General features: G+C 72.7%; 99 protein-coding genes, 2 tRNA genes, 1 other RNA gene, 1 pseudogene and 1 riboswitch (1 of these 104 only partly in view). Of the genes and pseudogenes, 67 read left to right on the top strand and 36 right to left on the bottom strand.

All coding sequences use genetic code 11. The features are described from left to right. Nucleotides 1-270 carry the 5' portion of a UDP-glucose 4-epimerase GalE gene (gene galE, locus ACIRFH_RS21560; RefSeq protein WP_403523065.1) on the bottom strand. Its footprint begins 711 nt before the window's first position, so only the first 270 of its 981 coding nucleotides appear in the window; the start codon lies at nt 268-270; its stop codon lies beyond the left edge, outside the window. Nucleotides 271-411: 141 nt separating this feature from the next. Next, entirely contained in the window at nt 412-900 is a 489-nt protein-coding gene (locus tag ACIRFH_RS21555) for a MarR family winged helix-turn-helix transcriptional regulator (RefSeq protein ID WP_403523062.1), read from the bottom strand. Nucleotides 901-1,023: 123 nt separating this feature from the next. Here ACIRFH_RS21555 and ACIRFH_RS21550 point away from each other — a divergent pair, with 123 nt between their 5' ends. After that, nucleotides 1,024-1,437, top strand: coding sequence for an organic hydroperoxide resistance protein (locus tag ACIRFH_RS21550; protein ID WP_403523059.1), 414 nt, complete (start codon nt 1,024-1,026; stop codon nt 1,435-1,437). A gap of 15 nt (nt 1,438-1,452) precedes the next feature. On the opposite strand, the gene ACIRFH_RS21545 is transcribed toward ACIRFH_RS21550, so the two are convergent. The 9 genes from ACIRFH_RS21545 to ACIRFH_RS21505 all read right to left on the bottom strand — a co-directional run bounded on the left by ACIRFH_RS21545 (nt 1,453) and on the right by ACIRFH_RS21505 (nt 19,390). Further along, nucleotides 1,453-3,009 carry a hypothetical protein gene (locus ACIRFH_RS21545; RefSeq protein ID WP_403523056.1) on the bottom strand — a complete coding sequence of 519 codons (1,557 nt, stop codon included), beginning with the start codon at nt 3,007-3,009 and terminating at the stop codon, nt 1,453-1,455. A gap of 97 nt (nt 3,010-3,106) precedes the next feature. Next, a complete protein-coding gene (locus tag ACIRFH_RS21540) occupies nt 3,107-4,384 on the bottom strand; it encodes a hypothetical protein (protein ID WP_403523053.1) in 1,278 nt (425 codons plus the stop codon). After that, a complete protein-coding gene (locus tag ACIRFH_RS21535) occupies nt 4,381-6,612 on the bottom strand; it encodes a CDP-glycerol glycerophosphotransferase family protein (protein ID WP_403523049.1) in 2,232 nt (743 codons plus the stop codon). Before ACIRFH_RS21535 ends, ACIRFH_RS21540 begins: the two co-directional genes overlap by 4 nt. Before the next feature lie 7 nt (nt 6,613-6,619). Beyond that, the gene (locus ACIRFH_RS21530) at nt 6,620-8,863 is read right to left on the bottom strand and encodes a CDP-glycerol glycerophosphotransferase family protein (protein WP_403523046.1); all 2,244 of its coding nucleotides are present in this window, start codon (nt 8,861-8,863) and stop codon (nt 6,620-6,622) included. Between the two features lie 169 nt (nt 8,864-9,032). Continuing rightward, complete coding sequence (locus tag ACIRFH_RS21525) at nt 9,033-11,297, bottom strand: CDP-glycerol glycerophosphotransferase family protein (RefSeq protein ID WP_403523043.1); 2,265 nt, start codon at nt 11,295-11,297, stop codon at nt 9,033-9,035. Nucleotides 11,298-11,451: 154 nt separating this feature from the next. Further along, nucleotides 11,452-12,369 carry a carbohydrate ABC transporter permease gene (locus ACIRFH_RS21520; RefSeq protein WP_403523041.1) on the bottom strand — a complete coding sequence of 306 codons (918 nt, stop codon included), beginning with the start codon at nt 12,367-12,369 and terminating at the stop codon, nt 11,452-11,454. 91 nt (nt 12,370-12,460) lie between these two features. After that, on the bottom strand, nt 12,461-13,807 hold the full coding sequence (locus tag ACIRFH_RS21515; RefSeq protein ID WP_403523038.1) for a carbohydrate ABC transporter permease: 1,347 nt from the start codon (nt 13,805-13,807) through the stop codon (nt 12,461-12,463). Between the two features lie 4 nt (nt 13,808-13,811). Next, nucleotides 13,812-15,206, bottom strand: a complete 1,395-nt coding sequence (locus ACIRFH_RS21510; RefSeq protein WP_403523036.1) for an ABC transporter substrate-binding protein — start codon at nt 15,204-15,206, stop codon at nt 13,812-13,814. A gap of 632 nt (nt 15,207-15,838) precedes the next feature. Beyond that, nucleotides 15,839-19,390, bottom strand: a complete 3,552-nt coding sequence (locus ACIRFH_RS21505) for an FHA domain-containing protein (protein WP_403523033.1) — start codon at nt 19,388-19,390, stop codon at nt 15,839-15,841. Between the two features lie 432 nt (nt 19,391-19,822). On the opposite strand from ACIRFH_RS21505, the gene ACIRFH_RS21500 reads away from it, so the two are divergent. From ACIRFH_RS21500 to ACIRFH_RS21485, 4 genes are all read left to right on the top strand, one after another. Further along, nucleotides 19,823-21,526, top strand: coding sequence for a serine/threonine-protein kinase (locus tag ACIRFH_RS21500; RefSeq protein ID WP_403523030.1), 1,704 nt, complete (start codon nt 19,823-19,825; stop codon nt 21,524-21,526). A gap of 131 nt (nt 21,527-21,657) precedes the next feature. Next, nucleotides 21,658-22,902 (top strand): serine/threonine-protein kinase, encoded by a 1,245-nt coding sequence (locus ACIRFH_RS21495; RefSeq protein ID WP_403523027.1) that lies wholly within the window; start codon nt 21,658-21,660, stop codon nt 22,900-22,902. A gap of 67 nt (nt 22,903-22,969) precedes the next feature. Then, nucleotides 22,970-24,076 (top strand): peptide chain release factor 2, encoded by a 1,107-nt coding sequence (gene prfB / locus ACIRFH_RS21490; protein WP_403523025.1) that lies wholly within the window; start codon nt 22,970-22,972, stop codon nt 24,074-24,076. A 312-nt stretch (nt 24,077-24,388) separates the two neighbouring features. Continuing rightward, complete coding sequence (locus ACIRFH_RS21485; RefSeq protein ID WP_403523022.1) at nt 24,389-25,132, top strand: LPXTG cell wall anchor domain-containing protein; 744 nt, start codon at nt 24,389-24,391, stop codon at nt 25,130-25,132. A gap of 82 nt (nt 25,133-25,214) precedes the next feature. On the opposite strand, the gene ACIRFH_RS21480 is transcribed toward ACIRFH_RS21485, so the two are convergent. Continuing rightward, nucleotides 25,215-25,406 carry a hypothetical protein gene (locus ACIRFH_RS21480; protein ID WP_403523019.1) on the bottom strand — a complete coding sequence of 64 codons (192 nt, stop codon included), beginning with the start codon at nt 25,404-25,406 and terminating at the stop codon, nt 25,215-25,217. A 226-nt stretch (nt 25,407-25,632) separates the two neighbouring features. Between ACIRFH_RS21480 and ftsE the strand changes: the two genes are divergently transcribed. From ftsE to ssrA, 5 genes are all read left to right on the top strand, one after another. Next, nucleotides 25,633-26,322 (top strand): cell division ATP-binding protein FtsE, encoded by a 690-nt coding sequence (gene ftsE, locus ACIRFH_RS21475; protein WP_071377746.1) that lies wholly within the window; start codon nt 25,633-25,635, stop codon nt 26,320-26,322. A gap of 46 nt (nt 26,323-26,368) precedes the next feature. Further along, on the top strand, nt 26,369-27,286 hold the full coding sequence (gene ftsX / locus ACIRFH_RS21470) for a permease-like cell division protein FtsX (protein WP_403523016.1): 918 nt from the start codon (nt 26,369-26,371) through the stop codon (nt 27,284-27,286). Nucleotides 27,287-27,354: 68 nt separating this feature from the next. Next, nucleotides 27,355-28,527 (top strand): S41 family peptidase, encoded by a 1,173-nt coding sequence (locus ACIRFH_RS21465; RefSeq protein WP_403523013.1) that lies wholly within the window; start codon nt 27,355-27,357, stop codon nt 28,525-28,527. A gap of 85 nt (nt 28,528-28,612) precedes the next feature. Continuing rightward, nucleotides 28,613-29,092 carry an SsrA-binding protein SmpB gene (gene smpB, locus ACIRFH_RS21460; protein ID WP_403523010.1) on the top strand — a complete coding sequence of 160 codons (480 nt, stop codon included), beginning with the start codon at nt 28,613-28,615 and terminating at the stop codon, nt 29,090-29,092. A 107-nt stretch (nt 29,093-29,199) separates the two neighbouring features. Continuing rightward, nucleotides 29,200-29,600: a transfer-messenger RNA gene (ssrA, locus tag ACIRFH_RS21455) on the top strand. Nucleotides 29,601-29,648: 48 nt separating this feature from the next. Here the strand turns inward: ssrA and ACIRFH_RS21450 are convergent. Beyond that, the gene (locus ACIRFH_RS21450) at nt 29,649-30,965 is read right to left on the bottom strand and encodes an MFS transporter (protein ID WP_403523007.1); all 1,317 of its coding nucleotides are present in this window, start codon (nt 30,963-30,965) and stop codon (nt 29,649-29,651) included. A gap of 83 nt (nt 30,966-31,048) precedes the next feature. On the opposite strand from ACIRFH_RS21450, the gene ACIRFH_RS21445 reads away from it, so the two are divergent. The 6 genes from ACIRFH_RS21445 (at nt 31,049) to ACIRFH_RS21420 (ending at nt 40,343) form a co-directional block, all read left to right on the top strand. Then, on the top strand, nt 31,049-32,017 hold the full coding sequence (locus ACIRFH_RS21445) for a LysR family transcriptional regulator (RefSeq protein WP_403523004.1): 969 nt from the start codon (nt 31,049-31,051) through the stop codon (nt 32,015-32,017). 160 nt (nt 32,018-32,177) lie between these two features. Continuing rightward, nucleotides 32,178-33,521 carry a hypothetical protein gene (locus tag ACIRFH_RS21440; RefSeq protein WP_403523001.1) on the top strand — a complete coding sequence of 448 codons (1,344 nt, stop codon included), beginning with the start codon at nt 32,178-32,180 and terminating at the stop codon, nt 33,519-33,521. Continuing rightward, nucleotides 33,521-35,719: a glycosyltransferase gene (locus ACIRFH_RS21435; RefSeq protein ID WP_403522998.1), complete on the top strand. Its 2,199-nt coding sequence runs from the start codon at nt 33,521-33,523 to the stop codon at nt 35,717-35,719. The genes ACIRFH_RS21440 and ACIRFH_RS21435 overlap by 1 nt, the downstream gene beginning before the upstream one ends. Next, a complete protein-coding gene (locus tag ACIRFH_RS21430; protein ID WP_403522995.1) occupies nt 35,716-37,113 on the top strand; it encodes an acyltransferase in 1,398 nt (465 codons plus the stop codon). Before ACIRFH_RS21435 ends, ACIRFH_RS21430 begins: the two co-directional genes overlap by 4 nt. 611 nt (nt 37,114-37,724) lie before the next feature. Further along, nucleotides 37,725-39,095 carry a nitrate/nitrite transporter gene (locus tag ACIRFH_RS21425; RefSeq protein WP_403522992.1) on the top strand — a complete coding sequence of 457 codons (1,371 nt, stop codon included), beginning with the start codon at nt 37,725-37,727 and terminating at the stop codon, nt 39,093-39,095. 96 nt (nt 39,096-39,191) lie between these two features. Beyond that, nucleotides 39,192-40,343, top strand: coding sequence for a uroporphyrinogen-III synthase (locus tag ACIRFH_RS21420; RefSeq protein ID WP_403522989.1), 1,152 nt, complete (start codon nt 39,192-39,194; stop codon nt 40,341-40,343). Nucleotides 40,344-40,535: 192 nt separating this feature from the next. On the opposite strand, the gene ACIRFH_RS21415 is transcribed toward ACIRFH_RS21420, so the two are convergent. Beyond that, on the bottom strand, nt 40,536-41,090 hold the full coding sequence (locus ACIRFH_RS21415; protein WP_403522986.1) for a DUF1772 domain-containing protein: 555 nt from the start codon (nt 41,088-41,090) through the stop codon (nt 40,536-40,538). 189 nt (nt 41,091-41,279) lie between these two features. Here ACIRFH_RS21415 and ACIRFH_RS21410 point away from each other — a divergent pair, with 189 nt between their 5' ends. From ACIRFH_RS21410 to ACIRFH_RS21385, 6 genes are all read left to right on the top strand, one after another. After that, the gene (locus tag ACIRFH_RS21410) at nt 41,280-41,885 is read left to right on the top strand and encodes a CGNR zinc finger domain-containing protein (RefSeq protein WP_403522983.1); all 606 of its coding nucleotides are present in this window, start codon (nt 41,280-41,282) and stop codon (nt 41,883-41,885) included. Between the two features lie 207 nt (nt 41,886-42,092). Next, nucleotides 42,093-42,617 (top strand): sigma-70 family RNA polymerase sigma factor, encoded by a 525-nt coding sequence (locus ACIRFH_RS21405; RefSeq protein WP_403523123.1) that lies wholly within the window; start codon nt 42,093-42,095, stop codon nt 42,615-42,617. Next, nucleotides 42,617-43,447: an anti-sigma factor family protein gene (locus ACIRFH_RS21400; protein ID WP_403522981.1), complete on the top strand. Its 831-nt coding sequence runs from the start codon at nt 42,617-42,619 to the stop codon at nt 43,445-43,447. The genes ACIRFH_RS21405 and ACIRFH_RS21400 overlap by 1 nt, the downstream gene beginning before the upstream one ends. Before the next feature lie 252 nt (nt 43,448-43,699). Beyond that, a complete protein-coding gene (locus tag ACIRFH_RS21395) occupies nt 43,700-45,997 on the top strand; it encodes a HelD family protein (RefSeq protein WP_403522978.1) in 2,298 nt (765 codons plus the stop codon). A 413-nt stretch (nt 45,998-46,410) separates the two neighbouring features. Then, nucleotides 46,411-47,826 (top strand): NAD-dependent malic enzyme, encoded by a 1,416-nt coding sequence (locus ACIRFH_RS21390; protein ID WP_403522976.1) that lies wholly within the window; start codon nt 46,411-46,413, stop codon nt 47,824-47,826. Between the two features lie 368 nt (nt 47,827-48,194). Continuing rightward, a complete protein-coding gene (locus tag ACIRFH_RS21385; protein ID WP_003950507.1) occupies nt 48,195-48,476 on the top strand; it encodes an HU family DNA-binding protein in 282 nt (93 codons plus the stop codon). A gap of 187 nt (nt 48,477-48,663) precedes the next feature. Here the strand turns inward: ACIRFH_RS21385 and murA are convergent, their stop codons facing one another. Next, nucleotides 48,664-50,010, bottom strand: a complete 1,347-nt coding sequence (gene murA, locus ACIRFH_RS21380; protein ID WP_403522972.1) for a UDP-N-acetylglucosamine 1-carboxyvinyltransferase — start codon at nt 50,008-50,010, stop codon at nt 48,664-48,666. A 232-nt stretch (nt 50,011-50,242) separates the two neighbouring features. Here murA and ACIRFH_RS21375 point away from each other — a divergent pair, with 232 nt between their 5' ends. From ACIRFH_RS21375 to ACIRFH_RS21350, 6 genes are all read left to right on the top strand, one after another. Then, nucleotides 50,243-50,815, top strand: coding sequence for a YqgE/AlgH family protein (locus ACIRFH_RS21375; RefSeq protein ID WP_403522969.1), 573 nt, complete (start codon nt 50,243-50,245; stop codon nt 50,813-50,815). A 30-nt stretch (nt 50,816-50,845) separates the two neighbouring features. After that, on the top strand, nt 50,846-51,130 hold the full coding sequence (locus tag ACIRFH_RS21370) for a DUF3039 domain-containing protein (protein WP_171991040.1): 285 nt from the start codon (nt 50,846-50,848) through the stop codon (nt 51,128-51,130). Between the two features lie 167 nt (nt 51,131-51,297). Further along, the gene (locus tag ACIRFH_RS21365) at nt 51,298-52,923 is read left to right on the top strand and encodes a beta-N-acetylhexosaminidase (RefSeq protein WP_403522966.1); all 1,626 of its coding nucleotides are present in this window, start codon (nt 51,298-51,300) and stop codon (nt 52,921-52,923) included. Between the two features lie 233 nt (nt 52,924-53,156). Then, on the top strand, nt 53,157-54,050 hold the full coding sequence (locus ACIRFH_RS21360; RefSeq protein WP_403522963.1) for an FAD binding domain-containing protein: 894 nt from the start codon (nt 53,157-53,159) through the stop codon (nt 54,048-54,050). Then, nucleotides 54,047-56,059, top strand: coding sequence for a 2Fe-2S iron-sulfur cluster-binding protein (locus tag ACIRFH_RS21355; RefSeq protein WP_403522960.1), 2,013 nt, complete (start codon nt 54,047-54,049; stop codon nt 56,057-56,059). The genes ACIRFH_RS21360 and ACIRFH_RS21355 overlap by 4 nt, the downstream gene beginning before the upstream one ends. Next, nucleotides 56,056-58,368: a xanthine dehydrogenase family protein molybdopterin-binding subunit gene (locus ACIRFH_RS21350; RefSeq protein ID WP_403522957.1), complete on the top strand. Its 2,313-nt coding sequence runs from the start codon at nt 56,056-56,058 to the stop codon at nt 58,366-58,368. The genes ACIRFH_RS21355 and ACIRFH_RS21350 overlap by 4 nt, the downstream gene beginning before the upstream one ends. A gap of 80 nt (nt 58,369-58,448) precedes the next feature. Here ACIRFH_RS21350 and ACIRFH_RS21345 read toward each other — a convergent pair. After that, a tRNA-Cys gene (locus ACIRFH_RS21345) sits at nt 58,449-58,520 on the bottom strand. Nucleotides 58,521-58,760: 240 nt separating this feature from the next. On the opposite strand from ACIRFH_RS21345, the gene ACIRFH_RS21340 reads away from it, so the two are divergent. From ACIRFH_RS21340 to ACIRFH_RS21315, 6 genes are all read left to right on the top strand, one after another. Continuing rightward, nucleotides 58,761-60,221 carry an MFS transporter gene (locus ACIRFH_RS21340; protein ID WP_403522955.1) on the top strand — a complete coding sequence of 487 codons (1,461 nt, stop codon included), beginning with the start codon at nt 58,761-58,763 and terminating at the stop codon, nt 60,219-60,221. 41 nt (nt 60,222-60,262) lie between these two features. Beyond that, on the top strand, nt 60,263-60,463 hold the full coding sequence (locus tag ACIRFH_RS21335) for a ribbon-helix-helix protein, CopG family (protein WP_016826066.1): 201 nt from the start codon (nt 60,263-60,265) through the stop codon (nt 60,461-60,463). After that, nucleotides 60,460-60,837 carry a type II toxin-antitoxin system death-on-curing family toxin gene (locus tag ACIRFH_RS21330; protein ID WP_403522952.1) on the top strand — a complete coding sequence of 126 codons (378 nt, stop codon included), beginning with the start codon at nt 60,460-60,462 and terminating at the stop codon, nt 60,835-60,837. Before ACIRFH_RS21335 ends, ACIRFH_RS21330 begins: the two co-directional genes overlap by 4 nt. Nucleotides 60,838-60,962: 125 nt before the next feature. Next, nucleotides 60,963-62,759 carry a DEAD/DEAH box helicase gene (locus tag ACIRFH_RS21325; protein WP_403522950.1) on the top strand — a complete coding sequence of 599 codons (1,797 nt, stop codon included), beginning with the start codon at nt 60,963-60,965 and terminating at the stop codon, nt 62,757-62,759. Nucleotides 62,760-63,061: 302 nt separating this feature from the next. Continuing rightward, complete coding sequence (locus ACIRFH_RS21320) at nt 63,062-63,712, top strand: IclR family transcriptional regulator (RefSeq protein ID WP_403522948.1); 651 nt, start codon at nt 63,062-63,064, stop codon at nt 63,710-63,712. Nucleotides 63,713-64,039: 327 nt separating this feature from the next. Beyond that, a complete protein-coding gene (locus ACIRFH_RS21315; RefSeq protein ID WP_403522946.1) occupies nt 64,040-64,831 on the top strand; it encodes a S16 family serine protease in 792 nt (263 codons plus the stop codon). A gap of 45 nt (nt 64,832-64,876) precedes the next feature. Here ACIRFH_RS21315 and ACIRFH_RS21310 read toward each other — a convergent pair whose 3' ends face one another. Further along, nucleotides 64,877-65,362, bottom strand: a complete 486-nt coding sequence (locus ACIRFH_RS21310; RefSeq protein ID WP_403522945.1) for an Lrp/AsnC family transcriptional regulator — start codon at nt 65,360-65,362, stop codon at nt 64,877-64,879. Between the two features lie 126 nt (nt 65,363-65,488). Here ACIRFH_RS21310 and hppD point away from each other — a divergent pair, with 126 nt between their 5' ends. Beyond that, nucleotides 65,489-66,634, top strand: coding sequence for a 4-hydroxyphenylpyruvate dioxygenase (gene hppD / locus ACIRFH_RS21305; protein WP_403522943.1), 1,146 nt, complete (start codon nt 65,489-65,491; stop codon nt 66,632-66,634). Nucleotides 66,635-66,662: 28 nt separating this feature from the next. On the opposite strand, the gene ACIRFH_RS21300 is transcribed toward hppD, so the two are convergent. Next, nucleotides 66,663-68,075, bottom strand: coding sequence for a tetratricopeptide repeat protein (locus ACIRFH_RS21300; protein WP_403522941.1), 1,413 nt, complete (start codon nt 68,073-68,075; stop codon nt 66,663-66,665). Nucleotides 68,076-68,167: 92 nt separating this feature from the next. Here ACIRFH_RS21300 and ACIRFH_RS21295 point away from each other — a divergent pair, with 92 nt between their 5' ends. Further along, complete coding sequence (locus tag ACIRFH_RS21295; RefSeq protein ID WP_403522938.1) at nt 68,168-69,610, top strand: FAD-binding oxidoreductase; 1,443 nt, start codon at nt 68,168-68,170, stop codon at nt 69,608-69,610. Nucleotides 69,611-69,623: 13 nt separating this feature from the next. Here the strand turns inward: ACIRFH_RS21295 and ACIRFH_RS21290 are convergent, their stop codons facing one another. Further along, entirely contained in the window at nt 69,624-70,037 is a 414-nt protein-coding gene (locus ACIRFH_RS21290) for an SsgA family sporulation/cell division regulator (RefSeq protein WP_403522936.1), read from the bottom strand. A gap of 268 nt (nt 70,038-70,305) precedes the next feature. Between ACIRFH_RS21290 and ACIRFH_RS21285 the strand changes: the two genes are divergently transcribed. Next, nucleotides 70,306-71,970 (top strand): RDD family protein, encoded by a 1,665-nt coding sequence (locus tag ACIRFH_RS21285; RefSeq protein ID WP_403522933.1) that lies wholly within the window; start codon nt 70,306-70,308, stop codon nt 71,968-71,970. Nucleotides 71,971-72,281: 311 nt separating this feature from the next. Then, nucleotides 72,282-72,965: an RDD family protein gene (locus ACIRFH_RS21280; protein ID WP_403522930.1), complete on the top strand. Its 684-nt coding sequence runs from the start codon at nt 72,282-72,284 to the stop codon at nt 72,963-72,965. A gap of 18 nt (nt 72,966-72,983) precedes the next feature. On the opposite strand, the gene ACIRFH_RS21275 is transcribed toward ACIRFH_RS21280, so the two are convergent. Continuing rightward, nucleotides 72,984-73,262, bottom strand: coding sequence for a hypothetical protein (locus ACIRFH_RS21275; protein WP_403522927.1), 279 nt, complete (start codon nt 73,260-73,262; stop codon nt 72,984-72,986). A 403-nt stretch (nt 73,263-73,665) separates the two neighbouring features. On the opposite strand from ACIRFH_RS21275, the gene ACIRFH_RS21270 reads away from it, so the two are divergent. Together ACIRFH_RS21270 and ACIRFH_RS21265 are read left to right on the top strand one after the other, a co-directional pair. After that, complete coding sequence (locus tag ACIRFH_RS21270; protein WP_403522924.1) at nt 73,666-76,011, top strand: immune inhibitor A domain-containing protein; 2,346 nt, start codon at nt 73,666-73,668, stop codon at nt 76,009-76,011. Nucleotides 76,012-76,145: 134 nt separating this feature from the next. Beyond that, complete coding sequence (locus tag ACIRFH_RS21265) at nt 76,146-76,490, top strand: hypothetical protein (protein ID WP_403522921.1); 345 nt, start codon at nt 76,146-76,148, stop codon at nt 76,488-76,490. Between the two features lie 27 nt (nt 76,491-76,517). Here the strand turns inward: ACIRFH_RS21265 and ACIRFH_RS21260 are convergent, their stop codons facing one another. Both ACIRFH_RS21260 and ACIRFH_RS21255 read right to left on the bottom strand, forming a co-directional pair. Then, nucleotides 76,518-77,105 (bottom strand): nicotinamidase, encoded by a 588-nt coding sequence (locus ACIRFH_RS21260; protein WP_077801232.1) that lies wholly within the window; start codon nt 77,103-77,105, stop codon nt 76,518-76,520. 94 nt (nt 77,106-77,199) lie between these two features. Continuing rightward, a complete protein-coding gene (locus ACIRFH_RS21255; protein WP_403522919.1) occupies nt 77,200-78,546 on the bottom strand; it encodes a nicotinate phosphoribosyltransferase in 1,347 nt (448 codons plus the stop codon). 98 nt (nt 78,547-78,644) lie between these two features. On the opposite strand from ACIRFH_RS21255, the gene clpS reads away from it, so the two are divergent. From clpS to ACIRFH_RS21220, 7 genes are all read left to right on the top strand, one after another. After that, nucleotides 78,645-78,962, top strand: a complete 318-nt coding sequence (clpS, locus tag ACIRFH_RS21250; RefSeq protein WP_361566931.1) for an ATP-dependent Clp protease adapter ClpS — start codon at nt 78,645-78,647, stop codon at nt 78,960-78,962. A gap of 41 nt (nt 78,963-79,003) precedes the next feature. Next, the gene (locus ACIRFH_RS21245; protein WP_403522916.1) at nt 79,004-79,618 is read left to right on the top strand and encodes a DUF2017 domain-containing protein; all 615 of its coding nucleotides are present in this window, start codon (nt 79,004-79,006) and stop codon (nt 79,616-79,618) included. A gap of 369 nt (nt 79,619-79,987) precedes the next feature. Next, entirely contained in the window at nt 79,988-81,418 is a 1,431-nt protein-coding gene (locus ACIRFH_RS21240; RefSeq protein WP_403522913.1) for an amino acid permease, read from the top strand. A gap of 135 nt (nt 81,419-81,553) precedes the next feature. Continuing rightward, nucleotides 81,554-81,976 (top strand): Mov34/MPN/PAD-1 family protein, encoded by a 423-nt coding sequence (locus ACIRFH_RS21235; protein WP_403522910.1) that lies wholly within the window; start codon nt 81,554-81,556, stop codon nt 81,974-81,976. Between the two features lie 79 nt (nt 81,977-82,055). Next, complete coding sequence (locus ACIRFH_RS21230) at nt 82,056-82,151, top strand: putative leader peptide (RefSeq protein ID WP_310873142.1); 96 nt, start codon at nt 82,056-82,058, stop codon at nt 82,149-82,151. 100 nt (nt 82,152-82,251) lie between these two features. Next, nucleotides 82,252-82,539: a MoaD/ThiS family protein gene (locus tag ACIRFH_RS21225; protein WP_403522906.1), complete on the top strand. Its 288-nt coding sequence runs from the start codon at nt 82,252-82,254 to the stop codon at nt 82,537-82,539. A gap of 5 nt (nt 82,540-82,544) precedes the next feature. Continuing rightward, complete coding sequence (locus tag ACIRFH_RS21220; protein ID WP_403522904.1) at nt 82,545-83,495, top strand: PLP-dependent cysteine synthase family protein; 951 nt, start codon at nt 82,545-82,547, stop codon at nt 83,493-83,495. 337 nt (nt 83,496-83,832) lie between these two features. Here the strand turns inward: ACIRFH_RS21220 and ACIRFH_RS21215 are convergent, their stop codons facing one another. Continuing rightward, nucleotides 83,833-84,288 carry a type II toxin-antitoxin system PemK/MazF family toxin gene (locus tag ACIRFH_RS21215; protein ID WP_403522902.1) on the bottom strand — a complete coding sequence of 152 codons (456 nt, stop codon included), beginning with the start codon at nt 84,286-84,288 and terminating at the stop codon, nt 83,833-83,835. Nucleotides 84,289-84,492: 204 nt separating this feature from the next. Here ACIRFH_RS21215 and ACIRFH_RS21210 point away from each other — a divergent pair, with 204 nt between their 5' ends. Next, on the top strand, nt 84,493-85,245 hold the full coding sequence (locus ACIRFH_RS21210; protein ID WP_403522899.1) for an MBL fold metallo-hydrolase: 753 nt from the start codon (nt 84,493-84,495) through the stop codon (nt 85,243-85,245). A gap of 70 nt (nt 85,246-85,315) precedes the next feature. On the opposite strand, the gene ACIRFH_RS21205 is transcribed toward ACIRFH_RS21210, so the two are convergent. Next, complete coding sequence (locus tag ACIRFH_RS21205) at nt 85,316-86,566, bottom strand: PTS transporter subunit EIIC (protein WP_403522896.1); 1,251 nt, start codon at nt 86,564-86,566, stop codon at nt 85,316-85,318. A 214-nt stretch (nt 86,567-86,780) separates the two neighbouring features. Beyond that, nucleotides 86,781-88,076 (bottom strand): PTS transporter subunit EIIC, encoded by a 1,296-nt coding sequence (locus tag ACIRFH_RS21200; RefSeq protein WP_403523120.1) that lies wholly within the window; start codon nt 88,074-88,076, stop codon nt 86,781-86,783. Between the two features lie 158 nt (nt 88,077-88,234). Here ACIRFH_RS21200 and ACIRFH_RS21195 point away from each other — a divergent pair, with 158 nt between their 5' ends. From ACIRFH_RS21195 to rdgB, 4 genes are all read left to right on the top strand, one after another. After that, complete coding sequence (locus tag ACIRFH_RS21195; protein WP_403522893.1) at nt 88,235-88,468, top strand: glucose PTS transporter subunit EIIB; 234 nt, start codon at nt 88,235-88,237, stop codon at nt 88,466-88,468. 76 nt (nt 88,469-88,544) lie between these two features. Continuing rightward, nucleotides 88,545-89,282 carry a ribonuclease PH gene (gene rph, locus ACIRFH_RS21190; RefSeq protein WP_403522890.1) on the top strand — a complete coding sequence of 246 codons (738 nt, stop codon included), beginning with the start codon at nt 88,545-88,547 and terminating at the stop codon, nt 89,280-89,282. 174 nt (nt 89,283-89,456) lie between these two features. Next, the gene (locus ACIRFH_RS21185; RefSeq protein ID WP_403522887.1) at nt 89,457-89,864 is read left to right on the top strand and encodes a hypothetical protein; all 408 of its coding nucleotides are present in this window, start codon (nt 89,457-89,459) and stop codon (nt 89,862-89,864) included. A gap of 34 nt (nt 89,865-89,898) precedes the next feature. Next, nucleotides 89,899-90,501 carry an RdgB/HAM1 family non-canonical purine NTP pyrophosphatase gene (gene rdgB, locus ACIRFH_RS21180; protein ID WP_403522884.1) on the top strand — a complete coding sequence of 201 codons (603 nt, stop codon included), beginning with the start codon at nt 89,899-89,901 and terminating at the stop codon, nt 90,499-90,501. A 42-nt stretch (nt 90,502-90,543) separates the two neighbouring features. Here the strand turns inward: rdgB and ACIRFH_RS21175 are convergent. From ACIRFH_RS21175 to bcp, 3 genes are all read right to left on the bottom strand, one after another. After that, nucleotides 90,544-90,628: transfer RNA gene (locus tag ACIRFH_RS21175), tRNA-Leu, on the bottom strand. 54 nt (nt 90,629-90,682) lie between these two features. After that, nucleotides 90,683-91,684 (bottom strand): HNH endonuclease, encoded by a 1,002-nt coding sequence (locus tag ACIRFH_RS21170; protein WP_403522882.1) that lies wholly within the window; start codon nt 91,682-91,684, stop codon nt 90,683-90,685. A 130-nt stretch (nt 91,685-91,814) separates the two neighbouring features. After that, nucleotides 91,815-92,282, bottom strand: a complete 468-nt coding sequence (gene bcp, locus ACIRFH_RS21165) for a thioredoxin-dependent thiol peroxidase (protein WP_403522879.1) — start codon at nt 92,280-92,282, stop codon at nt 91,815-91,817. A gap of 93 nt (nt 92,283-92,375) precedes the next feature. Between bcp and ACIRFH_RS21160 the strand changes: the two genes are divergently transcribed. The 3 genes from ACIRFH_RS21160 (at nt 92,376) to ACIRFH_RS21150 (ending at nt 93,576) form a co-directional block, all read left to right on the top strand. Next, a complete protein-coding gene (locus ACIRFH_RS21160) occupies nt 92,376-92,705 on the top strand; it encodes a DUF3618 domain-containing protein (protein WP_403522877.1) in 330 nt (109 codons plus the stop codon). A 78-nt stretch (nt 92,706-92,783) separates the two neighbouring features. After that, the gene (locus ACIRFH_RS21155; protein WP_199293027.1) at nt 92,784-93,086 is read left to right on the top strand and encodes a co-chaperone GroES; all 303 of its coding nucleotides are present in this window, start codon (nt 92,784-92,786) and stop codon (nt 93,084-93,086) included. Between the two features lie 63 nt (nt 93,087-93,149). After that, nucleotides 93,150-93,223: riboswitch (guanidine-III (ykkC-III) riboswitch) on the top strand. A gap of 32 nt (nt 93,224-93,255) precedes the next feature. Beyond that, nucleotides 93,256-93,576, top strand: a complete 321-nt coding sequence (locus tag ACIRFH_RS21150) for a multidrug efflux SMR transporter (RefSeq protein WP_077801210.1) — start codon at nt 93,256-93,258, stop codon at nt 93,574-93,576. Nucleotides 93,577-93,588: 12 nt separating this feature from the next. Here ACIRFH_RS21150 and ACIRFH_RS21145 read toward each other — a convergent pair whose 3' ends face one another. Further along, the gene (locus ACIRFH_RS21145; RefSeq protein ID WP_403522874.1) at nt 93,589-95,964 is read right to left on the bottom strand and encodes a transglycosylase domain-containing protein; all 2,376 of its coding nucleotides are present in this window, start codon (nt 95,962-95,964) and stop codon (nt 93,589-93,591) included. 234 nt (nt 95,965-96,198) lie between these two features. Here ACIRFH_RS21145 and ACIRFH_RS21140 point away from each other — a divergent pair, with 234 nt between their 5' ends. Genes ACIRFH_RS21140 through ACIRFH_RS21125 form a run of 4 tightly spaced genes read left to right on the top strand, consistent with a single transcriptional unit; the run spans nt 96,199 to nt 99,720 of the window. After that, nucleotides 96,199-97,005: an ABC transporter permease gene (locus ACIRFH_RS21140; protein ID WP_403522871.1), complete on the top strand. Its 807-nt coding sequence runs from the start codon at nt 96,199-96,201 to the stop codon at nt 97,003-97,005. Continuing rightward, entirely contained in the window at nt 96,998-97,843 is an 846-nt protein-coding gene (locus ACIRFH_RS21135; RefSeq protein ID WP_403522868.1) for an ABC transporter permease, read from the top strand. The genes ACIRFH_RS21140 and ACIRFH_RS21135 overlap by 8 nt, the downstream gene beginning before the upstream one ends. Nucleotides 97,844-97,848: 5 nt before the next feature. Then, entirely contained in the window at nt 97,849-98,835 is a 987-nt protein-coding gene (locus ACIRFH_RS21130; RefSeq protein WP_403522866.1) for an ATP-binding cassette domain-containing protein, read from the top strand. A 33-nt stretch (nt 98,836-98,868) separates the two neighbouring features. After that, on the top strand, nt 98,869-99,720 hold the full coding sequence (locus ACIRFH_RS21125) for a DUF1707 domain-containing protein (RefSeq protein WP_403522863.1): 852 nt from the start codon (nt 98,869-98,871) through the stop codon (nt 99,718-99,720). A 198-nt stretch (nt 99,721-99,918) separates the two neighbouring features. Here ACIRFH_RS21125 and ACIRFH_RS21120 read toward each other — a convergent pair whose 3' ends face one another. Next, the gene (locus tag ACIRFH_RS21120) at nt 99,919-101,283 is read right to left on the bottom strand and encodes an SGNH/GDSL hydrolase family protein (protein ID WP_403522860.1); all 1,365 of its coding nucleotides are present in this window, start codon (nt 101,281-101,283) and stop codon (nt 99,919-99,921) included. 198 nt (nt 101,284-101,481) lie between these two features. Between ACIRFH_RS21120 and ACIRFH_RS21115 the strand changes: the two genes are divergently transcribed. The 3 genes from ACIRFH_RS21115 to ACIRFH_RS21105 all read left to right on the top strand — a co-directional run bounded on the left by ACIRFH_RS21115 (nt 101,482) and on the right by ACIRFH_RS21105 (nt 104,916). Next, complete coding sequence (locus ACIRFH_RS21115; protein WP_403522858.1) at nt 101,482-102,855, top strand: DUF445 domain-containing protein; 1,374 nt, start codon at nt 101,482-101,484, stop codon at nt 102,853-102,855. A gap of 129 nt (nt 102,856-102,984) precedes the next feature. After that, the gene (locus ACIRFH_RS21110) at nt 102,985-104,505 is read left to right on the top strand and encodes an MFS transporter (RefSeq protein WP_403522855.1); all 1,521 of its coding nucleotides are present in this window, start codon (nt 102,985-102,987) and stop codon (nt 104,503-104,505) included. Between the two features lie 48 nt (nt 104,506-104,553). Continuing rightward, a complete protein-coding gene (locus tag ACIRFH_RS21105) occupies nt 104,554-104,916 on the top strand; it encodes a VOC family protein (protein ID WP_403522852.1) in 363 nt (120 codons plus the stop codon). A 6-nt stretch (nt 104,917-104,922) separates the two neighbouring features. Here the strand turns inward: ACIRFH_RS21105 and ACIRFH_RS21100 are convergent, their stop codons facing one another. Next, nucleotides 104,923-105,225, bottom strand: coding sequence for a hypothetical protein (locus ACIRFH_RS21100; RefSeq protein ID WP_403522849.1), 303 nt, complete (start codon nt 105,223-105,225; stop codon nt 104,923-104,925). 244 nt (nt 105,226-105,469) lie between these two features. Between ACIRFH_RS21100 and ACIRFH_RS21095 the strand changes: the two genes are divergently transcribed. Further along, entirely contained in the window at nt 105,470-105,940 is a 471-nt protein-coding gene (locus ACIRFH_RS21095; protein WP_403522846.1) for a carboxymuconolactone decarboxylase family protein, read from the top strand. Between the two features lie 58 nt (nt 105,941-105,998). Here the strand turns inward: ACIRFH_RS21095 and ACIRFH_RS21090 are convergent, their stop codons facing one another. Both ACIRFH_RS21090 and ACIRFH_RS21085 read right to left on the bottom strand, forming a co-directional pair. Next, the gene (locus ACIRFH_RS21090) at nt 105,999-107,225 is read right to left on the bottom strand and encodes a cytochrome P450 (protein ID WP_403522843.1); all 1,227 of its coding nucleotides are present in this window, start codon (nt 107,223-107,225) and stop codon (nt 105,999-106,001) included. A gap of 10 nt (nt 107,226-107,235) precedes the next feature. Then, nucleotides 107,236-107,400 (bottom strand): annotated as a pseudogene (locus ACIRFH_RS21085) (cytochrome P450); the annotation flags it as partial. A 793-nt stretch (nt 107,401-108,193) separates the two neighbouring features. On the opposite strand from ACIRFH_RS21085, the gene ACIRFH_RS21080 reads away from it, so the two are divergent. Continuing rightward, entirely contained in the window at nt 108,194-109,012 is an 819-nt protein-coding gene (locus ACIRFH_RS21080; protein ID WP_403522840.1) for an SAM-dependent methyltransferase, read from the top strand. 143 nt (nt 109,013-109,155) lie between these two features. Here ACIRFH_RS21080 and ACIRFH_RS21075 read toward each other — a convergent pair whose 3' ends face one another. Next, a complete protein-coding gene (locus tag ACIRFH_RS21075; protein WP_403522837.1) occupies nt 109,156-110,034 on the bottom strand; it encodes an alpha/beta fold hydrolase in 879 nt (292 codons plus the stop codon). Between the two features lie 145 nt (nt 110,035-110,179). After that, nucleotides 110,180-111,118: an amidohydrolase family protein gene (locus ACIRFH_RS21070; protein WP_403522834.1), complete on the bottom strand. Its 939-nt coding sequence runs from the start codon at nt 111,116-111,118 to the stop codon at nt 110,180-110,182. A gap of 232 nt (nt 111,119-111,350) precedes the next feature. Here ACIRFH_RS21070 and ACIRFH_RS21065 point away from each other — a divergent pair, with 232 nt between their 5' ends. The 3 genes from ACIRFH_RS21065 to ACIRFH_RS21055 all read left to right on the top strand — a co-directional run bounded on the left by ACIRFH_RS21065 (nt 111,351) and on the right by ACIRFH_RS21055 (nt 112,984). After that, nucleotides 111,351-111,848 (top strand): hypothetical protein, encoded by a 498-nt coding sequence (locus tag ACIRFH_RS21065; RefSeq protein ID WP_403522831.1) that lies wholly within the window; start codon nt 111,351-111,353, stop codon nt 111,846-111,848. Nucleotides 111,849-112,017: 169 nt separating this feature from the next. Continuing rightward, nucleotides 112,018-112,395: a nuclear transport factor 2 family protein gene (locus ACIRFH_RS21060; protein WP_403522828.1), complete on the top strand. Its 378-nt coding sequence runs from the start codon at nt 112,018-112,020 to the stop codon at nt 112,393-112,395. A 403-nt stretch (nt 112,396-112,798) separates the two neighbouring features. Then, nucleotides 112,799-112,984, top strand: a complete 186-nt coding sequence (locus ACIRFH_RS21055) for a DUF1737 domain-containing protein (protein WP_403522825.1) — start codon at nt 112,799-112,801, stop codon at nt 112,982-112,984. Nucleotides 112,985-113,325: 341 nt separating this feature from the next. Here ACIRFH_RS21055 and ACIRFH_RS21050 read toward each other — a convergent pair. Beyond that, nucleotides 113,326-113,649 (bottom strand): alpha/beta fold hydrolase (locus tag ACIRFH_RS21050; protein ID WP_403522822.1); only part of this gene is annotated, 324 nt, incomplete at its 5' end.

Raw genomic sequence — 113,649 nt, 5'->3', positions numbered from 1 at the left:
GTAGTAGTGCAGCGGTCGCTCCACCGACTCGCCGACCTGCTTCTTCGCCGCGAGGTGCACGACGCCGGTGACGGCGTGGTCCGCGAGGGCGCGTGCGACCCGCTCGCCGTCCAGGACCGAGCCCACCACCAGGGGCACACCGTCGGGCACGCGTTCCGCGACCCCGGAGGACAGGTCGTCGTACACCACCGTCTTCTCGCCCGCCTCGGTCATCGCCCGGACGACGTGCGATCCGATGTATCCGGCGCCGCCGGTGATCAGCCAGGTCATTGCGGCCTTCCCCTCGTCAGTGGACTCGGTTCGGTGGACCCGGTCCCTCGGTGGACCCGGTCCCTCGACGGACCCCGTCGGCCCCGACGGTCCTTGGTGGCCATGATCCGCCATCCGGCCGGGCGGTGGGTACCGCGCCCCTCAGGACGGGGCGGAGGCGGTGTCCGGGCCGTACGTGTCCAGGGCCGTCGTGAGCCGGTCGAGGCGGGAGCGCAGGTCCTGGATCTCCGCGAGGTCCAGCCCGGTCGCCGCGGCGATCCGGCGCGGCACCTCGGCGGCTCGCTCGCGCAGCGCGACGCCCTCCTCCGTGGGCCGCACCCGCACCGACCGTTCGTCCCGCGCGCTGCGCTCCCGGTGGACCAGGCCGGCCGCCTCCAGCCGCTTGAGCAGGGGCGACAGCGTGCCCGAGTCGAGCCGCAGCCGCTCGCCGAGCCGCTTGACCGGCAGCTCGCCGTGCTCCCACAGCACCAGCATCACCAGGTACTGCGGGTACGTGAGCCCCAGCTCCTTGAGCAGCGCGCGGTACACGCCGCCGAAGGCGCGCGAGGCGGCGTTCAGGGAGAAGCAGATCTGCTGGTCGAGGCGGAGCCAGTCCGTCGCGGGCGGGAGCGGGGGAGGGGGCGTGGTCATGGGTCCAGGGTAGCCTCGAAGGGTATTGAGTTGTGCACAACTTAATTGTGTGCTCTACTTCAGTCGTCGGACGCTCCGCCTCCGGCGTCACCTTCGGCTTCACCACAGAGGGACGGTTTACCCATGGACGCGCTCTACACCGCAGCCGCCACCGCCACCCACGGCCGCGACGGCCGTGCCGTCAGCTCCGACGGCAAGCTGGACCTCGCCCTCAGCGCCCCCGTAGAGATGGGCGGCGACGGACGGGGCACCAACCCGGAGCAGCTGTTCGCCGCCGGGTACGCCGCCTGCTTCGGCAGCGCCCTCGGTCTCGTCGGCCGGCAGGCCGAGGTCGACGTCAGCGACGCCGCGGTGACCGCCGAGGTCAGCATCGGCAAGCAGGGCCAGGGCTACGGGCTCGCCGTCACCCTCCGCGTCGAACTGCCCGAGGGCGTGGACGAGGAGACCGGCCGCAAGCTGGTCGAGCAGGCCCACCAGGTCTGCCCCTACTCCAACGCCACCCGCGGCAACATCGAGGTCGAGCTCGTCGTCGAGTAGGCACCGGCGCCCGGGTCATCCCCCGACCCGAGCCAGCACCTCCCCCGTCTGCCCGCTCCACGCCACCACCACAGCCTCCTCGGGCACCGGCTGCCAGCGCGTCAGCAGCAGCCAGCGGACGTGGTAGCGGCGCACGACGGCGGCGCGCACGGCGCGGGTCGAGCCGGGGGCGAGATACGCCTTCACGTCGGCCACGCGCCGCCCGCGCTCCCGCTCGTCCAGCGACGCGTCCGGCCAGGCCGGCGCCGCGAGGTTCGGGCCGTACCCGGCGATGGCGTGACCGGCGTAGTAACCGTCGGTGATCACGACCTCGCCGGGTCCGATGTGCCGGGCCGCCCACGCGTACGTCGGCCAGTCGGGCGGCTGCGCGAAGCCGACCGGGTCCAGCGGGCGCGGCACCACCGCTCCCGCCTGGACCGTGAGGAACCCCAGCAGGGCCCCCGCGGCCACCACCGTGCCCAGCAGCCGCCGCCACCGCCCCCACGGCCGGGGCGCCGCCAGCTCGACCGCCGCCGCGAACTGCAGCGGCACCAGCGTGAGCCCGAGGATCCTGCCGTAGGTGTAGTGGCCGCTGAACCAGCCGTACGCCACCACCGCGCAGTCCAGCGCGAACATCAGCACCAGCGGATCCCGTGCCGAGCGGCGCCCGCGCAGCCACAGCGCCGGCAGCCCGAGCAGCGCGAGCCAGAACTCCCCGGGCAGGTCCAGGTACAGGACGCGGTGCATCCCGTCCACGCTGGCGTCACCGGCCAGCGCGAACACGTCGAAGTACGGCCAGCAGGCCGCCGACAGCAGCGCCGCGGTCCCCGTCAGCGCCCAGCGCCCGAGGACCGCCCCGCTCCGGCCGCGCTGCCACCCGGCCACCAGCGCCACGCCGCCCAGCACCGCCGCCACCGACGTGATCGGGTGGACCAGCAGGATCAGCCCGTACAGGACGCCCAGCCCCGCGTAGCCGCCGAGGCCGTGCAGCCCGCTGGGCCCCACGTACCGCACCCGGCGCGCGTCCCGCGCCCGCGCCCCGGTCAGCGCCCAGGCCCAGAAGGTGAGGCCGATCGCGAACGTCGACGGGTAGCCGAGGTTGCCGGTCATCGACATCAGCCCCAGGTAACCGCTCCACCAGGCCCGGTCGGTGCCCCACAGCAGGGTCATCGCGCCCAGCGCCAGCACGGGCGCCCACGGCCGCGGGCTCAGCACCCGCACGAAGCGGCCCAGGCCGGTCAGCAGCACCACCAGGTTCAGCGGCCCGGCGAGCCGCACCACCTCCCACCCGCCCAGCCCCGCGAGGCGGGCGGACAGGCCCTGCGCCACCGCGTACGGCGAGTAGTAGGCGCTGCCCGCGCCCGGCAGGTCGGCCATCGGATGGCGCGGGTGGAGCAGGTCGGCCTTCAGGCGTTCCACCACCGCCGCGTGCTGGCCGGCGTCGCAGCACAGCGGCACCCGCCAGTACGCCAGCGACATCACCAGGAAGAACAGGAGGCCGCCGGCCTGGTACGGGGTGGGACGCCAGGAGGGGCCGCCGCGCAGCGCCGTCGCACCGCGCACGGTCCGCCGGGCGAGGACACCGGCGCTCACTGGACGACAGGGGAGGGGGACATCCGGGGCATTTGCCGTATGTTCCCGTCGGCGTCAGCGGCTTGTCGTCCCTTCACCTCAACGGGTGAGTCCGGGTTCAGCCGGCCGTGCGCGCCCGGTCGGCGTGCACCTGCGCGGGCAGCGCCACCCGGCCCCGCAGCGCCGGTTCCAGCAGCAGCGGGACGCCCACCACCGGCAGCAGCCAGGCCAGCACGATCAGCCGGTCGCCCCAGATGTTGATGTCCGGATGCGCGGCCTGGGTGAGGACCCCGGTGAACGCCGCCGCGACCACGAAGACACCGACCGCGCGCCCCCTCCGCAGCGCGCCCCACGCCCCGGCGCCCAGGGCCGCGGCGAACAGCGGCTCCCACGCCTGCCGGCGCAACCACTCCACCCAGAAGTTGCCCTGCAACTGCCAGAACTCCGGCCACGGACGCTCCCGGTCCGGCCGCGCGAAGTGGCCGGTGAGCAGGTCCTGAAGGCTGTCGGACGCGGACGGGTAGTGCAGCAGCCGGGCCAGCGTCACCGTGACGAGCACCCCGGCCAGCCCCACCGTCGCGAGCCTCAGCACGTCCCGGCCCGGTGGCAGGCCCCGCCGGTGCCGCCGCAGGGCGACCGCCGTGCCGGCCACCGCCAGACACAGCCCGAGGAACAGCGCCTGGGAGTGCTTGACCGCGAACAGCGCGAGCAGCGCCCCGGCGACCAGGGCGAGGCCCGCCCGCTCGCGCCCCGCCCGCAGCACCAGCGCACAGCCCCACACCGCCGCCAGGGTCAGCGCCATCAGCAGCCCCTCGGCCATCGGGCGCATGGCGGTGGTGCCGCTCGGCAGCACGTAGTACAGGGCCTGCCCGGTCAGCGCGAGCGGCACCGGCACGGACAGCGTGCGCAGCACCAGGAAGGCGAGGACGCCGCCGGCGCACGCGATGACCACGCTCGCCGCCCACAGCCCCCACACCACCCCGAACGCGGTGACGAACGGCACCAGGAACGCCGGATAGCCGGGCCGCACCTCGAAGATCCGCATGAAGCGCTCCGGCATGTACGGCACGGTGTGTCCGCCGGTCTGCCCGGCCGCCAGCCGCGGCTCCACCGTCCCCCACTCCCGCGCCCGGCAGTCCGCCACGACCCGGTCGGTCGGGTCGGGGCGGTGGAAGCGGACCACGTGCACGCTCTGGTCGCGGCGGGCCGCCGACGCCCGGCTCGCGCACACGTAGTCGATGGTGGCCGCCGCCGCGTCGCGCTTGCTCTCGCCGGACAGGCTCAGGGCGTACGCCAGGTAGTTCCTGGTGTCGGGCGTGTCCCGGCCGGTGACGTTCGCGAGCTGGAGCACGGCGAACACCGTGGCCAGCACCAGCACCCAGGTGCGCGGCCTCACGAGAGCGTGAGCTGGTCGTGGTCGCCCGCGGGGACGGCGCGGGCGGCGGGAATGGTGACCGCCGGCACCGGTGCAGGCATCACCTCGCCCAGCATCAGCGTCCGGACGACCCGCTCGGCGGCCCGCCCGTCGTCGTACTCGCCGAACCGCGCCCGGAACGCGGACCGCAGCCGCGCCGACTCCTCGTCCCGCCACGCCCCCGACTCCAGCAGCCACACCAGCTCCCGGTAGGAACGCGACACATGGCCCGGCGCCTCGGCGGTGATGTCGAAGTAGGCGCCGCGGCTCGCCAGGTAGGCGCCCCAGTCGTCGGCGTGGACCACGATCGGCCGGTCCAGGAGCGCGTAGTCGAACATCAGGGCGGAGTAGTCGGTGATCAGCAGGTCGGCGGCGAGCAGCACGTCCTCGACGTGCGGCTCGTCCGTCGCGTCGACGACCACGCCCCGCCGGTGCAGCTCGGACAGGCCCATGCCGCGGGCGGGACCGGTGGCGAGCGAGGGGTGCAGCCGGACCACCAGGGTGTGGTCCTCGCCGAGGTCGGCGGCGAGGCGGGCCAGGTCGATCCGGTCGACGTGCCCGCCCCGCCGGTAGTCGCGGCGGGTCGGCGCGTACAGCACCACCGTGTGGCCCTCGGGCACCCCGAGCCGCTCGCGGACCCGGCGGCCGCGCTCGGGACCGGCGCCGACCAGGACGTCGTTGCGCGGGCTGCCGGTCCGCACGGACGTGAAGTGGCACGGGTACGCCCGCTCCCACGCCAGCTCCGAGTGCCGGTTGGCGACCAGGCTGTAGTCCCAGCGGTCGGCGCGGCGCAGCATCTGCGGCACGTCCAGGCCGAGCCGGGCGCCCGGCTTGTCCAGCAGGTCGGCGCCCATGAACTTCAGCGGGGTGCCCTGGTGGGTGTGGATGTGGACGCTGCCGGGGCGCTTGGCCAGGGCGCCGGGCCAGTTGACGTTGTTGACGAAGTAGGTGGCCCGCTCGGTCACCCGGCGGTAGGCCGCGCTGCCCAGGAGCACGTGCTCCGTGTCCGGCGGCAGCGACCGCGCGTCCTCCTCGTCGCGCACCACCCACACCCCACGCAGGTGCGGCGCGATCTCACGGGCCTTGTGGTAGATCGCCGCGGGGTCGCCGAGCACGCCCCGGTGGGAGAACGCCGAGTACACGGCGAGGTCCGGGTCCAGGGGGCGGCGGGTGTTCACCGCGGAGCGGACCCGGCCCAGGCGCCCGGCGGCGGCGCCGCCCGCCTGCCGCGTCCGCCGCACCAGTTCCCGGCCCGCCCGCCCGGACCGCCGCCGCAGCCGGTACGCCGGGTACCCCTGTTCCAGCACCCGCAGTCCGGGCGGGACCGGGACGCCCTCCGGACGGTGGGCGCGGAACATCTCGGCGGTGCGGCGGAAGAACTCGGCCTTGTCGGACGGGGGCAGCCGGTCCGGCTTGGACAGGATGTCCAGGCAGTGCTCGCCCATCTTGGCGTGCAGGAACGGCCGCCAGCGGGCCAGTTCGGGCCGGGCGTCGACGAACGCGAAGACCCGCTCGTACTGCTCGTGGATGTCGAAGTGCTTGCGGCTGGTGGTGGACAGGATGTTGCCGCTGCGCCGCTGCCGGTAGTTGAGGCAGATCCGGTCCAGCGCGGCGATCCGCCCGGCGCTGAACATCACCGGGAACGTCCAGGGCGTGTCCTCGTAGTAGCCGGGCGGGAAGGTGAAGCCCTCGCGCTCGGTGAAGTCGCGCCGGTAGACCTTGTTCCACACCACCATCAGCAGGTCGAGGATCTCCGGGCGCTCGGCGGCCGTGAAGGTGCCGTCGCCGGCCTCCGCGAGGACGCGGGCGAGGACGTTGCGGCGGGTGCCGCCCCACCAGTAGGTGCGCGCGTAGTCGAAGACCAGGACGTCCGGGTCGTCCGTCTCCGCGAGCCGGTCGGCCATCGCGCGCAGGGCGCCCGGGGTGAGGGTGTCGTCGCTGTCCAGGAAGAACAGGTAGTCGCCGGTGGCGTGCGGCATCCCGGCGTTGCGGGCCCGGCCGAGGCCGACGTTCTCCTCCAGGTGCAGCACGCGCATCCGGTCGTCGCGGGCCGCGTACTCGTCGAGGACGGCGCCGCAGCCGTCCGGCGAGCAGTCGTCCACGGCGATCACCTCGATGTCCCGGTAGGACTGGTCCAGGACCGAGTCGAGGCACTCGCGCAGGAAGCCCTGCACCTTGTAGCAGGGGATGATGACGCTGAAGCGGGGCACTGCGGGGTCAGCTCCTTACGAGGGTGGCGGCGGCGGGGGCCGGGACGCGCTCGGCGAGCGGGGCCACGGGCGCGATCGCCTCCGGCGGCTCGCCGAGCAGCACCCGGCGCACCACGCGCTCGGCGGCCCGGCCGTCGTCGAACTCGCAGAACCGCTCCCGGAACGCCGCCCGCAGCGCCGCCGACCCGGCGTCCGCGTACGAGCCGTCGCGGAAGACGCGGGCCAGTTCCTCGGGCGTGTGGACCACCGGACCGGGCGGCGCCGCGGTCAGGTCGAAGTAGACGCCGCGGGTCTCCCGGTACACGTCCCAGTCGTCGGCGTACACGACGATCGGCCGGTCGAGGTTGGCGTAGTCGAACATGATCGACGAGTAGTCGGTGATCAGCGCGTCGGCGGCCAGGCACACGTCCTCGGAGGAGCGGTGCCCGGTGACGTCGATGATCCGGTCGGACGCCTCCCGGCGCGTGCCCCGGTCGTAGAAGTAGTGGGCGCGCAGCAGCACCACCACGTCCTCGCCGGCCGCCTCGCAGAACGCCTCCAGGTCCAGGCCGCCCGCGCCGAACCCGCTCGCGTGGTCGCGGTGCGTGGGCGCGTACAGGACGGCCGTCCTCCCCTCGGGCACGCCCAGTTCGCGCCGGACGCGGGCGACGTCGTCGGCGGTCGCCGTGTAGTAGACGTCGTTGCGCGGATAGCCGTACTCCAGGTGCTCGTACGAGCCGGGGAAGGCGCGCTCCCACATCTGGGTGGAGTGGCGGTTGGAGGACAGGTTGTAGTCCCAGCGGTCCACGCGGCCCAGCAGCTTGGCGAAGCTGCCGCTGGCCGCCGCCACCACCGGGTACGTCGACTGGTCCACGCCCATCGTCTTCAGCGGGGTGCCGTGCTGCGTCTGCAGGTGCACGCTGCCGGGGCGCTTGACGACGCCCTCGGCGAAGTTGGCGTTGTTCACGAGGTACTTGGCGCGGGCCAGCGCCTCCCAGTAGCGCCGACTGCCGATGACGGCGTGCTCGACGTCCTTCGGCACGGTGTGTTCCTGGCCGGCCTCGACCAGGAACACACCGCGCAGGTGCGGGGCGAGTTCGCGGGCCTTGGCGTGGATCGCGGCCGGGTTGCAGGCGTAACCGCGGCCCCAGTAGGCGCAGTACACGACGAGATGCGGGTCCAGCGGACGGCGCAGCAGGCGCCGGTACCGCAGGCGGGTGCGCAGGCCCCGTGGACGGGGCAGCCGGGCGAGGATCCCGCCCGCCGCGCGGTTGGCGGCCCGCAGGGCGCGGAACGCCGTGTACGACCCGGACGCCAGCAGCCGGTGCTGCACGCCGAGCCGGCCGCCCGGCGTGCGGAAACCGGCGGGACGGTGGCGCCGGTACAGGCGGCTCGCCCGGCGGAAGAAGGCGCGGCGTCCCCGGGTCAGCCGTCTCGGGTGGGTGGCCGTCTTCAGGATCAGGGCGAACAGCTGCTCGAACAGCGGTCCGCGCCGCTCGGCCGGCAGCCCCCGCCCGGCGGCGTACGCGAGCGCCAGCTCGGCCTGGTCCAGCAGTTCGGCGTGGTGCTCGCCGGGCTGGTTCAGCCGGCTGCCCTGGCGCCGCACCAGGTGCCGTACGACGACGGAGCGCAGCACCGCCATGCGGTCGGCGTCCGCCGCGGCCCGGGTGGCGAAGCCGATGTCCGTGTAGTGCCCGGCGGGGAACTCCAGCCGCCGTTCGGCGAGGAAGGCGCGGCGGTAGACGGCGCTCCACGCGGGCAGCTGCACGCCGGTCAGGTGCGGGGCGCGGCCGGGGGCGAAGGCCCCGGCCGGCGCCTTCGCCAGCAGCGGGGCGGCCGGGTTGACCGGTTCGCCTTCCCACCAGGGGACGCGCTCGTGCTCGAAGTACAGAACATCGACGCAGGGGCCGCAGGGGCCGCAGGGGCCGCAGGGGCCGCCGTCGGTCTCGGCCAGCCGCGCGTCCAGCGCCGCCAGCGCGCCCGGTACCAGGACGTCGTCGCCGTCGAGGAACAGCAGATAGGTGCCGGTCGCCGCCCGCGCCCCGGTGTTGCGCGCCCCGGCCGGGCCCGCCGACGGCGGCGAGTGCACGGGCGCCACCCGGGAGTCCCGCGCGGCGCGGTCGGCGGCGATGTCCGCGGCGGCGCAGTCCGGGCCGTCGCAGACGGGGATCAGCTCGAAGTCGCCGAAGGACTGGGCGAGGACCGAGTCCAGCGCCTGGGACAGCCGCCCTGCGACCCCATGGGACGGGACGATGATGCTGAAGCGGGGCATACTGCTCTTTCTCTCGTTGTCCTGGTCCGTCGGGAGCCCTCCGCCGCCCGGGCCGTCCGGCGGCCCGGCCGTCCGGTCGGCCGCCGGGCGGGCGGCCGGGCGGGCGGCCGGGTCGGGGTGGGCCGCGAGGAGCTGCGGGGCATGCGGACTCCCAGTGGACAAACGGCGGTCAGAGGCTGTCGGTGACGGTGCGGGGCCCGGCGGGTTGCGGCACGGTGGCCAGCGGGGGCCGCGAGAGGGCCGCGGCGGCCGACGGGGCGGGGTGCCGTTCGGCGAGCGGCACGACCGGCGGGAGGTCCGTTTCCCCGAGCACGACGCGGCGGACGACGCGTTCGGCGACGCGGCCGTCGTCGTACGGGCAGAACCGCTCCCGGAAAGCGGCCCTGAGCCGGTCGGACCGCGGGCCGCACCACTGGCCGCCGGCGAGGACGCCGACCAGCTCGTCCGCGTCGCACGCCACCGCGCCCGGCGGGGAGGAGCGGAGGTCGACGTAGGTGCCGCAGACCGCCTCGAAGACCTCCGGTTCGTCGGCGTGGATCACGATCGGCCGGTCCAGAGCCGCGTAGTCGAACATCAGCTCCGAGAAGTCGGTGATCAGCGCGTCGGAGGCGAGGCACAGCTTCTCCACGCTCGGGTGGCCGGTGACGTCGACGATCCGGTCGTGGCGGGCGGTGGTGAGCGGGCCGCCGTGCCGGGGGTGGGCGCGGGCCAGCACCATGAACCGGGGACCGAGACGGGTGACGAGGTCCTCCAGGTCGAGGCCCGCGCGCTGGGTGCGGCGGTAGTCGCGGTACGCGGGCGCGTACAGGAGCGCGACGGTGCCCTCGGGGATGCCGAGCGTCTCGCGCAGCCGGGCCACGTCGGCCGCCGTCGCCCGCTGGAACACGTCGGTGCGCGGCCTGCCGTACTCCAGCGTGGTGTAGCGGCCGGGGTACACGCGCTCCCAGGTGAGGGTGGAGTGGCGGTTCGCGGAGACCACGTGGTCCCAGGTGTCCGCGGTCTCCAGGAGCCGGCCGACGTCGGTGCCGCGGTCGGCGGCCGGGTGCTCCCGCAGGTCCAGGCCCAGGTGCCGCAGGGGCGTCCCGGCCTGCGTCTGGATCACCACCTGCCCCCGGCGCTTGACGAGGCCCGCGTCGAGACCGGTGTGGTGCACCAGGTACCGGGAGCGGGCCAGCGCCGTCCAGTACGCGGCCGTGCCCGGGGTCAGCCGGCGGGTGCCGGTCGGGACCGTGTGGTGGTGCGCGGGATCGGCGGCCCACGCGGTGCGGACGTGCGGCGCGAAGCTGCGGAACGCCTCCTCCAGCGCACCCGGGTCGCCGCCGTACCCCCGGCCGCCGTCGGCGGCGAAGACGGCGCGGTCGGCGCGCAGGGGGAGGCGGCGCTGGATCCGGTAGTGCAGCCGCAGGGCGGCGGCGCGCGCCGTCCCCAGCAGCGCGGTGGAGCCCTTCAGCGTCCGGCGGCGCAGGGCCGACACCAGTCGCAGGGCCCCGTAGGTGCGGCGCAGGCCCAGGCGGAGCAGGGCGTGGCGCAGCCGGGCGGCCGGCGGGACGGGGGCGCCGGGGACGCGGTAGCGGCGGCAGTGGACGCGGGCCCGGCGCACGAACTCCGCGCGCAGGGAGGGCGGGAGGCGGTCGGGACGGGTGAACACCGTCGCTAGGTGGTCGGCCATGCGGCGGAACAGCACCGGCCGCCAGCGGGCCAGCTCCGGGTCGGACTCGACGTAGGCGAAGAGCCGGTCGTACTGGGCGAAGACGTCGAGGTGGCGTGCGCTCGGGGTGTGCAGGATGCTGCCCCGGCGGCGCTGCCGGTAGTGGACGCAGACCCGGTCCAGGGTGGCGATCGACTCCGCGGCCATCAGCACCGGGTACGACCACGGGGTGTCCTCGTAGTGGCCGGGCGGGAAGGCGAAGCCCTCGCGCTCGGCGAACTCCCGCCGCACGGCCTTGTTCCAGGCCACCATCAGCAGCTCGATCAGCCCCGGCCGGTCGGCCAGCCGGAACGGTGCCGGGCCCTGCTCGCGGAGGTGCGCCGCGGCCCGGTTGCGGACCGTCTCGCCGGTCACGTACGTGCGGGCGTAGTCGTAGACCAGGACGTCGGGCTCGCCGGTCTCCTTGATCCGGTCGGCGATGCTCCGCAGCGCGTCCGGGGTGAGGGTGTCGTCGCCGTCGAGGAAGACCAGGTAGTCCCCGGTCGCCCGCTCCGTCCCGGCGTTGCGGGCCGGGCCCAGGCCCTCGTTGCGGGGCAGGTGCACGGCCCGCACCCGCGGGTCGCGTGCGGCGAACTCGTCGGCGATCTCGCCGCAGGCGTCCGGCGAGCAGTCGTCGACCACGATCAGCTCGAGATCCGGGTACGACTGGGACAGCACCGAGTCCAGGCATTCGTGCAGATACGCCTGAACCTGGTACGCGGGGACGATGACACTGAACCGGGGCACGGGGACATCCATGGGTCGGCGCGGGCGTTCGGCCCGGCAACGGCCGACGGAGCCCATTGGTTACGGCCCCTGCGGCAATCGGGGGCCTCGCGCGCGCGTAGAAGGGGGCGGGCCGGTTTTCCGGCCCGCCCCCTGAAGGGTGAAGCGGCGGCGGCTACTTGACGGCGCCCGCCATCACGCCGGAGACGAACTGCCGCTGGAACGCGAAGAACACGGCCAGCGGGATCACCATGGAGATGAACGCGCCCGGCGCCAGCACGTCGATGTTGTTGCCGAACTGCCGTACCTGCGTCTGGAGGGCGACCGTGACCGGCTGGTTCCCGGAGTCCGAGAAGATCAGCGCGACCAGCATGTCGTTCCACACCCACAGGAACTGGAAGATGCCGAGGCTCGCGATCGCGGGCCCGCCGAGCGGCATCACCACCCGGGCGAACAGCCGCAGTTCGCCCGCGCCGTCGAGCCGGGCCGCCTCCAGCAGCTCCCGCGGGATCTCCGCGAAGAAGTTCCGCAGCAGGAACACCGCGAACGGCAGCCCGAAGCCGACGTGGAACAGGATCACGCCCACGATCGAGCCGAACAGGCCGATCTTGCCGAAGAGTTCGGCGATCGGGATCAGCGCCACCTGGACGGGGACGACCAGCAGCCCGACCACGGCCAGGAACCACCAGTCGCGGCCCGGGAAGTCCATCCACGCGAACGCGTACGCCGCGAGCGAGCCGATGACGACGACCAGGACCGTCGCCGGGACCGTGATCAGCACGGTGTTGAGGAGGGACGAGGTGATGTCGCCGTTCTTCAGCAGCTCCTCGTAGCTCTGGAAGGTGAGCTGCGACGGCTCGGTGAGGACCTTCCACCAGCCGCTGGCCGCCATGTCCTCCGGGGTGCGCAGCGAGGACAGCAGCAGGCCGATCGTCGGGACGAGCCAGAACAGGCCCACCACGATCAGGAACACCCGGACCAGACCGCCGCTGACGCCCTCGGCGAGCCGCGAACCCAGCGACGGCCTCGCCTTCACGACGGTCTCGGGCGGTTCGGCGGCCGCCTTGGTGAGAGAACCCGCGTCCGCGGTCATCGCCGCACCTCCCGCCGCAGCCGCCGCACGTTACCGCGTCCTCCCGGGGGACGACCCCCGGACCCCCAGCCGTCACACGGCGGACGTCCTGTCATCGCCGCACCTCCCGCCGCAGCCGCCGCACGTTGAACCACATCACCGGGATGACCAGGAGCAGCAGGAACACCGCGATGGCGCTGGCGATGCCCGGCTGGTCCGAGGCGAAGCCCTTGCGGTACAGCTCCAGGGCGAGCACGTTCGCGTCGTCCTGGGAGGAACCGGGGGCGATGATGAAGACCAGGTCGAACACCTTCAGCACATTGATCATCAGCGTGACGACCACGACCGCGAGGACTGGCGCGAGGAGCGGCACCGTGACCCGCCGGAAGACCTGCCACTCGTTGGCGCCGTCCACCCGGGCGGCCTCCAGGAGCTCCCGGGGCACGCCCGCCAGCCCGGCCGCGATCAGCACCATCGCGAAGCCCGCCCACATCCACACGTACGACCCGATGATGGCCGGGGTGACCAGCGAGGGGCCGAGCCAGTCCAGGCCGTTGTAGGGCTCCTTGAAGTTGTCGGCGGGCAGCCTGAGCAGTGCCCCGTCGGCCGCGGCGGGCAGCGTGAACGTGCCGTCGCCGGCGGCCTTCGTCTTCGCGACGACCTTGCCGTCCTTGACGGCCTCGATCTTCATCCCGGCATAGCCCAGCTCGGCGGCGTCGACGCCGTTGAGCTTCCCGACGCCCTTGCCGCGGGTGAAGTCCTGCCAGGTGGTGCCGGTGACCTTCCCGTCCTCGGGTCGGGCGGGCGCGGCCTTCTTGGCGCCGTCCGGCATCTGGTCGGGGGCCACCCCGACGAGCGGGAGCGTGACGACCTGGCCCGCGCTGACCGGCTGCCTGGTGACGAACGCGCCCCCGCCGGCCGGCTTCAGCGGCGACTCGCGGCCCGGGTGCGCCTTCGGGAACGCCGACGACTCGGCGAAGGTGTCGTGCACCCCCACCCACACCGCGTTCGCGACGCCCTTCTCCGGCGCCTGGTCGTACACCAGGCGGAAGATGATCCCGGCGGCCAGCATCGAGATCGCCATCGGCATGAAGACGACCAGCTTGAACGCCGTTCCCCACCGCACCCGTTCGGTCAGCACCGCGAAGACCAGGCCGAGCGCGGTGGCGACCGTGGGCGCGAACACCACCCAGATGACGTTGTTCTTCAGGGCGGTGCGGATGCCGTCGTCGGTGAACAGGGCCTCGTAGTTGTCGAATCCGGCGAAGGAGTCGCCGGACTGGTCGTAGAAGCTGCGGATCAGCGAGTACCCGATCGGGTAGACCACGAGCGCGCCGAGCAGCACCAGGGCGGGCAGCAGGAACAGGGCCGCCACCGTCCGGCGGGTGCCGGTCACGCTCTTGCGCGACTTGGGGGCGGCGGGGGCCGGTGCGGCCCCCGCCGCCGTGGCCGACGTCATCGCGTCAGCCCCCGTAGGCGGCGGCCGCGTCCGCCTCCAGCTTCGCCTGTGCGCCCGCGACGTCCTTCGGGTTCTTCAGGAAGTCCTGCAGCGCCTTCCACTCGCCCTTGCCGGGCGTGCCGCCGAAGGCCTGCGGGGCCTGGTCCGACATGTCGAAGCGGAAGTCGTCACCGGCCGCGATCAGGGCCTCGGCGATCTTCTTCTGCACGTCGTTCGGGTACGCCGACGTGTCCAGGTTCCTGTTCGGCGAGAGGTAGCCGCCGAGCTTCGCGTGGACCGCCGCGGCGTCCGGGGAGGCCAGGAAGGTGGCCAGCGCCTGCGCCGCCTTCGAGTCCTTCAGGATCACGGCCGCGTCGCCGCCGGAGACCACCGGCGCGGTGTCGCCGACGGCCGGGAACGGGAACACCTTCGCGTCCGTGCCGACCTTCGCCTTCGTATCACCGATGTTGACCTGCGCGAAGTCGCCCTCGTAGACCATGCCCGCCTTGGGCTGGTCGCCGCCGGTGAAGGTCTGCGTCACCGAGGCCGGGAACTCCGTCTGCAGCGCGCCGGACGCGCCGCCCGCGAGGTAGTCCTTCTTGCCCCAGACCTGAGCGAGCGTGGTCAGGGCCTCCTTCACGGAGGGGTCCGTCCACTTGATCTCGTGCTTGGCCAGCTGGTCGTACTTCTCCGGGCCCGCCTGCGAGAGGTAGACGTTCTCGAACCAGTCGGTGAGCGTCCAGCCGTCCGCGCCGCCCACGGAGAACGGCGTGACGCCCGAGTCGTAGACCGTCTGGGCGGTGGTGAGGAGCTCGTCCCAGGTCTTGGGCTCGGAGGCGCCCGCGTTCTCGAAGGTCTTCGCGTTGTACCAGATCAGGGACTTGTTGGCGGCCTTGTAGTAGACGCCGTACTGCTTGCCGCCGACCTTGCCGATGTCCTGCCAGCCCTGCGAGTAGTTCTTCTGCAGCTCCTTGGTGGCCTCGGCGCCCAGCGGTTTGGCCCAGCCCTTGTCGACGGCCTGTTTGATGGCGCCGGGCTGCGGCAGCATCGCCACGTCCGGCGGGGCGCCGCCCGCGATCTTGGAGCCGAGGAAGTTGATGATCGGGTCCTGGGCCGGCACGAAGGTCACCTTGGCGCCGGTGCGCTTCTCGAACTCGGCGAGGACCTTCTTGAAGTTCTTCTGCTCGGAGCCGGTCCAGACGGCGGCGACCTCCAGGGTCTCGCCGTTCAGCCGGGGAAGGGTGAGGGTGGCGGGCTTCTCGGTGCCGCTGCCCTGACTCTCCTTGTCGTCACCGCCGCTGTCGTCGTCGCCGCCGCACGCGGTGAGCGAGAGCGCGAGGGCTCCCGCGGCCAGTGCGGCGGCGGCCCTCGTGGTCCTCTTCGCGGCGCTGCGTGTCCGCATGGTGCTGCTCGTGCGCATCACTTGCCCCGTTCTTCGTTCCTCGTCGAACGTCCGGCGCTGTCCCGTGCGCTCTGGTGTACGTCAGGGGGGTGAGGGCGGCAAGAGCGCCTCCGGGGTGGGACCGAAGATCGTAATCGCGTCGTGACTCGCCCCCCATGCCCCGGGGCCGGCGGAGCCCCGCGCCGCCGTGGCCGACGGGCGGTCGCCTCATGTCACCGCGATCTGCGGGGAGTTGGGCCTCCGTCGATGGCGGGGAGGTGTGGGAAGCCCTCCGGTCGGCACGGGTGGGTGGCCCGGGTCCCCCTGGGGGAGGCCCCCGCGGCGCAGGGCCCGCGTGCCCGGCCCCGGGCGGTAGGACCGATCCGTGTGCCCGGCCTCGGGCGGTAGGACCGATCCGTGTGCCCGGCTCCGGGCGGTAGGACCGATCCGTGTGCCCGGCCTCGGGCGGTAGGACCGATCCGTGTGCCCGGCTCCGGGCGGTAGGACCGATCCGTGTGCCCTGCCCCGGGCGGTAGGACTGGTCCGCGTGCTCGGCTCCGGGCGGTAGGACCGATCCGTGTGCCCTGCCCCGGGCGGTAGGACTGATCCGTATGCCCGGCCCGAGAGGCAGGACCGATCCACGCACCGCCCCCGAGCGGCAACGCCCCGCATTACAACAGCGACGGCACCTCCGCCGCCGAGACCTCCCGCGCCGCCCGCTCCAACGCGCTGGCCAGCAGCGCCAGATCCGTGGGCCCGTTCCCCAACTCCCGCACGGGACGCCGGGTGGGCGGATCCCCCATCCGGTGCCACTCCAGTGCCACGACGGTGGGCCGCAGCGTCGCCGTACGCGGGATCCGCCCCGTCACCCGGCCCGCCTGGAACGCCACGCTCCGTCCGTCCGTCCAGACCAGCCGTCCCCGCCCCGGCAGCGGTTCGTCCGGCCCGGCCGCCGGCGCGTCCAGCACGACGCGCAGCGCCGCCCGGCGGGCCGGCTCCGTCTGGGCCGTACGGCCCCCCGGCCCGGCGGCCGTCACCAGGTGCACCCCGAGCCGCTCGCCCTCCCGCGCCACCGCCTCCAGCGCCCGCATCACCGACCCCGCCGCGGGCCGCCCCGGCGACCCGAGCGGGGGAGTGACGAGCGCGTCGAGATCGTCCACGACGACCACCAGCCGGGGCAGCGGCGGCACCGCCCCCGCCCGGCGCCGGGCCGCGCCCGGCCGCAGCCGCAGCGTGGAGCTGGGCGGCGAGTCGACGTCCCCCGCCTCCGGCACCGCCCCGGTCCCGCCCGTGGCCGTGCGCTGGCTGACCATCCGCCCCGACACCTCGCGCCCGGTGTGCCACTCGGCGAAGTCGGACCGTCCGAGCAGCTCGGCCCGCCGCTTGAGCTCGGCGCTCAGCGACTGGGCGAACTCCCGCATCCGCACGGGGTCGTCGGCGGTGAGGTGCGTGGTGACGTGCGGTACGTCCGTGCAGACGCGCAGGCCCTCGCCGTGGCCGTTGCCCGCGCACACGGTGTCCCGGCCGTCCATCAGCACGATGCCGAGCCGGTCGGGGCGTTCGGCGGAGGCGAGCGAGGCGACGAGCGCCCGCAGCAGCTCCGTACGGCCGCTGCCGGGCGGGCCCTCGATCAGCAGGTGCGGTCCCTCGGCCGCGAGGTCCACGGCGACCGGGCCGCGCGGTCCGGCGCCCAGCACGGCGTGCGCGCGGCCCCCGAGGGCCTCCGTGTCGTCGGCCGCGTCCGCCCAGCGGGCCATCAGGGACGCCGGGGTGGCCCGGGCGAGGCCCAGCTCGTCGAGGAGCCGGGCGGCCTGGGGCAACGGCGCGGACACGCGCGCGTGCCGCTCGCCCGCCCCGCCGTCGGTGCGCAGCGGCGCCAGGGCACGGGCGAACCGCTCCGCCCAGGCGGGGGAGACGGCGTCCACCGTGCCGAGGGTGCCGTGGCCGACGGGGCCGCTCGGGGCCGATCCGCCGCGCGCGACGCGCAGCAGCCGCAGCGTCGTCGCCACGTCGCCGCTGAGCAGCGCCACGGCTCCGCAGTCGCGGAAGACCGGCGACACCGTGCAGGCCGCCTCGTACGTCTGGGCCACCGGCGAGGTCGGGGAGGCGGCGGCCGTCTCGGCGAGACACACGACGTGGATGCCGGCCCGGGGCCCCTCCAGGGCCAGCCGCGCCATCACCTCGCGCACGTCGGAGCCGCCGGGGTCGCCGTCCACGACGACCACGGTGTACGGCCCCGCGAAGCCGCCGGCCGGGTCGCTCCCGTCGTCCGCCCGCGCCCAGGAGGGCCGCCGGGCGGTCCCCGCGGCCGCCCCGGATCCGTCCGGCGCGTCCGGCCCGCCGTGTCCGCGCGGGCCGTCGAGACCGCCGGGGCCGCCGTGTCCGCGCGGGCCGTCGTGCCGCAGGTCCTGGGCGGGAGCCGTCGGCTGGGCGGGGATCGTGCCGGCGGGGGCCGGTGGCCGGGTTCCGTTCCGGGTGTCCGTCAGATGGTCCTCCAGGCGACGCAGGAGTTCCTGGGCGCGGGCCGTGGCCTGGTCGCGGTCGTAGGCGAGCAGCAGGCGGCAGTCCTGGCCGTGCCCCGGGCGGACCTGCGGCAGCCAGCCCAGCCACGACCACTCGGCGGTCCGCTCCGCGAGCGGGCGGGAGCGGTCCGCGCTGATCAGGACGATCTCCAGCAGGTCGGGGGAGTGCAGCGCGGCGAGCTGGGCCAGCACCGCGCGGGCCAGCCCGGTGAGCCGCGCGCGCGGGCCCGCCAGACCGAGCGCCCCGACCTCGCGCAGCCCGACGGTCACCGGGACCGCGGGCAGCGGTGCGTCGGCGCCGGGCGCCACCCGGTCGGCCGTGCCGAGACGCACGGCGAGCACCTCGGGGTGCCCCGGTCCGCGCTCCCACAGCCGCGGCCCCGGCCCCAGCGCCGTCAGCAGCAGCGAGGCGGAGTCCGGCCACGTCTCCGGCACGGGGGAGGCACCGACGGCGGGTGCCGCCCGCACCGGACCGGCGGTCTCCTCGTCGTGGGCGTAGGCATCGGGCCCGGCGGCGTCCTGCGCGCCCCCGCGCCCGCCGGCCAGCCGCCGCGCCCACGCGCCGAGCCCGCCGCGCCTGCGCACGCCCTGCGGTACGTCGGTCCCGCGCAGCGGCGTCCCCTTGCGGCCACCGGCCGCCGCGTCGCTCCCGTGGGCGCCGGCCGGGGCCGGGCCCGTCGCGCCGGACGCCTCACCGCGCCCGCCGCCGTCCGCGCCGGTCACCCCCGCGTAGCCCCAGCCCGCGCCGGTCGGCCCCGCGGGCGCGCTTCCCGCCCCGGGAGCCCCGGCGTGCGTGTCGTCCGCCCCGGCCGCGCCGGGGAGCGGGCGCGACACGTCCCCCGGGAAACCGGTGCCGTGGCTCTCGACGCGGGGTGCGCCGCCCTGGCCGGGCACCGGCGACGGGCCGGCCGGCGTGGTGCCGGTGCCGTACGCCAGCGTGCCGCGGGCGTGGTGCGTGTGCTCGCCGGGGACGTCCGCCCCGTCGCCCGCGCGCCCGCGGGCCGGCTGGTCCCCGGCGCCGGTCACCGCGCCGGGCACGCGCACGTGCCCCTCGCCGTCCGGCGTCGTCGGCACGCGTATCCCGGTCCCCGGGGAGGCCGGGACCAGCCGCAGCGCCGACTCGCCGATCCGCAGCAGCGCCCCCGGCGCGAAGCGCACCGGACGCTCGCCGACGCGGGTGCCGTCCAGAGTGGTGCCGTTGGTCGAGCCGAGGTCGGCGACCGAGACGCGGCCGTCGGCGGCGACGGTCACGGCGCAGTGCATCCGGGAGACGTCCGGGTCGTCGAGCGCGACGTCCGCGTCGGCGGACCGGCCGAGCCGGATCTGGCCCCCGTGCAGCAGGTGGACGCCGCCCGCGTCGGGCCCGGCGACCACGTGCAGCTGGGCCGGGACGTCGGCGGGCTCGGTGTGCGGGTCGGCCTCGCCCGGGGCACCCAGGCAGAGCACGGCGCCGTCGATCAGCGGGGGCTCGCCCAGGGTGCTGCGCTGGGCGTCGAGGCGCTGCGCGCCGGCGTACAGGACCACCTGGCCGGAGCCCTGGCCGTCACCGCCGGGGACCGCCGAGGCCAGCGCGGAGGCGACCGCGGCCAGGGCCGTGCCGGCGGGGGCCGTGACCAGCACGTCGCAGCTCGCGGCGTGCGCGCCGCCCCCCGTGGACACGTGCGGGCCCAGCGGATCTACGACGGTCAGCCGGATCTGCATCGCCGTCAGCGGTCCCTTCGCGCGGGCGCCCGCGATCGCTTTGGGACGAAGCCTGCTCTCCGCGGTCCCCCACCGCGGACTTCCCCCACCGCCACACGAGCACGTCGGCCAGTACTGGAGGCATCCTCGCACCTGCCACCGACAACGTGCCCGTCCCCCACCGTCAAATGATCTTGATTGGTCGGCTCTGCCCGCAAAAATGCCTGACGGACGACCTGTCGCTGATCGGGGAGTGACCGCTTGAGATCGGTCACGTCCGGCCCCGGCAACCAAGGGACCGGGTGGAACGTCTTTCCTTCGAACGCGCGCCGGAAGCGGAGCACAAGACGCCTCGGCGGACCAATGGGAACCGCAGGACGACGACAGCCCGGGCCGCACACCGCGGCACTACAGTGGGTCGGAACAGCCAGCAATCAACAGGGAGCGCATGACGTGCGGCCGGTAGGCAGCAAGTACCTCCTCGAGGAGCCCCTCGGTCGCGGTGCCACGGGCACCGTCTGGCGTGCCCGCCAGAGGGAGACCGCGGGCGCCGAGGCGGCCGTGGCCGGACAGCCCGGCGAGACCGTCGCGATCAAGGTCCTCAAGGAGGAGCTCGCGAGCGACCCCGACATCGTGATGCGCTTCCTGCGGGAGCGCTCCGTCCTGCTCCGGCTGACCCACCCCAACATCGTCCGGGTCCGCGACCTGGTCGTCGAGGGCGAGCTGCTGGCGTTGGTCATGGACCTCGTCGACGGCCCCGACCTGCACCGCCACCTGCGCGAGAACGGGCCGTTCACCCCGGTCGCCGCCGCGCTGCTCACCGCCCAGATCGCCGACGCGCTCGCCGCCAGCCACGCCGACGGCGTCGTCCACCGCGACCTGAAGCCGGCCAACGTCCTGCTGAAGCGGACCGGCGACGAGATGCACCCGATGCTCACCGACTTCGGCATCGCGCGCCTCGCGGACTCACCCGGCCTCACCCGCACCCACGAGTTCGTCGGCACGCCCGCGTACGTCGCGCCGGAGTCCGCCGAGGGCCGCCCGCAGACCTCCGCCGTCGACGTCTACGGCGCCGGCATCCTGCTGTACGAGCTGGTCACCGGCCGCCCGCCGTTCTCCGGGAGCTCCGCCCTGGAGGTGCTGCACCAGCACCTGAGCGCCGAGCCGCGCCGCCCCTCCACCGTCCCCGACCCGCTGTGGACGGTCATCGAACGCTGCCTGCGCAAGAACCCCGACGAACGCCCCAGCGCCGAGAACCTCGCCCGCGGCCTGCGCGTCGTCGCCGAGGGCATCGGCGTGCACGCGAACAGCGCCCAGATCGGCGCCGCCGAGAACGTCGGCGCGCTCCTCGTGCCCGACCCCGCGCCCGCCCCGGTGCCCGGTGCGCCCGGTGCCGCCGACCCGACGCAGGTCCTGCCGCAGAACCCGAACGGCGCCTACGACCCGAACGGCGCGACCAGCGTCCTGCCGCACACCGGCGGCCCCGCGGGCGCCGCCGACCCCACCGCCGTACTGCCGAGCCGCGGCGCGGCCGACCCGACCGCCGTCATGCCGCCGGTGCCGCCGGGACAGCCGGGCGGGCCGGGGCAGGACGGACAGCCCGGCGGGCCCGAGGACCCGCACCCCTGGCAGAACCAGCTGCGCGCCGCCCGCGACCGCAACGAGCAGACGCAGGTGCAGTACCTCGACCCGAACGAGGACCCGCTGCGCCGCCGCCCCCAGCGCCAGGTCGCCCGCCCCCAGCAGCAGCCGCGCCCCCAGCAGCACCGGCCCCAGCCGCCGCCGCAGCAGGGCTACGGCTACCCGCAGCAGCCCCAGCCGCAGCGGTACGCCACCCCCCAGCCGCAACAGCCTCAGCAGCCGCAGCCGCCCCAGCGCTACGCCCCGCCGCCCGCGCCCGAGCCCCGGCCGCCCCGGCGGGAGCCCAGGCCGCCGAGGCAGCGCAACGCCAACCCGATGCGCATCCCCGGACTCGGCTGCCTCAAGGGATGCCTGGTCACCCTCGTCATCCTGTTCGTGGCCGGCTGGCTGGTCTGGGAGCTGAGCCCGCTCCGGGAGTGGATCGGCGCCGGCAAGGGCTACTGGGACCAGCTCAGCGACTGGTTCGGCACCGTGACCGGCTGGATCGGGGACCTGGGCGGCTCGGGCGGCAACTGACCCTCCGGCGGGCCGCGCGGTCCCGACTCTGGGGATTTGTCGACAACCGGCGGGTGATTTCCGCCTCCGTTGTGAAGGCCGGCTCCCCGGACGCGTAGTTTTGTGCGCAACACGCGTCGGTAGGAGCAGTCTTGGCACGGAAGATCGGCAGCCGGTACACCGCCCACCAGATCCTCGGGCGGGGCAGCGCCGGCACGGTGTGGCTGGGCGAGGGACCCGAGGGTCCCGTCGCGATCAAGCTGCTGCGCGAGGACCTGGCGTCCGACCAGGAACTCGTCTCGCGGTTCGTCCAGGAGCGCACCGCCCTGCTCGGCCTGGAGCACCCGCACGTCGTCTCCGTGCGCGACCTGGTGGTCGACGGCAACGACCTCGCGCTCGTCATGGACCTCGTCCGGGGCACGGACCTGCGCACCCGCCTCGACCGGGAGCGGCGCCTGGCCCCCGAGGCCGCCGTGGCCATCGTCGCCGACGTCGCCGACGGCCTGGCCGCCGCGCACGCCGCCGGGGTCGTGCACCGCGACGTCAAGCCCGAGAACGTGCTGCTGGACATGCAGGGCCCCCTCGGCCCCGGCGGCTCGCACCCCGCGCTGCTGACCGACTTCGGCGTGGCAAAGCTGATCGACACCCCCCGGCGCACCCGCGCCACGAAGATCATCGGCACCCCCGACTACCTGGCCCCGGAGATCGTCGAGGGCCTGCCGCCGCGGGCCTCGGTCGACATCTACGCCCTGGCCACGGTCCTGTACGAGCTGCTCGCCGGCTTCACGCCCTTCGGCGGCGGCCACCCCGGCGCGGTCCTGCGCCGCCACGTCACCGAGACGGTCGTCCCCCTCCCCGGCATCCCCGACGAGCTGTGGCAGCTGCTCGTGCAGTGCCTGGCCAAGGCCCCGGCCTCCCGGCTGCGCGCCTCCGAGCTGGGCGCCCGGCTGCGCGAGCTGCTGCCGATGCTGGCCGGGATGGCGCCCCTGGACGTGGACGAGCCCGGCGCGGACGACGAGGAGGACGCGCCCGAGGAGGCCCCCGCGTCGCCCGCGCCCGCCGGGCAGCCGGTCCGGCGCCGGGGAGCGGTGCCGCTGGTGCCGGGCGCGAAGCCGGCCGACTCCAACCGCGACACGCACACCTCGATGCGCGTACCGGCCCCCGACGAGCTGGCCGGCGGCGCCCGCGGCACCGCCCGCGCCCCGCGCGCCTCCGGCGCCCCCCGCCCCGGCTCGGCCCGCAACCGCGCCGCCGCACGGCGCCGCCGGCTCGCACTGGGCGCGGGCACGGTCGCCCTGGTCGCGGCGATCGGCGTCGGTACCTGGCTGGCCACGAACGGTGACGAGGGCGACGCGGGCCCCCAGGACACGCGGAACTCGGCACCGGCCTCTCCGTGAGGCCGGGCACGCCGCCGCCCGCCACGGTCCGGCGTGGACCGCCGGGCGGAGCCGTTACGCTGGATGCGTGGCAGTCGTCGATGTATCCGAAGAGCTGAAGTCCCTCTCCTCGACCATGGAGTCGATCGAGGCCGTCCTGGACCTCGACAAGCTGAGGGCAGACATCGCCGTGCTCGAGGAGCAGGCGGCCGCGCCCTCCCTCTGGGACGACCCGGAGGCGGCGCAGAAGATCACCAGCAAGCTCTCGCACCTCCAGGCCGAGGTGCGGAAGGCCGAGACCCTGCGCGGCCGGATCGACGATCTCGCCGTGCTCTTCGAGATGGCCGAGGAGGAGGACGACCCCGACACCCGCGCGGAGGCCGAGTCCGAGCTCACGGCCGTGAAGAAGGCGCTGGACGAGATGGAGGTCCGCACGCTGCTCTCGGGCGAGTACGACGCGCGCGAGGCCCTCGTCAACATCCGTGCCGAGGCCGGTGGCGTGGACGCCGCCGACTTCGCGGAGAAGCTCCAGCGCATGTACCTGCGCTGGGCCGAGCAGCACGGCTACAAGACCGAGGTCTACGAGACGTCGTACGCCGAGGAGGCCGGCATCAAGTCGACCACCTTCGCCGTGCAGGTGCCGTACGCCTACGGCACCCTCTCCGTCGAGCAGGGCACCCACCGCCTGGTGCGCATCTCGCCCTTCGACAACCAGGGCCGCCGCCAGACCTCCTTCGCGGGCGTCGAGGTCCTGCCCGTGGTCGAGCAGACCGACCACATCGAGATCGACGAGTCCGAGCTGCGGGTGGACGTCTACCGGTCCTCCGGCCCGGGCGGCCAGGGCGTCAACACCACCGACTCGGCGGTGCGCCTCACCCACCTCCCCACCGGCATCGTCGTCTCCTGCCAGAACGAGCGCTCCCAGATCCAGAACAAGGCCACGGCGATGAACGTCCTCCAGGCCAAGCTGCTGGAGCGGCGCCGCCAGGAGGAGCAGGCCAAGATGGACGCCCTCAAGGGCGACGGCGGCAACTCCTGGGGCAACCAGATGCGTTCGTACGTGCTGCACCCCTACCAGATGGTCAAGGACCTGCGCACCGAGCACGAGGTGGGCAACCCCGAGGCCGTGTTCAACGGCGAGATCGACGGCTTCCTGGAGGCCGGAATTCGCTGGCGCAAGCAGCGGGAGAAGTAGCGCACGGCGCCGATAACGCTTTGTCGACAAGGCAACTGCCGCCTCACGGGCGGCGGTTGCCTTTTCTTCGTCGGCGATGTCCGGGTTTTACATCACACTCACACCCTTTGTGTCCGGCATACGTTCCTTACCGGGACATCGCGTGCGCAACGGCCTTGACGTTGCTTTGAACATTCGTAAGGGTGAGGCGCGGCATGCGTATTTCTGGGGCGCATGTGAACCGGGGGATTTTTCTGTGTGACAGCCACCTCCGTCGATCACGGCCTCGCGCGCAGCCTCACTGACGATTCAGCTACTGGGGGTAGCACACACATGACGAAGAAGACGCGGATCCGCGTCGCACGCATCGCAGCCGGCGCTGTGGTCGCTGCGGGTGCCTCTCTGATGGTGACGGGTGTCGCCCAGGCCGACGACGGTCCCCTCTGCGACATCGTCGTCACTCCGGACTGCGAGGACGACGGCGGGAACCCGGGCGGTGAGAACCCGGGCGGTGAGAACCCGGGCGGTGAGAACCCCGGTGGTGAGAACCCGGGCGGTGAGAACCCGGGCGGTGAGAACCCGGGCGGTGAGAACCCCGGTGGTGAGAACCCCGGTGGTGAGAACCCCGGTGGTGAGAACCCGGGCGGTGAGAACCCCGGTGGTGAGAACCCGGGCGGTGAGAACCCGGGCGGTGAGAACCCCGGTGGTGAGAACCCGGGCGGTGAGAACCCCGGCGGCGAGCCGTCGACCCCGTCCACCGACCCCACCGAGGCCCCCGGTAGCGGCAACGGCGGCGGCAATGGCGGCGGCGGCAATGGCGGTGGCAGCAACGCCAAGCCCGACGGCGGCTCCAACGCCGCCGTCCAGAACCAGGGCACCTCGGCCCTGACCGACACCGGTGAGGCGGCTCAGGCCTCCTCCGGCACCGCTGCCCAGGGCAACGGCAAGGAGCTCGCCGAGACCGGTGCGGCGGAGACCACGTTCCTGCTGATCGGCGCCGCCACGATGATCGCCGGCGGCATCGGCTTCCGCGTGCTCCCGCGTCTGGCGGGCGGCCGCGGCGGCGCCGCCGCCTGACGGTAACCGCACGCCTGCGCACAGCGCACACAGGGGCCCGGAGCGCAACCGCTCCGGGCCCCTGTCATGTCTTCGCCGGGCTCTACACCGTCTGGTGGGCCAGCAGCGCCACCGCCGCCACCAGGACCGCCAGCAGGGCGATCAGCGCCATCGGATTCAGCCCCGAGAGGAAACTGTCCTGCTGCAGCCGCTCGCGGTTCGCCCGGCACACCGGGCACCGGCCCTCGCTCACGGGCGCCGCGCAGTTCGCGCACACCAACCGGTCGTACGTCATGCGCCTCGCCCTCCTTGCCACCGGTTCACTCACCACAACGCCCACGGCACCGTGAACGTTCCTCTTCCACTGTGCCAGGTTCCGGCAACCCCTGCGCGCGGTCCCCGTCGGACGGCGGCCGGGACAAAACGTGCAACTACCGCTCAACCCCGACCGGCGACTGCGGGCGGCTCCCCGGTTCGCGTATGGTCACGCTCATCTACCCCCGGCGACCCGTGGTGCATCCGTGATCCGATTCGACAACGTCTCCAAGGTCTACCCCAAGCAGAACCACCCAGCCCTCAGGGATGTCTCCCTGGAGGTCGAGAAGGGCGAGTTCGTCTTCCTCGTGGGGTCCTCCGGCTCCGGAAAGTCCACCTTCCTGCGGCTGATCCTCCGCGAGGAGCGGTGCAGCCACGGCCAGGTGCACGTCCTCGGCAAGGACCTCGCGCGCCTGTCCAACTGGAAGGTGCCGCAGATGCGGCGCCAGCTGGGGACGGTGTTCCAGGACTTCCGCCTGCTGCCGAACAAGACGGTCGCCGAGAACGTGGCCTTCGCGCAGGAGGTCATCGGCAAGTCCCGCGGCGAGATCCGCAAGTCCGTGCCGCAGGTGCTCGACCTCGTCGGGCTCGGCGGCAAGGAGGACCGCAGGCCGGGCGAGCTGTCCGGCGGTGAGCAGCAGCGCGTCGCCATCGCGCGCGCCTTCGTCAACCGGCCCAAGCTGCTGATCGCCGACGAGCCCACCGGCAACCTCGACCCGCAGACCTCCGTCGGCATCATGAAGCTGCTCGACCGCATCAACCGGACGGGCACCACCGTGATCATGGCCACGCACGACCAGAACATCGTGGACCAGATGCGCAAGCGCGTCATCGAGCTGGAGAAGGGCCGCCTCGTCCGCGACCAGGCGCGCGGCGTCTACGGCTACCAGCACTGAGACCGCAGACCGCACCGGCATCCACGGAAAGGCCCAACCACTCGCCATGCGCGCCCAGTTCGTGCTCTCGGAGATCGGCGTCGGTCTCCGCCGCAACCTGACCATGACCTTCGCGGTCATCGTCTCCGTCGCCCTGTCCCTGGCCCTGTTCGGCGGCACGCTGCTGATGAGCGACCAGGTCAACTCCATGAAGGACTACTGGTACGACAAGGTCAACGTCACGATCTACCTCTGCAACAAGAGCGACGCGAAGACCGACCCCGCCTGCGCCAAGGGCGCGGTGACCGAGGACCAGAAGAAGCAGATCCTGGCCGACCTCAAGGAGATGGCGGTCGTCGACAAGGTCACGTACGAGTCGCAGGACGAGGCGTACAAGCACTACAAGGAGCAGTTCGGCGACTCGCCGCTGGCCAGCTCGCTCACGCCGGACCAGTTGCAGGAGTCGTACCGGATCAAGCTGAAGGACGCGGAGAAGTACCAGGTCATCGCGACCGCCTTCAACGGCCGGGGCGGTGTGCAGTCCGTCGCGGACCAGCGGGGGACCCTGGACAACCTCTTCGGGCTGCTCAACGGCATGAAGTGGGCCGCGCGCGCGGTGATGGCGCTGATGCTGGTCGTCGCGCTGATGCTGATCGTCAACACGGTGCGCGTCTCGGCGTTCAGCCGGCGGCGCGAGACCGGCATCATGCGGCTGGTCGGCGCCTCGGGCTTCTACATCCAGGCGCCGTTCATCATGGAGGCGGCGGTCGCCGGGCTGATCGGCGGCGCGGTCGCCTGCGGCTTCCTGGTGGCCACGCGGTACTTCATCATCGACCACGGATTCGCGTTGGCCGACAAGCTGGCCCTGATCGACTTCATCGGCTGGGGCCCTCTGCTGGCGAAGCTTCCGCTCATCCTGGCCATCGGTCTGCTGATGCCCGCGTTGGCCGCGTTCTTCGCGTTGCGCAAGTATCTGAAGGTGTGACACATGCCAAGAGGGCCGGGCGGCCGAGCGGCCGTCCGGCCCTCTCGCGTTGTCCTAGACTCACCGGCATGTCAGGTCGTGACCGGTTCTGTCAGCCCCGCCGCGCACGTCACGGGGCCGCCCTGACCTTGGTGTTCGCGAGCGTACTCGTCACCGGGGCGGCCACCGGCTCGTTCCCCGAGGCCGACCGGAAGTCACCGTCGGACCAGGCCCGTTCGGCCACACCCGTCGGGCACCACGAGGACGTGGCCCGCGCGGCGGCCGAGGCGATGGCCGACGGCGAGTCCCCGGTGGAGGCCGCCGAACGCGCCGTCAGCCGCAGCGGGGACCGCTGGGGCGCCGTCTACTCCCGGGGCGAGTACGAGGAGTTGGAGGAGGCCCTCGACGGCCAGTACACCGGCGTCGGGCTCTCCGCGCGCCGCGAGCGCGACGGCCGCATCGAGGTGACCGGGGTGCGCTCCGGGTCGCCCGCCGCCGATGCCGGGATCCGCGCGGGCGACCGGCTGCGCAGCGTCGACGGCGAACGGGTCGACGGACGCCCGGTCACCGAGGTCGTCTCGATGCTGCGCGGCGACGCCGAGGAGGACCCCGTCGGCACCGCCGTCCGGCTCGGCCTGGAGCGCGGCACGCGGGCGTGGACCGAGACCGTCCGCCGGGCCAGGCTGTCCACGGACCCCGTGGCCGTCCGCACGCTCGCCCACGGCGTCACCGTCGTCAAGGTCGCCTCCTTCACCAAGGGCGTCGGACGGCAGGTGCGCGAGGCCGTGGAACGGGTGCCGTCCGGCGCCGGCGTCGTCCTCGACCTGCGCGGCAACTCCGGCGGGCTGGTCGGCGAGGCCGTCACCGCAGCCTCCGCCTTCCTCGACGGCGGCCTCGTCGCCACCTACGACGTCGACGGCGACCAGCGGGCCCTGCACGCCGAACCCGGCGGCGACACCGCCAGACCCCTGGTCGCGCTCGTCGACGGCGGCACCATGAGCGCGGCCGAACTCCTCACCGGCGCCCTGCAGGACCGCGGCCGGGCGGTCGTCGTCGGCTCCCGCACCTTCGGCAAGGGCTCGGTGCAGATGCCGAGCCGGCTCCCCGGCGGCTCGGTCGCCGAACTGACCGTCGGGCACTACCGCACCCCCTCCGGCCGCGGTGTCGACGGCAGGGGCATCACGCCCGACCTGGACGTCGACCCGACGGACCCGGCCGCGCTGGAACGGGCGCGGACCGTGCTCAGCGGACTGGGCCGGTAGGCGCCGCTCCGGGCCCGCCCCGGCCCCGCCCCGCGTAAATCGGCTACCCGCGGACCCCCTCCGTAGTGCCAAAATGGGCGGCACTATGGCTAAGGAAAAAGGGCGCAAGCTGATCGCGCAGAACAAGAAGGCGCGGCACGACTACCAGATCCTCGACACCTACGAGGCCGGCCTGGTCCTCACCGGGACCGAGGTGAAGTCGCTGCGCCAGGGGCGGGCGTCGCTGGTCGACGGCTTCGTGCAGCTGGACGGACACGAGGCCTGGCTGCACAACGTGCACGTGCCGGAGTACAGCCAGGGCACCTGGACCAACCACAGCGCCCGCCGCAAGCGGAAGCTGCTGCTGCACCGCCTGGAGATCGACAAGCTGGAGTCGAAGTCCCAGGAGACCGGGCACACGATCGTGCCCCTGGCGCTGTACTTCAAGGACGGCCGCGCCAAGGTCGAGATCGCGCTGGCGCGCGGCAAGAAGGAGTACGACAAGCGGCAGACCCTGCGCGAGAAGCAGGACCGGCGCGAGGCGGAGCGGACGATCTCCGCGATCCGCCGCAAGCAGCGGGCCTGACCCCCGGGAATAGGCTGGCACGGGTGCGTGTTGGTCACGTACGATGGCATCCGCACCTCACAGCGGGTGCGAGCCCCCCTCTCCGGAGGGGTTTGAAAAATCAACATGGGGATGATCGGTTTCGACAGCGGCTGTCGAAACAGGGGAAGCGTGTCGAGGAAGCGGCCATGATCTCGTAAACCACAGGCCGAAAAAAATAATCGCCAACTCCAAGCGCGATTCCTCCCAGCAGGCCTTCGCCCTCGCTGCCTGATCTCAGGTAGCGAAGCGAGCCTCCTACTCAAGGGAGTGTCAGCCCGGGGCTGTTCCCGACCCGGATCCTGGCATCAGCTAGGGGACTAAACCTTGATCCCGGTCACGGGGTGAAAAGGGAAACCACACAGTGACTGAGCCCGTCGGAGACTTGTCCGCGTGATCTCCGGGGCCGAGAAAATCGCAGCGGACTGCACACGGAGAAGCCCTGTTTCCGCACCGTTGGACGCGGGTTCGATTCCCGCCATCTCCACAGTTCCCATGTGGGCCGAGGCCCCGTCGCTCCCGAGCGGCGGGGCCTTCGTCATGCCCGGACGCCGGCCGGACGGGCCGGGCGGGACCGTCGGAGGAGGGGCAGCAGGGCCGGCACCAGGGCGAGCGCGGCGGCGGCGACCGGCACGCCGTAGCCCGCCGTGGGCGACACGTGCTCCACCGTCCAGCCGCCGGCCGCGCTGCCGCAGGCGATGCCGCCGAGCAGACCGGTCACCGCGAGGGTCATGCCCTCGTTCAGGCGGCCCTCGGGGGTACGGCGCTGGACCAGCGTCATCGTCGTGACCATCGTCGGGGCCGTCGCCATCCCGGCGGCCAGCAGGGTGAGCGCCAGCAGCGGCAGCGAGCCGGTGAGGGACGCGGCGAGCAGGGGCAGCGTCAGCAGGGCCGTCATCGCGGCCACGCACCACGGCAGGCGTACCTCGGCCGGTCCGGACGGCTTCAGCGCGCCGTACAGCAGGCCCGCCGCGCAGGAACCGGCCGCCTGGAGCGCCAGCACCGCACCGGCCGCCGAACGGTGCCCCCGCGCGTCCGCGAACGCGATCGTGACGACCTCCATCGCACCGAACACCGCGCCCGTCGCCAGGCACATCACCAGCAACGGTGGAATGCCGGGCGCGCGGAAGGGCGCCTTCGCCGTGGGACGCGGCCGGGCCGGCGGTTCCGTCGCGCGCTGGGCGGCGAACAGCAGGATGCCGGTCACCAGCAGGACCACACCGACCAGCGTGCCCGCCTCCGGGAACAGCGCCGTGCACAGGAACGCCGCGAGGACCGGCCCCAGCATGTAGCACAGCTCGTCCGTGGCCTGCTCGAAGGAGTTCGCCGTGTGCAGGGCGTCGACGTCGCCCCGCAGCAGGTGGGCCCAGCGGGCGCGGGCCATGCCACCGGTGTTGGGCGTCGTGGCCGTGGCGGCGTACGCGGCGAACAGGGTCCAGTCCGGGGCCCCGGTGCGCACGCACAGCACCAGGGCGAGGGAGCCGAGCGCCGCGAACAGCGTCGCCGGAACCGCCACCCGGGCCTGGCCGTGCCGGTCCACGAGGCGCGCGGTCCACGGCGCGACCAGCGCGGTCGCCGCCAGCCCGGTCGCGGTGACGGCACCGGCGAGGGCGTACGAGCCACGCGTGCCGGCGATCATCACGACGGCACTGACGCTGAGCATGCCCATCGGCAGCCGGGCGATCAGGTTCCCGGCCGTGAACGCGCGGGCCCCGGGCACGGACAGCAGACGCCGGTACGGGCCCGGCGGCCTGCGCGGCGTGCGCGGCCGGAAGTCGGCGGCGACGAGGGCGTCGGCGGTGACGGTGAGCAGGGGGGCCTGCGGGCGGGAGGGCCCGGGAGTCGGTCGCGGCATGCGGCCACCGTCGCCCGCGGCCGGTCACGGGGTCCAACACCTTCTCCGTGTGCATTCACGCACTCCCGTTGTAAATTCGCCGGATGCCCGCACCGGCCCACCTCGACCCACGCCTCCTGCGCGCCTTCGTCACCGTCGCCGAGGAGCTGCACTTCACCCGTGCCGCGGCCCGCCTGTACGTCGCCCAGCAGGCGCTCAGCCGTGACGTGCGGCGCCTGGAGCGCGAGCTGGGCACCGAACTGTTCGTCCGGTCCACCCGGCAGGTGACGCCGACGGCCGACGGCGAGCGGCTGCTGCCGTACGCCCGTCGTGTGCTCCAGGCGCAGGACGACCTCCTCGCCGCCTTCGGGCAGGCCCGCCCGCTGCTGGTGGACCTCAACTCGCCCGGGCTGGTCACCGGGCGCCTGGTCCTGGAGCGGGCCCGTCGGCTCGCCCCCGAACTGGAGCTCATGGCCCGCTACGAGAGCGGGCTGACCGGCGCCGCCGCCGAGCTGCTCGCCGGCCGGCTCGACGCCTCGTTCGGCCGGTTCGCGGGCCTGCCCCCGGCGCTGCGGACGGGTCTCGGCCATCAGCCGGTCCGCTACGAGCCCATGGCGGTCGTCCTGCCCGAGGACCACCCCCTGGCCCCCCTGCCCGAGGTGCCGCTCGCCGCACTGGCGGGCGAGACCGTGTACGCCGGGGCCGGCAATCCGCGGACACCGGAGTGGACCGACCTGGGACACCGGCTGTTCGAGGGGCGCGGCATCGAGGTGGCGCCGCCCCTTCCGCTGGCCGTCGGGGACGAGGAGTTCCAGCGGATCATGGACAAGGCGCGCAACCCGGTCCTCGCCGTCGTGAGCTTTCCGGCCATGGCCTCGACCGTGGTGCGTCCGCTCGTCGACCCCGTCCCGCTGTCGCCGGTCTCCCTCGTCTGGCGAAAGGGGCTGGTGCATCCGGCTTTTGACGCGCTGCGCCGGGCCGCCGCCCAGGTCGCGGCCGAAAACAGATGGCTCCAGCCGCCCGCCGGAGCGTGGATTCCGGCCAGTGACGCCGCTGTGATGTCCGTCCATTAACCGCCACGTGGCAACCACACGTCCCCCGCGTGCGCTACATTCTTGGCTTGAGACGGTGTGGTACAGGGGGCGCTCGAACCTGGTGGGGGCCGGTTCGGCCGACGGGTGCTCGGAGTCGTATGCGCACCCAGAACTGTCCCTTGGGGGGAAGTGCGTGCGCGTGAGTGATTGGCAAAAAGACGCCCAACCGGAGTGGCCCGACGCCACGGCCGGTGGTCGTGATCCCGTGAAGCCGGAGCCGCGGCAGGACGCCACCCAGGTGCTTCCTGCGGCCGACGCCCTCCCGGGCGTCGCGGCGTCTCCGGCGCCCGCGAAGGCGACCGGCGGGCCCGGGCCGTTCGACGGAACCACGGACGCCGCCGCGACGGAGGTCCTGCGCCCCCAGGCGGGCGTCGACCTCTTCGGCGGCGCGGTGCGCCCGAACCGAATAGGTCAGGACCGAATAGGTCAGGACCGAATAGGTCAGGACCGAATAGGTCCGAAGCGAACAGGCCGGGGCCCGGAGCCCCGGCCCGGGGACGCGCCGTACGGGGACGGGGACACCGACCGGACGGAAGTCCTGCCGACGGCCGCCCAGGCGGCCCTGACCCGCGCCTTCCCCGAGCCCGGCCCCGCCACCGCGGTGCTCCGCGACCCCTGGCAGGAGACACCGGGCGCCCTGGACGCGGACGCGCCCGGCACGAAGGACGGCCCCACGGCCGGCGGAACCGAGCACGCCCACGACCCGCACGAGGTGACGGTCCAGCTGGACGCCGTGCAGATCGGCAACGGCGTCCTGAGCAGGGCCACGAGCGGGCCCGGGAAGCACCCCGCCTCCGACGGCTCCGACGGACCGGTGTTCGTCGACGAGTCGGGCCGCCGCAGCCGCCGCTTCCGCCGCATCGGCATCGCCGTCGGCGGTGCCTGCGCGGTCTACGCCGTCGTCATCGTCGCCACACTCCTGTCCGGCAACTCCAACGCCCCCTGGCTGCCCGTACCGGGTCAGGAACAGGGCAAGCCGGCCGGCCAGGTCGACACCACCCCGCTGCCCTCCCAGCCCGCGCTGCCCTCCGCGAGCGGCAGCGCCGCCCCGCGGACCAGCCCCTCGGCCGGCGCCGGCGTGACGACGGCCCCCGGCGCCGACGCTCCCAGGCCGGGCACCTCCGCCACCGCGAAGCAGCCGGGCGGCAGCGCCGACCCCGCGCCCTCGTCGACCGCGACCGAGGCCGGGCCGAAGCCGGGCGGCGGAGGCGGCACGGCCAAGCCCGGCCCGTCGGCGACGACCCAGCAGCCGCCCGTCGGCACCACGGAGCCGTCGCTCCCGGCGGGCGGCGGCGAGACCCCGGTCGAACCGACCACGCCCACGGACGGCGGCACCACGACCGACCCCGGCGGCGGCACCGTCGTGAACGGCGCGAGCGACACGACCCCCGTGGACGGCGGAACCGCTGCCACGCCCGCCGTCGCCACCGCACCGGCCGACACCTCCACGTCCCTTTCCCTGTCCCCGGAGTACACCCTCTGATGGCCTCCCGCACCCGCCGTCACGGCGCCGCCCGCGGCGCCCGTGACGGCGCCCGGCGCCGCCGCCTGCCCTTGCGCCTGCTGCTGCCGCTGCTCGTCCTCGTCGCCCTGGTGGCGATGCTCATGCTGCGCGGCTACGTGCACAGCGAGATCCTCGCCGACCACCGCGTCCAGCCGCCCGCCGCCACCGACCAGGTTCCCAAGGAGATCCTCGAGGGCGGCCCGGTCATCGACACCCGCGGCGGCCAGATCAACAGCCTGCGCGTGCCCGACCACCGCCTGGTCCTCACCTTCGACGACGGCCCGGACCCGGAGTGGACGCCGAGGGTGCTGGACGTGCTGAAGAAGCACGACGCCCACGCGGTCTTCTTCGTCACCGGCACCATGGCCTCCCGCTACCCGGACCTCGTCAAGCGCATGGTCGACGAGGGCCACGAGGTCGGCCTGCACACCTTCAACCACCCCGACCTCTCCTTCCAGTCCAAGAAGCGCATCGACTGGGAGCTGTCGCAGAACCAGCTGGCGATCACCGGCGCGGCCGGCGTGCGCACCTCGCTCTTCCGCCCGCCGTACTCCTCCTACGCCGACGCCATGGACGACAAGTCCTGGCCGGTCACCCAGTACATCGGCTCCCGCGGCTACATCACCGTCGTCAACAACACCGACAGTGAGGACTGGAAGAAGCCCGGCGTCCACGAGATCATCCGCCGCGCCACCCCGCACGGCGGCAAGGGCGCCATCGTCCTGATGCACGACTCCGGCGGCGACCGCCACCAGACCGTGCAGGCCCTGGACAAGTTCCTGCCCGACCTGAAGAAGCAGGGCTACGAGTTCGACAACCTCACCGAGGCCCTGAACGCGCCCAGCGCGATGAGCCCGGTGAGCGGCGTCGACCTGTGGAAGGGCAAGGCCTGGGTCTGGCTGGTCCAGGCCTCGGAGAAGCTCACCGACGGCCTGGTGGTGGGCCTCGCGATCATCGGCACCCTGGTCATCGGCCGCTTCGTGCTGATGCTGCTGCTGTCCGGCGTGCACGCCCGCCGGGTCCGCCGCAAGAACTTCCGCTGGGGCCCGCCGATCACCGAACCGGTGACGGTGCTGGTGCCGGCGTACAACGAGGCCAAGTGCATCGAGAACACCGTCCGTTCCCTCATGGCCAGCGACCACCCGGTCGAGGTCATCGTCGTCGACGACGGCTCCAGTGACGGCACGGCCCGGATCGTCGAGGCGATGGGCCTGCCCAATGTCCGGGTGATCCGCCAGCTGAACGCGGGCAAGCCCGCCGCGCTCAACCGGGGCCTGGCGAACGCCAGTCACGACATCGTCGTCATGATGGACGGCGACACGGTCTTCGAACCGTCCACCGTCCGCGAACTCGTCCAGCCCTTCGGCGACCCGAAGGTCGGCGCCGTCGCCGGCAACGCGAAGGTCGGCAACAAGGACAGCCTCATCGGCGCCTGGCAGCACATCGAGTACGTGATGGGCTTCAACCTGGACCGCCGCATGTACGACATCCTGGGCTGCATGCCGACCATCCCGGGCGCGGTGGGTGCCTTCCGGCGCTCGGCGCTGGCGCCGATCGGCGGCATGAGCGAGGACACCCTCGCCGAGGACACCGACGTCACCATGGCGCTGCACCGCGCCGGCTGGCGCGTCGTCTACGCCGAGAACGCCCGCGCCTGGACCGAGGCCCCCGAGACCGTCCAGCAGCTGTGGTCCCAGCGCTACCGCTGGTCCTACGGCACGATGCAGGCCATCTGGAAGCACCGCCGCGCCGTGATCGAACGGGGCCCCTCGGGCCGCTTCGGCCGCGTCGGCCTGCCCTTCGTCTCCCTGTTCATGGTCCTGGCCCCGCTCCTGGCCCCGCTGATCGACATCTTCCTGCTGTACGGCATCGTCTTCGGCCCGACGCAGAAGACGATCATGGCCTGGCTGGGCGTCCTGCTCCTCCAGGCGGTCTGCGCGGCGTACGCCTTCCGCCTCGACCGCGAACGCATGACCCATCTGATCTCGCTGCCCCTGCAGCAGATCCTCTACCGCCAGCTCATGTACGTCGTGCTGCTCCAGTCCTGGATCACCGCGCTCACCGGCGGCCGCCTGCGCTGGCAGAAGCTGCGCCGCACCGGCGTCGTCGAGGCCCCGGGCGGCTCGGTCCCGAGCCAGCGATCGCGCAGCGGCAATGATCGGAGGCCCGTGGCATGACCCACGGATACACGGCCGGTACCGGGACGAACCCGGAACCGGCCGGCCCCTACGGCACCCCGTACGGGACGGACCCGTTCGCGACCCCGCAGACGGGGGACTGGAGCGGCACCCCGTACGCGGAGGACCGAAGCGGCGCCCCGGGGGCGCCCTACGCCGTCCCGCAGCAGCGCACGACGGAGCCCGCGCCCGAGGCCGTCGCCGAGCCGCCGGCCGCCCCGGCCCCCAAGAAGCCGGGCCGCGACCGGTACCTCGACCTGCTGCGCTCCATCGCCCTGGTCCGCGTCGTGGTGTACCACCTCTTCGGCTGGGCCTGGCTGTCGGTGCTGTTCCCGTCGATGGGCGTGATGTTCGCGCTCGCCGGATCGCTGATGGCGCGTTCGCTGAAGCGCCCGGCGCTGAGCGTGATCCGCAGCCGCGTCCGTCGCCTCCTGCCGCCCATGTGGGCGTTCGGCGTGGTCGCGCTGGCGATGATGTTCGCGAGCGGCTGGAACCCGTCCAAGGACCCGGACCACGGCGGCGTCTGGGGCCTGCTCTCGCTGGTCAACTACATCATCCCGATCGGCGCCCCGCCCTACCCCTGGCACAGCGGCTCCCCCTCGGGCCTGCTGGAGGACACCTGGGCGGTGCAGGCCGCGGGACCGCTGTGGTACCTGCGCGCCTACCTGTGGTTCGTCATCGCCTCCCCGCTGCTGCTGTGGGCGTTCCGCCGCGCCCCCTGGCCGACGATGCTCGCCCCGCTGGGGCTGACGGCGATCGTCGGCACGGGCCTGGTGAAGATCCCCGGCGAGACGGGCAACGCCGTCACCGACTTCGCGGTCTACGGCGGCTGCTGGGTGCTCGGCTTCGCGCACAACGAGGGCCTGCTGAAGCGGATCCCGCGCTATGTCGCCGTCTCCGGGGCGGCCCTGGTGATGGCCTTCGGCCTGTGGTGGGCCTCGGGCCACCTGGGACCCGACGGCTGGGACCTCAACGACATCCCGCTGGCCCAGGCCACCTGGTCGTTCGGCTTCGTCGTCATCCTGCTCCAGTACTCCCCGTCCTGGCAGGAACTCCCGGGGCGGCTCGCCAAGTGGGACAGGCTGGTGACCCTCTCCAACAACCGTGCCGTCACCATCTACCTCTGGCACAACCTCCTGATCATGCTGACGGTGCCGATCATCGACCTGCTGTACCGGCTGCCGTTCATGCAGAGCGAGCGGGCGTCGGACGCCCTCTCCAGCGCGTACACGCTGTGGATGTTCGCCCTCGTCTGGCCCCTGATCGGCCTGATGGTCCTCGCCGTCGGCTGGATCGAGGACCTGGCGGCGAAGCGGAAGCCGAGGCTGTGGCCGAACGGCACGAAGCGCTCCGCCGGGAAGCGGGCGTCGGCCGGGGCGGGGCACCGGGGCTGACGAGCGGCCGTGGGGCCGCCCGCTTCTTCGCCGGTGCCGTGCTTCCACGACCCGAGTAAGCGGTCCCTGCGGTCGGCCGAGCAGCCCCCGGCGTGCGGGAGGCGCACCGGCGCCTCGCCTGCACGCCGGGCCGGCTCAGCAGCCCTCGCTGAGTGGGACGAACGCTCCCGTCGACTGGCGGCACACCGGGCGGACCCAGTGACTACCAGGCAGCGGGCGGCTACCGGGGTGAAGGGGCGGCGATCGGTGCGAATGTCCCAGAACCCGGCCGTGGAGCCCCAGGGCCCGGGGCAGCGCCGAAAACCGTGAACACTTCGACCCGAAGTGTTCACGGTTTCGGAGAGAGGCGGCCGGACCCTCGGCGACGGCATGCTGGGGGCGGAGCGCCGGGAAACCGCTGTGGTCCGAAGTGGGCGGGCGACGGGGACCGGACCGATGGTCCAGGGCCGGGCACGTGTCCCGGTCGCCGGGGATCGTCCCTCCCGGCCTCTCACCCCGCCGTCCCGCGAGGTGAGCGCGACGTTCCCTGCCGGTCACCCGTAGCCCCACCGGCCTGAAACGCGCTCTCCCTACCTTCGGTGCGACCGAGCCCCGGAGCGCGTGGAGGCGTCATGACAGTCCCTGGCGGCCGCTGGATCCAGCACTGGGATCCCGAGGACGAGACCTTCTGGAAGGAGACGGGGGAGCGGGTCGCGCGGCGCAACCTGTTCTTCTCCGTCCTCTCCGAGCACATCGGGTTCTCGGTGTGGACGCTGTGGTCCGTGCTGGTGCTCTTCATGGGGCCCGAGTACGGGCTGACGCCGGCCGACAAGTTCCTGCTGACGTCCGTGGTGACGCTGGTCGGGGCCGTGGTGCGGGTGCCCTACACCTTCGCCGTCGCGGTCTTCGGCGGGCGGAACTGGACGGTCGTCTCCGCCGGGCTGCTGCTCGTCCCGACCGTCGCGGCCTTCCTGGTCATGGAGCCGGGGACGTCTTTCTCGACGTTCCTCCTGGTCGGGCTGCTGGCCGGTATCGGCGGCGGCAACTTCGCCTCCTCCATGACCAACATCAACGCCTTCTTCCCGCTGCGGAAGAAGGGCTGGGCGCTCGGACTCAACGCCGGGGGCGGGAACATCGGCGTGCCGGTCATCCAGCTCGTCGCGCTGGCGATCATCGGCGCGGGCGGCGGGCCCCGGGTGCTGCTCGGCGTCTACATCCCGCTGATCCTGGTGGCCGCCGTCCTCGCCGCCCGCTTCATGGACAACCTCACGTCCGTGAAGAACGACACCGGCGCTGCCAAGGACGCGGCCCGGGACGCCCACACCTGGATCATGGCCGTGCTGTACATCGGCACGTTCGGCTCGTTCATCGGCTACAGCTTCGCCTTCGGACAGGTGCTGACGACCCAGTTCGGCCGCACCCCGCTCCAGGCCGCGTACCTGACCTTCGTCGGACCGCTGCTCGGCTCCCTGATCCGGCCGCTCGGCGGCAGGCTCGCCGACCGGTACGGCGGCGCGCGGATCACGCTGGGGAACTTCGTCGCCATGGCCGCCGCCACCGCCGTCCTCGTCGCGGCCGGCATGGCGAAGTCGCTCCCGCTGTTCGTGACCGCGTTCGTCGTGCTGTTCGTGCTCAGCGGGCTCGGCAACGGATCGACGTTCAAGATGATCCCCGGGATCTTCCAGCACAAGGCGCTCGCCCAGGGGCTGACGGGCGAGGAGGCCGTGGCGTACGGGCGGCGGCTGTCCGGTGCCTCGATGGGGCTGATCGGCGCCGTGGGCGCGCTCGGCGGCGTCGCCATCAACCTGGCCTTCCGGCAGTCCTTCCTCTCCGTCGGCTCCGGCACCGGCGCCTTCGTCGCCTTCCTCGCCTACTACGCCGTCTGCTTCGCCGTCACCTGGGCGGTATACCTTCGCCGCCCGGCCGTACGGATGCCGGACGGCCCGGCGGAGACGGCGGAGACGGCGGAGGCGAAGGACCGGGCCGGCTACGCCCGCGTATGACGTAACACTGGTGACACGCGGTGGAACCGAGTCCGTCACGCGCCCTTGGCAGGCTCGGCCGCCGTACGGACAGGTACGACGACCGGGACGAGAGCGATGGACGACGAACAGCGGCAGCCGGACCACGGTCCCCTCGCCGGATTCACCGTGGGCGTGACCGCCGCGCGCCGTGCCGACGAGCTGGGCGCGCTGCTCCGGCGGCGCGGTGCCGCCGTCCTGCACGCCCCGGCCCTCAGGATCGTGCCGCTCGCCGACGACAGCGAGCTGCTGGCCGCGACCGAGCAGCTGATCGACCGGGCGCCGGACGTCGTCGTGGCCACCACCGCCATCGGCTTCCGGGGCTGGGTCGAGGCCGCCGACGGCTGGGGCCTCGGCGACGCCCTGCTGGAGCGGCTGCGCTCGGTGGAACTGCTCGCGCGCGGCCCCAAGGTCAAGGGCGCGGTCCGGGCCGCCGGACTGACGGAGCGCTGGTCGCCGTCCTCCGAGTCCATGGCCGAGGTGCTGGACCGGCTCCTGGAGGAGGGGGTCGACGGCCGCCGGGTCGCCGTACAGCTGCACGGCGAGCCGCTGCCGGGGTTCGTGGAGGCGCTGCGGGCGGGCGGCGCCGAGGTCGTCGGGGTGCCCGTCTACCGGTGGCTGCCGCCGGAGGACCTCGGGCCCGTGGACCGGCTGCTGGACGCCGCCGTCTCGCGGGGCGTGGACGCCGTGACGTTCACCAGCGCGCCCGCCGCCGCGTCGTTCCTGGGCCGCGCCGAGGAGCGCGGCCTGCTGCCGGAGCTGCTCGCCGCCCTCGGACACGACGTGCTGCCCGCCTGCGTCGGCCCGGTCACCGCGGTGCCGCTCCAGGGACACGGCGTCGACACGGCCCAGCCCGAACGCTTCCGGCTCGGACCCCTCGTGCAGCTGTTGTGCCAGGAGCTGCCGGCCCGGGCCCGGTCGCTGCCGGTCGCCGGGCACCGGGTGGAGATCCGCGGCCACGCCGTGCTGGTGGACGGGGAGTTGAAGGCGGTGCCGCCCGCCGGGATGTCCCTGCTGCGGGCGCTGTCCCGGCGGCCGGGCTGGGTCGTGCCCCGCGCCGAACTGCTGCGGTCGCTGCCGGGCGCCGGGCGCGACGAGCACGCCGTGGAGACGGCGATGGCCCGGCTGCGCACCGCCCTCGGCACGCCGAAGCTGATCCAGACGGTGGTCAAGCGCGGCTACCGCCTGGCCCTGGACCCGGCCACCGACGCGAAGTACGCCGACGACTGACCCGACGTCGCACCCGGGCCGGCCGACGCCGCGACGAGGCGGCGGGCAGGGCGCCGATCGGAGCGGACGTCCCGGCGACCCGCCGTCCGCGCGCTGCCCTGCCGGGACGTCCGCTCCGATCGCGAGGATCCGGGCGGGGACGCCACCGGCATCCCGGCGTCGGACTGCCGTCCGGCCCGCGACGCCCGCCTCTCACACGCTCGACAGGACGTCCTCGGCACCCCTGCGGGCGGCGCGGCCGTGGATCACCGCGCCGGCGGCCAGGCACGTGAGCGCCGCCGTCGACAGCAGCGCCCGTACGACGTTCCAGGCGACCCACGCGTCCTCGAACCGCTCCCGCAGCACCGCCGGGTCGCCCGGTCCCGCCAGCCCGTCGTTGAGCGGGACGTTGAAGACCACCGTCACCAGGAAGGCCGCGACACCCGCCGCCGCGCCCGCCCACACCCACCGGTGGCCCGGCGTGTGCCGCAGCCGCCAGGCCGCCGCCCCCGCGAGCACCGGCGCCCCCATGAAGACCAGCAGGAACACCGGGTTCTGGATCACGTCGTTGACGTTGCGCATCACGTCCACGTAGACCCGGTCGTCGCTGCGGGCCAGCGCCGGCATCACGGCGCAGGCGAAGACGTAGAACGTCCCGGCCATCAGTCCGGCGGCGGCCGTGGCCGCGACCAGTATCCCCGCGGTGGCCCGCGACGGCCGTCCGCCGCCCTGCCCCGCCCCGTTCCTCACCTGTGTGCTGTCCACCATGCGTCCAGTCAACGGGCGCACGGACGCGATGGACATGGCCCGGACGCGCGGGCGCATGCGTGAGCGTCCGGGCGCCGGCGGTACGAGGGGTTCCGGGCGCGTGGGCGGGCAGGCACTGTAGAGGGAGCGGGTCTCCCGCTCCCCTCCCCGGCCCGCTCCACCGGCCAACCCCTAGGCGGTGACAGGAACATGGCACTGGGTACGGCGGCAGACCCCCACGAGCTGCGGTTCGACACCGGGCGGATCTGCCTGGACCTCCTCGCCACCACCCACCCCGTCGAACGGCTCGACTCCGTCGCGGTGCTGCGCGCCTGGATCGCCGGCTCCGGGATCGTCCCGCCGGGCACGCCCCTGGGCCACGCGGACGGGACCTGGCTGGCCGGTTTCCGCGAACTGCGCTGCCAGACCGCCCGCCTGGTGCGCGCCCGCGCCGTGCGCGGCCCCGGCCCGGCTCCCGGCAGCACCTACGACCTCGCGCTCGCCCGCGTCAACGACCTCGCCCGCGCCGCACCCCCGGCGCCCCGGGCGGTGCGCGGCGAGGACGGCACGCTGGTGCGGGAGCTGACGGCGCCTCCGGAGTGCGCCGCGCTGCTCGGCGCGCTCGCCCGGGACGCCGTGGACCTGCTCACCGACCCCGTCGCGCGGGCGAGCCTGCGGCAGTGCGCGGGCGACAACTGCCCGATCGTGTACGTGGACGCCTCCCGGGGCCGCCGCAGGCGCTGGTGCTCCAGCGAGATCTGCGGCAACCGGGAACGCGTCGCCCGGCACCGCCGCCGCGCGGCCCTCGCCCGCTGAGCCGGGCGGGGTGTCGCCCCCTGCCCGACCCCGCCCCCTTCGTCACCCCGCCCCGGCGAAAACCGCCGCCCCACCGTGAACACCCCGCTCCCCCCGTCCGTATCGGATGGGCGAGCGACCGACTGGGGGGACCCCCGGACATCGGAGGTGGGCGTGCGCAAGGATCCCGTCGTGGCCGGAGAGCGTGGTGCGAGGGCCCGGCATCGCATGTCCCCGTCGGCCTCGGAGCCCGACGAGGAGCTGATGCGCGCCCTGTACCGGGAGCACGCGGGCCCCTTGCTGGCGTACGTGCTGCGGCTGGTCGCGGGGGACCGGCAGCGCGCCGAGGACGTCGTCCAGGAGACGCTCATCCGTGCCTGGAAGAACGCCGGTCAGCTCAACCGTGCGACCGGATCGGTACGCCCCTGGCTGGTGACGGTCGCACGGCGCATCGTCATCGACGGCCACCGCAGCCGGCAGGCCCGGCCGCGGGAGGTCGATCCGTCGCCGCTGGAGGTCATCCCCGCGGAGGACGAGATCGACAAGGCGCTGTGGCTGATGACGCTGTCGGACGCGCTCGACGACCTGTCCCCGGCCCACCGGGAGGTCCTCGTCGAGACGTACTTCAAAGGGCGTACCGTCAATGAGGCGGCGCAGACACTGGGCATACCCAGCGGCACCGTTCGCTCCCGGGTGTTCTACGCCCTGCGTTCGATGAAGCTGGCACTGGAGGAGCGGGGGGTGTCGGCGTGATGAGCGGGTACGGGGGTTTCCGGGGATTCGGCGCGGGCGATGCGGGTAGCTCTGCCCCCATGCGGGGATCATCGGTGCCGAACGAACACGAGACCGTCGGCGCCTACGCCCTCGGGATCCTCGACGACGCCGAGGCGACCGCTTTCGAGGCGCACCTCGCCGGCTGCCAGTGGTGCGCCCAGCAGCTCGACGAACTGGCCGGCATGGAGCCCGTGTTGGCCGCCCTCGCGGACCTTCCGGGTACGGGCACCCCCGCGGTCGCCGAGTCGCCGGCCGCCGGGCCCGGTCCGCGGCTGGTGGAGAGACTCGTCGACGAGGTCGCCCAGCGCCGCGCGCGCAAGCGCCGCCGCAACCTCTACCTGGTGGGCACCGCCGCCGCGCTGATCGTCGGCGGCCCGTTCGCCGCGGTGGCGACGACCGGCGGCGGTGACGACGGCGGCCACCGGACCGAGGCGCGGCAGACCGGCGGCCCCGCCGCGTCCGCCTTCGCCGCCATGCCCGACCGGGTCAGCGCGACCGACCCGGCCACCAGGGTCAGCGCGACCGTGGCCCTGGAGAGGAAGGCCTGGGGCACCGAAGCGGTCCTGGAGCTCAAGAACGTCAAGGGCCCCGAGAAGTGCTCCCTGATCGCCGTCGGCAAGAACGGCGAGCGCGAGACGCTCAGCTCCTGGTCGGTCCCGGACCGGGGCCACGGCATCCCGGGCGCCGCCTCCGACAAGGCCGGGGAGCCGCTGTACGTGCACGGCGGCGCCGCCCTCGAACCCAACCAGATCGACCACTTCGAGGTCATGACCTTCGACGGCGAGCGGCTCGTGGAGGTCGACGTCTAGGGCCTCTCGTTCGGACCGGGCCGCGGGAAAGCAGCGGGACCTGTCGACGCCGGTGAGCGGGGCCCGGTGCGTCCGGCCGCAGGGCGGAGAAGGGAGCCGGCGAGTGACGGCGACGCCGCGGACGGGCGTGCCGGACCCCGCGTCCGCGGCATGATCCGAACGAGAGGCCCTGGCTCCACGGGACCGCCCGTGGCCTCCCGGCCCCCCTTCGCGTACGGTTGACGGCTGCCCAGCACGTCAGAAGGGGGCCCGGTGGCCGCACAGGCACAACAGGATTCGGCGGTCGACACGGTGCACGATTCCGTACGCGACCGAGAGATCAGCGTGGAGCAGGCACACCTGGACCGGGTGTACCGCCGCCTCGAGGAGAAGATCCACGAGGCGGAGTTCCTCATGCAGGACGCGGCCCTGCGCGGCCACGTCGGCACCCCCGGCGCGCTCGCCGAGCGCGACGCGCAGGTCTTCCGGGCGGGGATCCACCTGAACCGCCTCAACAACGAGTTCGAGGACTTCCTCTTCGGCCGGATCGACCTGCTCCTCGGCAAGGACGGCAAGAAGGGCGCGGACGGCGCGTACACGGCCGTCGAGCCCGCCGAGGGCGCCGTACGGCCCGACGACACCGCCGACATCGCCGAGACCCTGCACATCGGCCGCATCGGCGTCCTGGACGAGGACTACGCGCCGCTGGTCATCGACTGGCGGGCGCCCGCCGCCGCGCCGTTCTACCGCTCCACGCCCGTCGACCCGGGCCGGGTCGTGCGCCGCCGGGTCATCCGCTCCAAGGGGCGGCGCGTCCTCGGCGTCGAGGACGACCTGATGCGGCCCGAGATCACGGCGTACCTGGACGGCGAGGAGCTGCCCGTCATCGGCGACGGCGCCCTGATGGCCGCCCTCGGCCAGGCCCGCACCCACAGCATGCGGGACATCGTCGCCTCCATCCAGGCCGAGCAGGACCTGGTCATCCGCGCCCCCGCCGCCTCCGTGACGTACGTCGAGGGCGGCCCCGGCACCGGCAAGACCGCCGTCGCCCTGCACCGGGCGGCGTACCTGCTCTACCAGGACCGGCGCCGCTACTCGGGCGGCATCCTGATCGTCTCGCCGACCCCGCTGCTCGTGGCGTACACCGAGGGCGTGCTGCCCTCCCTCGGGGAGGAGGGGCAGGTCGCCATCCGCGCCATCGGATCCCTCGTCGACGGTGCCGAGGCCACGCTGTACGACTCCCCGGCCGTCGCCCGCGCCAAGGGCTCCTCGCGGATGCTCAAGGTGCTGCGCAAGGCCGCGCGCGGGGCCCTGGAGCCGGAGGGTTCGCCGACCCTGCTGCGGGTCGTCGCCTTCGGCCGGCGCCTGGAGCTGGAGGCGGAGGAGCTGGCCGCCGTCCGCCAGACCGTGCTCGGCGGCACGGCGCCCGTCAACCTGCTGCGGCCCCGCGCCCGCCGGCTGCTGCTGGACGCCCTGTGGGGCAAGTCCGGTGCGGCCGGCCGCCACAGCGACCCGGAACTGGCCGCCGAGCTGCGTTCCTCCTTCGACGAGGACGTCACCTCCGAGGACTCCTTCATCGCCTTCCTGGACGCCTGGTGGCCGGAGCTGACGCCCGACGCCGTGCTGGCGGCCATGGCGGACGAGAAGCGGCTGGGCCGCTGGGCGCGGCGGATCCTCAACCCCGGCGAGGTCCGCAAGGTGGCCCGGTCGCTGCGCCGCGAGGGCCACTCCGTGCACGACATCGCCCTGCTCGACGAGCTCCAGGCCGTCCTCGGCACCCCGGCCCGCCCCCGCAAGCGGCGCGAGCTGGACCCGCTGGACCAGCTCACCGGCCTCGAGGAGCTGATGCCGCGGCGCGAGGAGACCCAGCGGGAGCGCGCCGAGCGCCTCGCGCAGGAGCGCACCGAGTACGCGCACGTCATCGTCGACGAGGCGCAGGACCTCACGCCCATGCAGTGGCGGATGGTCGGCCGCCGCGGCCGGCACGCCACGTGGACCGTCGTCGGCGACCCGGCCCAGTCCTCCTGGTCCGACCCCGACGAGGCGGCGGCGGCCCGCGACGAGGCCCTGGGCACCCGTCCCCGGCGCCGTTTCGAGCTCACCGTGAACTACCGCAACCCGGCCGAGATCGCCGAGCTGGCCGCCAGGGTGCTCGCCCTGGCCATGCCGGGCTCCACGGCGCCGACGGCGGTCCGCTCGACCGGTGTGGAGCCGCGCTTCGCGGTGGCCCCGGACTCCCCGGCCGAGACGGTGCGGGCGGAGGCGGCCCGGCTGCTGGACCTCGTGGACGGCACCGTCGGCGTCGTCGTCGCCATGAACCGGCGCGAGGAGGCCCGGCGCTGGCTCGCCGGGCTCGGTGACCGGGTGGTGGCGCTGGGCAGCCTGGAGGCCAAGGGCCTGGAGTACGACGCGACCGTCGTCGTCTCGCCGGCCGAGATCGCGGACGAGTCGCCCGCCGGGCTGCGGGTGCTCTACGTCGCCCTGACCCGGGCCACCCAGCAGCTGACGATCGTCTCGTGCGACCGGGACGAGCCGGACGCGGCCGGGGTGCCGGACCTGCTCCGGGACTGAGGGTACGGAGATGTGCGAGAGGCCCGAGCCGTCGTCCGGCGCGGGCCTCCGCGATGATCAAGTGGCACCGACCCGCCATGCTCGCCTCGCGGCAAGTGGTCGCTCGTAGCGACGAAGGTTGGGCCCGGGGGCTTGGATCGAGCCGGTGCCACGTCCAAGGTAACAAACGATTCCGGCAAGACAATTCCCGTCCCGCGACTTCTTTCCGGGGCCGGACCGCCGCTCCCGGGAACCTCTTCCGCCGACGCTCAACTTCTCGTATGGTGGAAGTCGTTTTCCGAAAGCAGTCTCCTCCGGTCGGGCGGCGCGCGAACACAACGTTCGCAATCCGGGGCGGCTACCACGTACCCGGTGGTAGGTGCGACGATCGGACGGCACAACACGCGACACGGTGAAAGCAGAGGAAGTCGGCCATGGCAACGGCGCCCAGCGTCTCCTACTCGATGACCATCAGGTTGGAGGTGCCCGCGAGCGGAACCGCCGTCTCGCAGCTCACCACCGCCGTGGAGTCCTCCGGCGGCTCGGTGACCGGCCTCGACGTCACGGCGTCCGGCCACGACAAGCTCCGCATCGACGTCACCATCGCGGCCGGCTCGACCTCCCACGCCGACGAGATCGTGGAGCAGCTGCGCGGCATCGAGGGCGTCGTCCTGGGCAAGGTCTCCGACCGTACGTTCCTGATGCACCTCGGCGGCAAGATCGAGATGGCGTCGAAGCACCCCATCCGCAACCGCGACGACCTCTCCATGATCTACACGCCCGGCGTGGCCCGCGTCTGCATGGCCATCGCCGAGAACCCCGAGGACGCCCGCCGCCTGACCATCAAGCGCAACTCCGTTGCGGTCGTGACCGACGGCTCGGCGGTGCTGGGCCTCGGCAACATCGGCCCGAAGGCCGCGCTGCCGGTCATGGAGGGCAAGGCGGCCCTGTTCAAGCGCTTCGCCGGCATCGACGCCTGGCCGATCTGCCTCGACACCCAGGACACCGACGCGATCGTCGAGATCGTCAAGGCCATCGCCCCGGGCTTCGCCGGCATCAACCTCGAGGACATCTCCGCGCCCCGCTGCTTCGAGATCGAGGCCCGGCTGCGCGAGGCCCTCGACATCCCCGTCTTCCACGACGACCAGCACGGCACCGCGATCGTCGTCCTCGCCGCCCTGACCAACGCGCTGCGCGTCGTCGGCAAGCCGATGGAGGAGGTGCGCGTCGTCATGTCCGGCGCCGGCGCGGCCGGTACGGCCATCCTCAAGCTGCTGCTCGCCGCGGGCGTCAAGAACGCCGTCGTCGCCGACATCCACGGCGTCGTCCACGCCGGCCGCGCCGACCTGGTCGACGCGGCGCCCGGGTCGGCGCTGCGCTGGATCGCCGACAACACCAACCCGGAGGGCCTGACCGGCACGCTGAAGGAAGCGGTGCACGGCGCCGACGTCTTCATCGGCGTCTCCGCCCCCAACGTCCTGGACGGCGACGACGTGGCCGCCATGGCCGACGACGCGATCGTGTTCGCGCTCGCGAACCCCGACCCCGAGGTGGACCCGGCGATCGCCCGTCAGACGGCGGCGGTCGTGGCCACCGGCCGCTCCGACTTCCCGAACCAGATCAACAACGTGCTGGTCTTCCCGGGCGTCTTCCGCGGTCTGCTGGACGCCCAGTCCCGCACGGTCAACACCGAGATGATGCTGGCCGCCGCGCAGGCCCTCGCGGACGTGGTGACCGAGGACGAGCTGAACCCGAACTACATCGTCCCGAGCGTCTTCAACGACAAGGTCGCCGGTGCCGTCGCGGGCGCCGTGCGCGAGGCGGCCAAGGCCGTCGGCGCGGCCTCGTAGGCTCTCCGGAGGCCCCCCGGACCGGGGTGCGGTGGCCCGTGCGGTGGCTGTGAGGATCGCCACGACGGGCCGCCGTACCGGCGCGTCGCGGGACGGAGCGCCTCGAAGCGCCCTCTAGGGTGGCGCCAGACCAGGGCCCAGGCCCTCCCCGATGACTCCCCAGGGTGTTCTCACGACTCCTGAGGGGTGCCGGATTGGCATTACCGCCGCAGGTGCAGGCAGGATGCCTGTCTGGGCGCGAGGGCCCGACGACGGGCCCGGGTGAGGGAACTGTCCGAGGTCCCTGGCAGCATCGGCTTTCGCTGTGCCCGCATGCGGCTCCGCCGCGTGGCACGCCTCAACGGCAAGAAGAACACGGGAGTAACAACATGAACCGCAGTGAGCTGGTGGCCGCGCTGGCCGACCGCGCCGAGGTGACCCGCAAGGACGCCGACGCCGTGCTGGCCGCGTTCGCCGAGGTCGTCGGCGACATCGTCTCCAAGGGCGACGAGAAGGTCACCATCCCCGGCTTCCTGACCTTCGAGCGCACGCACCGTGCCGCTCGCACCGCCCGCAACCCGCAGACCGGCGAGCCGATCCAGATCCCGGCCGGTTACAGCGTGAAGGTCTCCGCGGGCTCCAAGCTCAAGGAAGCCGCGAAGGGCAAGTAAGCGCGCCTGAGCGCCGTCAGGGCCTGGCGCCGTGAGCGCCTGCGGGGCTGTACGCGGCTGGTCGCGCCCGCGCGGCGGAGCCGCACATCGATACAGCCCCGCGCCCCTTCGGGGCGCGTTCACCACAACGCCGATGGGGCGGTCACCCGAGTCCGGGTGACCGCCCCATCGGCGTGTTCGCGGTCGCTCAGCCCAGCGCCTTGCCCGGGAGTTCGACCTTCGCGCCCAGCTCCACGAGCTTCTCCATGAAGTTCTCGTAGCCCCGGTTGATCAGGTCGATGCCGTGGACGCGGGACGTGCCCTGGGCCGCGAGGGCGGCGATCAGGTAGGAGAAGCCGCCGCGCAGGTCGGGGATGACCAGGTCGGCGCCCTCCAGCTTGGTCGGGCCGGAGACGACGGCCGAGTGGAGGAAGTTGCGCTGCCCGAAGCGGCAGTGCGAGCCGCCGAGGCACTCGCGGTAGAGCTGGATGTGGGCGCCCATCTGGTTGAGCGCGGAGGTGAAGCCGAGCCGGGACTCGTAGACCGTCTCGTGGACGATGGACAGGCCCGTGGCCTGCGTCAGCGCCACCACCAGGGGCTGCTGCCAGTCGGTCTGGAAGCCGGGGTGCACGTCCGTCTCCAGCGCGATGGACTTCAGCCGGCCGCCCGGGTGCCAGAAGCGGATGCCCTCGTCGTCGATCTCGAAGGCGCCGCCCACCTTCCGGAAGGTGTTCAGGAACGTCATCATCGAGCGCTGCTGGGCGCCGCGCACGTAGATGTTCCCCTCGGTCGCCAGCGCCGCCGAGGCCCAGGAGGCGGCCTCCAGGCGGTCCGAGAGGGCGCGGTGGGTGTAACCGCCGAGCTCGTCGACACCGGTGACGCGGATGGTGCGGTCGGTGTCCATCGCGATGATCGCGCCCATCTTCTGCAGGACGCAGATCAGGTCCTCGATCTCCGGCTCCACGGCCGCGTTGGACAGCTCCGTGACGCCCTCGGCGAGCACCGCCGTCAGCAGCACCTGCTCGGTCGCGCCGACGGACGGGTACGGCAGCCGGATCTTGGTGCCCCGCAGCCGCTGCGGAGCCTCCAGGTACTGGCCGTCCGCGCGCTTCTCGATCTTCGCGCCGAACTGCCGCAGCACCTCGAAGTGGAAGTCGATGGGCCGGCCGCCGATGTCGCAGCCGCCCAGGCCGGGGATGAAGGCGTGCCCGAGGCGGTGCAGCAGCGGGCCGCAGAACAGGATCGGGATGCGCGACGAGCCCGCGTGGGCGTCGATGTCGGCGACGTTCGCGCTCTCCACGTGGGAGGGGTCGAGCACCAGCTCACCGGGCTCCTCGCCCGGACGGACCGTGACCCCGTGCAGCTGCAGCAGTCCGCGTACGACCCGCACGTCGCGGATGTCCGGCACGTTGCGCAGTCGGCTCGGCGCGCTGCCCAGCAGGGCGGCGACCATGGCCTTCGGCACGAGGTTCTTCGCACCGCGGACCCGGATCTCGCCCTCCAGCGGGGTTCCGCCGTGGACAAGCAGTACGTCATCAGCGCCGTTGACGGTCATGAATCTCGCGTTCCGTGGGGTGGGGCAGGGGCCAGGAGGGAAAGGGTAGTCGCCCTCGACCACCCTTCCGTAAGCCCGTGGAGGGTCCGACGGCGCCGTGGACGCGTCACGACACGAAGGGTTCCGCGGCGGGCACGTGCGGTCACCGGGCGGGGACCGGCAGTGGGCTCGTTCACTCCCGTGCCCCCGGTTGCCTCCCCACGGGAGGGGAACATGCGGGATCATGTCTGGCATGACCGAGGTGTCCTCGCTCACAGGGCGGCTGCTCGTGGCAACGCCCGCCCTGGCGGACCCGAACTTCGAGCGTGCGGTGGTGCTCCTCCTCGACCACGACGAGGAGGGCTCCCTCGGTGTCGTCCTCAACCGTCCCACACCGGTCGACGTGGGCGACATCCTGGAGGGCTGGGCGGACCTCGCCGGTGAGCCCGGGGTCGTCTTCCAGGGCGGCCCGGTGTCGCTGGACTCCGCCCTCGGGGTCGCCGTCGTCCCCGGCGGCGCGTCCGGCGAGGCCGAGCCGCTGGGCTGGCGCAGGGTGCACGGCGCCATCGGCCTGGTCGACCTGGAGGCGCCGCCGGAGCTGCTGGCCCCCGCCCTGGGCGCCCTGCGCATCTTCGCCGGGTACGCCGGCTGGGGCCCCGGTCAGCTGGAGGACGAGCTGACGGAGGGCGCCTGGTACGTGGTCGAGTCCGAACCGGGTGACATCTCCTCCCCGTTCCCGGAGAGGCTCTGGCGCGAGGTCCTGCGCCGCCAGCGCAGCGAACTGGCGATGGTGGCGACGTATCCGGACGACCCTTCGCTCAACTGAAGGGTGTGAGCTTCAGTACCCTTGGCGTTTATGAGCACTCTCGAGCCCGAGCGCGGGACTGGTACGGGAACCCTCGTAGAGCCGACGCCGCAGGTGTCCCACGGTGACGGCGACCACGAGCGCTTCGCCCATTACGTCCAGAAGGACAAGATCATGGCGAGCGCCCTCGACGGCACCCCCGTCGTGGCGCTGTGCGGCAAGGTCTGGGTACCGGGCCGCGACCCGAAGAAGTACCCCGTGTGTCCCATGTGCAAGGAGATCTACGAGTCCATGAGCGCCGGTGGCGACCAGGGCAAGGGCGGCGACAAGAAGTAACGCCCCCGTCCGACCGGTCTTCCGGCCCCCGGAGCGTGTCCGCGCGCGCTCCGGGGGCTTTCGCGTGTCCCACGCGCGTGTCCCGCACGGGTGTCGCGCACGCGTGTCGCGCATTCCCCGGTCGCCGGCGTTCCCCGCGGGGCCGGGGGATGGCAGCATCCACGGTGATGACGACCACCGAACTGATTCCGGCGCCGCGCTCCGTCGAGGGCTCCGCGCGCCACGCTGTCCCGATCGACCGGGACACCACCCTGTGGGCCGCTCCCGGCACGGAGACCACGGAACGCTGGCTGCGCGCCACGCTCGGCGCCGCCCTGGCGCTGCCGCTGCGGCCGGGACCGCGGGACGCCGCCGGCGTACGGCTGCTGCTGGACGACGCGCTGGAGCCCGAGGCGTACCGGCTGAGCGCGGTCGCCGGCCGGGGCGTCGAGATCCGCGGCGGCGACCCCGCGGGCGTCTTCTGGGGCGCCCAGACCCTGCGCCAGCTGCTCGGGCCCGAGGCGTTCCGCCGGGCGCCCGTGCGGCCGGGGCTCACCCTCGGCGTCCCGCGGCAGGTCGTCGAGGACGCGCCCCGTTTCCGCTGGCGCGGCCTGCTGCTGGACGTCGCCCGGCACTTCACGCCGAAGGACGGCGTCCTGCGCCACCTGGACCTGATGGCCGCCCACAAACTCAACGTCCTCCACTTCCACCTGACGGACGACCAGGGCTGGCGGATCGAGATCGAGCGGTACCCGAAGCTCACCGGGACCGGGTCCTGGCGGGCGCGCACCAAGTACGGGCACCGGGCGTCGCCGCTGTGGGAGGACAAGCCGCACGGCGGCCACTACACCCAGGACGACATCCGGGAGATCGTCGCCTACGCCGCCGAACGGCACATCACCGTCGTCCCCGAGATCGACGTGCCCGGGCACTCGCAGGCAGCCATCGCCGCGTACCCGGAACTCGGCAACACCGACGTCGTCGACACCGCCTCCCTCGCCGTCTGGGACACCTGGGGCGTCAGCGAGAACGTCCTGGCGCCCACGGACGGGACCCTGCGCTTCTACGAGGGCGTCCTCGAGGAGGTCCTCGACCTCTTCCCCTCCGAGTTCGTCCACATCGGCGGCGACGAGTGCCCCAAGGGGCAGTGGCGGCGCTCGCCCGCCGCGCAGGCGCGCATCAGGGAGCTCGGACTCGCCGGCGAGGACGAGCTCCAGGCCTGGTTCGTCCGGCACTTCGACCGGTGGCTGACCGCGCGCGGGCGCAGGCTCATCGGCTGGGACGAGATCCTCGAGGGCGGACTGGCCGAGGGCGCGGCCGTGTCGTCCTGGCGCGGGTACGCCGGCGGGATCGCCGCCGCGCGCGCGGGGCACGACGTGGTCATGTGCCCCGAGCAGCAGGTGTACCTGGACCACCGGCAGGACGCGGGCGAGGACGAGCCCGTGCCGATCGGTTACGTGCGCACCCTGGAGGACGTCTACCGCTTCGAGCCGGTTCCACCGGAGTTGACGCCCGAGGAGGCCGCGCACGTGCTCGGCACCCAGGCGAACGTGTGGACCGAGGTGATGGAGGACCAGGCACGCGTGGACTACCAGGTCTTTCCGAGGCTCGCCGCCTTCGCCGAGGTCGCCTGGAGCGCCCTGCCCGCCCCGGGCGAACGGGACTTCGCCGACTTCGAGCGGCGGATGGCCGCCCACTACCGGCGGCTCGACGCCCTGGGCGTCGCCTACCGGCCGCCCACCGGACCCCTGCCCTGGCAGCGACGGCCCGGTGTGCTCGGCCGGCCGATCGACGGACCACCGCCGAACGCGTAAGGGGAAAGCCCCGAAACGTCACCGAAGAGTGACAACCCGCCCGCACCGCCGGTCAACGGGAATCCCGGGCGGAAGCGGACCATCTCGCCGACGAGGTGGGCGAATGCCTCCTGGCGGACCCCCGCGTCCGGGCCCTGCGAAGATGTGCCAGAGTTGCCACGTCCGCCCTGTCAGGTCGTACCGTACGGCAACACGGGTGGGACCAGGTGGGACAGCGGGAAGGGGCAGTCGGTTTGACCACGCACGCACCGCAGGCGGCGCAGGCCGTCACGCTGCCCACGACCCTGGACGAGGCCGTGGCGGCGCTCGCGGCCATGCCCGCCGCCGTGCCGGTCGCGGGCGGCACCGACCTGATGGCCGCCGTCAACTCCGGGCAGCTCAGGCCCGCCGCGCTGGTCGGCCTCGGCCGCATCAGCGAGATCCGCGGCTGGCAGTACCAGGACGGTCACGCGCTGCTCGGCGCCGGACTCACGCACGCCCGCATGGGCCGCCCCGACTTCGCCGCGCTCATCCCGGCGCTCGCCGCCGCCGCGCGCGCCGCCGGCCCGCCGCAGATCCGCAACGCGGGCACCCTGGGCGGCAACATCGCCTCCGCCGCCCCCACCGGGGACGCGCTTCCCGTGCTGGCCGCGCTGGAGGCGACGCTGATCATCGCGGGCCCGGGCGGGGCCCGCCGGGAGACGCCGGTCGCGCACCTGCTGGCCGGCATGGAGATGCTCCGCGCGGGCGAGCTCATCGGCTACGTGCGCGTACCGCTGCTGCACGCGCCGCAGGTCTTCCTCAAGGCGACCGGCCGGACCGGGCCGGGCCGGGCGACGGCGTCCGTGTCCCTGGTCCTCGACCCCGCCCGGCGCGGTGTGCGCTGCGCGGTCGGCGCCATCGCGCCGATGCCGCTGCGGCCCCTGGAGGCCGAGCAGTGGGTGGCCTCGCTCATCGACTGGGACAACGGCCGCGCGATCGTCCCGGAGGCGCTGAGCGCCTTCGGCGAGTACGTCGCCGCCGCCTGCGTCCCCGACCCGGCCCCGGCCGAGGACGGCTCCGTGCCACAGCTCCCGCCCGCCGTACTGCACCTGCGGCGCACCGTCGCCGCGCTGGCCCGACGAGCACTGGGGAGGGCGCTGTCGTGACCGACGACCAGCACGGAGAGGGCACGCCCCAGGGCGGCGGCCGCTGGGACCCGCTGCCCCAGGGCGACTACGACGACGGCGCGACCGCCTTCGTGAAGCTCCCCGAGGGCGGCGTCGACGCGCTGATGGCGTCGTCCGACAGCCCGCTCGCCGCGCCCGGGCACGGTTACGTGCCGCCGCAGATCACGGTCGCGCCCGCCACCACCGCCGGGACCGACCCGGCGGCCGCCGGCAGCTGGGCGATGCCGTCCGCACCCGTCGACGGCACGCAGTGGCACGCCCCGGACGCCGGGGAGCAGTACGGCGCCCACGGGCATGCCGCGGGGCAGCACACCGGGTACGCGCAGCAGGACCCCTACGGCCAGGCCGCGGGGTACGACGTGAACGCCGGGCACGGCGACGGGTTCACGTACCACCCGGGCGCCACCGGCCAGTGGGACTTCTCCGACGCCGCGGCGGAGAACGCGGCACCGGCACCGGCCGCCGGGCCGGGGCACGGAGCGCCCGGCCACGACGTCACCGGACAGTGGTCCATCCCCGTCGCCGACGACGACCTCCCGGACGAGTCGGGCGAGTTCACCGCGTCGTCGCTGGCCGAGCAGTGGGGCGGCACCGCACCGGCGACCCTCCCCGGCGGCGCCCCGGCGCCCTGGGCGACCCAGCCGTGGGCGCAGCGCCCGGCCGGACCGGACCAGGGCGGTGACGACCGGGACACCGGGACGGCGCCTGCGCCGTCCGCGTCCTCCCCCGAACCCGCGTCCCTTCCCGCTCCGGCGGCCGACGCGTATCCGGAGGCGCCCGCGGAACCCGCCGCCCGGCCCGCGCCGTCGGCGCCGTCGGCGGACGGGCCGGTGGCCGGCGGGGGAGTGACCGACGAGGCGGCGGTCGAGGAGGAAGCGGCCGAGGAGACAACCACCGGGACGGCCTCCACCGAGACCTCCGGCGAGACGGCCTCCTCCGAGACCTCCGGCGAGACGGCCTCCGAGGAGACATCCGCCGGGACGGCCTCCGAGGAGACCACCGGCGAGTCGGCCTCCGGCGAGGCGACGGTCGACGACGCGGGGGCCGGCGACGAGCCCGAGGCCGAGGAGGCCGCTGGAGTCCCCGCCGAGCCCCCCGCGGCGCCCGCCGGGGACGAGGAGACGGAATCCGGACCGGAGGCCCGGGAAGAGCCCGTCACCGACCCGGACGCGGTGGCCGCGCACGCGGCGCGGGACGAGCCGCGCCAGGAGTCCCCGGCGGACGCCGGGGCACCCGGTGAGCCGGCCCCCGCCGGACCGCACGAGGAGCGCCCCCTCGCCTCCTACGTGCTCCGCGTCAACGGTGCCGACCGCCCCGTCACCGACGCGTGGATCGGCGAGTCCCTGCTGTACGTGCTGCGCGAACGGCTCGGCCTCGCGGGCGCCAAGGACGGCTGCTCGCAGGGCGAGTGCGGGGCCTGCAACGTCCAGGTCGACGGACGGCTGGTCGCCTCCTGTCTGGTCCCGGCCGTCACCGCCGCCGGCAGCGAGGTGCGCACCGTCGAGGGCCTGGCCGCCGACGGGCGGCCGTCGGACGTGCAGCGGGCGCTCGCCCGGTGCGGCGCGGTGCAGTGCGGTTTCTGCGTGCCCGGCATGGCGATGACCGTGCACAACCTCCTGGAGGGCAACCCGGCGCCGACCGACCTGGAGGCTCGGCAGGCCCTGTGCGGCAACCTGTGCCGCTGCTCCGGTTACCGGGGCGTCCTGGAGGCGGTCAGGGAGGTCGTCGCCGAGCGCCGGGCCCACTCCGCCGACGCGGCCGAGGCGGACGCCGACGAGCCCCGCATCCCGCACCAGGCGGGCCCGGGCGCCGGCGGCGTCAACGCGTCGGCGTTCGGACCCCCGGGGCCGTCCGGGACACCGGACGCGCCCGCGCCGCACGACCAGCCCTACGGTGATCAGTCCTACGGCGATCACCCCTACGGCGACCAGCCCTACGGGGAGCCCTACGACGACCAGTCCCACGGCCCGGACGGAGGCCACGCGTGAGCAACGAAGCCGCCACCGCCGAGGCCGCGGGAACGACCGAGGCCGCCCTGGGCCCCGAGCCGGTGCCGCACGGCATCGGCGCCTCCCTGCCGCCCGCCGACACCCGCGCCAAGACCGAGGGCACCTTCCCGTACGCCGCCGACCTGTGGGCCGAGGGCCTGCTGTGGGCCGCCGTCCTGCGCTCGCCGCACCCGCACGCGCGCATCGTGTCCATCGACACCAGCCACGCGCGCGAGATGCCCGGGGTCCGCGCGGTCGTCACCCACGAGGACGTGCCCGGCACCCCGCTGCACGGCCGCGGCCGGGCCGACCGCCCCGTGTTCGCCTCCGAGGTCGTACGCCACCACGGCGAGCCCATCGCCGCCGTCGCCGCGGACCACCCCGACACCGCGCGGATGGCCGCCGCCGCCGTCATCGTCGAGTACGAGGTGCTCGACCCGGTCACCGACCCCGAGCACGCCTTCGAGGCCGAGCCGCTGCACCCCGACGGCAACCTGATCCGGCACATCCCGCTGCGGCACGGCGACCCGGAGGCGGTCGGCGAGGTCATCGTCGAGGGCCTGTACCGCATCGGCCGTCAGGACCCGGCCCCCATCGGCGCCGAGGCGGGCCTCGCGGTGCCGCGTCCCGACGGGGGCGTGGAGCTGTACCTGGCCTCCACCGACCCGCACGGCGACCGCGACGCGGCCGCCGCGTGCTTCGGCCTCGAACCGGAACGGGTGAGGATCGTCGTCACCGGTGTGCCCGGCGCCACCGCCGACCGCGAGGACCAGGGCTTCCAACTGCCGCTCGGCCTGCTGGCGCTGAAGACCGGCTGCCCGGTGAAGCTGACCGCCACGCGCGAGGAGTCCTTCCTCGGTCACACCCACCGCCACCCCACCCTCCTGCGCTACCGCCACCACGCGGACGCCGAGGGCCGGGTGGTCAAGGTCGAGGCGCAGATCCTGCTCGACGCGGGCGCCTACGCCGACACCTCCTCCGACGCCCTGGCCGCCGCGGTGGCGTTCGCCTGCGGCCCGTACGTCGTCCCGAACGCCTTCGTCGAGGGCTGGGCCGTACGCACCAACAACCCGCCTTCCGGCCATGTGCGCGGCGAGGGCGCCATGCAGGTCTGCGCCGCGTACGAGGCCCAGATGGACAAGATCGCCAAGAAGCTGGGCCTGGACCCGGCCGAGGTGCGACTGCGCAACGTCCTGGCCACCGGCGACGTGCTGCCCACCGGCCAGACGGTCACCTGCCCGGCCCCGGTCGCCGAACTGCTCCAGGCCGTACGGGACTTCCCGCTGCCCGCCCTGCCCAAGGACATGCCCGAGGACGAGTGGCTGCTGCCCGGCGGACCCGAGGGCGCCGGTGAACCGGGTGCGGTGCGCCGGGGCGTCGGCTACGGCATCGGCATGGTGCACATGCTGGGCGCCGAGGGCGCCGACGAGGTCTCCACGGCCACCGTGAAGGTCCAGGACGGCGTGGCGACGGTGCTGTGCGCGGCCGTCGAGACCGGCCAGGGCTTCACCACGCTGGCCCGGCAGATCGTGCAGGAGATCCTCGGCGTCGAGGAGGTGCACGTGGCGCCCGTCGACACCGACCAGCCTCCGGCCGGCCCGGGTTGCCGGGGCCGCCACACCTGGGTGTCGGGCGGCGCGGTGGAACGGGCGGCCAAGATGGTCCGCACCCAGCTCCTCCAGCCCCTGGCGCACCAGTTCGGGATGTCGACCGAGCTGCTCCAGATCGCCGACGGCAAGATCACCTCGTACGACGGGGTGCTGTCGACCACCGTCGCCGAGGCGCTGGAGGGCAAGGAGCTGTGGGCCACCGCCCAGTGCCGCCCGCACCCGACCGAGCCGCTGGACGAGGCGGGCCAGGGCGACGCCTTCGTCGGCATGTCCTTCTGCGCGATCCGCGCGGTGGTGGACGTCGACGTCGAGATCGGGTCGGTACGGGTCGTGGAGCTGGCCGTCGCGCAGGACGTGGGCCGGGTGCTGAACCCGGCGCAGCTGGCCGCCCGGATCGAGGCGGGCGTCACGCAGGGCGTCGGCATCGCGCTGACGGAGAACCTGCGCACCCCGCGCGGCCTGGTCCGCCACCCCGACCTGACCGGCTACGCCCTGCCGACGGCCCTCGACGCCCCGGACATCCGCATCGTGAAGCTCGTCGAGGAACGGGACGTGGTCGCGCCCTTCGGCGCGAAGGCGGTCAGCGCGGTGCCGGTGGTGGCCTCCCCGGCGGCCGTCGCCTCCGCCGTACGCGCGGCCACGGGCCGCCCGGTGAACCGCCTCCCGATCCGCCCCCAGGCCGCGGTGGTCACCGGCTGAGCCGGGAAGCGGGACGGACCGCCGAAAGGGCGGCACCCCCTCGGGGTGCCGCCCTTTCGCTCTGCCCGGCCGGGCAGCGGAGGCCGTGGCGGGGATCGAACCCGCGTAACTCGCTTTGCAGGCGAGCCCCTCAACCACTCGGGCACACGGCCGTGTTCCGGACTCCGTCGGTGTCCGTGCCGAACTCGGTGACCCGACCGTACGGCGGGGCGGGAGAGGGGCTCAAGGGATTCCGGGGGGCCGCAACGCGACCGCCACACGCCGTTCATGAACGGGGCGCGGTCCTACGGCCGCCGTGCTGCCGTCGTACTGCCGTCGTACGACCAAGGTCCCGGACCCCTCCCGTCTCCCGACAGGGGTCATCGCGTGCTGCGGCCCTTACGCTGGCGACCATGACCGTCCCTGACCCACGCGACACCGACGTCGCGAAGCCCGCGGACCCCGGCCGGGCCACCGAGTTCACCGACCCCTCCGACACCGTGCTGAGCCGCGCCCACCGGGCGCTGAGCATCGGCATCGTCTCCGTCGTCGTGCTGATCGCCTTCGAGGCGACGGCGGTCGGCACGGCGATGCCGGTCGCGGCGCGGGAGCTGGACGGGGTGTCGCTGTACGCGTTCGCGTTCTCGGGGTACTTCACGACCAGCCTGTTCGGCATGGTGCTCTCCGGGCAGTGGTCGGACCTGCGGGGCCCGCTGGGTCCGCTGACCGGCGGGATCGCCGCCTTCGCGGCCGGGCTGCTGTTGTCGGGGACGGCCGGGGCGATGTGGCTGTTCATCCTCGGCCGGGCCGTGCAGGGGCTCGGCGGCGGACTGGTGATCGTCGCGCTGTACGTCGTCGTCGGGCGGGCCTACCCGGAACGGCTGCGGCCCGCGATCATGGCGGCGTTCGCGGCGGGCTGGGTCGTGCCGTCGGTCGTCGGACCGCTGGCGTCGGGCGCCGTCACCGAGCACCTGGGCTGGCGGTGGGTGTTCCTCGGCATCCCGGTGCTGGTGGTGTTCCCGCTGGCGCTCGCGCTGCCCCAGATACGCAGCCGGGCGGCGGGCCCGGTGGCCGGGGCGGAGGCGCCGGCGTCCTTCGACGGCCGCCGCATCCGCCTCGCCCTCGGCATCTCCCTGGGCGCCGGCCTGCTCCAGTACGCCGCCCAGGACCTGCGCTGGATCTCCCTGGTCCCCGGCGCGGCCGGGCTGGCCCTGCTCGTGCCGGCCGTCCTCGGCCTGCTCCCGCGCGGCACCTACCGGGCGGCGCGCGGCCTGCCCTCGGTCGTGCTGCTGCGCGGCGTCGCCGCGGGGTCCTTCATCGCGGCCGAGTCGTTCGTGCCGCTGATGCTCGTCACGCAGCGCGGGCTCAGCCCGACACTGGCCGGGCTCTCGCTGGCGGCGGGCGGCGCCACCTGGGCGGCCGGCTCCTGGCTCCAGTCCCGGCCGCGCGTGGAGCCGTACCGGGAGCGGCTGATGACGGTGGGCATGCTGCTGGTCGCGGCGGCCATCGCCACCGCCCCGAGCGTGCTGATCGACGCGGTGCCCGCCTGGACGGTGGCCGTGGCGTGGGGCTTCGGCTGCCTCGGCATGGGCCTGGTGATCTCCGCCACCAGCGTGCTGCTGCTCCAGCTCTCCGCCCCCGAGGAGGCCGGCACCAACTCCGCCGCCCTCCAGATCTCCGACGGCCTGTCCAACGTGGTCCTGCTGGCCGCGGGCGGCATGGCCTTCGCGGCCCTCGGCGGTGGCACGGTCACCCACGCCGCCACGGAGGCCACCGGCTCCCACCCGGCCGCCTTCGCGGCGGTGTTCCTGCCGATGGCGGGGGTGGCTCTGGTGGGGGCGTGGGTGGCGACGCGGGTACGAACTCTCTCCTGAGTGGTACCAAACTGACCCCGGTCTGGTGGTACCGTTTTGGTATGGCCATGAACCTGCGTCTTCGCGACGACCAGACGGAAGCCCTGAAGCTGCGCGCCGAGGAGGAAGGGGTCAGCATGCACGCGATACTGCTCCGAGCCGTGGACGACTACCTGGCCCGCACAGCGCACGAGGCTCTCGTCCGCAAGGCCGCCAAGGAGCAGACCGCGAAATGGGCCGAGTTGCTGGAGCGCCTCAAGTGACCTGCGTCTACCTGTCGGCCGAGGACGTCCTCGCCATCGCCGACCTTGCCGTCGACGACCAGGACGTCGTCGTCCGTGACGCCGGACTGCTGGACTCGGCCGTGCATCGCCCGGCGGCGGCCGTGTTCGGGCAGGAGGCGTACGCGGACCTGTTCGACAAGGCCGCGGCGCTGCTGCAGTCACTCGCGGTCAACCGTCCCTTCGTCGACGGGAACAAGCGGACGGCGTGGACCTCGTGCGCCGTTTTCCTGGCGATGAACGGTGTGCAACTGCGTCCGGACATCGACGCTGCCGAGCGCTTGGTGATCGCGGTGGCCACCGGCGCCGAGGACGAGGTCAAGGCGATCTCCGAGGCGCTGCGGGAACTGTCCTGACCCCTGTGTGACCTCGGTCCCACCCCGCCCCGCCGCGGCCCCGTCCGGGCGGGGCACCTTCCGGTCGCCGGTAGGGTGGCCCGGTTGTCATACGTGGCCGAGCCGTTCTACCCCCTTCGGAGACCGTGACTACCACCGCCAGCCCCAGCACCTCGCACCACCTCTCCCCGGCCTTCCCCGGCCGTGCCCCGTGGGGCACCGCCAGCAAGCTGCGGGCCTGGCAGCAGGGGGCGATGGAGAAGTACCTCCAGGAGCAGCCCCGGGACTTCCTGGCGGTCGCCACCCCCGGCGCCGGGAAGACGACGTTCGCGCTGACGCTGGCGTCCTGGCTGCTGCACCACCACGTCGTGCAGCAGGTGACCGTGGTCGCGCCGACCGAGCACCTGAAGAAGCAGTGGGCGGAGGCCGCGGCGCGGGTCGGGATCAGGCTGGACCCCGAGTACAGCGCGGGCCCGCTCAGCCGCGAGTACCAGGGCATCGCGATCACGTACGCCGGTGTCGGCGTCCGGCCCATGCTGCACCGCAACCGCGTCGAGCAGCGCAAGACCCTCGTGATCCTCGACGAGATCCACCACGCCGGTGACTCCAAGTCCTGGGGCGAGGCCTGCCTGGAGGCGTTCGAGCCGGCCACGCGACGCCTCGCGCTGACCGGTACGCCGTTCCGGTCCGACACCAACCCGATCCCCTTCGTCACGTACGAGGAGGGCAACGACGGCATCCGCCGCTCCGCCGCCGACTACACCTACGGCTACGGCTCCGCGCTCGCCGACGGCGTCGTGCGCCCCGTCATCTTCATGAGCTACAGCGGCAACATGCGCTGGCGCACCAAGGCCGGCGACGAGATCGCCGCCCGGCTCGGCGAGCCCATGACCAAGGACGCCGTCAGCCAGGCCTGGCGCACCGCGCTGGATCCGCGCGGCGAGTGGATGCCCGCCGTGCTGCGCGCCGCCGACCAGCGGCTCACCGAGGTCAGGAAGGCCATCCCGGACGCCGGCGCCCTCGTCATCGCCGCCGACCAGGACTCCGCCCGCGCCTACGCCAAGCTGATCCGCGAGATCACCGGCACCAAGGCCACCCTCGTGCTCTCCGACGACACCGGCGCCTCCAAGAACATCGACGCGTTCAGCCAGAGCACCGACCGGTGGATGGTCGCCGTCCGCATGGTGTCCGAGGGCGTCGACGTGCCCCGCCTCGCGGTCGGCGTGTACGCCACGACGATCTCCACGCCGCTGTTCTTCGCCCAGGCCGTCGGCCGCTTCGTCCGCTCCCGGCGCCGCGGCGAGACCGCCTCCGTGTTCCTGCCGACCGTGCCCGACCTGCTCACCTTCGCCAACGAGATGGAGCGCGAGCGCGACCACGTCCTCGACAAGCCCAAGAAGGAGGGCGAGGAGGACCCCTACGCCGAGTCCGAGAAGGAGATGGACGAGGCGAACCGGGAGCAGGACGAGGACACCGGCGAACAGGACATGCTGCCCTTCGAGGCGCTGGAGTCCGACGCCGTCTTCGACCGGGTCATGTACAACGGCGCCGAGTTCGGCATGCAGGCCCACCCGGGGAGCGAGGAGGAGCAGGACTACCTCGGCATTCCGGGCCTGCTGGAGCCCGACCAGGTGCAACTCCTGCTCCAGAAGCGGCAGGCCCGGCAGATCGCGCACAGCCGCAAGAAGCCGGACGACGAGGCCGACCTGCTCGAACTGCCCGCCGAACGCCGCCCGGTCGTCTCGCACAAGGAGATGATGGAGCTGCGCAAGCAGCTCAACACCATGGTCGGCGCCTACGTCCACCAGAGCGGCAAGCCGCACGGCGTGATCCACACCGAACTGCGCCGCGTGTGCGGCGGCCCGCCCAGCGCCGAGGCCACCGCCGGGCAGCTGCGCCAGCGCATCGCCAAGGTGCGGGAGTGGGCGACGCGCATGAAGTGACGCGGTGGGGTGAGGGGGCCACGGCGTGTGCTGTACGTATGAGGACAAACACTGTCAGTTCTCTCCGGTAACTGACCGGATTCTGGACGGAGCCTTCCGCTGAGCGGACCGGCTCGCTACTGTCCCGCTACGCACACGCCCCGTGGCAGCGCAGCCGCGGAGCGCAGCCGTGAAGCGACTGGGCCCGGGCACAAGGCCGGGCCGTCAGCCGATCGGCGGCCTCTGAAGCGCGTGACCGACGGGACTCGGTGACGCATCCGCCGCGAGGGGGCCGTCGACCTCACCACTAAGGAGTGGGCGTCGTGACCGCGGAGACCTCCCAGACGCTCGACAGGGGACTGCGTGTCCTCAAGCTGCTGGCCGATACGGACCACGGGCTGACCGTCACCGAGCTGTCCCACCGGCTGGGCGTCAACCGGACGGTGGTGTACCGGTTGCTCGCCACGCTGGAGCAGCACGCGCTCGTACGCCGTGACCTGGGCGGACGTGCCCGGGTCGGACTGGGGGTGCTGGGGCTGGGCCGCCAGGTGCACCCGCTGGTGCGCGAGGCGGCGATGCCGGCGCTGCGGTCGCTGGCCGAGGACATCGGGGCGACCGCCCATCTGACGCTGGTGGACGGAGCGGAGGCGCTCGCCGTGGCCGTCGTCGAGCCGACCTGGACGGACTACCACGTGGCCTACCGGGCAGGGTTCCGGCATCCGCTGGAGCGGGGGGCCGCGGGGAAGGCGATCCTGTCGGCCCGGCGGCAGATCGCCGTGGCCGAGCCGGGGCCCGGGTACACGCTGACGCACGGGGAGCTGGAGGCGGGGGCGTGCGGGGCCGCGGCACCGCTGCTCGGGGTGACGGGGGTCGAGGGCAGCGTGGGGGTGGTGATGCTGTCCGACGTGGTGCCGGAGCGGGTGGGGGCGCGGGTGATGGAGGCGGCGCGGGAGGTGGCGGAGGCGTTGCGGTGACGTGACCGCCGGCCGAGTGTGGCCCCTCGGGGGCGGAGGATCACGGGGCACCCGGGGTGCTTGCGGGGCGGGAGTGGGTCGCGCGCCCGGCGTTGCGGGGTGCCTCCCCCAGAGGGGGGGACCCCCAGCGCCCACCCGTGCCGCCCCTGGGGGTACCTCCCAGGCCGTTCAGGCACTGGGGGAGGCACGACTGCCCGCAGCTACGACGCCCGTAGCTATGACGCCCGCAGCTACGACGCCCGTGGTTACGACTGCCCGTGGCTACGGCTGTGCGTGGCCACGGCTGCCCGCGATGGGGAGCGTGCGGGGGCACGTTAGATTGACTTCGTGCTCTCTCGTCTCTCGCGGCCCAAGGCTGTCGCTGTCTGCGCCCTGCCCGTCGTGGCGCTGTTCGCCACCGCGGCGTTCGCCCCCCTGCCGTTCTCCGTCGCGCAGCCGGGGTCGACGGCGGACGTGCTGAAGGAGTACCAGGGCAACGAGGTGATCAGGATCTCCGGCGCCCCGACCCGGCGCACCGAGGGCCAGCTGCGGATGACGACCATCGTGGCGACCGGCCCCGACGCGCGGGTCTCGCTCGGTGACGTGCTCGGCAACTGGTTCGACACCGACCGTGCGGTCATGCCCCGGGACGCCGTCTACCCCGAGGGCGACGGCGTCAAGGAGATCGAGAAGTACAACCTGGACCAGATGCGCGAGTCCCAGGACACGGCGACGACGGCGGCCCTGGACTACCTGCGCCTCGACCCGTCCGACGTCGACGTCCGGCTGGACCTCGGGGACGTCGGCGGCCCCAGCGCCGGACTGCTGCTCTCCCTCGGCATCGTCGACAAGCTGGCCGGCGACGGCCACGGAGGCGACCTGACCGGTGGCCGGACCATCGCCGGCACCGGCACGATCAGCGCCGGCGGCGAGGTCGGCGCCGTCGGCGGCGTGCCGCTGAAGACGCAGGCCGCCCGGCGGGACGGGGCCACCGTCTTCCTGGTGCCGAAGGCGGAGTGCTCGGACGCGCAGGCCGAGCTGCCCGAGGGGCTGCGGCTGGTCCCGGTGACCTCCCTGAAGGGCGCGGTCGACGCGCTCCGGGCCCTGAACACGGGCAAGGGCCGGGTCCCCTCCTGCTGAGCGCCGCCCGGCCCTCCTCGTCGCTCACCCCGGGACCGGGCGCTCTCACCCGCGTCGCCGGTCGTGGTCCTCGGCCGCCTGCTCCACCAGCGGGATGATCCGCAGCGGAACCGGGTTCTCCATCACGATCGCCGTGGCGGCCCGGACGATGCCGTCGAAACCCACGACGCGGTCGATCACCCGCTGGAGATCGGCGTTCGAGCGGGCCACCAGCCGGCACAGCATGTCCCCGGTGCCGGTCGTGGTGTGCAGCTCCAGCACCTCCGGCACGGACGCCAAGTGCGCCCGGACATCGGGTCCTTGACCCTGCCGGATCTCCAGCGTCGCGAACGCCGTCACCGGATAGCCGAGCGCCGCCGGGTCCACCTCCGGACCGAATCCGCGGATGACGCCGTTCGACCGGAGCCGGTCCAGCCGCGCCTGCACCGTGCCGCGCGCCACCCCCAGCCGCCGGGACATCTCCAGCACCCCGATCCGGGGCTCCCGCGCCAGCAGCCCGATGATCCGCCCGTCCAGACGGTCGATCCCCATCCCCGCACCCCTCCCGGCTGGTCATCCTGTACGGATCGCCCGCCGCCACCGGCGTCCGACTGGGCAGGATGCCCAGTGAAGACGCAAACTATTGCGCACCCTGCGGACGCGGGAGACCCTGCGGCTATGACGCAGACCACACACCACACTCCCGACACCGCCCGGCAGGCCGACCCCTTCCCGGTCAAGGGAATGGACGCGGTCGTCTTCGCCGTGGGCAACGCCAAGCAGGCGGCGCACTACTACTCCACCGCCTTCGGCATGAAGCTGGTCGCCTACTCCGGACCGGAGAACGGCAGCCGCGAGACCGCGAGCTACGTCCTGGAGAACGGCTCCGCCCGCTTCGTGTTCACCTCGGTGATCAAGCCGGCCACCGAGTGGGGCCGCTTCCTCGCACAGCACGTGGCCGAGCACGGCGACGGCGTCGTCGACCTCGCCATCGAGGTCCCGGACGCGCGCGCCGCCCACGCCTACGCCGTCGAGCACGGCGCCCGCTCGGTCGCGGAGCCGTACGAGGTCAAGGACGAGCACGGCACCGTCGTCCTCGCCGCCATCGCCACCTACGGCGAGACCCGCCACACCCTGGTCGAGCGCACCGGCTACGACGGCCCCTACCTGCCCGGTTACACCGCCGCGAACCCGATCGTCGAGCCGCCCGCCCACCGCACCTTCCAGGCGGTCGACCACTGCGTCGGCAACGTCGAACTCGGCCGCATGAACGAGTGGGTCGGCTTCTACAACAAGGTCATGGGCTTCACGAACATGAAGGAGTTCGTGGGCGACGACATCGCCACCGAGTACAGCGCGCTGATGTCCAAGGTCGTCGCCGACGGCACCCTCAAGGTCAAGTTCCCGATCAACGAGCCCGCCGTCGCCAAGAAGAAGTCCCAGATCGACGAGTACCTGGAGTTCTACGGCGGCGCCGGCGTCCAGCACATCGCGCTGAACACCAACGACATCGTGCAGTCCGTGCGCACGATGAAGGCGGCCGGCGTCGAGTTCCTGGACACGCCCGACTCGTACTACGACACGCTCGGCGAGTGGGCCGGCGAGACCCGCGTCCCCGTCGAGACCCTGCGCGAGCTGAAGATCCTCGTCGACCGCGACGAGGACGGCTACCTGCTGCAGATCTTCACCAAGCCGGTCCAGGACCGCCCGACCGTCTTCTTCGAGATGATCGAACGGCACGGCTCGATGGGCTTCGGCAAGGGCAACTTCAAGGCCCTGTTCGAGGCGATCGAGCGCGAACAGGCCAAACGCGGCAACCTCTGACGGCCGCGACGAGCGGCTGCACGGGCGGCTACCCGGGCGGGTCCTCCAGGGAGGGCTCGCCCAGCTCGGCCAGCGCACGCTGCGCCTCGGGCGCCCGCAGCGGCGAGAAGTACGGGTTGATCATCAGCGCCTCCCGCAGGTGCCGCCGGGCCGGCCCCTCCCGCTCCAGCGCCCGCTCGATCATCCCCCGGTGGAACACGTACGGGGCACTGCGCACCCCGCCGCCGTGCTCGGCGTCCGTCGCGACCGACGCGAACCGCAGCGCCTCCTCGTGCTCACCGGTCCGGTACAGCGCCCAGCCCAGCGCGTCCGCCACCTCGGTGCCCGGCTGCCGCTGCCACTCGGCGCGCAGCCGCTCCACCGCCGCCCCCGCGTCCCCGTGGTCCGCCTCGAACCGCCCCATCACCAGTTCCTCGTCCGCCCCGGCCTCCTCGGCGCCCCGCACCCGCTCCCGCAGCACGTCGTACTGCACCCGTGCCGCCTGCTCCAGCCCCAGCGACTGGTACAGCTCGCCCAGCTCCAGCGCGTACTGCGGGCACGGCCGCTTGGCCAGCGCTGCCTGGTAGGCGGACAGCGCCTCCGTCGTCCGCCCCAGCGCCGCCAGCGCCCTGCCCTCCCCGGCCTGCGCGGCCCGCTCGTCGGGGTCGGTGCGCAGCGCTTCCTGGAAGTGCCGCAGCGCCTCCTCACGGTCCCCGCGCTCGAACGCCAGCCGCCCGGCCTGCTCCAGGTACGCCGCCCGCTCGGCCGGCGCCGTGGCGGCGGCCGCCGCGTCGGAGAGCTTCGCCGCCGCGTCCTCCCGCCAGCCCCGGTCCCGGTAGACGGCGGCGGCCCGCGCCCGCACGGCGGGCAGGCCCGGGCGCAGCTTCTTCATCCGCTCCAGGGCCCGCCCCACGGCCTTGTGGTCGCCGAGCCCGGTGTACGCGTCGATCAGCACCGCGTGCGTCGTCCACCGCTTCGGCGCCAGCTTCAGCGCGCTCTCGCCCCACTTCTTCGCCGTGGGGAAGTCCCGCCGCTCCACCGCCAGCGCCGCCAGCGACTCCAGGGCCTGCGGATTGCTCCGCGCCCCCACCTTCAGCGACGTGCGCAGCGCCTTCTCGGCCTTCGGCCAGTTCGCGGCGTCCGCGGTCCGCCGGCCCCGCTCCACGTAGGCCGCGCCCAGCACCGCCCAGGCCGGCCCGTCCAGCGGATGCGCCCGCAGATGGGTCTCCCGGTCATCGATCAGCACCGCCAGATCCCCCAGCGCGGCCGGCACCCCGCCGGTGACCGCGCCGCGCGCCAGCGCCGCAGGACCCGGCGCGGGCGGGGGAGCGGAGCCCCGTTCCCCCGGCAGCAGCACCAGCACCCCGCCGAGGACCACGCAGCCGGCGGCGGAGGCGAGCAGCGCCCGGCGCACACGCCGCTTCCGCGGGTTCGCCAGGGCGTTCGACGTCTGGGTCTCCATGGCGCACACTGTGCGTCAATACGACGAGCACACCCGAGCAGGTGAAGGGTGCCGTCGACGGGGTTCACACCGATGGCCCCGGGTGCGACGCTTTGATCATGAGCCGTATCGAAGCGCCTCGCGACGAAGACGACGCAGTCCACGGAGCCGGCCGCACCCCGGCGGCCACCGGCACCCTCGTCGACCGGCTGCTCGCCGGCCTGCCCGCCGAGGCCGTCCTCACCGACCCCGACGTCACGGCCTCCTACGCCAACGACATGGCGAGCTTCTGCCCGGCCGGCGCCCCCGCCGTGGTCGTCCTGCCGCGCACCGTGGCGGACGTCCAGCACGTCATGCGCACCGCCACCGCGCTGCGCGTCCCCGTCGTCCCGCAGGGCGCCCGCACCGGCCTGTCCGGCGGCGCCAACGCCACCGACGGCTGCGTGGTCCTCTCCCTGACCAGGATGGACCGCATCCTGGAGATCAACCCGGTCGACCGCGTCGCCGTCGTCGAACCGGGCGTCGTCAACGCCAAGCTCTCCCGCGCCGTCGGCGAACACGGGCTGTACTACCCGCCGGATCCCTCCAGTTGGGAGACGTGCACGATCGGCGGCAACATCGGCACCGCCTCCGGCGGCCTGTGCTGCGTCAAGTACGGGGTGACCGCCGAGTACGTCCTCGGCCTGGACGTCGTCCTCGCCGACGGCCGCCTGATGTCGACCGGCCGCCGCACCGCCAAGGGCGTCGCCGGGTACGACCTCACCCGTCTGTTCGTCGGTTCCGAGGGCTCCCTCGGCATCGTCGTCCGGGCCGTCCTCGCGCTGCGGCCCAAGCCGCCCGAGCAGCTGGTGCTGGCCGCCGAGTTCGCCTCCGCGTCCGCCGCCTGCGACGCGATCTGCCGGATCATGGAGGGGGGACACGTGCCGTCACTCCTCGAACTGATGGACCGTACGACCGTCAAAGCGGTCAACGACCTCGCCCACATGGGGCTGCCGGAGACCACCGAGGCCCTGCTCCTCGCCGCCTTCGACACCGCCGACCCGGCCGCCGACCTCGCCGCCGTCGGCGCGCTGTGCGAGGCCGCCGGCGCCACGCAGGTGGTCCCCGCCGACGACGCGGCCGAGTCCGAACTCCTGCTCCAGGCCCGGCGCCTGTCCCTCACGGCCCTGGAGGCGGTGAAGGGCACGACGATGATCGACGACGTGTGCGTGCCGCGCTCCCGGCTCGGCGACATGCTGGAGGGCGTCGAGCGGATCGCGGACAAGTACCGCCTCACCATCGGCGTCTGCGCCCACGCCGGTGACGGCAACACCCACCCCACCGTCTGCTTCGACGCCGCCGACCCCGACGAGTCGCGGCGCGCCCGCGAGTCCTTCGACGAGATCATGGCCCTCGGCCTGGAGCTCGGCGGCACCATCACCGGCGAGCACGGCGTGGGCGTCCTGAAGAAGGAGTGGCTGGCGCGCGAGATCGGCCCGGTGGGACTGGAGATGCAGCGGGCCGTCAAACAGGTCTTCGACCCGCTCGGCATCCTCAATCCGGGCAAGCTGTTCTGACTCCTCGCCCGCACTACCGGGCGAACAGCTCGGCCAGCCCGTCGTCCAGGCCGAGCTGCGCGGCCTCCGTCCCCGGCGGCACCGCCCGCAGGGTCCGCTCCAGCCAGGCCGACACCGGCGCCGACGGCGCCTCCAGCAGGGCGTCGCCGTCGGGGCTGCTCAGCGCCATCAGGACGACGCCGCGGCCGTCGGCCCTCGACGGCCACACCCGCACGTCCCCGTGCCCGCACGGCCGGAACACCCCCTCCACCAGCAGCTCGCGGGCGAACGTCCAGTGCACGGGGCGGCCGGAGTCGATGTGGAAGGTGATGTGCACGGCGTAGGGGTCGTCGGCGAGGTAGGTGAGTCGGGCCGGGACCGGGACGCTGTGCTCGGGCGACAGGACGAGCCTCATCTCCAGCTCGCGTTCCATGAAGGTGGTGTGCATGGCGGACGTGTCCTCTCTCGTACGGTCGGGCCGCCCGGAGCGGGCCCGCACGAGGGAGAGCGGTCTCGGCCGTGAGCGTTACGCGGGTTCGCGGAACTTTTCTCCGAACGTCTTCCCGGGACCGCCGGACTCCTCCTGCGGGTGAGGGTCCGTGCACGAGATTGCCCGGAAAGGGTCGCGTACGGCCGGACCGGCCGTACGGGTTGCGCCCGTCTGATAGATGTGGAGGCCCCCAAATCAACCCCCGAGCAGATACGGGACGACGGACATGAGCGCCCCAACCCCGGCCCCCGGCGACGACAGGCCCCGCGAAGGGTATTACCCGGACCCCTCCATTCCTGGATACGTCCGGTACTGGAACGGTGCCTCCTGGGTGGCCGGCACCAGTCGGCCGGCGCCCAAGGACGGTGAGCCGCTCGCCCCGCCGCCCGGCGTGCGGCCCGCGGCACCCGCGGCGGCTTCCGTGGCCCCTGTGGCCTCCGTGGAGGAGACCGGGCCGCACTTCTTCGACGAGGACCCGGTGGAGGAGCCGCCCGCCGCGTCCCCGCACGGCGGCCGTCCGGAGGCCGCCCCGGCCTGGGACGCGGGGCAGCACGGAAGCGAGCGCGTCGCGTGGCCCGACGCGCAGGGAACCGACCCGAGGGTGCCGCACGCGCGGACCGCACCCGGCGGAGGCCGGACACCGGCGGCCCCCGCCGCACCGGCGCTCCCGGAACACCCCGGGCCGGCCGGCACCGGATCACCGGACGGGGCCTCCCCGTCCGGCCGGTCCGCCACCACGGGACCGGCTCCCACCGGCGCCGCAGCGTCCGCGCCCGCCGCGGCCGGCCCCGCCGCGGCCGGACCGGCGTACGGGGACCCGGCCGCCGGTGACGGCTCCGCCGAGGGCCGCACCGCCCGGCCCGGCGTCTCGTCCACGCCCGCCGACGCGGAGGCCGGGGCCGGCAGCACCGTCGTCTTCCGCCGCCCGACGGCCGGACCGCGGACGGCCCCGGCCACCGACGGCCCCGGGGCCGACGAGGGCACCATCACCTTCCGCGCCGTTCCTCCGGGCGCGGCGCGACAGAAGGGAACACCGGCGTCCGGCGCCCCGGACACCGGCACCTCACCCGCAACGGGCGGCCCCGGCTTCGCCACCGGGGCCGCCGGCCGGGGCGCGGCGGGCCCCCAGCCGATTCCCGCGGCCGTCCCGACGGCCCTCTCCGGCCCGCAGCGGGTCGGCGGCCCGGCGACCGGCCCCGCCGCCCCCCGGCAGCCCGCCGTCCCCCGGCATGCCCAGCCCCAGCCCGCCGCCGTCCCCGCCCCGGTCGCCGTCGGCCCCGGTGGCGGGCAGGCATCCTGGGCGCAGCAGGTGCACCAGCTCGCCGGGACCGGCGGGGACGAGCAGCCCGTCGCGCCCTGGAAGCCGCCGGTCGACGACGTCTTCCAGGCCGCCGCCCGACGCCAGGCCGCGGCCCGCCCCGCCGGACTCGGCAAGCGGCTGGCCGCCCGGCTGATCGACACCGTCGTCCTGGCCGGCGTCACCGCCGTGGCCGCCGTGCCCCTCGGCGGCAAGGCGATCGACCACGTCAACGACAAGATCGACGCGGCCAAGCTCTCCGGCGAGACCGTCACCGTCTGGCTGCTCGACGGCACGACGGGCACGTACCTGGGCATCGTGCTGGCCGTCCTGCTGCTCTTCGGCGTCGTCTACGAGGCGCTGCCCACCGTCAGGTGGGGCCGCACCCTGGGCAAGAAGCTGCTGGGCCTGGAAGTGCGGGACATCGAGGCCCACGAGCCCCCGTCCCTCGGCGCCGCGCTGCGCCGCTGGCTGGTCTACAGCGTCCCCGGCCTCCTGGCGGTCGGCGTCGTCGGCGTCGCGTGGTGCCTGTTCGACCGCCCGTGGCACCAGTGCTGGCACGACAAGGCGGCCCGCACGTTCGTCGCGGGCTGACGTGACGGGGGCGGCCGGGTGCGGCTGCCTCGCGGCCGGCTGCGGGTGCGTGGGTGGTCGCTCGCGCCCCGCGTCGGAGCCGCTGATGTCACAGCCCCGCGTCCCTTGAGGCACCTGCGGTGGACGCGCCCCGAAGGGGCGCGGGGCTGTATCGGACAGGCGGCTCCGCCGCGTGGGCGCGAGCACCCACCCGCGCACCCGCCGACGCGCCCGCAGCCCCGCCCCCGACGGTGGCGTGCCCAGGCCGGGAGCGTACTCCGGACGGCCGCTCGCCGGATGCGCGGCCGGGGGGTTCGCGGTCGACTCGGGCCATGAGCAGCGAACCGCCCCACGGCCCCGGCGGGCAGCCGCCCGAGGACGACCCGTTGAGAAAGCCTCCCCCGTCCGCGGGCGGCACGGGCTCGCCGTACGACAATCCGCCGCCGTACGGAGGCGGCGAACCCCCGCCCCACGGCGGAGGGCCCTACGGCGGCGGTCCTTACGGCGGCGGTCCTTACGGCGGTGACCCGTACGGCGGCGGTTCCCACCCCACCGACCCGCTGGCCGGGATGCCGCCGCTCGCGGACAGCGGCCGGCGCACGCTCGCCCGCATCGTCGACATGATCCTCGTGGGCATCGTGGTCTGGCTGCTCAGCTGGGCGTTCGGCGTCCAGGAGTACCAGGTCGACGGCGACCAGGTCGCGGTCGGCAAGTCCTTCTGGCAGTCCCTGATCGCCGCCGTGCTCTACATCGCCTACGACACCTACATGACCGCCCGCACCGGCCAGACGCTCGGCAAGAAGTGGCTCGGCATGCGGGTGGCCGACCTGGACAACGGCGCCACGCCCTCCGTGCAGACCTCGCTGGTCCGGGCCCTGGTGCTGTGGATCCCGTTCGCGTTCTGCTGCGCCTGCGTGTGGACGATCATCGCGGGCGGCTGGAGTTTCTTCGACAAGCCCTACAAGCAGGGCCTGCACGACAAGGCGGCCAAGACAGTGGTGGTCAGCGTCCGTTGAGGGCGGCGGGGTCCGTTCTCAGGCGGCCCGGCCCCGCGCCGACTCGCCGGCCCCCGCGTGGATCCGGGAGGCGGCCCGCACCGGTTCCTCGGCCGCGGCGGGCCGCAGGGCGGACACCGGGCGGGTCCTCGGCTGCGGGACCGTCAGGGCGACCAGCAGCCCGAGGGCGAGAGCGGCGACGGCGACGACCGCGACTCCCGGACCCGAACTCGTCCGTGACAGCAGCAGCATGGCGAGCGTCGAGACGATCACGGTGCACGAACCGTAGGCGAACTGGGCGGCAGTCGGACGGGGCATGGCCATCGTGTCCTCGGAAGGCGATCTGTGGGTAAGGCCGGGCGTCAGCCTGGCTTTCCGCCGACCCCCGGGCGTTCCGCCAAACGACTCTAACGGGCTGTGTGCCCGAGTGGAACAAACAGTAAGCGTGACCTAACCGACAGGGCAGGTGCACGGGGGGCGCACGGATTCATGGTGCCGGACGCGGGGCCCGTCCCACGCGCCCGCGGGCCGTGGACGGTGTCCGCAAAACGAACGACGGCTCCGCATAGTGCACTTGTCCTGCTCAAGTCAAGGTCTGTCTTTTCGCGCGAACCTCTAGTCGAATGTCGTCACTTGACTACACGCGTTGATCACGTGTGCGCGGACTTTGCCATGTCCTGGTCCCCCGATCCGCGCGCGTGCACGCGGGGGAGGAACTCAAGTGACCAGCAGATCCTGGACGTTCAGAGCCGCGGCGGCCGCCGTGGCGCTCGCCGCGGCGGGAGCCACCCTGTCCGCCGCCACCGTGGCGTACGCGGACTCGCCCACCCGCCCGGTGGCCGCGGAGGGCAACGACCCGCATCCCGCCAAGGGCATGAAGTCGCACGACCTCGACGGCCCGCTCAGCAAGACGCAGGAGGCCCAGCGCGAGGAGGCGCTGAAGCAGGTCATATCCGGCCAGGCCTCGGTGAAGAACAGGGACGGCTCCAAGGTCGTCGAGCTCAAGAGCCGCAAGGGCGACAGCAAGTACGTCGAGCTGGGCCGCGAGAAGACCGACAAGATCTTCACGATCCTGGTCGAGTTCGGCGACAAGGTCGACAGCCGCTACGGCGGCACCCCCGGCCCGCTGCACAACCAGATAGCCAAGCCGAACCGGAAGACGGACAACTCCACGGCCTGGAAGGAGGACTACGACCAGCAGCACTACCAGGACCTGTACTTCGGTACCGGCAAGGGCGTCAACTCGCTCAAGACGTACTACGAGAAGCAGTCCTCCGGCCGTTACTCGGTCGACGGCGAGGTCTCCGACTGGGTCAAGATCCCCTACAACGAGGCCCGTTACGGCTCCAACAAGTGCGACCCGGACAACTGCGCCTGGTTCGCGGTGCAGGACGGCGTCAACGCCTGGGTCGAGCAGCAGAAGGCGGCCGGCCGGACCGACGCCCAGATCAAGGCCGACCTCGCCGAGTACGACCAGTGGGACCGCTACGACTTCGACGGCGACGGCGACTTCAACGAGGCCGACGGCTACATCGACCACTTCCAGCTCGTGCACGCCGGTGAGGACGAGTCCGCCGGCGGCGGCGCGCAGGGCGAGGACGCGATCTGGGCCCACCGCTGGTACGCCTTCGGCACCGACGCCGGCGCCACCGGCCCCGCCGACAACAAGCTGGGCGGCACGCAGATCGGCTCCACCGGTGTCTGGGTCGGCGACTACACCATCCAGCCGGAGAACGGCGGACTCGGCGTCTTCGCCCACGAGTACGGCCACGACCTCGGCCTGCCGGACCACTACGACACCGCCGGCGGCGACAACTCCACCGGTTTCTGGACGCTCATGTCGGCCGGCTCCTGGCTCGGCACCGGCCGCAACGAGATCGGTGACCTGCCCGGCGACATGAACGCCTGGGACAAGCTCACGCTCAACTGGCTGAACTTCGACACCGCCAAGGCGGGCGTCAACTCCTGGCACAAGCTGGGCGTGGCCGAGTACAACACCAAGCACAAGCAGGGCCTGGTCGTCCAGCTCCCCGAGAAGGCGGTCACCACCGAGCTCGTCGCTCCCGCCGAGGGCAGGACCCAGTGGTGGAGCGGCAGCGGCAACGACCTCAAGAACACGCTGACCCGCAGCGTCGACCTCACCGGCAAGTCGTCGGCGGCCCTCTCGCTCGACGCCTGGTACGAGATCGAGCGGGACTACGACTTCCTGTACGCCGAGGTGTCCACCGACGGCGGCGCCAACTGGACGGCTCTGGACGGCACGTTCGACGGCCGGCGGATCGGCCGTGACGGCAGCGACAAGCCGGCGCTGAGCGGCACGGTCGACGCCTACGGCAAACTCGTGTACCCGCTCGACGCCTACGCCGGCAAGAAGATCGACCTGCGCTTCCGCTACCAGACCGACGGCGGCCTGGCCATGAAGGGCTTCGCCGCCGACCGGATCTCGGTCACGGCCGACGGCACGGCGCTCTTCTCCGACGACGTCGAGACCGCCGACGCCGCGTGGTCCGCGAAGGGCTTCACCCGCCAGGGCGCGTCCTTCACCAAGAACTACGCGCAGTACTACATCGCCGAGAACCGGCAGTACGTGTCGTACGACAAGACGCTGCAGACCGGCCCGTACAACTTCGGCTTCACGCAGCGCCCGGACTGGGTCGAGCACTACCCGTACCAGAACGGCCTGCTGATCTGGAAGTGGGACACCTCCCAGGCGGACAACAACACCAGCCAGCACCCGGGCACCGGCCTGGTCCTGCCGGTCGACTCGCACCCGACCGCGATGAAGTGGAAGGACGGCACCCTGCTGCGCAACCGCGTCCAGGCGTACGACTCGCCGTTCAGCCTCTACCGCACGGACGCCATCACGCTGCACAAGGCGGACGTGGCGACGTACTTCCCGGGCTCGAAGGGCGTCCCGGTCTTCAACGACCGCAAGAACACCTACTACGACCCGGCGAACCCGACCGGCGGTGTCAGGATCACTGACACCAACACGCAGATCAAGATCCTCAAGGAGGCCAAGGACGGCTCGACGATCGAGCTGGAGGTCGGCCCCGCAGGTAGGTAATCGGTAACTGCGCAGGTCAGAGCATGATCGGCGGTGACCCTCTGGCGGGTCGCCGCCGATCCGTGTTTAGGTGCGTCCTGTGGCTCGCTTATTGACACCGGAACCCGCACCGACCGACACGGGGGTATGACCGCATGGCCGCAGGAGGCTTCTGCAAGCTGCCGGACGGCATGGTGGTGGTGGCGCTGAACCTGCCCAGCCCCGCCGGGCCGGAGGCCGGGGGAGTGCGCTTCCTCGTCCACGCCCAGAACCGGGCGCGCGCCCTGACCAGGCTGCGCAACCTGGGGCTGCGCAGCGTCTACCTGCGGGGCAACGCGGCCCCGCCGTCCCCGGACGAGGTCACCGCGGTCCTGCACCACCCGGACGGCCTGATATGGCGCACGGCACCGGTGGCGGGGGCCGTGGGCGGCCCGGACCTGGTCCAGGAGCTGTGGCACCCGATCCGGGCCCTGCTCAGACGCCCCGCCACCCGGACGTAGCCCCTGCGGGCGACCGGGGCCGGGTCCCTACTGGACGACCGGCTTCCCCGACAGCTCCACGCCCGCCTCCCGCAGCTCCTCCAGCGCACGCTCGGTCGTCTCCGGGGCGACCCCGGCGGTCAGGTCCAGGAGCACCTGGGTGCGGAAGCCCTCCCGGGCGGCGTCCAGGGCGGTGGCCCTGACGCAGTGGTCCGTGGCGATGCCGACGACGTCGACCTCGTCGATCTGCCGGGCGCGCAGCCAGTCGGCGAGCGTCGTGCCGTTCTCGTCGGTGCCCTCGAAGCCGCTGTAGGCCGCCGAGTACGCCCCCTTGTCGAAGACGGCGTCGATGGCGCCGGAGGCGACGGCGGGGGCGAAGTTCGGGTGGAAGCCCACGCCCTCCGTGCCGGCGACGCAGTGCGCCGGCCAGGAGTGGACGTAGTCGGGGTTGTCGGCGAAGTGGCCGCCCGGCGCTATGTGGTGGTCGCGGGTGGCCACGACGTGGCGGTAGCCGGCGGGCGCCTGCCCGATCAGCTCGGTGATGGCGGCGGCCACGTCGGCACCGCCGGTCACCGCGAGGCTGCCTCCCTCGCAGAAGTCGTTCTGCACGTCTACGACGATCAGGGCGCGGCGCATGGGCGGTGTCCTTCGGCTGGGTCGACCGGGGATCGGTGGGGAACGGGGGGCTGGACGGGACGGGCGGTGCGGGCCTTTTCGCGGCGCACCAGCATTAGCTACCCGAGCCCCCGTGGACGTACTCCGTCGGAATGACGGGTTCCCCCCGGGACAGCTGGGTCGCGGACAGCGGCAGGTTGGCGCGGGCGGCGGCGTGCCGGTCCCGGGCGACGTCCAGCGGCTCGCGGGCGACGACCTCGCCGCCCTTGACCAGCTGGACCAGCAGCTGCCGGTCGGCCAGCTCGGAGGGGACCGGGCCGGTGCCGACGACCTCGGCCTCGGCGTAGCCGTGGGGGTCCAGGCGGCGGGCGGCCCACTTGCGGCCGCCGATCGAGGTCTTGCCGCCGCTGGACTTCTTGGCCACCGGCACCAGTGGCGCCCCGGCGGCGTCGGACTCGGCGCGGGCGACCAGCTTGTAGACCATGGAGGCCGTCGGGTGCCCGGACCCGGTCACCAGCTGGGTGCCGACGCCGTAGGCGTCCACGGGGGCCGCCGCCAGCGAGGCGATGGCGTACTCGTCCAGGTCGGAGGTGACGACGATCTTCGTCCCGGCGGCGCCCAGCTCGTCCAGCTGCTGGCGCACCCGGTGCGCGACCAGCAGCAGGTCGCCGGAGTCGATGCGCACGGCGCCCAGCTCGGGCCCGGCCACCTCCACGGCGGTGCGGACGGCCTCGGTGACGTCGTAGGTGTCCACGAGCAGCGTGGTGCCCCGGCCCAGGGAGTCGACCTGGGCGCGGAACGCGTCGCGCTCGGTGTCGTGGAGCAGGGTGAAGGCGTGGGCGGAGGTGCCGACGGTGGGGATGTTGTAGCGGAAGCCGGCGGCCAGGTCGGAGGTGGTCGCGAAGCCGCCGACGTAGGCGGCGCGGGCGGCGGCCACCGCGGCCAGCTCGTGGGTGCGGCGGGCGCCCATCTCGATCAGCGGCCGGTCACCGGCGGCGGAGGCCATGCGGGAGGCGGCGGCGGCGATCGCCGAGTCGTGGTTGAGGATGGACAGGAGCACCGTCTCCAGCAGCACGCACTCGCCGAAGGTCCCCTCGACCCGCATGATCGGCGAGCCGGGGAAGTACACCTCGCCCTCCGGGTAGCCCCAGATGTCACCGCTGAAGCGGTAGTCGGCGAGCCAGTCCAGCGTCTCGCCGTCGACGATGTCCTTCTCGCGCAGGAAGCGCAGCACGCCGGCGTCGAAGCGGAAGTTCTCCACCGCGTCCAGCACCCGTCCGGTGCCCGCCACGACGCCGTAGCGGCGCCCGTCGGGCAGCCGCCGGGTGAAGACCTCGAACACGCTCCGCCGTGAGGCCGTGCCCGCCTTCAGAGCGGCTCGGAGCATGGTCAGCTCGTACTGGTCCGTGAAGAGCGCCGTCGAGGGGACGTCCACCGGCAGCCCAAGGTCCGCTGTGTTCATGGCAGGGATCGTACCCCCATTTCGTCAGTCTGACGATTTGTGGTTCCGTGGCGTTGCCCACAGGCCCGTTTGTGCGGGTGCCCCCCTGTGGTGGCAGCATGGGCAGTGTGACGGCAGCCGCACCCATGGAGATCGAGAAGACCGAGTCGGCGGAGGAGGTCTTCGCCGTACCCGAACCCGACGTGCCCTGGGTGACGATCGTGCACAACGACCCCGTCAACCTCATGAGCTACGTGACCTACGTCTTCCAGTCGTACTTCGGCTATTCGAAGGACAAGGCCACCAAGCTCATGCTCGACGTCCACCACAAGGGCCGGGCGGTCGTCTCCAGCGGCAGCCGCGAGGAGATGGAACGGGACGTCCAGGCCATGCACGGCTACGGCCTGTGGGCCACTCTCCAGCAGGACCGGAAATGACCGACGCCCGCCCGCAGGACGGAAGCAGCTGAATCACCTCCATGCCAGGACAGTTCGAACCGCTCCCCGGCGGCGGCGCGGCCGTCGCCCTCGACGACGTCGAGATCTCCATCATCCGCTCGCTCGCGGTCCAGCTCCTGGAGCTGATCGGCCCCGGCCCCGCCGAGAACACCTCCGACGACCCGCTCGCCGAACTCTTCGCCGACGGCCCCAGCGAGCCGCCCTCCGACCCGGTGCTGCGCCGCCTGTTCCCGGACGCCTACGTCGACCCCGAGGGCACCCCGCGGGCGGAGGAGGCCGAGGAGCAGCGGGCGCACTCCGCCGAGTTCCGCCGCTACACCGAGAACGACCTGCGCGCCGGCAAGCGCGAGAACGCGCTCGCGGTGATCCGCGCCCTGGACGCCCTGGCGTCCGCGTCGGCGTCGGCGGGCGGGGACGGCGCGGTGCTGAAGCTGTCGCCGGACGAGTCCCGGCGGTGGCTGGGCGCCCTGAACGACCTGCGCCTGGCGATCGGCTCCCGGCTGGAGATCACCGACGAGGACGACTCCGACCTGCTCTACCGGCTCCCCGACGAGGACCCGCGCAAGCCGATGGTGATGGCGTACCTGTGGCTGGGCGGGCTCCAGGAGACGCTGGTCGCCACCCTGATGCCCTGACCTGTACGGGAATGTCCGGGGACGCCGGGGTCGTGGTGCGTGTGTCCGCTCAGGGGACGTTCACGTCCGCATAACGATCCTGTGAAAACGCGGCCCCCGTCTGCCCCGTTCCGGTGGCCTTTGTCCACTTCTCCTTGTGTGATGCGTCACAGGGCTCACCTGTGATCTCCGGTGCCGCCGTGATAAATCTTCACGACCGCCCGGCGAACACCACCCGAATGTTCGGCCGGGTGCGCCACCGAGCCGGTAACCGCCGGCCAGGCACGAGCAGGCCCGTGAAGCCCGCTCAGCTCCATCATCCGGGGGGATCGAGATCCGATCCGCGGCCGACTCAAGGCCCGGGTCGGTATGGAGAAAGGCGCACCACTCATGACCTCTGCGCAGGTCGACCAGCATCGCGACGGCAACGAGGCCGTGCAGCACGAGGGCGGCGAGGGATATCAGCGCGGGCTCGGTGCCCGGCAGATCCAGATGATCGCCATCGGCGGTGCCATCGGCACCGGCCTGTTCCTCGGCGCGGGCAAGGGCATCTCCAAGGCCGGCCCCAGCCTGATCCTCGCCTACGCCATCGCCGGCCTGGTCATCTTCCTCATCATGCGGGCGCTCGGCGAGCTGCTGATGTACCGCCCGGTGTCCGGCTCCTTCTCGGAGTACGCCCGCGAGTTCATCGGCCCCTTCGCGGGCTTCGTGACCGGCTGGACGTACTGGCTGTTCTGGGTCGTCACCGGCATCACCGAGGTCACCGCCGCGGCGGCCTACATGACGTACTGGTGGGACATCCCGCAATGGGTGTCCGCCCTGGTCTTCACGGTCGTCCTGTACGGCGCGAACCTCATCTCCGTGAAGCTCTTCGGTGAGCTGGAGTTCTGGTTCTCGATGGTCAAGGTCACCGCGATCATCGGCATGATCCTCATCTGCGCCGGTGTCCTGACCGTCGGCTTCTCGGACGCCGGCGACACCGCCTCCGTCTCCCACCTCTGGAACGACGGCGGCTTCTTCCCCAACGGCGTCGGCAGCAGCCTGATGACCCTGCAGATGGTCATGTTCGCCTTCCTCGCCGTCGAGCTGGTCGGCGTCACCGCGGGCGAGTCCAAGGACCCCAAGACCGTCCTGCCCAAGGCGATCAACACCGTGCCGTGGCGCATCGCCGTCTTCTACGTCGGCGCGCTGATCATGATCCTGTCGGTGGTGCCGTGGACGCACTTCCAGCCGGGCGTCAGCCCCTTCGTCGCCGCCTTCGAGAAGATGGGCCTCGCCGCCGGCGCGGGCATCGTGAACTTCGTCGTCCTGACGGCCGCGCTGTCCTCGTGCAACTCCGGCATGTACTCCACCGGCCGCATGCTGCGCGACCTCGCGCTCAACAGCCAGGGCCCGAAGTTCTTCACCAAGCTGACCCGCAGCGGCACCCCGCTCGCCGGCACGACGGTCTCCGCCGCGCTGATGATGGTCGGCGTCTGGATCAACTACCAGTGGCCGGGCAAGGCGTTCGACTACGTGGTGTCCTTCGCGACCATCTCCGGCATGTGGGCCTGGATCATGATCCTGATCTCCCAGATCCGCTACCGCGCCAAGGCGGACCGCGGCGAACTGCCCCGCTCGGACTTCCGCGCCCCCGGCGCCCCGTACACGAGCTGGTTCGCGCTCGCCTTCATCGCCATGGTGATCGTGCTGATGGGCATCGACAAGGACGCCCGCATCTCGCTGTACTGCGCACCGCTGTGGGGCCTGCTCCTCCTGGTGTCCTACCTGGTGCTCAAGAGCCGCAACCCCCAGGCCGCGGCCTTCGCCAAGCGCCGCTGACGCACCCCGCCGGGACGTCCGGCCGCCGGGAGCCCTCGGGGCGCCCACGGCGGCCACCGCTCAGGACGTCCGGCATACGGGCCGTTCCGTACCACCCCTCGGTACGGAACGGCCCCTCTGCTTATCCTGGCCGACATGCTGACCCTCACCCAGGCCCTCTACGACCAGATCGTCGCCCACGCCCGCAAGGACCACCCCGACGAGGCGTGCGGCGTCGTCGCGGGCCCGGCCGGCTCGGACCGCCCCGAGCGTTTCATCCCCATGCTGAACGCGGCCATGTCGCCCACCTTCTACGAGTTCGACTCGGGCGACCTCCTCAAGCTCTACCGCGAGATGGACGACCGCGACGAGGAGCCGGTGATCATCTACCACTCCCACACCGCCACCGAGGCCCACCCCTCCCGCACCGACATCTCCTACGCCAACGAACCCGGCGCCCACTACGTCCTCGTCTCCACCGCCGACACCGACGGCCTCGGCGACTTCCAGTTCCGCTCCTTCCGGATCGTGGACGGCGAGGTCACGGAGGAGGAGGTCACGGTGGTGGAGGCGTACTGATCTCACCCCGCGGATGAAAACTGTCCGAAGCATGAGATCACACTCCGGAAGCCGGACCGGGAATCGATACGATGACCCCATGGTTCTTCTCGACGTGAGCGAAAAGGCGCCGGGCACACTGCTCGTGGCGCGGCTGCACGTCGACCTGTGCAGGCTGAACAGCGCCATCTGTTGATCTTCCGCTGCCGCCGTACGGCCGTGAGCCGCGGCGGGCCGCCGCGTGCCGCAGCGCGCCCCACCGAACCCACGACACCTTCCGACAGGAGCCCTCAGCCATGGCCATCGAGGTCCGCATCCCCACCATCCTCCGCCAGTACACCGACGGCCAGAAGGCGGTGGAGGGCAAGGGCGACACCCTCACCGAGCTCTTCGCCGACCTCGAGACCCGGCACGCGGGCATTCAGGACCGACTCATCGACAAGGCGAACGGCGACCAGCTGCGCCGCTTCGTCAACGTCTACCTGAACGACGAGGACGTCCGCTTCCTCGACGGCATCAACACCAAGCTCACCGACGGCGACAGCATCACGATCCTGCCGGCCGTCGCCGGCGGTATGGCCTGATCGGGATGCGGTACGACTCCCCGCTGGCCGCGGTGGGCAACACCCCCCTGGTGCGCCTGCCGCGGCTGTCGCCGTCCGACGACGTCCGCATCTGGGCCAAGCTGGAGGACCGCAACCCCACCGGCTCGATCAAGGACCGCCCCGCCCTGCACATGATCGAGCAGGCGGAGAAGGACGGCCGCCTCGTCCCCGGCTGCACCATCCTCGAGCCCACCTCCGGCAACACCGGCATCTCGCTGGCCATGGCCGCCAAGCTCAAGGGCTACCGCATCGTCTGCGTGATGCCCGAGAACACCTCGCAGGAACGCCGGGACCTGCTCGCCATGTGGGGCGCCGAGATCATCTCCTCCCCGGCCGCGGGCGGTTCCAACACCGCCGTACGGGTCGCCAAGGAACTCTCCGCCGAGCACCCCGACTGGGTGATGCTCTACCAGTACGGCAACCCGGACAACGCCGGCGCCCACTACGCGACGACCGGCCCCGAGATCCTCGCCGACCTGCCCTCCGTCACCCACTTCGTGGCCGGCCTCGGCACCACCGGCACCCTCATGGGCGTCGGCCGCTACCTGCGCGAGCACAAACCCGACGTGAAGATCGTCGCCGCCGAACCGCGCTACGACGACCTGGTCTACGGCCTGCGCAACCTCGACGAGGGCTTCGTGCCCGAGCTGTACGACGCCTCCGTGCTCACCACCCGCTTCTCGGTGGGCTCGGCCGACGCGGTCACCCGCACCCGCGAACTCCTCCAGCAGGAGGGCATCTTCGCGGGCGTCTCCACCGGCGCCGCCCTGCACGCCGCCATCGGCGTCGGCACCAAGGCGCTCAAGGCGGGACAGAGCGCGGACATCGTGTTCGTCGTCGCCGACGGCGGCTGGAAGTACCTCTCCACCGGCGTCTACACCGCCGCCACCACCGAAGAGGCCATCGAGACCCTCCAGGGCCAGCTCTGGGCCTAGGCCGTGTCCGCGAAGTCCCTCCTGCCCCGCGACGCCCGGCACGCTCCCCCGGAGGGGGTGCCCCACTCGCCGCGCCGGACGAAAGCCCGAGTACGTCCAGTACGAGGGCTTCCGGCTGGCACTCCCCCCCCAGCCTCCGGCCGGGGGACCCTCAGAGCACGCGCCGGACGCCGCTCCTCACCGGGCGAACGTCGCCTGCCGCGGCACTAGTACGAGGGACTGCGCCCGGCACTCCCCCCAGCCTCCGGCCGGGGGGACCCCCAGAGCACGCGCCGGACGCCGCAGGGCCCGCCCTCCGGGCGGACGGAGGGACTTCGCGGACACGAGACCTGGCGCCTCACCGGGCGAGGTGCCGCACCTGGTCCCACAGGGCCGGGTCCACCTCGCCCACCCGGCGCCGGAAGTCCCCCACCGGCACCCGGCGCAGCTCGTCCGTCTCCAGGAAGCTCGTCCGCCCCCGGCCGTCCCCGACCGCCCCCGGCGGCAGCGGGATCACCCCGGCCCGCCCCTCCCGGTACCTGCTGGTGATCTTCGCGACCAGCACCTGCCGCCCGCGCACCGCGATCACCAGGCACGGCCGGTCCTTCGCGCCCCGGGTGTCCTCGTAGGGCACCCTCGCCCACCAGATCTCCGCCGGCCGCGGCCCGACCGCCCGGCCCCGCGGACCCCGGGGACGCCCCGGCGGACGCCGACCGCCCGCGGGCCGCCGCCGCGCGCCCCAGCCGTCGACGAACACGGCGACGAGCGCGAGCAGCACCACCGCCGCGAGCGCGAGCCACCAGGACGTGTCCATACCGACGACGTTACCGGCGCACACCCGCATCACGCGCCCCCACCACGGCCCCGCGCGCCCCACGTCCAGCCGAACCGGTGACACCACAGGTGAGTTCGCCCACAACGGCCCCTGGCGGAGGAGCGACCAAAGGTTTTGCGCCTTACGCTCGACGGACCGCACGACCCCCGTCTCTCCACACCCGCCAGCGGAGGTTTCTGCTTCATGAAGCTCACCGTCGTCGGCTGCTCGGGGTCGTTCCCGTCCGCGGAATCGGCCTGCTCGAGCTACCTCGTCGAGGCCGACGGCTTCCGGCTGCTCCTCGACCTGGGCAACGGCGCTCTCGGCGAGTTGCAGCGCCACTGCGGTCTCTACGACCTCGACGCGATCTTCCTCAGCCACCTGCACGCCGACCACTGCATCGACATGTGCGCCTACTTCGTGGCGCGCTACTACCGGCACGACGGCGGCCGCTGCGACCCCCTCCCCGTCTACGGACCCGAGGGCACCGAGCACCGGCTCACCACCGCCTACGCCGACACCCCCTCCGCGTCGTCGATGAGCGAGGTCTTCGACTTCCACACGGTCAAGCCGTCCACCTTCGAGGTCGGCCCCTTCACCGTGCACACCGAGCGCGTCGCCCACCCCGTGGAGGCCTACGCGATCCGCGTCGAGCACGGCGGCCGGTCGCTGACGTACTCCGGCGACACCGGCACCACCCCCGTGCTGGACGAACTCGCCCGCGACACCGACCTGTTCCTGTGCGAGGCCGCCTTCACGCACGGCAAGGAGAACATCCCCGACCTGCACCTCAACGGCCGCGAGGCGGGTCAGACCGCGACCCGGGCCGGCGCCCGCCGCCTGGTCCTCACCCACATCCCCCCGTGGACCGACCCGCGGATCAACCTGGCCGACGCCCGCGGGGCCTACGCCGGCCCGGTGGAGGTGGCGGCGCCGGGCGCGGTGTACGAGGTCTGACGCGAACGCGACGAGGCCCCCGGAGCGTGTGCTCGCTCCGGGGGCCTCGGTCGTGCCGTGCGGCGGGACCTCACGCCTTGGTGAGGTCCTCGACCTCCTCCTCGGGCTCGCGGCCCGGGGTCTTGAGGTCGAACTTGACGATCGCGAAGCGGAACGCCGCGTAGTAGATCGCCGCGAACACCAGGCCGATCGGAATGATCAGCCACGGCTTGGTCGCCAGGTGCCAGTTCAGGGCGTAGTCGATGAAGCCGGCCGAGAAGTTGAAGCCGGCGTGCACCCCGAGACCCCAGGTCACCGCCATCGACACGGCCGTCAGCACCGCGTGCAGCACGTACAGGACCGGCGCGATGAACATGAACGAGAACTCGATCGGCTCGGTCACACCGGTGACGAACGAGGTCAGGGCGAGCGAGACCATCATGCCGAGGACGGCCTTGCGGCGCTCCGGGCGGGCACAGTGGGCGATGGCGATCGCGGCGGCCGGCAGACCGAACATCATGATCGGGAAGAAACCGGCCTGGAACAGACCGGCGTTCGGGTCGCCGGCCAGGAAGCGGGTGATGTCGCCGTGCACGACCTCACCGGCGGAGTCGGTGAAGTCGCCCAGCTGGAACCAGGCCACCGTGTTGACGAACTGGTGCATGCCGACCGGGATCAGCGCGCGGTTCACACCGCCGAACAGGGCGGCGCCGCCGGAGCCGAGGCCGGTCATCCACTCGCCGAAGTTCGAGATGCCGGTGCCGATGGGCTCCCAGACCAGACCGAAGAAGACGCCGACGACGATGCCGACGAACGCCATGATGATCGGCACGAGCCGGCGGCCGTTGAAGAAGCCGAGCCAGTCCACCAGCTTGGTGCGGTGGAACCGCTGCCACAGCACGGCGGAGAGCAGACCCATGATGATGCCGCCGAGCACACCCGGGTCGTTGTACGTCGCGGCGATGTCCTCGCCCTTCTGGACCACCGCCTCGGTGACCGGGAAGGCTTCCAGGACCTTGCTGTAGACGAGGAAGCCGACCACCGCGGCCAGCGCGGTCGAGCCGTCCGCCTTCTTGGCGAAGCCGATGGCCACGCCTATGCAGAACAGGATCGGCAGCGAGCCGGTGAGGGCACCGCCCGCGTTGTTGAAGACGGCGGCGACCTTGTCCCAGCCGAGGCCGTCCTTGCCGAAGATGTCGTCCTGGCCGAGCCGGACCATGATGCCCGCTGCCGGCAGTACGGCGATCGGGAGCTGCAGGCTGCGGCCGACCTTCTGCAGGCCCTGGAAAAGGCCCTGTCCCCGCTTCTTCGCGGGGGCCGCCGTTGCGGTGGCGGTGCTCATACGTCCTCCATCGGGAGATGGTCTACACCACTCAGTGGTGTAGACCTGTTGTAGCACGGTGAAGGCCGCATAAGGAACCCGCGAATCCGCTGTCGCGGCACTACGCGCAGTACCGGCCGAGGCTCCGGATCAGACCCCCCGAGAGCGCGCCGAAGGCCCCCGGACCAGAAGTCCGGGGGCCTTCGCGAGACCACACCACAAGAGTACGTGAGGTCTACACCTTGGTGACGTCCTCGACCTCGTCCTCCGGCTCCCGCCCCGGCGTCTTCAGATCGAACCGCGTGATCGCGAACCGGAAGACCACGTAGTACACCACCGCGAAGCACAGACCGATCGGAATGATCAGCCACGGCCTCGTCGCCAGGTTCCAGTTGATGACGTAGTCGATCAGCCCCGCCGAGAAACTGAACCCGTCGTGCACCCCCAGCCCCCACGTCACCGCCATCGACACACCCGTCAACACCGCGTGCACCGCGTACAACGCCGGCGCGATGAACAGGAACGAGTACTCCAGCGGCTCGGTGATGCCCGTCACGAACGACGTCAGCGCCACCGACAGCATCAGACCGCCGACCTCCTTGCGGCGATGCGGCTTCGCGCAGTGCGTGATCGCCAGCGCCGCCGCCGGCAGCGCGAACATCATGATCGGGAAGAAGCCGCTGGTGAACTGACCCGCGTCCGGATCCCCCGCCAGGAACATGTTGATGTCACCGTGCACCACCGTCCCGTCCGGCTTCGTGAAACTGCCGAACTGGAACCACATCGGAACGTTCAGGAACTGATGCAGCCCGATCACCAGCAGCGCCCGGTTCGCCAGCCCGAACACCCCCGCACCCCACGCGCCGATCCCGTTCAGCCAGTCGCTGAAACCCTCCAGCGCGTCACCGATCGGCGGCCACACCCACAGACACAGCGCCGCGAACACGATCGCCACGAACGCCATGACGATCGGCACCAGCCGCCGCCCGTTGAAGAAACCCAGCCAGTCCACCAGCCTCGTCCGGTGGAACCGCTGCCAGAAGTACGCCGACAGCAGCCCCATCACGATGCCGCCGAACACCCCCGGATTCTGGAACACGAACGCCGTCACCGTGCCCGACCCGTCGGTCACCTGACAGCCGACCTGCGGAACCGCCCTCGACCCCTCCGGACAGTCCTCCGGGAACTGCCGCAGCACAGTGAAGTAGACGAGGAACCCCACCACCGCCGCCAGCGCCGTCGAACCGTCCGCCTTCTTCGCCATCCCGATCGCCACACCGACGCAGAACAGCAGCGGCAGCCCCAGCGAACCGTCGAGCAGGGCACCGCCCGCCCCCGTCATCACCTTCGAGACGTCCGTCCAGCCCAGACCGTCGGCCCCGAACACGTCCGGCTGCCCCAGCCGGTTCAGAATGCCCGCGGCCGGCAGCACCGCGATGGGCAGCTGAAGACTGCGCCCCATCTTCTGCAGACCCTGGAACCACGTGTTCCAGCGCGCGCGAGCAGGGCCGGCCGCACTGTCGGCACTCATCCGGTCTCCATCCGGTCGCCGGTACACTGGTGTAGACCAGTTGCGGGACGGTTCCGCCGTCGTGACGCCATCATTCGGCAGACACCACATGACCGCTCGCGAAGATGGGCCAACTGTGGGTTACTGCCACAAAGCGGTTCGGATCAGGGAGAAGGAACATGGCCAGCAAGGCTGAGAAGATCGTCGCCGGCCTCGGCGGCATCGACAACATCGACGAGATCGAAGGCTGCATCACCCGCCTCCGCACCGAAGTCAACGACCCCACCCTGGTCGACGACGCCGCCCTCAAGGCCGCCGGCGCCCACGGCGTCGTCAAGATGGGCACCGCCATCCAGGTCGTCATCGGCACCGACGCCGACCCCATCGCCGCGGAGATCGAAGACATGATGTGAACCACCGGTTCACCGGCAAGGGGTCTGTCCCACTGCGGGCCAGGCCCCTTCCCCATGGCCCGCTAGGCTCACCCGCATGTCACGAATCGACGGCCGCACCCCCCAACAGCTCCGCCCCGTCACCATCGAACGCGGCTGGAGCAAGCACGCCGAAGGCTCCGTCCTCATCTCCTTCGGCGACACCAAAGTCCTCTGCACCGCCTCCGTCACCGAAGGCGTCCCCCGCTGGCGCAAAGGCAGCGGCGAAGGCTGGGTCACCGCCGAATACGCCATGCTGCCCCGCGCCACCAACACCCGCGGCGACCGCGAATCCGTCAAGGGCCGCATCGGCGGCCGCACCCACGAGATCAGCCGCCTCATCGGCCGCTCCCTGCGCGCCGTCATCGACTACAAGGCACTCGGCGAGAACACCGTCGTCCTCGACTGCGACGTCCTCCAGGCCGACGGCGGCACCCGCACCGCCGCCATCACCGGCGCCTACGTCGCCCTCGCCGACGCCATCGGCTGGGCCCAGGCCAAGAAGATCGTCAAGCCCGGCCGCAAACCCCTCACCGGCACCGTCTCCGCCGTCTCCGTCGGCATCGTCGCCGGCACCCCCCTCCTCGACCTCCGCTACGAGGAAGACGTCCGCGCCGACACCGACATGAACGTCGTCTGCACCGGAGACGGCCGCTTCGTCGAGGTCCAGGGCACCGCCGAAGCGGAACCCTTCGCCCGCGACGAACTCAACGCCCTCCTCGACCTCGCCACCGCAGGCTGCGCGGAACTGGCCGACCTCCAGCGCAAGGCACTCGACACCACCCTCGAAAAGTAAAGACGGCCCCAAGAAAAAGACGCCCGGCACGCAACTCGACCGCCCACCGCCGCGTCTTCGGCAGTACGGGCGTACGGCCCACCACCGTACGCCCGGCGCACCACCACACACGGGCCGACCGGCCCTGTCACAAAGGGGCCGACCGGCCCTGACCCAAGGGGAGGACCGAGACCCATGGCCGCGACCCGACGCAGCCGCCGTCGCCGCACCGCATACGCCGCCGCAGCCCTGGCGACCGCCGCCCTGACCATGGGCCTCACCACCGGCTGCGACGCCGTCGACAAGGCCCTCGACTGCGTCCAGACCGCCGACGCCATCGCCGACAGCGTCACCGCACTCCAGCAAGCCGTCGAGAACGCCTCCAACGACCCCACCCAACTCGAGGAATCCCTCGACTCCATAGACGAGAACCTCGACAAGATCGGCGACAAGACCGACGACGCCGACGTCGACAAAGCCGTCGACGACCTCGGCAAGGCCGTCGACAACGTCCGCACGTCCGTCAAGAACGGCGACAACACCCCCGACCTCAGCCCCGTCACCGACGCGGCCGGCGAACTGACGAAGGTCTGCACACCGTGAAGGAAGGTTTCCGGGGTCCGGAATACTGGACCCCATGACCCGCCTGATCCTCGCCACCCGCAACGCCGGAAAGATCACCGAACTCAGGGCCATCCTCGCCGACGCGGGCCTGCCCCACGAACTCGTCGGCGCGGACGCCTACCCCCACGTCCCCGACGTCAAGGAGACCGGCGTCACCTTCGCCGAGAACGCCCTCCTCAAGGCCCACGCCCTCGCCCGGGCCACCGGCCTGCCTGCCGTCGCCGACGACTCCGGCCTCTGCGTCGACGTCCTGAACGGCGCCCCCGGCATCTTCTCCGCCCGCTGGGCCGGCCGCCACGGCGACGACAAGGCCAACCTGGACCTCCTCCTCGCCCAGATCGCCGACATCGCCGACGAACACCGCGGCGCCCACTTCGCCTGCGCGGCGGCACTGGCCCTGCCCGACGGCACGGAGAGGGTGGTCGAGGGCCAACTGAGAGGCACCCTGCGCCACGCCCCCGCCGGCACGGGCGGCTTCGGCTACGACCCGATCCTCCAGCCGGAGGGGGAGTCCCGCACCTGCGCGGAACTGAGCGCGGAGGAGAAGAACGCGATCAGCCACCGCGGCAAGGCGTTCCGGGCGCTGGTACCGGTGGTACGGGAGCTGCTGGGCTGAGTGATGGTAGAGGGGCCGCCCGTTGAGCGGCCCCTCTGTGTGTGCGGCCGGTGGGACTCGAACCCACACGGGTGTGAACCCACTGGGACCTAAACCCAGCATGACTGCCAAATTCCATCACGGCCGCTCAAAAACGGTCATCACGCTCGACCGGCGGCATTCAGTGTACGGGGGGAACGGGTCACCTCGCGAGGGGCGCCCTGCCCTTCCGGCGACACCAGGTCTCCGTCAGGGCGTGGCAGTTGGGGCAGAGATACCGCAGGTTCTCCCTGCGGTTGTCCCGCCAGTTCCCGTTGACGTGATCGATCTGCAACGTGATGCGCTGCCCCAGCCACTCCCCGGTGCTCCCGCAGGTTTCGCATGCATAGGGCACGCCGATCTCCGTCAGGGCCCGGTGGAGCTGACTCCTGTTCGTACGCCCGGCACCGGGAGGCAGGACGACGAGCACTCGTGGAGCAATGGGCTCGGGTGCGGGACGCTCCGGCCGAGCCCATGAACTGCGTTTGAAGTGACTTGTATCGAGACCGAGCCGACTTGACGCTCGTCGGACACGGCGGTGGTTGGTGTCGTTGACGTCCAGGCCGAGACGCCGCATCACGTCGGCATGACTTGTCGAGCGTTCCACCGCCTCCCGCAACTTGTCTTCTGGGATCCCGACTCGACGGTGGGAGAAGTGCCCTGTGTCGATGCCCTGGGTGTGCAGCATGCGCTTCAAGGTCGCGCGGGAGCGGCTGTCGTCCGGTACACCCAGGGCCCGGGCGACGCCGCGGATGCTCGTCGCCCCCGCCGCGGCGGCGCTCAGCTCCTGCGATGTGAACGGCAGGTCGGGTTCGGGCTGCTTGAGCCCGGGGAAATGGCTGACGTCGATTCCCGCAGCGCAGATCCGGCGGCGAATATGGGACAGCGTCCCGGTGGCTGGAGTGGCGCCCAGCTTCAGTGCCACTTCGCGGAGCGAGGACGAGGAAGCGGCGGCCTCTGCGATCGCGGCGTCCGGATACTTATGCCATGGGCTGCGCTTGACGAAGTGACTCGTGTCGAGCCCCTGAGCGGTGACTTTCTCCTGGAGTACCCGTCGTTGACCTCCGCTTGTCCGAAGCCCCAGCCGTCGCATCAGGTCTGCCCAGTTGCGAGCTTCGGCGACGGCCGCCGCAAGCTGCTCCTTGCCGTATGCACCGGTCCCCATTGAGCCCCTCCGTCCTCGGCCGCGTGTTCATGGCCTCGTACGGAGTAACGAACCGTTTATCGGACGGTCACGTGCGGAATGCGGAGGGGCCCGTACCGGATCGTGTCGGTACGGGCCCCGCCGGGGGTTCTCAGATGCCCAGGTCCTTGATGATCTTGGCCACGTGGCCCGTCGCGCGGACGTTGTACAGGGCGTGTTCGACCTTGCCCTCCTCGTCCACGACGATCGTGGAGCGGATGACGCCCTGGTAGGTCTTGCCGTAGTTCTTCTTCTCGCCGTAGGCGCCGTAGGCGTCGAGGACCTTCTTGTCCGGGTCGGCGAGGAGGGTGACCTTGAGGGACTCGGCCTCGCGGAACCTGGCGAGCTTCTCCGGCTTGTCGGGGGAGATGCCGAGCACGTCGTAGCCGGCGGCGGCCAGCAGCTCCAGGTTGTCCGTGAAGTCGCAGGCCTGCTTCGTGCAGCCGGGGGTAAGCGCGGCAGGGTAGAAGTAGACGATGACCTTGCGGCCCTTGTGGTCGGCCAGGGACACCTGGTTGCCGTCGGCGTCCGGGAGGGTGAAGGCGGGGGCCGGGTCCCCCGGCTGGAGTCGCTCGCTCATCGGGCCAGCGTAACCGGGGGTCCTGGGAGTGCAGAGAGACGAGTAGCTGACAGACTGTCCGCAACAGCGTCAGCAGACTTCGGAGGCCGTACGGTGGCGGACACGTCGGACATCAGAACCCCGGCGCAGATCGAGGCGGACATCAGGCGCCGCCGCGAGGTGCTGGCCGAGACGCTCGACGAGATCGGGGTGCGGGTGCACCCGAAGACGATCGTGGGCGATGCGAAGGCCAAGGTCGCTTCCAGCGTCGATCACACACTCGGACGGGCGTACGTCCAGGTCAATCGTGTGGTCAGCGATGTGAAGTCGCAGTTCGTGGACGAGGAGGGCTCGCCGCGGATGGAGCGGGTGGTGCCCGTGGCGCTCGTCGTGGTCGGGGTGGTGGGGCTGCTCGCCCTCGGTACCCGGCGGCGTAAGGGCTGAGGCGGGGCAGGTAGGTTTCAGGGCGTGAGCGCCAACAGAAACGAGCACAGTTCCCCGGACGACAAGCTGCCCATCCGGATGCTGCACGACCGTGTACTCGTGCGGCAGGACACCAGTGAGGGCGAGCGGCGTTCCGGGGGCGGGATCCTGATTCCCGCCACGGCGGCGGTCGGCCGGCGGCTGGCGTGGGCCGAGGTCGTCGCGGTGGGGCAGAACGTGCGGACGGTGGAGCCCGGTGACCGGGTGCTGTTCGATCCGGAGGACCGGGCGGAGGTCGAGGTGCGGGGTACCGCGTACGTGCTGATGCGCGAGCGGGATCTGCACGCGGTGGCCGCGGACCGGTTCGAGGGGTCGGAGGATTCGACCGGGTTGTACCTGTAGGGCAGCGGTTCTGCCCGTGGGGCAGTGGCGAAGGGGCTGGTGATCGAGGTCACCGGCCCCTTTCGGCTGTCTTTGCTAGCGTGGGGGGCATCCCGACGAGACGCGCCGTACCGGGTTGAAGGCAAAGACGACGCACCACCGTTCAGTTCGCTCCACGGAGGTGCCTGTCATGGCGTGGGTTCTGCTGGTCGTCGCCGGTCTGCTCGAGGTCGGCTGGTCGGTCGGGATGAAGTACACCGAGGGTTTCACGCGGCTGTGGCCGAGTCTGTTCACCGGTGCCGGGATCGTCGCGAGCATGTTGTTGCTGTCGTACGCGGCCCGGACGCTGCCCATCGGTACCGCCTACGGCGTGTGGGTGGGGATCGGTGCGGCCGGTGCGGCGGTGCTCGGCATGGTGGTGCTGGGTGAGCCGGCGACCGCCGCCCGGATCTTCTTCATCTGTCTGCTGCTGGTCGCCGTGGTGGGGCTGAAGGCGACCTCGGGTCACTGACCCGGTGCGGGGTCAGTGGTCCCGCGGGGTGCCGGGGAGGCCGCCGACGAGTCCGCCGGGGCCCGTTCCGTCGCCGTCCGCGCCGCCGGGGTCGTCGCCGTCGTCGCCGTTGTCCCCGTCCCCGTTCCCGTTCCCGTCCCCGTCTCCGCCGCCGGTGGGGCCGGGTTCGGTGGTGGGGCCGCCGGTGGTGGGGCCGCCGCCGGTGGCGGGGTTGTCGTCGCCGCCGGTGCGGCCCGGCTCGGTGCTGGTGCCTCCGCCGCCGCCCGGGGTGGCGGGGCCGGTCTCCCGGCCGTCGGTTCCGTTCTCGTCGCCGGTGCCGTCGTCGGACTCGTCGCCCGTGCCGGTGTCGTCGGAGGGGTCGGCGGAGGGGGGTGCGGTGACGTCGGCGCCGGCCTGGAGCTGGAGGTCGAAGCCGGTGACCGGTTCGCCCTTGAGGGCGTTGCGGGTGTACTGGGCCCAGATCTCGGCGGGTGCTCCGCCGCCGTTGATGCGGTCGAGGCCCATGACGCCGTAGAGGGACTTGTGGGCGGCGGTCTTCGGATCCTGGCCCATGACGGCGACGACGGTGGCGAGGTCGGGGGTGTAGCCGGCGAACCAGGCGGCGGTGTCCTCCTCGGCGGTGCCGGTCTTGCCGGCGGCGGGGCGGCCGGCGGCCTGGGCGGCGGTGGCGGTGCCGTTCTGGACGACGCTGCGCAGGACGGACGTGGTGGTGTCGGCGGCTTCGCGGCTGACGGCCTGGCGTTCGCGCCTCTGGGGGAGGTCGATCTCGTGCTTGCCCTCCTTCGTGATCTTCTCGACGAGGACGTAGGGGGTGTGCCGGCCGTGGTTGGCGAGGGTGGCGTAGGCCTGGGCCATGTCGAGGGGGCTGGCGGTGGCGGTGCCGAGGGCGATGGCGGGGCCTTCCGGCATCTCGGGGGTGTCGGCGGCCAGTCCGAGGTCGATCGCGGTCTGTTTGACCTTGGCGGGGCCGACGTCGACGGCCATCTGGGCGTAGACGGCGTTGACGGATTTGTCGGTGGCTTCGCGGACGGTGATGTCGCCGTAGTCGCGGTGGTCTTCGTTCTCGGGGTTGTAGCGGGTGCCGGTCCAGCCCTGGACGGTGCGTTCGCTGTCGCCGTTGTAGATCGTGTTGGGGTTGATCATGCGGCCGTCCTGGGTGTCGGAGTGGTTCTCGACGGCCGCGGTGAAGACGAAGGGTTTGAAGGTGGAGCCGACCTGGAAGTCGCGGCGGGTGGCGTTGGGTGTGTACTGCTTGACGTAGTCGATGCCGTTGTACATGGCGACGACCTTGCCGGTCTTCGGTTCGACGGAGGCGCCGCCGGCGCGGACGTAGGTGTCGGCCTTGCGGTCCTTGTCCAGTTCGGACATGAGCTTGTCGTCGACGGCTTCGACGAAGGCGTCCTGTTTGTCCTTCTGGAGGGTGGTGGTGATGCGGTAGCCGCCGCGGGCGAGGTCTTCCTCGTCGACGATGTCGTTGCTGATCAGGTAGTTCTTGACGATGTTGACGACGTAGCCGCGCTGTCCGGACATGCTGGTGGAGACGGTGGTCTTCTTGGGCGCGGGGAATGTCAGTCCGGCGCGGTCGGCCCGGCTGAGCCACTTCATCTTGACCATGCCGTCCAGGACGTAGTTCCAGCGGGCTTCGGCGGCGGCCTTGTTCTCGGGGTGGGCGACGACGTCGTACTCGCTGGGTGCGTTGAGCAGGGAGGCGAGGTAGGCGCCCTGGGCGGCGGTGAGCTTGGTGGCGTCGATGCCGTAGTAGGCCTGGGCGGCGGCCTGGATGCCGTAGGCGCCGCGGCCGAAGAAGCTGGTGTTGAGGTAGCCCTCGAGGATGTCGTTCTTGCTCTTCTCCCGGTCGAGTTTGATCGAGATGAAGAATTCCTTCGCCTTGCGGGTGACGGTCTGTTCCTGGGCGAGGTAGTAGTTCTTGACGTACTGCTGGGTGATGGTGGAGCCGGACTGCTTGCCCTTGCCGGTGGCGGTGTTCCAGCCGGCGCGGATCATCGCCTTGGGGTCGATGGCGGACTCGGTGTAGAAGTCGCGGTCCTCGGCGGCGAGGACGGCGTGCTGGGCGTCCTCGGAGATCCGGGAGAGACTGACGTTCTCGCGGTTGACCTCGCCGTCGCGGGCGAGGACGGTGCCGTCGGCGTAGAGGTAGACGTTGCTCTGCTTGGTGGCGAGGGCGTTGGCCGACGGGATCTGTACCAGTGAGTAGCCGAGGAAGAAGCCGCCGATCAGCAGCAGGACGCCGACGACGAAGGCGCTCAGTGTCATGCGCCAGGTGGGGATCAGCCGGCGCCATCCGGTCCGCTTGGGCCTCTTCGGTTTCTTCGGCGTCGCCGTTCCCGGTTGCGAGCCCTGGTCGGGCTGCTGCGGCTCGTCGCTCATCTCGTGCACGGACTCCTGTTTCGCGTCGTACGGTCTGGTCTCGTACGGCCTTGTACGCTTCTGCGCCCTCTGGAGAAGACTCTCGCACCGGGCGTTCCGTTCCCGCTTCGTGGCGCACCCGTGGAATCGGGTGCCGTCGTGCGGGTTCCGGACGGTGCCCGGTAATTCCGTGGCGTGCCCCGTCGCCGTCGTACTAGGCTCCTGCGCTTTGCCGCCGGGCGGAGGGGAAGGGCTGTGGGCGTGGGTTCGGGGCGGTTGTACGCGGCCGTCGCGGCGGGGGGATTCCGACGGTACGCGACGTATCGGGCGGCCACCGCCGCCGGGGTGTTCACCAACACGGTCTTCGGGCTGATCCTGGTGTACACCTATCTGGCCCTGTGGGACGAGAGACCGCGGCTGGGGGGCTATGACCAGGCGCAGGCGGTCACGTTCGTGTGGCTGGGGCAGGCCCTGTTGGCGGCGTTGGCGATCGGTGGCGGCGGCTTCGCGGATGAGCTGATGGAACGCATCCGTACGGGTGACGTCGCCGTCGATCTGTACCGGCCGGCCGATCTGCAGCTGTGGTGGCTGGCGGCGGACGCGGGGCGGACGCTGTTCCAGTTGCTGGGGCGCGGGGTGGTGCCGTTCGCGTTCGGGGCGCTGTTCTTCCCGGTGGCGCTGCCGCGGGAGGTGTCGGCGTGGGCGGCGTTCGCGGTGGCGGTGGTGCTGGCGGCGGTGGTGAGTTTCGCGCTGCGTTTTCTGGTGGCGCTGTCGGCGTTCTGGCTGTTGGACGGTACGGGGGTGGCGCAGATGGCGTTGCTCGCGGGGGTTTTCTGCTCGGGGATGCTGCTGCCGTTGAACGTGTTCCCGGGGGTGCTGGGCGAGGTGGTCCGGGTGCTGCCGTGGTCGTCGTTGCTGCAGGCGCCGGCGGATGTGCTGCTGGGGGAGGCGGACCCCCTGGGGACCTTCGCCTTCCAGGCGGGGTGGGCGGTGGCGTTGCTGGCGGTGGGGCGGCTGGTGCAGGCGGCGGCGACGCGGCGGGTGGTGGTGCAGGGTGGCTGAGACGGTCCGGGGGGCCGGGTGGAGGGGCGGCGGGGTCGCGGAGGGGGTGCGGGCGTACGGGCTGATCGCGGGGATGTGGGTCCGGTCGACGATGGCGTACCGCGCCTCGTTCGCGCTGACGGTGTTCGGGAACTTCGCGATGACCGCGCTGGATTTCGTGGCGATCCTGCTCATGTTCTCCCGCGTGGACGCGCTCGGCGGGTACGGGCTGGGGGAGGTGGCGTTCCTGTACGGGCTGTCCGCGGTGTCCTTCGGGCTGGCCGACCTGGCGATCGGTTCGATGGAGCGGCTGGGGCAGCGGGTGCGGGACGGGACGCTGGACACGCTGCTGGTGCGTCCGGTGCCGGTGCTGGCGCAGGTGGCCGCGGACCGGTTCGCGCTGCGCCGGCTGGGCCGGGTGACGCAGGGGGCGCTGGTGCTGGGCTATGCGCTGGTGGTGCTGGACGTCGACTGGTCGGCGGCGAAGCTGTCGCTGATGCCGGTGATGCTGCTCGGCGGGGCGGGGATCTTCTGTGCGGTGTTCGTGGCGGCGGCGGCGTTCCAGTTCGTGGCGCAGGACGCCTCGGAGGTGGCGAACGCCTTCACGTACGGCGGTACGACGATGCTGCAGTATCCGCCGACGGTGTTCGCGCGGGAGCTGGTGCGGGGGGTGACGTTCGTGGTGCCGCTGGCGTTCGTCAACTGGCTGCCGGCGAGTTATGTGCTGGAGCGGCCGTATCCGCTGGGGCTGCCCGGGTGGGTGGCGTTCACGCCGCCGCTGGTGGCGGCTGCGTGCTGCGGACTGGCGGGGCTGGCGTGGCGGGCGGGGCTTCGTTCGTACCGGAGTACAGGGAGTTAGCGCTGATGGACACGGTGGAGGGGCCCGGGGCGGGCTTCATCGAGCTGGAGGGTGTCGAGAAGGTCTTCGACGTGCGGAAGAGGACCGGGTTCCTGAAGCGGGAGCGGCGGCGGGTGCGGGCGGTGGACGGGCTGTCGTTCACCGTGGCGCGGGGCGAGATGGTCGGTTACATCGGGCCGAACGGTGCCGGGAAGTCGACGACGATCAAGATGCTCACCGGCATCCTGACGCCGAGCGGCGGGCGGCTGCGGGTGGCGGGCATCGACCCGTCGCGGGAGCGGACGCGGCTGGCGCACCGCATCGGGGTGGTGTTCGGGCAGCGGACGACGTTGTGGTGGGATCTGCCGCTGATCGACTCCTACCGGCTGGTGCACCGCATGTACCGGATCCCGGACGCGCGGTACCGGGCCAATCTGGAGCGTTGTGTGGAGCTCCTCCAGCTCGGGTCCCTGCTGGAGGTGCCGGTGCGGCAGTTGTCGCTGGGGCAGCGGATGCGCGGTGACATCGCGGCGGCGCTGCTGCACGATCCGGACGTGCTGTACCTGGACGAGCCGACGATCGGTCTGGACGTGGTGTCGAAGGCCAAGGTGCGGGGGTTCCTGCGGGAGCTGAACGCGGAGCGCGGTACGACGGTGCTGCTGACCACGCACGATCTGCAGGACATCGAGCAGTTGTGTTCCCGGGTGATGGTCATCGACCACGGGCGGCTGATGTACGACGGTCCGCTGGCCGGGCTGCACGAGGCGGGGGAGAGCGAGCGGACGCTGGTGGTGGACCTGGAGCGGGAGGTGCCGCCGATCGAGGTGCCGGCGCCCGCGCGGGTGGTGCGGGTGGAGGGGCCCCGGCAGTGGCTGGCGTTCCCCGCGTCGGCGTCGGCCGCGGAACTGGTGGCGGACGTCGCGGCCCGGTACCCGCTGGTGGACCTCTCGGTGCGGGAGCCGGACATCGAGGCGGTGATCGCCAAGATCTATGCGGAACGGGCGAGCGCGTAGTGCCCGGCCGGTCGAACTCGTAGGCTGCTGTGCATGACCGACGACGCCCCGGAACTCCGTGCTTCCGACGCCGACCGTGAACGAGTCGCCGAGGTCCTGCGGGACGCCCTCGCCGAAGGCCGCCTGGACATGGGCGAGTTCGAGGAGCGGCTGGATGCCGTCTACCGTGCGCGGACGTACGGGGAGCTGGCTCCGATCACGCGGGACCTGCCGGCCGGTGAGGGCGTCGTGGCGCCGGCGCCCCGGGTGTCGATGACCAAGGAGCCCGCGGGCAGCGGGGGCTGGGCGGGGCGGATCACCGGCGGTGAGGGGTCGTCGGCGTGGGCGGTCGCCGTGATGTCCGGGTTCCAGCGCAAGGGGCGCTGGACGGTGCCGAAGCGGTTCAACTCCTTCGCGTTCTGGGGTGGCGGCGAGATCGACCTGCGGGAGGCGAACTTCGCGGACCGCGAGGTCGTGATCAACTGCGTCGCGATCATGGGGGGCGTGAACGTGGTCGTGCCGCCCGGGGTCGAGGTGATCGTGCGCGGCGTCGGGATCATGGGCGGGTTCGACCACCGCGAGGAGGGCGTCTCCGCGGAGCCGGGGGCGCCGAGGGTGGTCGTCACGGGGTTCGCCTTCTGGGGCGGGGTCGGCGTGGAGCGCAAGGTGACGCGGGCGGAGCGGCTGCGGCTGAAGGAGGAGCGGCGGCGGGAGAAGCTGGAGCGGAAGGCCGCGCGGCGGGAGCTGCACGCGTCGTTCCGGGAGGAGGTGGAGGGGGCGCACCGCAAGATGCTGGACGGGCACCGGGGGCTGATGCGGCAGCACCGCGAGGAGCTTCACGAGGAGCGGCGGGAGCGGCGGGAGCGGCGGCGCGAGGACCGGGAGCGGGGATGGGACGTGGACTGAGCGCGGGAGCCGGTGCGGTGCCGTGAGTCCGTGGTCGTGCGGCGTGTCGGTGGCGGCCGGGGGTGGGTTTCGCTGCCCGGCGTTGCGGGGTGCCTCCCCCGGAGGGGGGACCTCATCGCCCCTGGGGGTGCCTCCCCGGCCGTCCAGGCACTGGGGGAGGCACGACTGCCCGCAGCGGCAGCGGCGGGGCGGGGTGGTTTACAGCGTTGCCGGCACCGTGGGCCTCAGGTCGTTCAGGTCGAGTTCCGCGGCCATGCGGGCGTAGCCCCTGTCGTTGGGGTGCAGGTGGTCGCCGCAGTCGTACTGTGCGCGCAGGCGCCGCGGGTCGTAGGGGTCGCGCAGTGCCGCGTCGAAGTCGACGACCGCGTCGAAGACCCGCCCCGCGCGGATCTCCGCGTTGATCTCCTGCCGCATGGTCTCGCGGGCGTCGGTGTAGCCGCCGTACCCGCCGAACGGCGTCACGGTCGCGCCGACGGTCTTGAGCCCGCGGGCGTGGGCCATGGCGACCAGGGTGCGCAGACCCGCGAGGACCGAGTCCCGGTCGGTGGGTTCCGGGCTGTGCAGGATGTCGTTGACGCCGATGGCGACGACGACCGCCTTGGCGTTGGTGCGGCCCAGGACGTCCCGGGGGAACCGGGAGAGCGTGCTGGGGTTGGCGGGGGGCGTGCCGGTGCCGCTGGTGAGCAGCCGGTTGCCGCTGATGCCCTGGTTGACGACGCTGTAGCGGGGCACGTCCTGCCCGGCCCCGGCCGCCGTGCGCAGCCGTTCGGCGAGGAAGTCGGTCCAGCGGTGGTCGGCGTCCATGGTGGAGTGGGAGCCGTCGGTGATCGAGTCGCCGACGGCGACGACGGTGCCCACGGCTTCGTGGCTGAGCACGTCCAGCGCGGTCACGTAGCGCCAGTACGGGGTCCTGTCCGTGTACGCGGCGCCGGTGACGTCCTCGGTGCGGTCGCCCTCGGCGGCGTAGCTGGTCCGCCGTGCCTGCGGGTGGTGGGTGACGGGGCCGGAGGGCACGGGGGAGTAGGTGGTGATCAGGACGTCGCCGCCGTGGGGGACGGCGATGCGGACGGCGTCGCTCATCACCTGTCCGCCCGCCGGGACGACGACCCGGGGGCTGCCGCCGAAGGTGAGCCGGCGCATGCTGTGGGCGACCGCGGCGGCGCTGTCGTCGTCGGCGGCCAGGGCGATGGACGCGTGGGTGACGGTCAGCGGCGTTCGGCCGTACAGGTTGGACAGGGTGATGCGGGCGGCGGTGCCGCCGACGGCGGCGCGCACGACGTTGCGCACCGAGCGGCCGGCCATGCCCCGCGTCGAGGTGCCCGGTTCCGGGCCGACCGGCGAGGTGGACCAGGCGCCGACCCAGGTGCCGGTGGAGGCGGGCGCGGCGTCGTTGTGCGGGAGCCGGCCGACGGCGGACGGTGTGCGGTCGCGGGTGCCGTCGCCGGAGGCCACGGTGGCGTACAGGGCGGCGGAGACCGCCACCATCAGGGCGACGATCGCGGCCGTCAGGGCATGTCGCTTGCTGGGGGGCGCCCCCACGCCCCTGTCATGACCCCGGGTCATGCTGCGTTGTTCTCCTCGGTCGAGGGGAGCTCTGGGGCTCCGGTCCGACGGGCCCATGATGCGGCATGGGCCGGAGGGGAGACCATGTGACCCCCGGCTTCTCCCCGTTCCGTCAGACGCCGGGAACTCGTGTCCCGTTCCGGGAGTCGGTCAGGAAGGGACAATGGGTTCGGGACGGATCGTCGAACGGTGGAGCGGATGGCACGCACGAAGACAGAACGTCCGGAAGGTCCCGCGGGTGACGGGCAGGACGCCGATGCGGGTGGGAGCGCGTCCTTCGCCCCCGCCGGCGCCGTCCGCGACCGGGCGATGACGGCGTTCAGCCCGGCCGACGAGGAGAAGCGGCGCGGGGTGCGCCGGATGAAGCTCACCGCCACCGGTCTGCTGCTGTTCGTGGCCGTGGTCTACGTCCTGGCCGAGTGGGCCTCCCACCGGGGCGCGGGCGCCTGGGCGGGCTATGTGTCCGCCGCCGCCGAGGCCGGCATGGTCGGCGCGCTCGCCGACTGGTTCGCGGTCACCGCCCTCTTCCGCCACCCCCTCGGGCTGCCCATCCCGCACACCGCGATCATTCCGAAGAAGAAGGACCAGCTGGGCGTCTCGCTGGGCGAGTTCGTCGGCGAGAACTTCCTCTCCGAGGACGTCGTGCGCGGGCGGCTGCGCGCCGTCGGCATCGGCAGCCGGCTCGGTGCCTGGCTGGCGGTGCCCGAGCACGCCGACCGGGTGACGGCCGAGCTGTCCGCCGCCCTGCGCGGCGCCCTGACCGTGCTGCGGGACTCCGACGTGCAGGCGGTGGTCGGCGAGGCCATCACCCGGCGGGCCGACGCGCAGGAGATCGCCCCGGGCATCGGCAAGATGCTGGACCGGGTCGTCGCCGACGGCGGGCACCGGCGCGTCGTCGACCTGGTCGTCTCCCGCGCCCACGACTGGCTGGTGCTGCACGGCGACAACGTGATGGACGCCGTGCAGGGCGGGGCACCCGGATGGACGCCCCGGTTCGTGGACCGGAAGGTCGGCGAGCGCGTCTACAAGGAGCTGCTGCGCTTCGTCACCGAGATGCGCGACATGCCCGCCCACCCCGCGCGCGGCGCCCTCGACCGCTTCCTCGCCGACTTCGCCTCCGACCTGCAGTCCGACACCGAGACCCGGGCGCGCGTGGAGCGGCTGAAGACGGAGGTGCTGGGCCGCGGGGAGGTGCAGGACCTGATCGCGTCGGCCTGGACCGCCGTACGGTCCATGATCGTCTCGGCGGCGGAGGACGAGCGCAGCGAGCTGCGGCTGCGGGTGCGGGCGTCGCTGCTGTCGCTGGGCGCCCGGATGGCCTCGGACGCGAAGCTGCAGGGCAAGGTCGACTCGTGGGTGGAGGGCGCCGCGGTGTACGTCGTGACCACCTACCGGCGGGAGATCACGTCGCTGATCACCGATACGGTGGCGGGCTGGGACGCCGAGCACACCACGAGGAAGATCGAGGCGCACATCGGCCGGGACCTGCAGTTCATCCGGATCAACGGCACGGTGGTCGGCTCGCTGGCCGGGCTGCTGATCTACACGGTCTCCCGCATGCTGGGGGCGTAGGCCCCCGACCGGCCGGGCTTGCCGGCCCCGGTTGCGGGCACACGGGTGGCGACCGCCCGGTCCGGCGGCGTCGTACGGCGCCGAGGCCCGGGCGTCGTTCGCCCATCGGTCCTCACCGGAGAGGGAGCCATGTCAGCGCAAGCGTCGTCGCCGGACTCCGTACCCGCCTCCACGGGAACCGTCACCACCGCGGTTCCCGCCCGCCTGGACCGGCTGCCCTGGTCCCGGTGGCACTGGATGATCGTGATCGGCCTGGGCACCGTCTGGATCCTGGACGGCCTGGAGGTCACGATCGTCGGCAACGTGGCCGGCCGGATCGCCGAGGACGGCAGCGGCCTGGACATCAGCTCCGCCCAGATCACCGGCCTGGCCGCCGCCCTCTATGTGGCCGGCGCCTGCTCGGGCGCCCTGTTCTTCGGCTGGCTGACCGACCGGCACGGCCGCAAGAAGCTGTTCATGGTGACGCTGGTCGTGTACCTGGTGGCGACCGCGCTGACGGCGGTGTCCTTCGAGTCCTGGTGGTTCTTCCTGTTCCGGTTCCTCACCGGTTTCGGCATCGGAGGCGAGTACGCGGCCATCAACTCGGCGATCGACGAGCTGATCCCGTCCCAGTACCGGGGCCGGGTCGACCTCATCATCAACGGCAGCTACTGGCTGGGCGCCATCGGCGGCTCCCTGCTGTCCATCGTCATGCTGGACACCGACATCTTCCCGAAGGACCTCGGCTGGCGGCTCAGCTTCGCCCTCGGTGTGGTCCTCGGCCTGGTCATCCTGCTGGTGCGCCGGCACGTCCCGGAGAGCCCGCGCTGGCAGTTCATCCACGGCTACGGCGACGACGCCGAGAAACTCGTCTCCACCGTCGAACGGGAGATCGAGCGGGAGAAGGGGGAGCCGCTGCCGCGGCCGGCCGGTGAGATCACCATCCACCAGCGCAAGAGCATCGGCTTCGGCCTGATCGCCAGGACCGTCTTCGGCAAGTACCCGCGCCGCGCGGTCCTCGGCCTGTCCCTCTTCATCGGCCAGGCGTTCCTCTACAACGCCATCACCTTCGGCTTCGGCACCATCCTCATCACCTTCTTCGACGTGCCGACCGGCCACACCGGCTACTACTTCGCCGTCATCGCCGCCGGCAACTTCCTCGGCCCGTTGCTGCTCGGCAAGCTCTTCGACACGGTCGGCCGCCGGATCATGATCTCGGGCACGTACCTGCTGTCGGGTGTCCTGCTGTTCGTCACGGCGTGGCTCTTCGACCGGGGCTCGCTGACGGCGAACACGATGACGGCCTGCTGGTGCGTGGTGCTGTTCTTCGCCTCCGCGGGCGCCTCGAGCGCGTACCTGACCGTCTCCGAGATCTTCCCGATGGAGACCCGGGCGATGGCCATCGCCTTCTTCTACGCCCTGGGCACCGCCGCCGGCGGTATCAGCGGCCCGCTGCTCTTCGCCGACCTCACGGAGTCCGGCGTGGTCGGCGACACGGTGTTCGCCTTCCAGATCGGCGCCGGGCTGATGTGCGCGGCCGGCCTGGTGGCGGCGTTCCTCGCGGTGAAGGCGGAACGCCGTTCCCTGGAGGACATCGCGGAGCCGCTGTCGGCCGCCGGGGCGGGGACGGGAACGAAGCAGGCGCCGGGCGCGGGCACGGCGGCGGCGTAGAGTCCTGGCCGGCACGTCTCCCTGCCCGGACCACCGCGAGGAGCCCCGATGACCGTCCGCAGGATCGTCCCCAACATCCACGCCGGATCCGAGGAGGAACTGGCCACGAGCCGTGACTTCTACGGCCTGCTGGGCTTCGAGGAGGTCATGGACATGGGCTGGGTGACGACCCTGGCCTCGCCGTCGGTCCCCGCCGCCCAGATCAGCTTCTTCACCGAGGAGCGCACCGGGCCGGTCGTCCCCGACCTGAGCGTGGAGGTCGAGGACGTCGACGCGGTCCACGCCCAGGTCGTCGCGTCGGGCGCGGAGATCGTACGGGAGCTGCGCGACGAGGAGTGGGGCGTACGGCGCTTCTTCGTACGGGACCCCGGCGGGCGCGTGGTGAACGTGCTGACGCACCGCTCCCGGTAGGGCTGGTCAGGCCCGCCGGTCGGCGACCGCCCAGGAGGCCAGCGCGACGGCGCCGGCGACGCCGAACACGGCGGGCCAGGCGCCGACCTTCCTGGCCAGCGGGTGGGACCCGGCGAAACCGGCGACGTACGCGGCCGTCAGCGCCCCGGCGGCCTTCCCGCCGGCCCGCTCGCGCCACTGCTGCGCGGCGGCGGCCCCGGCGGCGGCGAGCACGACTCCGCCGAGCTGCCGCTTCTTCGTCCAGCGGGCCACGCCGTACCCGCCGACGAGACCGCCCGCCGCGACCACCGCGCTGGGAACCTTCGCCATGAGTGCCTCCTGCTGCCTGCGTCTTTCCGGCTGCTTCCCGCCGGTTCCTGCGACCGAGGCTAATCCTCGCCGGTCACGGCGCACGCGCCGGGGCGGGCGGCCGACAGCACCGGCGCGTACTGTGACGCAGGTCACCTTCATGTCGGCGGCCGGCCTGTCACACCGCGCGCCCGCGATCCGTCGTAGGGGTGTAACGCGATACGGCGACGGCCGACGGCCGACGAACCACGACGGAGGACCCACCATGGACGCGCGCCTCAACATCTTCGGCAACCAGGTCGCGGGCAAGCTCATCCGGCACATCAACTCGGCGGGCAAGGTCCTGACGGACTCGACGCTGCCGGCCGCCACCCAGGAGCTGGTGAAGATCCGCGCCAGCCAGATCAACGGCTGCGGCTTCTGCCTCGACATGCACACCAAGGACGCCGCGAAGGCGGGGGAGACCTCGCTGCGCCTCAACCTGGTCGCCGCCTGGCGGGAGGCCACGGTCTTCACCGACGCCGAACGCGCCGCCCTGGAGCTGACCGAGCAGGGCACCCGCATCGCCGACGGCGGCGGCGTCAGCGACGAGGCCTGGGCGAACGCGGCGAAGCACTACGACGAGGACCAGCTGGCGGCGCTGGTCGGACTGATCGCCGTGATCAACCTGTACAACCGGGTGAACGTCATCACCCGGCAGCCGGCGGGCGACTACGAGCCGGGCATGTTCGGCTGACGCCCCCTGGGGCACCGGACGGCCCGTCCCGGCGGACAGGGGCGGGCCGTCCCGCGGTTCAGGCGGCGTGCAGCAGGACCGGGAGCCGCTGGTGGCCGTTGCTGATCAGGGAGGGCACCGGCGGCAGCCCGGCCGAGGGCTCGGCGAGGCGGATGTCGGGGAAGCGGTCGAAGAGGCTCTGGAGGGCGAGGGCGACCTCCATGCGGGCGAGGGGCGCGCCGAGGCAGAAGTGGACGCCGTGCCCGAACGCCAGATGGTCCTTGACCGTGCGGGTGGCGTCGAACGTGTCGGCGTTCTCGTGCCAGTCGGGGTGCCGGTTGGCGGCGGCGTAGGAGGCGAGGATCGCGTCACCGCGGGCGATGGTCCGCCCGTCGGGCAGGGGGATGTCCGTGACGGCGAACCGGAGCGGCAGGTGCTTGACCGCCGGTTCGTGACGCAGCGTCTCCTCGACGACGTCGTCCCAGGTGACGGACCCCTTGCGGACCAGTTCGAGCTGGTCGGGGCGGGTCAGCAGGGTGTGGACGGCCTGGTCGATGACGTTGACGGTGGTCTCGTAGCCGGCGCTGATCATCAGCAGCAGGGTGTCGCGCAGCTCCTCGGACGAGAGGCCGGCGCCGTCGCTCTCGTCGTCCCGCGCGGCGATGAGCAGGGACGTCATGTCGTCGCCGGGGGCGCTGCGCTTGTCGGCGATGAGCCGGTCCAGGGTCTCGTACAGCCGGGCTGTGTTGGCCTGCGCCTCGCCCTGGCTCAGCGTGGTGTCGAAGACACCGTCCACCAGGGCGCGGAAGGTGTCCCGCCGGCTCTCGGGCACGCCCATGAGGTGGCCGATCACCGCGATGGGCAGCGGGTAGGCCAGCTCCTGGCGCAGATCGACCGGCTCGCCCGCGGGAAGCTCCGCGAGGCGGTCGACGATGCCGGCCACCATGCCCTCGACGGCCGACCTCAGGTGGGCTATGCGGCGGGAGCTGAACGCGGGCGCCACCAGGCGGCGCAGCTTGCGGTGATCGGCGCCGTACGCGGTGAACATGTTCTCCACCGCCACCCACAGGGCGAGCGGCCAGGTGCCGACCACCTGTCCGTAGGCGGGCCAGTGCGCCCGGGCGTCCTTGGAGACGTCGGGGCTGGTGAGCAGCTGTTTGAGCAGGGCGGGGTCGCTGACCGACCAGGCTTCCACGCCGAGCACGTCCACCCGGGTGGCCGGACCGCGGGCGTGCAGGGCACGGTGCTCGGCGTGGTGGTCGGCGCCGGCGGGGTCGAGGACGAGGGGGGACTGCGGGTCGGTCATGGCGGGCTCCTCAGGCAGCGGTGGGAAAGGTGACGGGCAGGAATTCCAGGGCACGGTGGAACGGGCCGGGACGCCAGGTGAGTTCGGCGACGGGCACGGCGCGGTCCGTCTGCGGCAGCGCGTCCAGGAGATGGACGACCGCGGTCTCCGCGATGAGGTGGGCGTGCGAGCGGGTGCGGCCGGGGGCCGGGCCGACGGGCCGGTGCCATGGCCGTCGGGGGTGCGCCGGATCCGCCCGACGGCGGCCGGGGGCCTCGACAAGCCGGAAGGAGCCGGCGTCTCCCGGCCCGCGGCGAAGGGACGCGGCGACCCCCGACGCCCTCCCGCGGCACCGCCCGGGACCGCGCCCCCGTCACGCCCCCACGAGCCGAGGACTCGCCGGCGTCGACAACGGAGAGGGTGCACGACATGGATCTCCAGGGGACGAGCGCGGGCCTGCACGATCGCTGGACCGACGGCGGAGCGGACTCGCGGCAGCGCGGGTTCGTTCCTGCGGGACCTGAACCGCCGCGCCCGCCAAGGGTGTTCGGCAGGGACCATACCGCTTGTGGTCACGCGCCGTGGCGGCTCGGTGACCACGGAACGCCGGCCTCGGGAAAATGAGGCGAAAAATGCGCGGTTGACGTCCAACCTCCTTTATATGTAAAGCAGTTGGATCCCGTTCCGGCGTCCTGGTGGAAGGCCGGTCGGAAGTGACCGGCTTTTCGCGCAGAGGATCCGAGCGACGCCACGGAGGCCCGGTGACGCCACGGGGGCCTGGTGACGCCACGGGGGCCCGGTGACGCCACGGGGCCCCGGTGACGCCACGCGGAAAGGCGATGACGCCGCCCTTTCCGCGCGAATCCCGCCCCGCCGTGACCCCGGTGCCCCCAACCGCCCGCCACCTGACCCTTTTCCGCGCCGCGCGGGCGACATCGGCACTAGGTTGGTGTCCTGATCGTCTACGCCGACCCGTAGGAGAATCCGCCGTGTCAGACACCCACTCCCAGCTCGCCGCCAGCGCGGAGATACGGGCCCGGATCGACACCTCCACGCCGCACTCGGCCCGCTTCTGGAACTACTTCGTCGGCGGCAAGGACAACTACGAGGTCGACCGGGAGATCGGGGACCAGATCAAGGAGATCTTCCCCGGCCTCGTCGACGTGGCGCTCACCAGCCGGCACTTCCTGGGCCGCGCCGTCCGCCACCTGATCCGGGAGGAGGGCATCCGGCAGTTCCTGGACATCGGCACCGGACTGCCCACCGCCGACAACACCCACGAAGTGGCCCAGCGCGAGGCCCCCGACGCCCGGATCGTGTACGTCGACAACGACCCGATCGTGCTGACCCACGCCAACGCCCTGCTCACCAGCACCCCCGAGGGCAGGACCGCCTACCTGGACGCCGACCTGTACGCCCCGGACACCGTCCTCGAGGCCGCCGCCGGCACCCTCGACTTCTCCCGGCCGATCGCCCTGATCATCCTCAACACCCTCGGTCACGTCGCCGACTACGACCAGGCCCGCGACCTGGTGCGCCGCCTCATGGCCGGCCTCCCGTCGGGCAGCCACCTGGTCATCAGCGACAGCACCGCCACGAGCGAGGGCATGATCGCCGCCTCGAACGCCTACAACGCCAGCGGCGCGACGCCGTACTACGTGCGCAGTGTCGAGGAGATCGCCGGCTTCTTCGACGGACTCGACCTGGTCGCCCCCGGCGTCACCCAGGTCCCGGCCTGGCGCCCGGACCCCGACGCCCCGGCCGCCGGCCCCGTCGACGCCTACTGCGGGGTCGGCCGCAAGCCGTGAGGCACGGCGCGGCTCCGGCAGGCCGGCGGTCCCGTCCCCTCCTGCCCGAGCCGCGCCGCGAGGCCCACGCCCCCTCCTGCCCGAGCCGCGCCGCGAGGCCCACGCCCCCTTCTGGACGGCGGACCACCGCCCGCGCGCCCTCCTCACGCGGGCCGACGCCGCCCGGCACCCGGCGAGGGCGCGGTGCGCGCACCCGCCCACTCCGGGGGCACCCGCCCCCCACGACTCAGCATCTGCGTCGCCAGCGCCCGCAGGGCCGCCGCGAAGACCGCCGGCCTGCGCAGGAACTCCATGTGGACGCCGGGGAACTCCACCCACGGCACACCGGTCCGGCGGGCGATCTCCACGGAGGGCCGCGCGTAGTACGCGCCCCGGTCGCAGGCGCCCGCGCCGAGCACGACCGGGAACGGCGCGGCCCTCAGCGCGGCCTCGTCGGGACGGAAGCCGGCGAAGCCGGGCCACTCCGTGCCGAACAGATGGTCCCGGTTCCCCAGGAACCGCTCCCAGAGGTCGTCGGGCCAGCGGTACGTCCCCTCGCCGCGCGTCGTCAGGGCGAACCGGCGTCCCGCCGCCGGGGCCCCGCCCCGGGCGTACAGCGCGGCCATGTCGTCGAAGAAACCGCGGTCGGGGTCGCCGTCGGGCAGGACGTTCACGGCGGGCGGCTCGTGCGCGACCAGACCGGTCAGCACCCGCGGGTGCAGCGCGGCCAGCGTGAGGCCGATGATCGCGCCTCCGCTGTTGCCGAACACGAGGGCACGGCCGCCCGCCACCACCTCGATCAGCCGACGGGCGTCGGCCGCCTGCCGGGCGAGGTCCATCGGTTCGGCGGACCGGCCGGTGCTGCGGGAGTTGCCCCGCCGGTCGTAGGTGACCACGGTGAAGGCGTCGGCCAGTTCCTCGGCGACACCCGAGTAGTACCCGGCGTCCCCGCCGGCCCCGCTGATCATCAGCAGCGGGGGTCCGCCGCCGCGCACCTCGTGGTACAGGCGCGCTCCGTCGGTCTCGCACACGTCACTGCGCATGGCGGGTCTCCGTCCTACGGTGAAGAGGCGCCGGTCGCGTTCCCGGCGCCGGCCGGCCCGCCGACCGGTCCCGACCCCGCGCGGCACGGCGGACACGGGGCCCGGGCACGGCGGACACGGGAGAGCCGTGCGACCGCCCCGGGCGTCAGGTCCGGGCGAGCCGGGGGACCAGGAGCTCGGCGTTGCCACGGTCGACGGCGTGGAGCTGCCCGGGTTCCCAGTGCGGGTACTCGTCCAGCCCGCTGTCGAAACCGGTGGCCCACTCCTCGGGAAGCATGGGGAAGTCACTGCCGTACAGGACGTGGCCGGGCGCGGCGAAGGCGAGCAGCGAGGGCAGGGCGGCCGGGCCGGCGGAGAGGGCGGTGTCGAAGTAGAAGCGCCGGAGGTCGCTCAGCAGGCCCTCGGGGGTGGAGCCGGGACGGAGCCGGGCGGCGACCGCGAAGCGGTGGGCGGCATACGGCAGGAAGCCACCGGCGTGGGGAAGGATCATCCTGATCCGGGGACACCGCCCCGGCACCCCGTTCAGCACCAGGTGGAGGGCCGTGCGGACGGTGTCGTACGGGAAGTCCACCAGGGGGCCGGGCAGTCCGGGGACCGGCGCTACCGGCGGCGCGGTGGGGTGGACGAGGACGACGGCGGCACGGGCGTCCAGCTCGGCCCAGAGCGGCTCGAACGCCGGATCCCCGAGGTAACGGCCGTGCACGTTGGACAGGACCGTCAGCCCGTCGGCGTCCAGCTCGTCCAGCGAGTGGGCGGCCTCGGCGAGCGCGGCGTCCACGTCGGGCAGGGGGAGGACGGCGAAGTGACCGAACCGGTCGGGCCGGTCCTTGACGACCTCGGCGGTGTACTCGTTCACGCTCCGCGCGCCGTCGCGGGCCCCGGCGGGATCGCCCGGGGCCCCGACCGGGGCGGGGAACGACAGGAGTCCGGTGGCGATCGACCTGCGGTCCATCATCGCGATCGCGCTCCGGACGTCCCACACGGGAGCGGGCCAGCCCAGGGCCTCGGCGCGCTCGGCCATCGCACGGCCGAGGGCCGGTGGGACCAGGTGCTGGTGTACGTCGATACGCGCGGAGTCCGACATGTCTGCCCGAACCTCCTCGGACACGGGGAGCGGGGCTGCGGGGGACAGCCCGATATCCGTCGGGTACCCACGGGGGAGGGGCAACGGGGGCGGACGGGGCGGTTCGCTCCCGGACGGCGGGCGTGACCGGGCCGGGAACCACCCGGGCGGGCTGCCGGAAGCCGTTCGAGGAGGACCACCCCGGACGGCCGAAACGCACACGGTGGTTGCCGGTCTTCCGTACGATCCGTACATGCGTGCCACATGGGTGGGGGCCACTGTCACGGCAGGGCTGGTGCTGTGCTTCGGCTGGGGCCTGGCGGGAATGGTGACCTCGGGATGCGAGGCCCATCCCAAAGGGGGCTGCGGTGTTCCGGACGGTGGCGGGAAGTACCTCGCGGCTTTCCTGATCGCGCCCTGGCCGCTCGGAATCCTCGCCAAGATCACCGGACCGTACCGCAGGGACTGGCGCCCGGCGCTGGGCTACTCGGCCGGGGCGCTCGCGGGGGCGACGGTCACACTGGCCATGGGCACCACCGCCGGCCACTGGATCGTGGCGTCCGTCCTCGTGTCGGCCGGCGCCCTGGTCCCGTGGATCGCGCGTCGCGACACCGATTCGGCCCGGGAAACGAGGCGTCAGGAGCGCGAGCGTCGTTCGCGTGAAGAACGGCTGGAGCGGGCTCGGGCACGCAGGGCGCAGCGACGCCGCGACCGACGCCGGCGCCGACGCGAGGTGAACACCGGTACCTGATGTCGCGGAACGCGGGAGGACTTCCGGCCTCGGCCTCGAGGGAGAGGGGAGACGAGAGGAAAGAGGCCCGCCTTCACGGCCACCGGACCCTGCCCGCGCCGCGGACGCTGCCGAGCGGTACGCCGTCCCGCTGGAACACGTGCCGCGAAGCGGCTGGTATTACTGATGTATGCAGGAAGAGACCGCACGGTCCGCGATCGACACGTTCCTCTCCGCGTTCAACGCCTCGGACGACAGCTATGTACCCGCGCTGCTCTCCCAGGCCCTGACCTCGGACGTGGTCTTCTGGGGGCCGTTGGGCCGCAGGGAAGGGATCGAGGCGGTCGAGCAGTTCGTGCTGGACATCCGGCGCCACCCGGCGGGGACCGGCACGATGGTGCGCTGCTCGGCGGTGGACATGCCGGACGAGTGGGCCCGGTACAAGTGGGCCTTCACCACACCGGACGGAGGTCCCCGCCTGGCCGGAACGGACATCGTCCATCTGCGGCGGAGCCTCATCGACCAAGTGATCGTCTTCGCGGGGGAGATCGAGCCGTCCGCTTCCTGAGCGGTCCTTCTTCGGCGCCGTTCTCCTTCCAACAGGGCTGTGATGGTCGGTGATCGGCGGGGACGCGGTGTCGAGGGATTGCCCGGACCAGCGGTTACCGGACGTCCATCTCGTCGATGTGCGCCCGAAGCGCGTCGGTGATGTCTTCCAGCCCACCTTCCGGCGGGATCTGCGCGTACTCGGTGACGCCGTTCTCAAAGGCCATTTCGCTCGTGAAGTGCGCGAGGGCCGGGGCGGGAGCGTAGTGGTCGCGCAGGAAGCGGGCCGGCGCAGCGGCCTCCGGGACGGCCGCGTCCAGGGCCGTGACACCGCCGACTCCGGGACTTGTTCCTGGGGGCGATCGAGTTCCGGGTGTTCCGGGTCGGCTGCCCGGGCGGTGGGTGCTCCTGAGATCCTTCTCCTCATGAGTACGCCACCGAACGGACTGCCGGTCTACCGGGTCCTGACCGGCCCCGACGACGCCACGTTCTGCCACCGCGTGAGCGAGGCGATCGGCCTCGGCTACGAACTGCACGAAGGCCCCGCCGTCACCTTCGACGGCGAGAGGGTCATCGTCGCCCAGGCACTGATCTGGCCGACGTCGCCGTAGCGGCCCTGAGGGCGGGGGCGCTGCGCTTACGGTCGAGCGCCGTCGACGGGAAACCGGTCCGCAAGCCCACACGCGAGGTGCAGCGCGAGAGCCGTCATACCAGTACCCAGCGCTCCCGACACCGCGACTGAGCGAGGTTCGCCGGCCTTGGACAGACTCAACGCAACGCCTCTCCAGATCAGGCCCCCAAGCACGGCGCCCGCCGCGATGCCGGCGTTGTAGGCACCAGGATTTGCCGCAGGTGCCTCCGATGCGCAAATCGGACGCGGTCTTGGACGGTTATGCGCCCGTGCGCCTGCCCGCCCGCCCGCCGCGACGCGGCGGGCGGGCGCACGGGGTGCTCACTTGGCGAGGAAGGTGAGCAGGGCGTCGGTGACTTCCTGGGCGTGGGTCCACAGCAGGCCGTGGGGGGCGCCGTCGATGACGACGTAGTCGGCGTGGGGGAGTGCCCGGTGGAAGGGCTCGGCGGTGGCTTCGATGGGCAGGATCCGGTCGGCGGTGCCGTGGAGGATGAGCGCGGGTACGTCGATCTTGGCGACGTCGGCGCGGAAGTCGGTGGTCCAGGTGGCGACGCAGGCCCGTGAGGCGTACCAGGAGGCGCCGGCGGCGACGTTCCAGCTGTGGCGGACGGCTTCCTCGCCGATGCGGGTGCCGAGGTTCTCGTC

Source organism: Streptomyces sp. NPDC093586 (genome assembly GCF_044764905.1).
GTDB lineage: Bacteria > Actinomycetota > Actinomycetes > Streptomycetales > Streptomycetaceae > Streptomyces.
The sequence above is the reverse complement of the archived record's forward strand: the minus strand, read 5'-3'. Positions and strand labels throughout refer to the sequence as shown.

Bases quoted from the DNA above. Each gene is read 5' to 3' on its own strand.
- ACIRFH_RS21235 (WP_403522910.1), top strand. From the start codon at position 81,554: ATGCTGACCCTCACCCAGGCCCTCTACGACCAGATCGTCGCCCACGCC.
- ACIRFH_RS21465 (WP_403523013.1), top strand. From the start codon at position 27,355: ATGTCAGGTCGTGACCGGTTCTGTCAGCCCCGCCGCGCACGTCACGGG.
- ACIRFH_RS21410 (WP_403522983.1), top strand. From the start codon at position 41,280: ATGGCACTGGGTACGGCGGCAGACCCCCACGAGCTGCGGTTCGACACC.
- ACIRFH_RS21290 (WP_403522936.1), bottom strand. From the start codon at position 70,037: ATGCACACCACCTTCATGGAACGCGAGCTGGAGATGAGGCTCGTCCTG.
- ACIRFH_RS21390 (WP_403522976.1), top strand. From the start codon at position 46,411: ATGGCAACGGCGCCCAGCGTCTCCTACTCGATGACCATCAGGTTGGAG.
- ACIRFH_RS21205 (WP_403522896.1), bottom strand. From the start codon at position 86,566: ATGAGCACCGCCACCGCAACGGCGGCCCCCGCGAAGAAGCGGGGACAG.
- ACIRFH_RS21130 (WP_403522866.1), top strand. From the start codon at position 97,849: ATGGACACGGTGGAGGGGCCCGGGGCGGGCTTCATCGAGCTGGAGGGT.
- ACIRFH_RS21385 (WP_003950507.1), top strand. From the start codon at position 48,195: ATGAACCGCAGTGAGCTGGTGGCCGCGCTGGCCGACCGCGCCGAGGTG.
- ACIRFH_RS21520 (WP_403523041.1), bottom strand. From the start codon at position 12,369: ATGACCGCGGACGCGGGTTCTCTCACCAAGGCGGCCGCCGAACCGCCC.
- ACIRFH_RS21445 (WP_403523004.1), top strand. From the start codon at position 31,049: ATGCCCGCACCGGCCCACCTCGACCCACGCCTCCTGCGCGCCTTCGTC.
- ACIRFH_RS21060 (WP_403522828.1), top strand. From the start codon at position 112,018: ATGCAGGAAGAGACCGCACGGTCCGCGATCGACACGTTCCTCTCCGCG.
- hppD (WP_403522943.1), top strand. From the start codon at position 65,489: ATGACGCAGACCACACACCACACTCCCGACACCGCCCGGCAGGCCGAC.
- ACIRFH_RS21170 (WP_403522882.1), bottom strand. From the start codon at position 91,684: ATGGGGACCGGTGCATACGGCAAGGAGCAGCTTGCGGCGGCCGTCGCC.
- ACIRFH_RS21240 (WP_403522913.1), top strand. From the start codon at position 79,988: ATGACCTCTGCGCAGGTCGACCAGCATCGCGACGGCAACGAGGCCGTG.
- ACIRFH_RS21195 (WP_403522893.1), top strand. From the start codon at position 88,235: ATGGCCAGCAAGGCTGAGAAGATCGTCGCCGGCCTCGGCGGCATCGAC.
- ACIRFH_RS21285 (WP_403522933.1), top strand. From the start codon at position 70,306: ATGAGCGCCCCAACCCCGGCCCCCGGCGACGACAGGCCCCGCGAAGGG.
- ACIRFH_RS21510 (WP_403523036.1), bottom strand. From the start codon at position 15,206: ATGCGCACGAGCAGCACCATGCGGACACGCAGCGCCGCGAAGAGGACC.
- rph (WP_403522890.1), top strand. From the start codon at position 88,545: ATGTCACGAATCGACGGCCGCACCCCCCAACAGCTCCGCCCCGTCACC.
- ACIRFH_RS21105 (WP_403522852.1), top strand. From the start codon at position 104,554: ATGACCGTCCGCAGGATCGTCCCCAACATCCACGCCGGATCCGAGGAG.
- ACIRFH_RS21210 (WP_403522899.1), top strand. From the start codon at position 84,493: ATGAAGCTCACCGTCGTCGGCTGCTCGGGGTCGTTCCCGTCCGCGGAA.
- ACIRFH_RS21075 (WP_403522837.1), bottom strand. From the start codon at position 110,034: ATGCGCAGTGACGTGTGCGAGACCGACGGAGCGCGCCTGTACCACGAG.
- ACIRFH_RS21260 (WP_077801232.1), bottom strand. From the start codon at position 77,105: ATGCGCCGCGCCCTGATCGTCGTAGACGTGCAGAACGACTTCTGCGAG.
- ACIRFH_RS21220 (WP_403522904.1), top strand. From the start codon at position 82,545: ATGCGGTACGACTCCCCGCTGGCCGCGGTGGGCAACACCCCCCTGGTG.
- ACIRFH_RS21265 (WP_403522921.1), top strand. From the start codon at position 76,146: ATGGCCGCAGGAGGCTTCTGCAAGCTGCCGGACGGCATGGTGGTGGTG.
- smpB (WP_403523010.1), top strand. From the start codon at position 28,613: ATGGCTAAGGAAAAAGGGCGCAAGCTGATCGCGCAGAACAAGAAGGCG.
- ACIRFH_RS21480 (WP_403523019.1), bottom strand. From the start codon at position 25,406: ATGACGTACGACCGGTTGGTGTGCGCGAACTGCGCGGCGCCCGTGAGC.
- ACIRFH_RS21255 (WP_403522919.1), bottom strand. From the start codon at position 78,546: ATGAACACAGCGGACCTTGGGCTGCCGGTGGACGTCCCCTCGACGGCG.
- ftsX (WP_403523016.1), top strand. From the start codon at position 26,369: ATGCGCGCCCAGTTCGTGCTCTCGGAGATCGGCGTCGGTCTCCGCCGC.
- ACIRFH_RS21450 (WP_403523007.1), bottom strand. From the start codon at position 30,965: ATGCCGCGACCGACTCCCGGGCCCTCCCGCCCGCAGGCCCCCCTGCTC.
- ACIRFH_RS21280 (WP_403522930.1), top strand. From the start codon at position 72,282: ATGAGCAGCGAACCGCCCCACGGCCCCGGCGGGCAGCCGCCCGAGGAC.
- ACIRFH_RS21275 (WP_403522927.1), bottom strand. From the start codon at position 73,262: ATGCCCCGTCCGACTGCCGCCCAGTTCGCCTACGGTTCGTGCACCGTG.
- ACIRFH_RS21365 (WP_403522966.1), top strand. From the start codon at position 51,298: ATGACGACCACCGAACTGATTCCGGCGCCGCGCTCCGTCGAGGGCTCC.
- ACIRFH_RS21200 (WP_403523120.1), bottom strand. From the start codon at position 88,076: ATGAGTGCCGACAGTGCGGCCGGCCCTGCTCGCGCGCGCTGGAACACG.
- ACIRFH_RS21555 (WP_403523062.1), bottom strand. From the start codon at position 900: ATGACCACGCCCCCTCCCCCGCTCCCGCCCGCGACGGACTGGCTCCGC.
- rdgB (WP_403522884.1), top strand. From the start codon at position 89,899: ATGACCCGCCTGATCCTCGCCACCCGCAACGCCGGAAAGATCACCGAA.
- ACIRFH_RS21415 (WP_403522986.1), bottom strand. From the start codon at position 41,090: ATGGTGGACAGCACACAGGTGAGGAACGGGGCGGGGCAGGGCGGCGGA.
- ACIRFH_RS21095 (WP_403522846.1), top strand. From the start codon at position 105,470: ATGGACGCGCGCCTCAACATCTTCGGCAACCAGGTCGCGGGCAAGCTC.
- ACIRFH_RS21405 (WP_403523123.1), top strand. From the start codon at position 42,093: ATGTCCCCGTCGGCCTCGGAGCCCGACGAGGAGCTGATGCGCGCCCTG.
- ACIRFH_RS21090 (WP_403522843.1), bottom strand. From the start codon at position 107,225: ATGACCGACCCGCAGTCCCCCCTCGTCCTCGACCCCGCCGGCGCCGAC.
- ACIRFH_RS21150 (WP_077801210.1), top strand. From the start codon at position 93,256: ATGGCGTGGGTTCTGCTGGTCGTCGCCGGTCTGCTCGAGGTCGGCTGG.
- ACIRFH_RS21425 (WP_403522992.1), top strand. From the start codon at position 37,725: ATGACAGTCCCTGGCGGCCGCTGGATCCAGCACTGGGATCCCGAGGAC.
- ACIRFH_RS21120 (WP_403522860.1), bottom strand. From the start codon at position 101,283: ATGACCCGGGGTCATGACAGGGGCGTGGGGGCGCCCCCCAGCAAGCGA.
- murA (WP_403522972.1), bottom strand. From the start codon at position 50,010: ATGACCGTCAACGGCGCTGATGACGTACTGCTTGTCCACGGCGGAACC.
- ACIRFH_RS21400 (WP_403522981.1), top strand. From the start codon at position 42,617: ATGAGCGGGTACGGGGGTTTCCGGGGATTCGGCGCGGGCGATGCGGGT.
- ACIRFH_RS21125 (WP_403522863.1), top strand. From the start codon at position 98,869: ATGACCGACGACGCCCCGGAACTCCGTGCTTCCGACGCCGACCGTGAA.
- ACIRFH_RS21070 (WP_403522834.1), bottom strand. From the start codon at position 111,118: ATGTCGGACTCCGCGCGTATCGACGTACACCAGCACCTGGTCCCACCG.
- ACIRFH_RS21530 (WP_403523046.1), bottom strand. From the start codon at position 8,863: ATGCCCCGCTTCAGCATCATCGTCCCGTCCCATGGGGTCGCAGGGCGG.
- ACIRFH_RS21115 (WP_403522858.1), top strand. From the start codon at position 101,482: ATGGCACGCACGAAGACAGAACGTCCGGAAGGTCCCGCGGGTGACGGG.
- ACIRFH_RS21065 (WP_403522831.1), top strand. From the start codon at position 111,351: ATGCGTGCCACATGGGTGGGGGCCACTGTCACGGCAGGGCTGGTGCTG.
- ACIRFH_RS21225 (WP_403522906.1), top strand. From the start codon at position 82,252: ATGGCCATCGAGGTCCGCATCCCCACCATCCTCCGCCAGTACACCGAC.
- ACIRFH_RS21145 (WP_403522874.1), bottom strand. From the start codon at position 95,964: ATGAGCGACGAGCCGCAGCAGCCCGACCAGGGCTCGCAACCGGGAACG.
- ACIRFH_RS21310 (WP_403522945.1), bottom strand. From the start codon at position 65,362: ATGGGGATCGACCGTCTGGACGGGCGGATCATCGGGCTGCTGGCGCGG.
- ACIRFH_RS21370 (WP_171991040.1), top strand. From the start codon at position 50,846: ATGAGCACTCTCGAGCCCGAGCGCGGGACTGGTACGGGAACCCTCGTA.
- ACIRFH_RS21550 (WP_403523059.1), top strand. From the start codon at position 1,024: ATGGACGCGCTCTACACCGCAGCCGCCACCGCCACCCACGGCCGCGAC.
- ACIRFH_RS21485 (WP_403523022.1), top strand. From the start codon at position 24,389: ATGACGAAGAAGACGCGGATCCGCGTCGCACGCATCGCAGCCGGCGCT.
- ACIRFH_RS21100 (WP_403522849.1), bottom strand. From the start codon at position 105,225: ATGGCGAAGGTTCCCAGCGCGGTGGTCGCGGCGGGCGGTCTCGTCGGC.
- ACIRFH_RS21215 (WP_403522902.1), bottom strand. From the start codon at position 84,288: ATGGACACGTCCTGGTGGCTCGCGCTCGCGGCGGTGGTGCTGCTCGCG.
- ACIRFH_RS21515 (WP_403523038.1), bottom strand. From the start codon at position 13,807: ATGACGTCGGCCACGGCGGCGGGGGCCGCACCGGCCCCCGCCGCCCCC.
- ACIRFH_RS21110 (WP_403522855.1), top strand. From the start codon at position 102,985: ATGTCAGCGCAAGCGTCGTCGCCGGACTCCGTACCCGCCTCCACGGGA.
- ACIRFH_RS21375 (WP_403522969.1), top strand. From the start codon at position 50,243: ATGACCGAGGTGTCCTCGCTCACAGGGCGGCTGCTCGTGGCAACGCCC.
- bcp (WP_403522879.1), bottom strand. From the start codon at position 92,282: ATGAGCGAGCGACTCCAGCCGGGGGACCCGGCCCCCGCCTTCACCCTC.
- ACIRFH_RS21185 (WP_403522887.1), top strand. From the start codon at position 89,457: ATGGCCGCGACCCGACGCAGCCGCCGTCGCCGCACCGCATACGCCGCC.
- ACIRFH_RS21335 (WP_016826066.1), top strand. From the start codon at position 60,263: ATGGCCATGAACCTGCGTCTTCGCGACGACCAGACGGAAGCCCTGAAG.
- ACIRFH_RS21340 (WP_403522955.1), top strand. From the start codon at position 58,761: ATGACCGTCCCTGACCCACGCGACACCGACGTCGCGAAGCCCGCGGAC.
- clpS (WP_361566931.1), top strand. From the start codon at position 78,645: ATGGGCAGTGTGACGGCAGCCGCACCCATGGAGATCGAGAAGACCGAG.
- ACIRFH_RS21155 (WP_199293027.1), top strand. From the start codon at position 92,784: ATGCTGCACGACCGTGTACTCGTGCGGCAGGACACCAGTGAGGGCGAG.
- ACIRFH_RS21300 (WP_403522941.1), bottom strand. From the start codon at position 68,075: ATGGAGACCCAGACGTCGAACGCCCTGGCGAACCCGCGGAAGCGGCGT.
- ACIRFH_RS21230 (WP_310873142.1), top strand. From the start codon at position 82,056: ATGGTTCTTCTCGACGTGAGCGAAAAGGCGCCGGGCACACTGCTCGTG.
- ACIRFH_RS21420 (WP_403522989.1), top strand. From the start codon at position 39,192: ATGGACGACGAACAGCGGCAGCCGGACCACGGTCCCCTCGCCGGATTC.
- ACIRFH_RS21055 (WP_403522825.1), top strand. From the start codon at position 112,799: ATGAGTACGCCACCGAACGGACTGCCGGTCTACCGGGTCCTGACCGGC.
- ACIRFH_RS21505 (WP_403523033.1), bottom strand. From the start codon at position 19,390: ATGCAGATCCGGCTGACCGTCGTAGATCCGCTGGGCCCGCACGTGTCC.
- ACIRFH_RS21435 (WP_403522998.1), top strand. From the start codon at position 33,521: ATGGCCTCCCGCACCCGCCGTCACGGCGCCGCCCGCGGCGCCCGTGAC.
- ACIRFH_RS21245 (WP_403522916.1), top strand. From the start codon at position 79,004: ATGCCAGGACAGTTCGAACCGCTCCCCGGCGGCGGCGCGGCCGTCGCC.
- ACIRFH_RS21430 (WP_403522995.1), top strand. From the start codon at position 35,716: ATGACCCACGGATACACGGCCGGTACCGGGACGAACCCGGAACCGGCC.